The sequence below is a fragment of the Nocardioides eburneus genome, from assembly GCF_040838215.1.
GTDB lineage: Bacteria > Actinomycetota > Actinomycetes > Propionibacteriales > Nocardioidaceae > Nocardioides > Nocardioides eburneus.
The window spans coordinates 1-113,823 of sequence record NZ_JBFPJR010000006.1 but is presented as its reverse complement, the minus strand read 5'-3'; the positions used below and the strand labels follow the sequence as shown (position 1 = coordinate 113,823).

At 71.7% G+C, this 113,823-nt stretch carries 104 protein-coding genes, 1 tRNA gene, 1 other RNA gene, 1 pseudogene and 1 riboswitch (1 of these 108 only partly in view); of the genes and pseudogenes, 52 read left to right on the top strand and 55 right to left on the bottom strand.

Annotated elements, in window-relative coordinates:
• The 3 genes from glnA to AB3X52_RS05140 form a co-directional block, all read left to right on the top strand.
• A protein-coding gene (gene glnA / locus AB3X52_RS05150) for a type I glutamate--ammonia ligase (protein ID WP_367991962.1) crosses the window boundary here: on the top strand, window positions 1-1,146 show its 3' portion. The gene continues 279 nt to the left of window position 1, outside the view; the window shows 1,146 of its 1,425 coding nt (coding positions 280-1,425); the start codon falls outside the window, past its left edge; its stop codon occupies window positions 1,144-1,146.
• A 197-nt stretch (window positions 1,147-1,343) separates the two neighbouring features.
• Window positions 1,344-1,721 carry a helix-turn-helix domain-containing protein gene (locus AB3X52_RS05145; RefSeq protein WP_367991960.1) on the top strand — a complete coding sequence of 126 codons (378 nt, stop codon included), beginning with the start codon at window positions 1,344-1,346 and terminating at the stop codon, window positions 1,719-1,721.
• Window positions 1,718-2,482, top strand: coding sequence for a PIN domain-containing protein (locus AB3X52_RS05140; protein WP_367991958.1), 765 nt, complete (start codon window positions 1,718-1,720; stop codon window positions 2,480-2,482). Before AB3X52_RS05145 ends, AB3X52_RS05140 begins: the two co-directional genes overlap by 4 nt.
• Window positions 2,483-2,605: 123 nt before the next feature.
• On the opposite strand, the gene AB3X52_RS05135 is transcribed toward AB3X52_RS05140, so the two are convergent.
• From AB3X52_RS05135 to AB3X52_RS05115, 5 genes are all read right to left on the bottom strand, one after another.
• Window positions 2,606-3,175, bottom strand: a complete 570-nt coding sequence (locus tag AB3X52_RS05135; protein ID WP_367991956.1) for a hypothetical protein — start codon at window positions 3,173-3,175, stop codon at window positions 2,606-2,608.
• Window positions 3,176-3,280: 105 nt separating this feature from the next.
• Complete coding sequence (locus AB3X52_RS05130) at window positions 3,281-4,915, bottom strand: ABC transporter permease (protein WP_367991954.1); 1,635 nt, start codon at window positions 4,913-4,915, stop codon at window positions 3,281-3,283.
• Window positions 4,912-5,838 (bottom strand): ABC transporter ATP-binding protein, encoded by a 927-nt coding sequence (locus AB3X52_RS05125; RefSeq protein ID WP_367991952.1) that lies wholly within the window; start codon window positions 5,836-5,838, stop codon window positions 4,912-4,914. The genes AB3X52_RS05130 and AB3X52_RS05125 overlap by 4 nt, the downstream gene beginning before the upstream one ends.
• Window positions 5,835-6,515: a TetR/AcrR family transcriptional regulator gene (locus AB3X52_RS05120; RefSeq protein ID WP_367991950.1), complete on the bottom strand. Its 681-nt coding sequence runs from the start codon at window positions 6,513-6,515 to the stop codon at window positions 5,835-5,837. The genes AB3X52_RS05125 and AB3X52_RS05120 overlap by 4 nt, the downstream gene beginning before the upstream one ends.
• Before the next feature lie 112 nt (window positions 6,516-6,627).
• Window positions 6,628-7,104 (bottom strand): hemerythrin domain-containing protein, encoded by a 477-nt coding sequence (locus tag AB3X52_RS05115; protein WP_367991948.1) that lies wholly within the window; start codon window positions 7,102-7,104, stop codon window positions 6,628-6,630.
• A 259-nt stretch (window positions 7,105-7,363) separates the two neighbouring features.
• Between AB3X52_RS05115 and AB3X52_RS05110 the strand changes: the two genes are divergently transcribed.
• The 3 genes from AB3X52_RS05110 (at window position 7,364) to AB3X52_RS05100 (ending at window position 8,707) form a co-directional block, all read left to right on the top strand.
• Window positions 7,364-7,807, top strand: coding sequence for an OsmC family peroxiredoxin (locus tag AB3X52_RS05110; RefSeq protein WP_367991946.1), 444 nt, complete (start codon window positions 7,364-7,366; stop codon window positions 7,805-7,807).
• 39 nt (window positions 7,808-7,846) lie between these two features.
• Window positions 7,847-8,113: an STAS domain-containing protein gene (locus AB3X52_RS05105; protein WP_367991944.1), complete on the top strand. Its 267-nt coding sequence runs from the start codon at window positions 7,847-7,849 to the stop codon at window positions 8,111-8,113.
• 96 nt (window positions 8,114-8,209) lie between these two features.
• On the top strand, window positions 8,210-8,707 hold the full coding sequence (locus tag AB3X52_RS05100; protein ID WP_367991942.1) for a GAF domain-containing protein: 498 nt from the start codon (window positions 8,210-8,212) through the stop codon (window positions 8,705-8,707).
• 28 nt (window positions 8,708-8,735) lie between these two features.
• On the opposite strand, the gene AB3X52_RS05095 is transcribed toward AB3X52_RS05100, so the two are convergent.
• The 4 genes from AB3X52_RS05095 to AB3X52_RS05080 all read right to left on the bottom strand — a co-directional run bounded on the left by AB3X52_RS05095 (window position 8,736) and on the right by AB3X52_RS05080 (window position 14,982).
• Window positions 8,736-12,191, bottom strand: a complete 3,456-nt coding sequence (locus AB3X52_RS05095; protein ID WP_367991940.1) for an ATP-binding protein — start codon at window positions 12,189-12,191, stop codon at window positions 8,736-8,738.
• Window positions 12,188-12,958: a DUF4194 domain-containing protein gene (locus tag AB3X52_RS05090; RefSeq protein ID WP_367991938.1), complete on the bottom strand. Its 771-nt coding sequence runs from the start codon at window positions 12,956-12,958 to the stop codon at window positions 12,188-12,190. The genes AB3X52_RS05095 and AB3X52_RS05090 overlap by 4 nt, the downstream gene beginning before the upstream one ends.
• Window positions 12,955-14,460, bottom strand: a complete 1,506-nt coding sequence (locus AB3X52_RS05085) for a DUF3375 domain-containing protein (RefSeq protein WP_367991936.1) — start codon at window positions 14,458-14,460, stop codon at window positions 12,955-12,957. The genes AB3X52_RS05090 and AB3X52_RS05085 overlap by 4 nt, the downstream gene beginning before the upstream one ends.
• A gap of 117 nt (window positions 14,461-14,577) precedes the next feature.
• Complete coding sequence (locus AB3X52_RS05080; protein ID WP_367991934.1) at window positions 14,578-14,982, bottom strand: ChaB family protein; 405 nt, start codon at window positions 14,980-14,982, stop codon at window positions 14,578-14,580.
• An 86-nt stretch (window positions 14,983-15,068) separates the two neighbouring features.
• Between AB3X52_RS05080 and AB3X52_RS05075 the strand changes: the two genes are divergently transcribed.
• Entirely contained in the window at window positions 15,069-16,697 is a 1,629-nt protein-coding gene (locus AB3X52_RS05075; RefSeq protein ID WP_367991932.1) for a non-homologous end-joining DNA ligase LigD, read from the top strand.
• Here the strand turns inward: AB3X52_RS05075 and AB3X52_RS05070 are convergent.
• A complete protein-coding gene (locus tag AB3X52_RS05070; RefSeq protein WP_367991930.1) occupies window positions 16,690-17,565 on the bottom strand; it encodes a GTP-binding protein LepA in 876 nt (291 codons plus the stop codon). The genes AB3X52_RS05075 and AB3X52_RS05070 overlap by 8 nt on opposite strands.
• A 22-nt stretch (window positions 17,566-17,587) precedes the next feature.
• Here AB3X52_RS05070 and AB3X52_RS05065 point away from each other — a divergent pair, with 22 nt between their 5' ends.
• From AB3X52_RS05065 to AB3X52_RS05040, 6 genes are all read left to right on the top strand, one after another.
• Window positions 17,588-18,979, top strand: coding sequence for a TIGR01777 family oxidoreductase (locus AB3X52_RS05065; RefSeq protein ID WP_367991928.1), 1,392 nt, complete (start codon window positions 17,588-17,590; stop codon window positions 18,977-18,979).
• A gap of 36 nt (window positions 18,980-19,015) precedes the next feature.
• A complete protein-coding gene (locus AB3X52_RS05060) occupies window positions 19,016-20,566 on the top strand; it encodes a molybdopterin-dependent oxidoreductase (RefSeq protein ID WP_367991926.1) in 1,551 nt (516 codons plus the stop codon).
• Window positions 20,567-20,651: 85 nt separating this feature from the next.
• Window positions 20,652-21,293: a fasciclin domain-containing protein gene (locus tag AB3X52_RS05055; RefSeq protein WP_367991924.1), complete on the top strand. Its 642-nt coding sequence runs from the start codon at window positions 20,652-20,654 to the stop codon at window positions 21,291-21,293.
• Window positions 21,294-21,348: 55 nt separating this feature from the next.
• Window positions 21,349-21,957 (top strand): ECF RNA polymerase sigma factor SigK, encoded by a 609-nt coding sequence (gene sigK, locus AB3X52_RS05050; protein ID WP_367991922.1) that lies wholly within the window; start codon window positions 21,349-21,351, stop codon window positions 21,955-21,957.
• Window positions 21,954-22,664 carry an anti-sigma factor gene (locus AB3X52_RS05045; protein WP_367991921.1) on the top strand — a complete coding sequence of 237 codons (711 nt, stop codon included), beginning with the start codon at window positions 21,954-21,956 and terminating at the stop codon, window positions 22,662-22,664. Before sigK ends, AB3X52_RS05045 begins: the two co-directional genes overlap by 4 nt.
• A 53-nt stretch (window positions 22,665-22,717) precedes the next feature.
• Window positions 22,718-23,497 carry an MBL fold metallo-hydrolase gene (locus AB3X52_RS05040; RefSeq protein WP_367991919.1) on the top strand — a complete coding sequence of 260 codons (780 nt, stop codon included), beginning with the start codon at window positions 22,718-22,720 and terminating at the stop codon, window positions 23,495-23,497.
• 47 nt (window positions 23,498-23,544) lie between these two features.
• On the opposite strand, the gene AB3X52_RS05035 is transcribed toward AB3X52_RS05040, so the two are convergent.
• The gene (locus tag AB3X52_RS05035) at window positions 23,545-25,146 is read right to left on the bottom strand and encodes a DHA2 family efflux MFS transporter permease subunit (protein ID WP_367991917.1); all 1,602 of its coding nucleotides are present in this window, start codon (window positions 25,144-25,146) and stop codon (window positions 23,545-23,547) included.
• 151 nt (window positions 25,147-25,297) lie between these two features.
• Here AB3X52_RS05035 and AB3X52_RS05030 point away from each other — a divergent pair, with 151 nt between their 5' ends.
• The 4 genes from AB3X52_RS05030 to AB3X52_RS05015 are packed head-to-tail and all read left to right on the top strand — an operon-like array spanning window position 25,298 to window position 29,727.
• Entirely contained in the window at window positions 25,298-26,554 is a 1,257-nt protein-coding gene (locus tag AB3X52_RS05030; RefSeq protein WP_367991915.1) for a hypothetical protein, read from the top strand.
• A 19-nt stretch (window positions 26,555-26,573) separates the two neighbouring features.
• The gene (locus AB3X52_RS05025; RefSeq protein WP_367991913.1) at window positions 26,574-26,747 is read left to right on the top strand and encodes a hypothetical protein; all 174 of its coding nucleotides are present in this window, start codon (window positions 26,574-26,576) and stop codon (window positions 26,745-26,747) included.
• 37 nt (window positions 26,748-26,784) lie between these two features.
• Window positions 26,785-28,251 (top strand): phytoene desaturase family protein, encoded by a 1,467-nt coding sequence (locus tag AB3X52_RS05020; RefSeq protein WP_367991911.1) that lies wholly within the window; start codon window positions 26,785-26,787, stop codon window positions 28,249-28,251.
• 27 nt (window positions 28,252-28,278) lie between these two features.
• A complete protein-coding gene (locus tag AB3X52_RS05015) occupies window positions 28,279-29,727 on the top strand; it encodes a lipase maturation factor family protein (RefSeq protein WP_367991909.1) in 1,449 nt (482 codons plus the stop codon).
• A 16-nt stretch (window positions 29,728-29,743) separates the two neighbouring features.
• On the opposite strand, the gene AB3X52_RS05010 is transcribed toward AB3X52_RS05015, so the two are convergent.
• From AB3X52_RS05010 to AB3X52_RS19420, 6 genes and pseudogenes are all read right to left on the bottom strand, one after another.
• Window positions 29,744-30,379, bottom strand: a complete 636-nt coding sequence (locus AB3X52_RS05010; RefSeq protein WP_367991907.1) for an HhH-GDP family DNA glycosylase — start codon at window positions 30,377-30,379, stop codon at window positions 29,744-29,746.
• Window positions 30,380-30,402: 23 nt separating this feature from the next.
• Window positions 30,403-31,422 (bottom strand): selenide, water dikinase SelD, encoded by a 1,020-nt coding sequence (selD, locus tag AB3X52_RS05005; RefSeq protein ID WP_367991905.1) that lies wholly within the window; start codon window positions 31,420-31,422, stop codon window positions 30,403-30,405.
• A gap of 16 nt (window positions 31,423-31,438) precedes the next feature.
• Window positions 31,439-32,464 (bottom strand): NrfD/PsrC family molybdoenzyme membrane anchor subunit, encoded by a 1,026-nt coding sequence (nrfD, locus tag AB3X52_RS05000; protein ID WP_367991903.1) that lies wholly within the window; start codon window positions 32,462-32,464, stop codon window positions 31,439-31,441.
• The gene (locus tag AB3X52_RS04995) at window positions 32,461-33,417 is read right to left on the bottom strand and encodes a 4Fe-4S dicluster domain-containing protein (protein ID WP_367991901.1); all 957 of its coding nucleotides are present in this window, start codon (window positions 33,415-33,417) and stop codon (window positions 32,461-32,463) included. Before AB3X52_RS04995 ends, nrfD begins: the two co-directional genes overlap by 4 nt.
• Window positions 33,414-36,164 (bottom strand): annotated as a pseudogene (fdh, locus tag AB3X52_RS04990) (formate dehydrogenase); the annotation flags it as partial. The gene AB3X52_RS04995 and the pseudogene fdh, both read right to left, overlap by 4 nt.
• Before the next feature lie 12 nt (window positions 36,165-36,176).
• Window positions 36,177-36,746 carry a hypothetical protein gene (locus tag AB3X52_RS19420; protein ID WP_496559903.1) on the bottom strand — a complete coding sequence of 190 codons (570 nt, stop codon included), beginning with the start codon at window positions 36,744-36,746 and terminating at the stop codon, window positions 36,177-36,179.
• Between the two features lie 163 nt (window positions 36,747-36,909).
• On the opposite strand from AB3X52_RS19420, the gene AB3X52_RS04985 reads away from it, so the two are divergent.
• Window positions 36,910-37,004 (top strand) — tRNA-Sec (locus AB3X52_RS04985).
• A 42-nt stretch (window positions 37,005-37,046) separates the two neighbouring features.
• Here AB3X52_RS04985 and AB3X52_RS04980 read toward each other — a convergent pair.
• The 4 genes from AB3X52_RS04980 to AB3X52_RS04965 are packed head-to-tail and all read right to left on the bottom strand — an operon-like array spanning window position 37,047 to window position 40,791.
• Window positions 37,047-37,844: a class I SAM-dependent methyltransferase gene (locus AB3X52_RS04980; RefSeq protein ID WP_367991897.1), complete on the bottom strand. Its 798-nt coding sequence runs from the start codon at window positions 37,842-37,844 to the stop codon at window positions 37,047-37,049.
• Window positions 37,845-37,854: 10 nt separating this feature from the next.
• Complete coding sequence (locus tag AB3X52_RS04975) at window positions 37,855-38,628, bottom strand: ABC transporter ATP-binding protein (protein ID WP_367991895.1); 774 nt, start codon at window positions 38,626-38,628, stop codon at window positions 37,855-37,857.
• Window positions 38,615-39,661 (bottom strand): ABC transporter substrate-binding protein, encoded by a 1,047-nt coding sequence (locus tag AB3X52_RS04970; protein ID WP_367991893.1) that lies wholly within the window; start codon window positions 39,659-39,661, stop codon window positions 38,615-38,617. The genes AB3X52_RS04975 and AB3X52_RS04970 overlap by 14 nt, the downstream gene beginning before the upstream one ends.
• A gap of 14 nt (window positions 39,662-39,675) precedes the next feature.
• Window positions 39,676-40,791 carry a FecCD family ABC transporter permease gene (locus AB3X52_RS04965; RefSeq protein ID WP_367991891.1) on the bottom strand — a complete coding sequence of 372 codons (1,116 nt, stop codon included), beginning with the start codon at window positions 40,789-40,791 and terminating at the stop codon, window positions 39,676-39,678.
• A gap of 114 nt (window positions 40,792-40,905) precedes the next feature.
• On the opposite strand from AB3X52_RS04965, the gene AB3X52_RS04960 reads away from it, so the two are divergent.
• From AB3X52_RS04960 to AB3X52_RS04945, 4 genes are all read left to right on the top strand, one after another.
• A complete protein-coding gene (locus AB3X52_RS04960) occupies window positions 40,906-41,562 on the top strand; it encodes an SCO family protein (protein ID WP_367991889.1) in 657 nt (218 codons plus the stop codon).
• A gap of 73 nt (window positions 41,563-41,635) precedes the next feature.
• Window positions 41,636-42,241, top strand: coding sequence for a copper chaperone PCu(A)C (locus AB3X52_RS04955; RefSeq protein ID WP_367991887.1), 606 nt, complete (start codon window positions 41,636-41,638; stop codon window positions 42,239-42,241).
• Window positions 42,242-42,243: 2 nt separating this feature from the next.
• A complete protein-coding gene (locus tag AB3X52_RS04950; RefSeq protein WP_367991885.1) occupies window positions 42,244-43,578 on the top strand; it encodes a Dyp-type peroxidase in 1,335 nt (444 codons plus the stop codon).
• Between the two features lie 78 nt (window positions 43,579-43,656).
• Window positions 43,657-44,070: a BlaI/MecI/CopY family transcriptional regulator gene (locus AB3X52_RS04945; protein WP_367992015.1), complete on the top strand. Its 414-nt coding sequence runs from the start codon at window positions 43,657-43,659 to the stop codon at window positions 44,068-44,070.
• On the opposite strand, the gene AB3X52_RS04940 is transcribed toward AB3X52_RS04945, so the two are convergent.
• The gene (locus AB3X52_RS04940; protein WP_367991883.1) at window positions 44,001-45,596 is read right to left on the bottom strand and encodes an MFS transporter; all 1,596 of its coding nucleotides are present in this window, start codon (window positions 45,594-45,596) and stop codon (window positions 44,001-44,003) included. The two genes, AB3X52_RS04945 and AB3X52_RS04940, sit on opposite strands and share 70 nt — an antisense overlap.
• Window positions 45,597-45,761: 165 nt before the next feature.
• Here AB3X52_RS04940 and selA point away from each other — a divergent pair, with 165 nt between their 5' ends.
• Both selA and AB3X52_RS04930 read left to right on the top strand, forming a co-directional pair.
• Window positions 45,762-47,132 (top strand): L-seryl-tRNA(Sec) selenium transferase, encoded by a 1,371-nt coding sequence (gene selA, locus AB3X52_RS04935; RefSeq protein WP_367991881.1) that lies wholly within the window; start codon window positions 45,762-45,764, stop codon window positions 47,130-47,132.
• Entirely contained in the window at window positions 47,132-48,871 is a 1,740-nt protein-coding gene (locus AB3X52_RS04930) for a SelB domain-containing protein (RefSeq protein WP_367991879.1), read from the top strand. Before selA ends, AB3X52_RS04930 begins: the two co-directional genes overlap by 1 nt.
• Here the strand turns inward: AB3X52_RS04930 and AB3X52_RS04925 are convergent.
• Entirely contained in the window at window positions 48,861-49,973 is a 1,113-nt protein-coding gene (locus AB3X52_RS04925; RefSeq protein ID WP_367991877.1) for a threonine aldolase family protein, read from the bottom strand. The two genes, AB3X52_RS04930 and AB3X52_RS04925, sit on opposite strands and share 11 nt — an antisense overlap.
• Window positions 49,974-50,037: 64 nt before the next feature.
• Between AB3X52_RS04925 and AB3X52_RS04920 the strand changes: the two genes are divergently transcribed.
• Entirely contained in the window at window positions 50,038-50,349 is a 312-nt protein-coding gene (locus AB3X52_RS04920) for a hypothetical protein (protein ID WP_367991875.1), read from the top strand.
• A complete protein-coding gene (locus AB3X52_RS04915; protein ID WP_367991873.1) occupies window positions 50,342-51,844 on the top strand; it encodes a hypothetical protein in 1,503 nt (500 codons plus the stop codon). Before AB3X52_RS04920 ends, AB3X52_RS04915 begins: the two co-directional genes overlap by 8 nt.
• Before the next feature lie 7 nt (window positions 51,845-51,851).
• On the opposite strand, the gene AB3X52_RS04910 is transcribed toward AB3X52_RS04915, so the two are convergent.
• The 8 genes from AB3X52_RS04910 to AB3X52_RS04875 form a co-directional block, all read right to left on the bottom strand.
• Window positions 51,852-54,629 carry a DEAD/DEAH box helicase family protein gene (locus tag AB3X52_RS04910; protein ID WP_367991871.1) on the bottom strand — a complete coding sequence of 926 codons (2,778 nt, stop codon included), beginning with the start codon at window positions 54,627-54,629 and terminating at the stop codon, window positions 51,852-51,854.
• Window positions 54,630-54,633: 4 nt separating this feature from the next.
• Window positions 54,634-57,621 carry a bifunctional [glutamine synthetase] adenylyltransferase/[glutamine synthetase]-adenylyl-L-tyrosine phosphorylase gene (locus AB3X52_RS04905; RefSeq protein WP_367991869.1) on the bottom strand — a complete coding sequence of 996 codons (2,988 nt, stop codon included), beginning with the start codon at window positions 57,619-57,621 and terminating at the stop codon, window positions 54,634-54,636.
• A 13-nt stretch (window positions 57,622-57,634) separates the two neighbouring features.
• The gene (locus tag AB3X52_RS04900; protein WP_367991867.1) at window positions 57,635-58,411 is read right to left on the bottom strand and encodes a type 1 glutamine amidotransferase; all 777 of its coding nucleotides are present in this window, start codon (window positions 58,409-58,411) and stop codon (window positions 57,635-57,637) included.
• A gap of 15 nt (window positions 58,412-58,426) precedes the next feature.
• Window positions 58,427-59,764 carry a glutamine synthetase family protein gene (locus tag AB3X52_RS04895; RefSeq protein ID WP_367991865.1) on the bottom strand — a complete coding sequence of 446 codons (1,338 nt, stop codon included), beginning with the start codon at window positions 59,762-59,764 and terminating at the stop codon, window positions 58,427-58,429.
• 27 nt (window positions 59,765-59,791) lie between these two features.
• Window positions 59,792-60,520, bottom strand: a complete 729-nt coding sequence (locus AB3X52_RS04890) for a hypothetical protein (protein ID WP_367991863.1) — start codon at window positions 60,518-60,520, stop codon at window positions 59,792-59,794.
• On the bottom strand, window positions 60,517-61,164 hold the full coding sequence (locus AB3X52_RS04885) for a SatD family protein (protein WP_367991861.1): 648 nt from the start codon (window positions 61,162-61,164) through the stop codon (window positions 60,517-60,519). Before AB3X52_RS04885 ends, AB3X52_RS04890 begins: the two co-directional genes overlap by 4 nt.
• 71 nt (window positions 61,165-61,235) lie before the next feature.
• The gene (locus tag AB3X52_RS04880; RefSeq protein ID WP_367991859.1) at window positions 61,236-63,278 is read right to left on the bottom strand and encodes an NAD(+) synthase; all 2,043 of its coding nucleotides are present in this window, start codon (window positions 63,276-63,278) and stop codon (window positions 61,236-61,238) included.
• 186 nt (window positions 63,279-63,464) lie between these two features.
• The gene (locus tag AB3X52_RS04875) at window positions 63,465-64,223 is read right to left on the bottom strand and encodes a class I SAM-dependent methyltransferase (protein ID WP_367991857.1); all 759 of its coding nucleotides are present in this window, start codon (window positions 64,221-64,223) and stop codon (window positions 63,465-63,467) included.
• A gap of 121 nt (window positions 64,224-64,344) precedes the next feature.
• Here AB3X52_RS04875 and panB point away from each other — a divergent pair, with 121 nt between their 5' ends.
• The 6 genes from panB to AB3X52_RS04845 all read left to right on the top strand — a co-directional run bounded on the left by panB (window position 64,345) and on the right by AB3X52_RS04845 (window position 70,097).
• Entirely contained in the window at window positions 64,345-65,220 is an 876-nt protein-coding gene (gene panB / locus AB3X52_RS04870) for a 3-methyl-2-oxobutanoate hydroxymethyltransferase (RefSeq protein ID WP_367991855.1), read from the top strand.
• 169 nt (window positions 65,221-65,389) lie between these two features.
• Window positions 65,390-66,298 (top strand): ABC transporter ATP-binding protein, encoded by a 909-nt coding sequence (locus AB3X52_RS04865; protein WP_367991853.1) that lies wholly within the window; start codon window positions 65,390-65,392, stop codon window positions 66,296-66,298.
• The gene (locus AB3X52_RS04860; RefSeq protein ID WP_367991851.1) at window positions 66,298-67,086 is read left to right on the top strand and encodes an ABC transporter permease; all 789 of its coding nucleotides are present in this window, start codon (window positions 66,298-66,300) and stop codon (window positions 67,084-67,086) included. Before AB3X52_RS04865 ends, AB3X52_RS04860 begins: the two co-directional genes overlap by 1 nt.
• Window positions 67,087-67,105: 19 nt before the next feature.
• Window positions 67,106-68,284 carry a sensor histidine kinase gene (locus AB3X52_RS04855; protein ID WP_367991849.1) on the top strand — a complete coding sequence of 393 codons (1,179 nt, stop codon included), beginning with the start codon at window positions 67,106-67,108 and terminating at the stop codon, window positions 68,282-68,284.
• The gene (locus tag AB3X52_RS04850; protein WP_367991847.1) at window positions 68,281-68,895 is read left to right on the top strand and encodes a response regulator; all 615 of its coding nucleotides are present in this window, start codon (window positions 68,281-68,283) and stop codon (window positions 68,893-68,895) included. The genes AB3X52_RS04855 and AB3X52_RS04850 overlap by 4 nt, the downstream gene beginning before the upstream one ends.
• Window positions 68,896-68,933: 38 nt before the next feature.
• Window positions 68,934-70,097: a PQQ-dependent sugar dehydrogenase gene (locus AB3X52_RS04845; RefSeq protein WP_367991845.1), complete on the top strand. Its 1,164-nt coding sequence runs from the start codon at window positions 68,934-68,936 to the stop codon at window positions 70,095-70,097.
• A 25-nt stretch (window positions 70,098-70,122) separates the two neighbouring features.
• Here AB3X52_RS04845 and AB3X52_RS04840 read toward each other — a convergent pair whose 3' ends face one another.
• The 3 genes from AB3X52_RS04840 to AB3X52_RS04830 form a co-directional block, all read right to left on the bottom strand.
• The gene (locus AB3X52_RS04840) at window positions 70,123-70,422 is read right to left on the bottom strand and encodes a hypothetical protein (RefSeq protein ID WP_367991843.1); all 300 of its coding nucleotides are present in this window, start codon (window positions 70,420-70,422) and stop codon (window positions 70,123-70,125) included.
• Window positions 70,419-70,616, bottom strand: a complete 198-nt coding sequence (locus AB3X52_RS04835; protein WP_367991841.1) for a hypothetical protein — start codon at window positions 70,614-70,616, stop codon at window positions 70,419-70,421. The genes AB3X52_RS04840 and AB3X52_RS04835 overlap by 4 nt, the downstream gene beginning before the upstream one ends.
• An 81-nt stretch (window positions 70,617-70,697) precedes the next feature.
• Window positions 70,698-71,153: a tetratricopeptide repeat protein gene (locus tag AB3X52_RS04830; protein WP_367991839.1), complete on the bottom strand. Its 456-nt coding sequence runs from the start codon at window positions 71,151-71,153 to the stop codon at window positions 70,698-70,700.
• Window positions 71,154-71,236: 83 nt separating this feature from the next.
• Here AB3X52_RS04830 and rnpB point away from each other — a divergent pair.
• Window positions 71,237-71,607: RNase P RNA component class A (gene rnpB / locus AB3X52_RS04825), an RNA gene on the top strand.
• A 96-nt stretch (window positions 71,608-71,703) separates the two neighbouring features.
• Here the strand turns inward: rnpB and AB3X52_RS04820 are convergent.
• Together AB3X52_RS04820 and AB3X52_RS04815 are read right to left on the bottom strand one after the other, a co-directional pair.
• Complete coding sequence (locus AB3X52_RS04820; protein ID WP_367991837.1) at window positions 71,704-72,174, bottom strand: nuclear transport factor 2 family protein; 471 nt, start codon at window positions 72,172-72,174, stop codon at window positions 71,704-71,706.
• Between the two features lie 33 nt (window positions 72,175-72,207).
• A complete protein-coding gene (locus tag AB3X52_RS04815) occupies window positions 72,208-73,872 on the bottom strand; it encodes an FAD-dependent oxidoreductase (RefSeq protein ID WP_367991835.1) in 1,665 nt (554 codons plus the stop codon).
• Window positions 73,873-73,984: 112 nt separating this feature from the next.
• On the opposite strand from AB3X52_RS04815, the gene AB3X52_RS04810 reads away from it, so the two are divergent.
• Window positions 73,985-75,634 carry a helix-turn-helix domain-containing protein gene (locus AB3X52_RS04810; RefSeq protein WP_367991834.1) on the top strand — a complete coding sequence of 550 codons (1,650 nt, stop codon included), beginning with the start codon at window positions 73,985-73,987 and terminating at the stop codon, window positions 75,632-75,634.
• An 866-nt stretch (window positions 75,635-76,500) separates the two neighbouring features.
• Here AB3X52_RS04810 and AB3X52_RS04805 read toward each other — a convergent pair.
• Window positions 76,501-77,361, bottom strand: a complete 861-nt coding sequence (locus AB3X52_RS04805; protein ID WP_367991832.1) for an ERCC4 domain-containing protein — start codon at window positions 77,359-77,361, stop codon at window positions 76,501-76,503.
• A 373-nt stretch (window positions 77,362-77,734) separates the two neighbouring features.
• Between AB3X52_RS04805 and AB3X52_RS04800 the strand changes: the two genes are divergently transcribed.
• The 3 genes from AB3X52_RS04800 to AB3X52_RS04790 all read left to right on the top strand — a co-directional run bounded on the left by AB3X52_RS04800 (window position 77,735) and on the right by AB3X52_RS04790 (window position 80,654).
• Entirely contained in the window at window positions 77,735-78,151 is a 417-nt protein-coding gene (locus tag AB3X52_RS04800; protein ID WP_367991830.1) for a hypothetical protein, read from the top strand.
• A gap of 76 nt (window positions 78,152-78,227) precedes the next feature.
• Entirely contained in the window at window positions 78,228-78,938 is a 711-nt protein-coding gene (locus tag AB3X52_RS04795) for a DedA family protein (RefSeq protein ID WP_367991828.1), read from the top strand.
• A 123-nt stretch (window positions 78,939-79,061) separates the two neighbouring features.
• Window positions 79,062-80,654 (top strand): peptidoglycan-binding domain-containing protein, encoded by a 1,593-nt coding sequence (locus AB3X52_RS04790; RefSeq protein ID WP_496559902.1) that lies wholly within the window; start codon window positions 79,062-79,064, stop codon window positions 80,652-80,654.
• Window positions 80,655-80,700: 46 nt separating this feature from the next.
• Here AB3X52_RS04790 and AB3X52_RS04785 read toward each other — a convergent pair whose 3' ends face one another.
• On the bottom strand, window positions 80,701-81,105 hold the full coding sequence (locus AB3X52_RS04785; RefSeq protein WP_367991824.1) for a DoxX family membrane protein: 405 nt from the start codon (window positions 81,103-81,105) through the stop codon (window positions 80,701-80,703).
• Between the two features lie 120 nt (window positions 81,106-81,225).
• On the opposite strand from AB3X52_RS04785, the gene AB3X52_RS04780 reads away from it, so the two are divergent.
• Window positions 81,226-81,594 (top strand): DoxX family protein, encoded by a 369-nt coding sequence (locus AB3X52_RS04780; protein ID WP_367991821.1) that lies wholly within the window; start codon window positions 81,226-81,228, stop codon window positions 81,592-81,594.
• A 24-nt stretch (window positions 81,595-81,618) separates the two neighbouring features.
• Here the strand turns inward: AB3X52_RS04780 and AB3X52_RS04775 are convergent, their stop codons facing one another.
• Together AB3X52_RS04775 and AB3X52_RS04770 are read right to left on the bottom strand one after the other, a co-directional pair.
• On the bottom strand, window positions 81,619-83,082 hold the full coding sequence (locus AB3X52_RS04775; RefSeq protein ID WP_367991819.1) for an MFS transporter: 1,464 nt from the start codon (window positions 83,080-83,082) through the stop codon (window positions 81,619-81,621).
• Between the two features lie 261 nt (window positions 83,083-83,343).
• Window positions 83,344-83,775, bottom strand: a complete 432-nt coding sequence (locus AB3X52_RS04770) for a hypothetical protein (RefSeq protein ID WP_367991817.1) — start codon at window positions 83,773-83,775, stop codon at window positions 83,344-83,346.
• 528 nt (window positions 83,776-84,303) lie between these two features.
• On the opposite strand from AB3X52_RS04770, the gene AB3X52_RS04765 reads away from it, so the two are divergent.
• Window positions 84,304-86,073 (top strand): S8 family peptidase, encoded by a 1,770-nt coding sequence (locus AB3X52_RS04765; RefSeq protein ID WP_367991815.1) that lies wholly within the window; start codon window positions 84,304-84,306, stop codon window positions 86,071-86,073.
• 211 nt (window positions 86,074-86,284) lie between these two features.
• Window positions 86,285-88,864, top strand: coding sequence for a putative bifunctional diguanylate cyclase/phosphodiesterase (locus AB3X52_RS04760; protein ID WP_367991814.1), 2,580 nt, complete (start codon window positions 86,285-86,287; stop codon window positions 88,862-88,864).
• 87 nt (window positions 88,865-88,951) lie between these two features.
• Here the strand turns inward: AB3X52_RS04760 and AB3X52_RS04755 are convergent, their stop codons facing one another.
• Together AB3X52_RS04755 and AB3X52_RS04750 are read right to left on the bottom strand one after the other, a co-directional pair.
• Complete coding sequence (locus tag AB3X52_RS04755; RefSeq protein WP_367991812.1) at window positions 88,952-89,170, bottom strand: hypothetical protein; 219 nt, start codon at window positions 89,168-89,170, stop codon at window positions 88,952-88,954.
• Window positions 89,167-90,594, bottom strand: a complete 1,428-nt coding sequence (locus AB3X52_RS04750; protein ID WP_367991810.1) for a glycosyltransferase family 2 protein — start codon at window positions 90,592-90,594, stop codon at window positions 89,167-89,169. The genes AB3X52_RS04755 and AB3X52_RS04750 overlap by 4 nt, the downstream gene beginning before the upstream one ends.
• A 157-nt stretch (window positions 90,595-90,751) precedes the next feature.
• Between AB3X52_RS04750 and AB3X52_RS04745 the strand changes: the two genes are divergently transcribed.
• Entirely contained in the window at window positions 90,752-91,912 is a 1,161-nt protein-coding gene (locus tag AB3X52_RS04745; RefSeq protein WP_367991808.1) for a GGDEF domain-containing protein, read from the top strand.
• 145 nt (window positions 91,913-92,057) lie between these two features.
• On the opposite strand, the gene AB3X52_RS04740 is transcribed toward AB3X52_RS04745, so the two are convergent.
• Both AB3X52_RS04740 and AB3X52_RS04735 read right to left on the bottom strand, forming a co-directional pair.
• Window positions 92,058-92,372: a DMT family transporter gene (locus tag AB3X52_RS04740; protein ID WP_367991806.1), complete on the bottom strand. Its 315-nt coding sequence runs from the start codon at window positions 92,370-92,372 to the stop codon at window positions 92,058-92,060.
• A gap of 10 nt (window positions 92,373-92,382) precedes the next feature.
• Window positions 92,383-92,446: riboswitch (guanidine-III (ykkC-III) riboswitch) on the bottom strand.
• 95 nt (window positions 92,447-92,541) lie between these two features.
• Window positions 92,542-92,985, bottom strand: a complete 444-nt coding sequence (locus AB3X52_RS04735) for an ester cyclase (protein ID WP_367991805.1) — start codon at window positions 92,983-92,985, stop codon at window positions 92,542-92,544.
• Window positions 92,986-93,123: 138 nt separating this feature from the next.
• On the opposite strand from AB3X52_RS04735, the gene AB3X52_RS04730 reads away from it, so the two are divergent.
• Window positions 93,124-93,348, top strand: coding sequence for a hypothetical protein (locus AB3X52_RS04730; protein ID WP_367991803.1), 225 nt, complete (start codon window positions 93,124-93,126; stop codon window positions 93,346-93,348).
• A 22-nt stretch (window positions 93,349-93,370) separates the two neighbouring features.
• Here the strand turns inward: AB3X52_RS04730 and AB3X52_RS04725 are convergent, their stop codons facing one another.
• A complete protein-coding gene (locus tag AB3X52_RS04725) occupies window positions 93,371-94,063 on the bottom strand; it encodes a hypothetical protein (RefSeq protein WP_367991801.1) in 693 nt (230 codons plus the stop codon).
• 129 nt (window positions 94,064-94,192) lie between these two features.
• Here AB3X52_RS04725 and AB3X52_RS04720 point away from each other — a divergent pair, with 129 nt between their 5' ends.
• Entirely contained in the window at window positions 94,193-94,648 is a 456-nt protein-coding gene (locus tag AB3X52_RS04720; RefSeq protein WP_367991799.1) for a hypothetical protein, read from the top strand.
• Complete coding sequence (locus tag AB3X52_RS04715) at window positions 94,645-94,947, top strand: transcriptional regulator (RefSeq protein WP_367991797.1); 303 nt, start codon at window positions 94,645-94,647, stop codon at window positions 94,945-94,947. The genes AB3X52_RS04720 and AB3X52_RS04715 overlap by 4 nt, the downstream gene beginning before the upstream one ends.
• Window positions 94,948-95,177: 230 nt before the next feature.
• Here the strand turns inward: AB3X52_RS04715 and AB3X52_RS04710 are convergent, their stop codons facing one another.
• Window positions 95,178-95,528, bottom strand: a complete 351-nt coding sequence (locus AB3X52_RS04710; RefSeq protein WP_367991795.1) for a VOC family protein — start codon at window positions 95,526-95,528, stop codon at window positions 95,178-95,180.
• A 166-nt stretch (window positions 95,529-95,694) separates the two neighbouring features.
• On the opposite strand from AB3X52_RS04710, the gene AB3X52_RS04705 reads away from it, so the two are divergent.
• Window positions 95,695-96,546 (top strand): alpha/beta fold hydrolase, encoded by an 852-nt coding sequence (locus tag AB3X52_RS04705; protein WP_367991793.1) that lies wholly within the window; start codon window positions 95,695-95,697, stop codon window positions 96,544-96,546.
• A gap of 18 nt (window positions 96,547-96,564) precedes the next feature.
• Here the strand turns inward: AB3X52_RS04705 and AB3X52_RS04700 are convergent, their stop codons facing one another.
• Both AB3X52_RS04700 and AB3X52_RS04695 read right to left on the bottom strand, forming a co-directional pair.
• Window positions 96,565-97,473: a DMT family transporter gene (locus tag AB3X52_RS04700; RefSeq protein ID WP_367991791.1), complete on the bottom strand. Its 909-nt coding sequence runs from the start codon at window positions 97,471-97,473 to the stop codon at window positions 96,565-96,567.
• An 81-nt stretch (window positions 97,474-97,554) separates the two neighbouring features.
• Window positions 97,555-97,938, bottom strand: coding sequence for a VOC family protein (locus AB3X52_RS04695; RefSeq protein ID WP_367991790.1), 384 nt, complete (start codon window positions 97,936-97,938; stop codon window positions 97,555-97,557).
• Between the two features lie 188 nt (window positions 97,939-98,126).
• Here AB3X52_RS04695 and AB3X52_RS04690 point away from each other — a divergent pair, with 188 nt between their 5' ends.
• The 3 genes from AB3X52_RS04690 to AB3X52_RS04680 all read left to right on the top strand — a co-directional run bounded on the left by AB3X52_RS04690 (window position 98,127) and on the right by AB3X52_RS04680 (window position 100,700).
• Window positions 98,127-98,636 (top strand): flavin reductase family protein, encoded by a 510-nt coding sequence (locus AB3X52_RS04690; protein WP_367991788.1) that lies wholly within the window; start codon window positions 98,127-98,129, stop codon window positions 98,634-98,636.
• Window positions 98,637-98,652: 16 nt separating this feature from the next.
• The gene (locus tag AB3X52_RS04685) at window positions 98,653-99,657 is read left to right on the top strand and encodes a zinc-binding dehydrogenase (protein ID WP_367991786.1); all 1,005 of its coding nucleotides are present in this window, start codon (window positions 98,653-98,655) and stop codon (window positions 99,655-99,657) included.
• 83 nt (window positions 99,658-99,740) lie between these two features.
• Window positions 99,741-100,700 (top strand): alpha/beta hydrolase fold domain-containing protein, encoded by a 960-nt coding sequence (locus tag AB3X52_RS04680; protein WP_367991784.1) that lies wholly within the window; start codon window positions 99,741-99,743, stop codon window positions 100,698-100,700.
• Here AB3X52_RS04680 and AB3X52_RS04675 read toward each other — a convergent pair.
• Window positions 100,683-102,038, bottom strand: a complete 1,356-nt coding sequence (locus AB3X52_RS04675; protein WP_367991782.1) for an ammonium transporter — start codon at window positions 102,036-102,038, stop codon at window positions 100,683-100,685. The two genes, AB3X52_RS04680 and AB3X52_RS04675, sit on opposite strands and share 18 nt — an antisense overlap.
• A 115-nt stretch (window positions 102,039-102,153) precedes the next feature.
• On the opposite strand from AB3X52_RS04675, the gene AB3X52_RS04670 reads away from it, so the two are divergent.
• Window positions 102,154-102,990: a sulfurtransferase gene (locus tag AB3X52_RS04670; RefSeq protein ID WP_367991780.1), complete on the top strand. Its 837-nt coding sequence runs from the start codon at window positions 102,154-102,156 to the stop codon at window positions 102,988-102,990.
• Window positions 102,991-103,083: 93 nt separating this feature from the next.
• On the opposite strand, the gene AB3X52_RS04665 is transcribed toward AB3X52_RS04670, so the two are convergent.
• Window positions 103,084-104,544 carry an RNB domain-containing ribonuclease gene (locus AB3X52_RS04665; RefSeq protein ID WP_367991778.1) on the bottom strand — a complete coding sequence of 487 codons (1,461 nt, stop codon included), beginning with the start codon at window positions 104,542-104,544 and terminating at the stop codon, window positions 103,084-103,086.
• A gap of 19 nt (window positions 104,545-104,563) precedes the next feature.
• On the opposite strand from AB3X52_RS04665, the gene yaaA reads away from it, so the two are divergent.
• Entirely contained in the window at window positions 104,564-105,343 is a 780-nt protein-coding gene (gene yaaA / locus AB3X52_RS04660; protein WP_367991776.1) for a peroxide stress protein YaaA, read from the top strand.
• A gap of 176 nt (window positions 105,344-105,519) precedes the next feature.
• On the opposite strand, the gene AB3X52_RS04655 is transcribed toward yaaA, so the two are convergent.
• Genes AB3X52_RS04655 through AB3X52_RS04645 form a run of 3 tightly spaced genes read right to left on the bottom strand, consistent with a single transcriptional unit; the run spans window position 105,520 to window position 108,629 of the window.
• Complete coding sequence (locus AB3X52_RS04655) at window positions 105,520-106,725, bottom strand: bifunctional RNase H/acid phosphatase (RefSeq protein WP_367991774.1); 1,206 nt, start codon at window positions 106,723-106,725, stop codon at window positions 105,520-105,522.
• Between the two features lie 10 nt (window positions 106,726-106,735).
• Complete coding sequence (locus AB3X52_RS04650) at window positions 106,736-107,446, bottom strand: zinc ribbon domain-containing protein (protein WP_437440534.1); 711 nt, start codon at window positions 107,444-107,446, stop codon at window positions 106,736-106,738.
• Window positions 107,447-107,489: 43 nt separating this feature from the next.
• The gene (locus tag AB3X52_RS04645) at window positions 107,490-108,629 is read right to left on the bottom strand and encodes a Nif3-like dinuclear metal center hexameric protein (protein ID WP_367991771.1); all 1,140 of its coding nucleotides are present in this window, start codon (window positions 108,627-108,629) and stop codon (window positions 107,490-107,492) included.
• A gap of 178 nt (window positions 108,630-108,807) precedes the next feature.
• Here AB3X52_RS04645 and gdhA point away from each other — a divergent pair, with 178 nt between their 5' ends.
• Window positions 108,808-110,160: an NADP-specific glutamate dehydrogenase gene (gdhA, locus tag AB3X52_RS04640; RefSeq protein ID WP_367991769.1), complete on the top strand. Its 1,353-nt coding sequence runs from the start codon at window positions 108,808-108,810 to the stop codon at window positions 110,158-110,160.
• Window positions 110,161-110,242: 82 nt separating this feature from the next.
• On the opposite strand, the gene AB3X52_RS04635 is transcribed toward gdhA, so the two are convergent.
• A complete protein-coding gene (locus AB3X52_RS04635; RefSeq protein WP_367991767.1) occupies window positions 110,243-111,805 on the bottom strand; it encodes an AMP-binding protein in 1,563 nt (520 codons plus the stop codon).
• 127 nt (window positions 111,806-111,932) lie between these two features.
• Window positions 111,933-112,370 carry a hypothetical protein gene (locus AB3X52_RS04630; RefSeq protein ID WP_367991765.1) on the bottom strand — a complete coding sequence of 146 codons (438 nt, stop codon included), beginning with the start codon at window positions 112,368-112,370 and terminating at the stop codon, window positions 111,933-111,935.
• 89 nt (window positions 112,371-112,459) lie between these two features.
• Between AB3X52_RS04630 and AB3X52_RS04625 the strand changes: the two genes are divergently transcribed.
• On the top strand, window positions 112,460-113,548 hold the full coding sequence (locus tag AB3X52_RS04625; RefSeq protein WP_367991764.1) for a baeRF2 domain-containing protein: 1,089 nt from the start codon (window positions 112,460-112,462) through the stop codon (window positions 113,546-113,548).
• Window positions 113,549-113,823: the final 275 nt, after the last annotated feature.

Below are 113,823 nucleotides of genomic sequence, written 5' to 3'. Positions count from 1 at the left end.
GTCCATGACCCGATCACCGGCGAGGCGTACTCGCGCGACCCGCGCAACATCGCCCGCAAGGCGGTCTCCTACCTCGCGACGACCGGCATCGGCGACACCGCCTTCTTCGCCCCCGAGGCGGAGTTCTACATCTTCGACAACGTCCGCTTCGAGACGAAGCAGAACACCGGCTACTACGAGATCGACTCCGAGGCCGGCGCGTGGAACAGCGGCGCGGGCTTCGAGCGCGAGAACCGCGGCTACAAGGTGAAGTACAAGGGCGGCTACTTCCCCGTCGCCCCGACCGACCACTTCACCGACCTGCGCGACACCATGGTCAAGAACCTCGAGGCCGCCGGCCTGCTCGTCGAGCGCGCCCACCACGAGGTCGGCACCGCGGGCCAGGCCGAGATCAACTACCGCTTCAACACGCTCCTGGCCGCGGCCGACGACGTGATGAAGTTCAAGTACATCATCCGCAACACCGCCTGGCACGCCGGCAAGACCGTCACCTTCATGCCGAAGCCGATCTTCGGTGACAACGGCTCCGGCATGCACGTGCACCAGTCGATCTGGAACAACGGCGAGCCGCTGTTCTACGACGAGACCGGGTACGGCGGCCTCTCCGACACCGCCCGCTGGTACATCGGCGGCATCCTCAAGCACGCCCCCGCGCTGCTGGCCTGGACCAACCCGACGGTGAACTCCTACCACCGCCTGGTCCCCGGCTTCGAGGCGCCGGTCTCGCTGGTCTACTCCTCGCGCAACCGCTCCGCCGCGGTCCGCATCCCGATCACCGGCTCCAACGCCAAGGCCAAGCGCATCGAGGCCCGCTTCCCCGACCCGTCCTCGAACCCGTACCTGGCCTTCGCCGCCCTGCTGCTCGCCGGCATCGACGGCATCCAGAACAAGATCGAGCCGCCCGCGCCGGTCGACAAGGACATCTACGAGCTCCCGCCGGACGAGATGGCGGAGATCGCCCAGGTCCCGACCACGCTCGACGCCGTCCTCACGGCGCTCGAGGAGGACCAGGACTTCCTCACCGTCGGCGATGTCTTCACCCCCGACCTGATCGAGACCTGGGTCGACTACAAGCGCACCAACGAGATCCTGCCCGTGCAGCAGCGCCCTCACCCGCACGAGTTCGAGCTCTATTACGACATCTAGGCCTCACCGCCTGACGAACCGGCCCCTGACCTGCGGAAACGCAGAATCAGGGGCCGGTTCGTTTCGTCCTAGTCCGCAAAGAGTCCGCAAGATGCTCGCTGCGGACCAACGACAGGCGTCGATTTCCGCTCGCCGCCAGCACTCCCCAGCCGTGTACACTTAGAGCACTTAGGAGTTCGAGGCTGCCGGGAGGCGACATGAGCACTGCACTCACCGAGGACGTCCAGGTCCTCCGCTCGGGCCTGGCCAGTGACCAGCCCGAGATCGAGGTGACCCTGCGACTCCCCCGCGAGAGCGCGAAGAAGGTGCTCGCCCTGCTGGACGCCGAGCAGACCACGGGGGCTGTGGTCGTCCCCGCCAAGCAGGAGTTCACCACGACCGAGGCGGCGAAGATTCTCGGGATGTCCCGTCCGACGCTGATGCGCATGATCGAGCGTCGCGGCATCGAGTTCCGCATGGTCGGCAAGCACCACCGCATCCCGGCGACCTCGATCCAGAAGCTGCGCGAGTTCCTCGACGAGGACCACATGGCCGTCGTGGCCGAGTTGGCGAACAAGTACGGAAATGTCGATTGACGATCTCGGTCACGCTCGCCGATGCGAACATCCTGATCTCTCGGACACTCCGCGACTACTTCGTGTACGCCGCGAAGTTGGGCGCGCTCGACATCCACTGGAGCGACGGCATCCTCGATGAGACGACCCGCAACCTCATCGACAAGTTCGACTTCTCGCAGGAGGATGCCGACGTCCTCGTCGACCGGCTGAGCGCCTTCATCCCAACAGCGCTTGTGGAGGTCAAGAAGCATGACGAGACGCGAGTCGCCAAGGTCGAGATGGATGCGAAGGACCGTCACGTCCTCGCCGCAGCACTCTCAGCCAATGCGGAGCTGCTGTTGACGCAGAATGTCCGTCACTTCCCGAGGGATTGGATGGCCAAGCGCGGGATCGAGCTGGTCGACGCGGGCACGCTCCTCATGCGGCTGGCCGTCGACTACCCGGACATCCTGCGCGAGGCCCACCGGCTCGGCGTGAACTCGCGCCAGCAGACCGAAGAGCAGGTCTTCGAGATCCTGGTCGACCAGATCGGTGTGGAAGCAACGGCCGTCGTCCGTGCCGTCGTGACGGCCGGGCCTCAGAGCGGCGACGAAGCAGGATTCTCCTGGAGCCCACGCCCCGAAGGCGGGTACGCCGACAGCCCGGCTTTCGACCCCCATGCCGATGCCCGGAAGGCGATCCGCACTGGGTTCGAGGCGGCTCAGGCACTCATCCACGGCACCCGAATCAGCCTCGACGACGTCACGACGACCGTCCGGGCGAACCGCGAGAGGCTGTGATCCCGTGTTCCCGAGCGTACCCAGAGCGTATCCAGCGACCACCCAAGCAACGTTTCCGCAGGTCGGCAGGGGCCATTCAGTCACTATTACGACCTCAGATCAGCCTCGAATGAAGGTCCCGGTTCAGCCGGGGCCTTCGTTGTTGCGCGCTCGCCCCCGATTCGGTCTGGCCTTCTGGTCGGCGACCCAGTCGCGGAAGTGATCGATCTGGACCTGATAGGCGAGCCTCGGATAGTCACTCCACTGCGGGTTGCCAGGCCACAGGAGCTCAACCTCGACGTCGTTGTTGCGAACCGTGATCGAGTACAGCTCCCTGGTGTCACGACGAGAGCCGACAACCATGCCGGTCAGGACGTGATCGCAGGTCATGCCGCTGATCCCTTCGGCCGTTGCGCCTGGGACGAGGAAGGTGTCCATCAGGAACCTGAGCCAAGGCACCATGTAGTTCGCCTTGTCACCCCCGTCGTAGCTCAGGCAACAGCCCTGAGGACAGACGGTCCAGTTGGACCAGCCGCGAGGAGCGTGGCTCGTCAGCTCCCGAAGGACCTCATCGTCCTCGTCGGCCACGCGGAGTGCACCGCTCGACTCCTCCAAGAACGGAGATCCGGAGATCCGGTTGATGAACGAGCGCTCACGCGGTCCGAGCGGCGGCTCGATCTGGAGGTAGCCAACGAAGTCTGTCTGATAGCCCATGGAGCAAGCCTGGGGGCGAGTCACATCTCCGAGCAACGCCTCCGACGCCGGCTGTGGATAACTCAGAGGTCACGAATCCAGGCGCGATACACAGACGACCGGAAGTCAGACGATGTCACGGCGTCGGTAACCGACGAACCCGCCGCCCAACAGCACGAGAGCAGCGGCGCCGAGCCCGACCAGGCCGGCCCAGTCCGGCGAGGGGCCGGAGACGTTGGGAACATGACGCAGCGGGCTGATGTCGAGCGCCCAGTCCCACAGCTTGAAGGTCGGGCCGAGGACGGTGAGGCCGAACGTGGCGACGATCCCCAGCCAAGCGACGAGCCTCGCGGCCGGCCGGACTCCGACAGCGGCGACGGCGAGAGCGACGAGCGCCCACACGGCGGGGATGGTGGCCAGCGCCTGTTCGATCACGCGGCCCAGCGAGATCGTGTCGTCCCTGGCAGAGGCGACCAGGCCCAGGGTGATACCTGCGAACAGCAACGCCAGCGCGGTGCCTGCCAGCGCCACCAGGACATTGCTGGCCAGATAGGTCGTGCGGGGCAGCGAACCGGCGAGAAGCGGCTCGACGCGGTAGTCGGTCTCCTCGCTGTAGACACGGAGCACGACCTGCACGCCCATGACGGCCACGATGATGGCGATGATCTGCAGGATGGTGACCAGGAACGCGAAGGCGAGCTCGGAAGGATCGACCGCTCCGGAGGCGAGCACCTGGGCCATCGCCGGGTTGTCGGCGATCACACCGCCGATGGAGCTAGCCAGGTTTCCGAAGACGAGTCCGAGTGCTGCGAAAGCGCCCAGCCAGGAGATCAGGGAGGCCCGATTCGCCTTGAGGGCGAGACCCCAGACGTTGCCGGCGAGTCCGGCCCGCGCGGGACCGGGACGGGTGGCGATCATGCCCTGTGCGAAGTCTCGGCGGCTCTGGAGCACGAAGGCGATCAGCACGAGTACGACGGCGAGTGCGAGCGCGGCCAGCAGGGGCCAGGGTTGGTTGCCGGTGGCGGGCCGCGTCTCCTCCAACCAGCCGAGCGGGGTCAGCCAACTGACCCAGTCGGCGGCGCCACTGGAGTCGATGTAGCCGCGGAGCACGTAGCAGACACCGAGGGTTGCGATCGCGAGGGTGGAGGCGGTGCGGGCGTCGGAGCCAAGCTGTGCGGCCACGGCCGCGACACCGGCGAAGATGAGTCCCGACGCGGTGAACGTCGCGGACAAGATCAGCGTCGCGGTGATCCCGCCGCCACATGCGATCGTGATCAGGAAGCACACGACCCCGAGGGCGAGTGAGGCCATGGCGGCGATCGCGACGGCAACCGCGAGTCGTGCGCGGCGCGCGACGACGCCGGAAGCGATCAGCTCGGCCTGGCCGGAGTCCTCGTTGGCGCGACTGTTGCGCACCACCACCAGGATCGCCATGAGGCCGGAGAAGAGGACGCCCAACTGGCCGGCGCGCCAGGCGTTGAACCCGTCGGCGGTCATCAGATCGCGTGCCGGACCGAAGAGCAGCGACAGCGCGGGGTTGCCACCCAGCGCCACCGCGAGCTGAGCACGGTCCGAGGCATCAGGGAAGATCCAGGCGTAGGCCAGGATCGAGGACGCCGAGAGAACCGAGATCAACACGACCCACGGGGCGATGTTGCGAACATCCTGACGCAGGGTGACCACGAGCAGTGGCTTGGTCCCGGTCAGACCGAGGCGGTCCTCGTGATCGGGCACGGCGTCGACCGGCGGCGCGTACGTCATGCCGTCGCCGCCGTCTGGTCGTCGTACTGACGGAGGAAGAGCTCCTCGAGCGAGGCCGGCTCGACGGTGAGCGTCGACATCTGGAAGCCGGTCAGGACGGTCATGGCCTCGTTGACGCGGTCCGGCTCGACGGTCGCGGTCAACCGGTGGTGTTCGTCGATCACCGGGTCGTGCAGCGGAGCCAGCATGGAGACGTCGGCCGGTGGCCGCTCCAGCACGGCCTTCACCCTCAACCGGGTCTGGCCACGCAGGTCGGCCAGTGTGCCGGTCTGGACGATCCTGCCCTGTCGGATGATGGAGACCCGGTCGGCGAGGGCCTCGACCTCGCTCATGATGTGGCTCGAGAGCAGGACGGTCGTGCCCTTGGCCTTCTCCTTCGCGATCTCCTCCTGGAAGACGGCCTCCATCAGCGGATCCAGACCCGAGGTCGGCTCGTCGAGGATGAGCAGCTCGACATCGGAGGCAAGCGCGGCAACGATCGCGACCTTCTGCCGGTTGCCCTTGGAGTATTGGCGCCCACGCTTGGTGGGATCGAGCTCGAAGCGCTCGATCAGATCGGCGCGACGTGCCTTGTCCAGGCCGCCGCGAAGGTTGCCCAGCAGGTCGATCGCCTCGCCACCCGACAGCCCTGGCCACAGCACCACGTCACCCGGCACGTAGGCCAGCCGCCGATGCAGCGCGACCACGTCACGCCACGGATCGCCGCCGAGCAGCCCGACCCGTCCGGCGTTGGCCCTCAACAGGCCGAGCAGGACGCGGATCGTGGTGGACTTGCCTGCCCCATTGGGTCCGAGGAACCCATGCACCTCGCCGCGTGCCACCTCGAGATCGAGCCCGTCGAGAGCGCGGAAGGAGCCGAACTCCTTGACCAGTCCTTCGATGCTGATGGCGGGCATGGAACCGGCCTGCGATGTGGCGGTCATGGATTCCTGCTTCCTGACGTGTCGGACGATCGGATCGCGTCGATCTCGGTGAGCTCGAGATCGAACACCTCGCCGCGCAGATAGCGGGCGACGGTCGCGGTCAGCGCGCCGGCCAACCTGTCGGCAGGCATGGAGGCGATCGGCTCGACCCGCAGCACCTTCCGCAGGACAACGACGCCCAGCATCTGGCTGACCACCAGAGCCATCCGCTCACGCGCCTCGTCCGGATCGACGTCGCTCAACAGCTGCCCTGCGGCGTTGCGCAAGAGCGTGGCACTCACGAAGTCACGCACGAGAACGCTCGACTTCTCGTCGGCCAGCACCCGGCGCAGGAACCCGACCATGGCGGGCCCCGTCTCCGGAGAGTCCCAGACCTCGAGAAACGTCTCCGCGAGCCGACGCGGGGCCTCGTCCGTACCGTGCGCGACGATGTGCGCCACCAGCGCCGTCGGGTCGATCGGCAGCTCCAGCGCCGCGCGAGACAGCCCGTCCTTGCTCTCGAAGTAGTGGTAGACGAGCGCCACGTCGACGCCGGCCGCCGACGCCACCGCACGCACGGAGGTGCCGGCGAATCCGCGCTCGGCGAACAGACTCCGGGCGGCCTGCAGGATCTCGAGGCGGGTCTCGGGATGCCCTCGGCGACGACCGGTGCGGCCATCCTTCGCGTTCGGGGCCACAGCGCCTCCTCATTCAGCAACCGTTGATGACGGTAGCAGAGGTCAGCGGCCGCTGAATTCTTGTCGCCCTCCCCCGCACGTGGAGAAGCGCCGCGGTGCTCGTAATCGCACGTCAGCGAGCGTGGGCGGCCTCGCAGACCCATCCCTCAGGCGTCGTGCCCCGCTGCAAGAACTCGGCCAGCTCAGCGCCGGCGTCCTCGGTCAGGTCGGTCTCGGCGTGCGGGTAGATGATCGGCTCCTCCTTGGTGTTGTGCTGCTCGAGCTGGGCCAGAAGCTCATGGCAGGTCGAGCGCAGCTCGACCTCGACGGGATCGGCATGGTCCAGCACCAGCTCGGTGAGCCGGTCCATGAGCGTCCACAGCGCGCCGTGCTCACGCAGCATCACGAGCACGGGCATGAGCACACCTGCCTGCCGGATCGGCGGGAAGAGGAACGTCTCCTCGAGGTAGATGTGGCGTCGCAACGCCTCGAAGGCGGTCAGCAGCGGCTCGAGCTCCACCGCGCCACGGTCAAGACCGTCGACGAACGCCTCAATGCCGGCATCGATGTCGCGGTGCTCGCGTGTCAACGCAGCCGACAGGCTCAGCATGGACGTGAGATCTCCCTCTTCGGTGTCTTCGGATGGCTCCAGATGCCTTCCGGCCGCCGGCCGGCAGCCCCGCCTCCTTGGCTGCTCACGCCCGCCGTTCCGGCCACCACCATTGATACTAGCCCAAGTTGTGATAATCCAACGGGCGTCCAGACCGGCGTCACGCGCCGAACTCGTGATAAATACAAGGATGTATTGAACAAACCATGGCCGGCGCGGCGGGCCGCCGCGCAGCCGGAGAACCGACGAAGGAGCCGACATGGCGATTGCCGACCGAACCGCACGCACCGACTGGGTGGGCTCCCTGGCGCGCGGCGCGGGCCGCATCACCCCGGACAGCGGGGCCTACGAGCCTCTCGAGGTGACCTGGGCGTCGCGGACCGAGCAGCCCGGCGGCAAGACGAGTCCCGAGGAGCTGCTTGCGGCGGCGCACTCCTCCTGCTTCGCGATGGCGCTCAACCTCGTGCTCGGCGAGCAGCACATCCCGGCCGAGAAGACCTCCGTCGGGGCGACCGTGACCCTCGACGAGGTCGACGGCAAGCCGACGATCACCAGGTCGCGGATCACCGTGCGCGCGAGCGTCCCGGGCGCGGACGAGGCGAGGTTCCGGGCCGCCGTCGACCAAGCCGCCGCACTGTGCCCGGTCTCGCGCTTGTTCGCCGGCGCACAGATCAGCGTGGATGCGACCCTGGAGCAGAGCTGACCCGCTCCGAGGCACCGCGAGGATCCCGGCAGCCATCCCGTGGGCGGTCTACCCGGTGGTCGCCGTCGCGATCGCGATCCTCTTCGTCCTGCTGATGGCCCTCGGCGACGTGGTGGGCCGGATCCGGCGTACGTCGTCATCGACTTCACCGACGCCCACATCTGGGACGCCTCGACCGTGGCCGCGCTCGACGCCGTCACCACGAAGTACCAACGCCACGGCACCACCGTCGACGTCCGCGGCCTCAACGAGGCGAGTACGGCGATGTACGAGCGGCTCTCCGGGCATCTCGCCGGCGCGCACTGACCCTTCCTCCACCTCGACGGACACAGCCTTGATCCCCCGCTCGGCCGGCCCCAGAATCGGGAGAGGCATCTCGGGCCTGCGACCAGGAGGCATGGGATGACCATCGACGCGGCGGACGTGGCGGCGATCGATGCGGCGACCTCGGTCGTGGGCGTCGCCGACGTCGTACGCCACCTCGCGCGCCGCTCCTGCGACGCGGACGGCGCGACGTTCATCCTCCGCGAGGGCGAGCGGTGCTTCTATGCCGACGAGGACTCGATCGCCCCGCTGTGGAAAGGGCAACGCTTCCCGATCGAGACCTGCATCTCGGGCTGGGCGATGATCCACGCGGCGCCCGCTGTCGTGCCCGACATCGAGCAGGACATCCGCATCCCGCTGGAGGCCTACCGGCCGACGTACGTGCGAAGCCTGCTCATGGTGCCGGTCGGTGTGCGGGAGCCGGTCGCCGCGCTCGGCGCCTACTGGGCCCGCCATCACCAGGCCACGCCGGACGAGCTCCGGGCGCTCACCGCCCTCGCCTCCCTCACCGCCGACGCGCTCGCGCGGGTCGGGCTCGACGACGCGCCGTGGGCGCCCAACTTCAGCGGACGCTGAGGACCCGTCAGCCGTCGGCCCTCAGCCGTCAGCCGTCAGCCCGATCAGCATCGCTGATGGCGACGATGCTGGACAGGTGGGTCTCGGTGTTCTTGGTGATCACGAGCAGCCGGTCCATGTGAGGCTCGAGGCCGGTCACCTTGTCGAGCGGCACGCCGATGACGAGCTGGAAGCCCAGCCCCTTCCAGGCGGCGACCGCACGGCCGGCGAACTCCGAGTCCGCCTTCACGAACCCCTCGTCGAGGAAGACCGGCGCGAAGCGCGGCCGCGACCGCAGCTCGTCGCCGAGCCGGAAGCGCAGCGCCGAGCCGACGATGAAGGCGACCAGCTCCTGCGACTCTCCCCCGGACTTCTCCCCCAGGGTGCGGAAGGTCGCGCGGACCTCGCCGGTGAGGTAGTCGTAGCGCTCGGCGCTGACCTCGACATGACGGCGTACGTCGAGCAGCCGGTCGCGCTCGGAGAGACCGGCCTCCACGGCGTCCCGCGGCCGGCGCAGCTGGTTCATGAACCGCGACAGCTGGGCGAAGCGCTGCTCGAGCTGCTCGTCGGTGAGGTCCTTGGGGACACCCGCGGAGAGCGCCCGCAGGTCACGTAGGAAGAGCTGCACATGGGCCGGTGCGAGCTTGCGCAGCCGGATCCGCAGCCGGTCCCGCTCGGCGCCGAACTCGAGCCGACGCAGGATGGCGTTGATCGGCTCGAGCCGGTCCTCGATCTCCTCCACGGAGGACGCCATCGCACCCGCGAGCGGGACGAGGTCCTGGCCGCTCCACTCGGTGAGCCGACGGCGCCACTCCGCCCGGCGCTGTGCCAGGCCGGTGGCCTCGATCTCACCGAGGATGCGAGCGAAGTCGGGATAGGCCTCGGGCGACGCGCTGAGGTTGGGGTCCTCCCAGGTGAAGAGATAGCTGCGGAAGATCGCGGAGAGATCTCGGTCGACCTGCTCGACCTCGTCGCTCAGGTGGCGCGCAGCCTCGGTGAGGCGTGCCTGCAGCCGTGCCGAGTTGGCGTGGAACTGGTCGAGGCTCTCCGGGTCTCCGGGCGCGACCGCGGCGGCGAACTCCTCGTCGATGCGGACGCTCTGCTCCTCGCTGAGCACGACCCGGCCCGCCTCGATGCGCTCCAGCTCGTCGTTGACCTGGTCCTCGTCGTCGACGAGGAGACCGTGCTCGGTGTTGAGCTCCTTCTCCCGCGCGCCGAGCGCGTAGCGCTGCTCCCCCGCCGCCTGCAGCTGCCTCTCCAGGTCGGCGATCTGCGTCTCGAGGGTCGCCAGCCGGTCGTCGGCGGACAGGATCTCGTCGCGCCGCGCCTCCAGCGCCTCGATCCGCGCCGTGCTCGCCGCGACGTCGAGGTCCTCGAAGGCGACCTGTGTGATCGCGTCGTACGCCGCCCGGGTCGCCTCCAGGACGCGCAGCTGCCGGTCGTGGTCGGCGAGCTCGCCGTCGAGGCTGGTCAACGCGGCCTCGAGCTCGGCCAGCTCAGCATCGATCTCCGCGACGGCCTCGGCGTTGCTGAAGCCGATGATGCTGCGCTGGTCGCCGCGACCGTGGGAGCCGCGGGCGCCGTGGCGGGTCTGTCCGGCCGGGGTGACGCGCAGGCCGGACCCGGCGAGCTCTGCGGCGGACTCGACGCACAGCGCGTTGCGGGACGGGGTGGCCACGTGGCGCAGCACCCAACCGGCGTACGGGCTCTCCTTGACGACGAGCTTGCCGGCGATGCGGTCGGGATCGGCCGCGTCCGGCGCCGGCAGGTCGCGCTCGGCGCCCTCGAAGGTGAGCCGGCCGCGCAGCTGGACGGCGTCGATCGCGCGGGAGAACTCCTCGAGCCGGTCGGCGGGGACCAGCATGATCCGTGCGCTCGCCCCGAGCACGGTCTCGACGGCGGTCCGCCACCGCGTCTCCTCGGGCCGGACGTCCATCAGCTCGGCGATGAACGGCAGCTCCTCGACCGGCAGGCCGCTGGCCTCGGCGACCGCCGTGCGGAGCTGGTGCAGCGACTCGGGCACCCGTCCGGGCCGGCGCTCCATCGCCTCCCGTTCGCGACGGAGCTCGGCGGAGCGCTGCGCGAGAGGGTACTTCCGGCCCACGAGCCGGTCACGTGCCGCGTGCAGGCGCTCCTGCTCCTGCGCGGGGTCGGCCAGCCAGTCGGCCGCCCGCTCGCTGAGCCGCTCGAACTCGGCGGCCGAGGACAACGCGGCCTCGAGCCCCGAGTTGGAGAACAGGTCGGCGAGGATCGCGGTCCGCTCGCGCAGGGAGGTACGACGCCCGCGGCGCGCCTCACGGACCTGCTCCTCCGCGTCGAGCTCGGCGGCGAGCACTTCGAGCGCGCCGCCGCCGGCGTCGCGGTGGGCGACCCTGGCGGCCTCGAGGTCACGCTGCAGGCGGCCCTCCTGCTGACGCCCCGCGGCGAGCTCGGCGGCCACAGCGCGCCGCGCCGCACGGTTGCCGTCGGACGCGGCAGCGAGCAGGCGCGCGTGGGTGCGCAGCACCCACAGCCGGATCGGGGTGTCGCCGGGCCGGGTGACCCCGAACGCGTCCAGCTCGGCGGCGCGTGCGCTCGCCCGCAGCTTGCGCTCGTGAAGCTCCGTGATCGGTGCGAGCACCTCGAGCTTCTGCTGCTCGACGCGCATGGCGGTGTAGGCCTGCTCGAGGTCGTCGAAGTGCTCGATGGCGCGGTCGGCGGCGGCGTAGGTCGCCGGTCGCTCGAGCACCATGTCCTTGTAGAGCTCATCGACCGAGCGCACCTGGTTGCCGGCCTGGATGCGCGCGAGCAGGCGCAGTGCCTTCGCGCCATCGCCGTTCGCCCCGATGCCGAGCCGGGCGTAGAGGACGGCCGCGAACTCGGCGTACGTCTGATGGACACGGAGTCCGGGGTAGAGCCGCTTGAGCGCGTTGGCGTGGAAGCGCTCCGGGACCGCGATCTCGAGGTGGGCGAGGTCGATGTCGGCGTCGAGCGTGGCCAGCTGCATCGAGATGTCGCTGGAGCGGCTGGCGCGCCGGCCGACGTAGTAGGTCCGCAGCAGCGTGAAGCGCCGGCCACGGTCGCCGGTGAACGTCATCGCGACGGCGCCCCAGGTGTCGACCCCCTTGCCCCGCAGGAGACGCTCGACGGGACGCCCCGTGCGAGGGTCGTCGACGACGTCGACCGCGCCACGCAGGTAGGAGAGCAGGTTGCGCTGACCGACGCTGCGCGCACGCCCCGCGACCGCGTCGTTGGACGCACCGTTGAACCGGGTGTCGGACGGCATCATCAGCGCCGTGTAGGCGTCGAGGAGCGTCGACTTCCCCACCCCCGACGCGCCCGACATCATCGTCGCGTCGCTGCTGAGGTCGACGCTCACGTGCCCGCCGAAGCCACCCCAGTTGACCAGCTGGAGGACGTCGGCGCGCCACTGCTCCGCCTCGTCGGAGGGCGTCGCCACCGACTCCTCGTCGAAGAGACCGTCGGAGTCCTCGACGCTCTCGTGGAGCTCCTCGGTGATGCTCACGCCTGCTCCTCCGCGTCGTCCTCGCCCTCGAAGAGGGCGGTGTCCACCTCGTCCACCGGGTCGCTCGGCCCCTCGTTGGCCTCACGGAGCGAGGTCAGGAGCTCCTGCAGCAGCTCGAGCGGCAGGAGCGGCTCCACGGCCTCGCTGATCTCGTAGCGCTCGTCGGTCGCGGTCCCGATGAGCAGGCCCGCCTTCACGATCGAGGCGACGGCGTTGCGCGCTCGCTTCTCGTCGCCGGCGACGTCGGTGGCGTGGGCAGGACGGAACCCGGCGACGTAGTCCACGAGGTCCTCGCGGTCGACGAACACGCGGCCCTCGCCCGCCGCGAGCCCCGAGCGGAAGCGGTCGCGCAGGCAGATCAGGACGATCGTCTCCTCCCTGCTCCACGCGGCGTCGTAGAGCAGGGTCGGGAACCGCTGGCCCGCCTCGGCCACCGCCTGGCGCTTCCAGGCGACCTCCCGGACCCGGTCGACGGCGAGGTCGAGGAAGAGGTCGTTGAGCCGGCCGCGGATCACCCGCTCGTTGTCGAGCAGCGTCCGCCAGTCGCGCGGATGGGTCCGGTTGCTGATGAACCGCTGCTTGAGCAGCGTCACGAGGAGACGCCGTTCGGCGTACGCCAGACCGCCCTCGTCGCCCTCGAACAGCGAGACGGAGGTGGTCTGCTCGCGGTCGGACGCCTCGACGTCCTCGACGCGTACGGCGGTCGCCGCCTCGCCGTCGGGCTCCTCGACGAGCTCGTCGGCGAGGTCCTCGTCGGTCACGGTCACGCGCTGGCCTCTCCTGGGTCGGTGGACGGGTCGGTGTGGCCGACGTCGGGCAGCGGCACCCGAGGCACCGCGAAGGCGCGCTCGGAGCCGTCCGGACGGCGGGTGCGGTAGATCTCGACGTCGCGGTCGGCGGCGAGCTGCTCCTGGGCGGCGAGCTGGAGCAGCCCGAGGATCTCGACCGGACGCCGCAGGTCCTCGGGCAGGTCGGCGAAGACCTCGCCCAGCGAAGAGGCCGGCTCAGGCTTCCCGCGGGCGGCCTCCAGTTGCTCGCGCAGGGCCCCGATGCGGGGGCCGCCCTGGACGACGAGGTCACAGAGGGAGACCGGGTCGGCGGACGTCGCGGGACCCGCCGCCAGCGGTTCGGGCAGCCGGTCGTCGGCCGGGTCGTGGAACCGCTCGCGGAGGTGGTCGACGAAGGCTCGCGGCGGCAGCAGCGGCAGCTCGACGACCGCCCGGGGACCGGTGCGCGCCACCCAGGTCATCAGCTCCGACTCGATCGAGCGCAGGGCCTGCTCGAGCTCGCGGTCGCGGACCGCGTCGTGGGCGACGATGTAGTCCTTGAGCGCCGCTGTCACCCGAGAGCGCTGGGTCAGCACGCGGACGAGACCGTCGCGGACGAGCCGAACCGTCCCCCGCAGCTCGGTGCGCTCGCCCTCGCCGAGGATCCGGTCGGCGGCCGGGTGGTCGAGCAGCGCCGTGAGGTCCTCCCGGAGCTGGGAGACGAGCGCGTCGTCGCGGAGCAGCGCGAAGGCCCCCTCGAACGCGCGTCCTTCGGGCGTGGCGGTCATCAGCGCGTCGGCCCGGGCGAGGTAGGCGTCGATGACGTCACCGGGCGGCCGCTCCTCGGCGCGGAAGGCGGCGAGGATCTCACTGCGGATCTCGCCGAACCGCTCCTCCACCCGCGCGAAGTCGCTGGGGAGCGCGCTCACCAGGCTCAGCAGCTCGGTGAAGCCCTCCTCCATGTAGTCGTCGGTGGCCGGTGCCAGCTCCTCGCCGTCGACCAGCCGGTCGCGCTCGAGGGTGAGTCGCGCGATCTCCTCGTTGAGGATCGTCACACGCGCGGCGCGATCGGGATTGGCCTCGGCGTTGAAGCGCCGGACCGTCCCCAGGATCGTCGCGATGCGGTGCTCGCTGAGCGTCGCGCGCTCACGGGAGAGACTCTTGACCAGCTCCAGCGCCTGCTGCGCATGGGAGGTCAGCGAATAGACCTCCTGGCCGCTGTCGTCGAGCGACCGCACCAGCCACTGTCCACGCATCCAGCGGTGGCACAGGTCGCGGCCGGAGCCCGCAGGGACGTCACCCTCGCCCGCGCGCCGGATCTCACCGAGGTAGCCCTCGACCTGCGCATGGAGCCGGGCCGTGGGGATCGGCCGGTTGTCGCGCCCGAACGCCTGCCGGAAGACGGTGATCACGACCGGCGCCTGTCGCTGGTGGAGCAGGGTGAGCGTCGGCTGTGAGAAGGCACGCCGGACGCGCGTGAACTCGCCCGCGGTCTCGCTCACGCACCCGCCCCTCTCCTGCACGTCTCACTCCGGGAGGGGACAGCATCCCAGGCGGCACCGACGGCGTGGAGAGCCGGGTCCTGCCGCGGGGCCCGGCAGGACCCTGCGGCATCACAGCTAGCTGCGGGCCTTGGCGGTCTTCCGGCCGTTCGCCTTCTCGATGGCCTTGACGAGCTCGTCCTTCTTCATGGTGGACCGGCCGGAGATGTCGAGCTTGCGGGCGACGTCCATGAGATGGGACTTCGACGCGTTGGCGTCCACCCCTCCCGCAGTCTTCCCACCGCGGCGAGCGGGGGCGCCGGACTTCGCGGCCTGCTTGTCGGACGGGCCCTTGCGGTCCTTCGGCTCCCAGTGGTCGCCCACCTTCTCGAAGCTGTGCTTGAGTGCGCTGTACGCCGTGCGGTGGGCGCGCTGGCCCTCGCCGTACTCCTCCACCGCGGAGTCGTGGGCCTCGATCCAGGTGCGCTGCGCCTTCTTGTTCGAGCGCTCGAGCGTGGACGGAAGCTCCTGCTTGCCGGGCATCGTGCTCTCCTTCCGTGCGGCTGCAGGTGCGGTACCCCGCGACCGGACCACGGATGCGGCACCGCCTCGCGGGGCACTCTTGTCCTATGGCGGACAGGCTGGCGGCGTACCGACGCAAGAGGGACTTCGCGCGCACTCCGGAGCCGGCCCCGGCACGCACCCGGGGGCAGCGTGGCGGTGAGGCTCGGTTCGTCGTCCAGCGCCACCGCGCCCGCCGGCTCCACTACGACCTGCGCTTCGAGATCGACGGCGTCCTGGTCAGCTGGGCCGTGCCGAAGGGACCGACCCTCGACCCCTCCGCGCGCCGGCTGGCGGTCCACGTCGAGGACCACCCGATCGAGTACCTCCACTTCGAGGGCGTCATCCCGTCGGGCGAGTACGGCGGCGGCGACGTGATCGTCTGGGACACCGGGACCTGGGAGCCGGTGCACACCGACGACCCCGCGGCGGCCGTCGAGGCGGGCGAGCTCCATGCGGAGGTGTACGGCGAGAAGCTGCGCGGCCGGCTCGTGCTCGTGCGGCGAGGCACCGGTGAGGGCGCCGGTGAGGGCGCCGGTGAGGGCGCCGGTGGCGACGGGAAGGACTGGATGCTCCTCCACAAGCACGACGCGTACGCCGTCGACGGCTGGGATCCGGAGGAGCATCCGCGCTCGGTGCTGACCGGCCGCACCAACGAGCAGGTGCGCGCCGACCCGGACCGCGAGTGGCACTCGGAGGCCGACGCCCGCGAGGCCGAGGTGTCGCTGCTGCCCGAGGGGTTCGACGACGAGTCGCTCGACGAGGCCATCGACCGGCTGGGGCACCTCGGCGAGGAGGGCACCTGGACCGTCCACGGGCGCCGGCTCAAGGTCACCCACCTCGACAAGGTGCTCTTCCCTGGCCGGGACGGCGAGCCGCCCATCACCAAGCGTGAGCTGCTCGCCTACGCCGCCCGGATCGCGCCCGTCGCGCTCCCCTACGTCGCAGGCCGTGCGCTCAACCTCCACCGCTTCCCCGACGGTGCCGAGGCGAAGGGCTTCTGGCACAAGCAGCGCCCCGACCATGCCCCGTCCTGGCTCGGCTCCTGGGACAACCCGGACGCCGACCCCGGGGAGACGACCACCTACGTCGTCGCCGACGAGCCGGCGGCCCTGGTGTGGGCGGCGAACTTCGGCGCGCTCGAGTGGCACCCGTGGACTTCACGGACGCGGGCGAGCCAGGAGCCGACGTACGCCCTCATCGACCTCGACCCGGGCGAGAAGACCTCGTGGGCCGACGTGCTCGTGCTCGCTCGGCTGCACCGCGACGCCCTCGACCACCTCGGCGTGCGTGGGCGCCCGAAGGTCACCGGGCGGCGCGGGATCCAGATCGTGGTGCCGGTGAGGGCGGGCTACACATTCACCGAGACCCGTGCGTGGGTGGAGACGCTGTCACGCACGGTCGGCAAGGTGGTGCCGGAGCTGGTGAGCTGGAAGTGGGAGAAGAAGGCGCGCGGCGGGAAGGCACGGCTCGACTACACCCAGAACGCCGTCAACAAGACCCTCGTCGGTCCCTACTCGCCACGGCCGGCACCCGGCGCGCCGGTGGCGGCGCCCCTCGCGTGGGGCGAGCTGGACGACCCCGAGCTGCGTCCCGACCGCTGGACGATCCGCACCGTGCTCGACAGGCTGGTGAGCGTCGGGGACCCGTTCCGCGCGATCCTCGACGACCCGCAGGAGCTGCCCGAGCTCAGCTGACGGCGCGCTCGGTCCGCCGCTGCTCGGCGAGCTCGACCGCGTCACGGAAGGCACGGGCGACGTACGGCGGGACGCGCAGACCGCGACCCTGCGCGCCGAGCAGCTCGCGCTCGACCCGCGTGACCTCGGCCGCCAGTGCGCCGGCCTCGTCAGGGCCGTCGATGCCGAGCTCGAGCATCATCTCGCCGACGTCTGCACGCTGCTCGCGCGTGCCCGCGCCGACCGGCGTGAACGAGACCGCGCGCAGGCGCCTCACCAGCCAGCGCTGCCACCCCGACAGCTCGGACCACAGCCGGCGCGCGGCGAGCTGGTAGTAGGCGTAGTGGCCCGGCTCCTGCCGGCGGATCGGCGTCACCACGGTCTCCGCCACCGCCCGCTCGCCGAGCGCGACGGCGCCGTCGTGAAGGCGGTGGTAGGCCAGGAGCGCCGACCGCTCGGTCGTCATACCGGTGAGGTAGTAGAGCATCCGCACGACGTCCTGGACCGGCGCCAGGTGCGCGAGCAGGCCGACCAGACGGAGCTTGGCGGAGACGCTGGTCAGGTCCGTGGTCGCGGACGGCAGGCCAAGCCGGCGCTGGAGCTCGTCGAGGATGAGGCCGTGTTGCTTCTCCTGCGGCCCCCACACCTCGGTGTAGAACCGGCGGTCCAGCGCCGGCGGGTCGGGCAGCAGCGTGGTCAGCTCCAGCACGTTGCGCTCGACCTCCAGCTCGGCGCGCGCCATGTAGTCGAGCACGCCACCGAACCGCGCGGCGAGCACCGCGGGGCGGCGTACCGTGAAGTCCACCGCCGCCAGCGGGAGGGGCGGATGCTCCGCCCCGAGGCGGTCCACATGGTCGGCGAGTCGCGCGAGCGTCGGGATCGTCGTCATGCACCGTGTTCGGTGCCGGCCGATGAACGGATGGGTCCGCCCGCCTGCCGACGTGATCATCGCGGAGGATCAGATGACCTTCATCCACAGCAGCGTGCTGCGGGCCTCCCCCGAGGAGGTCTTCGACTGGCACGCCCGGCCGGGCGCCATCGCGCGGCTCACCCCGCCCTGGCAGCCCGTGCGGATCCTGCAGGAGGCCTCCTCCCTCGCCGAGGGCCGCGCCGTGCTCGGTCTGCCGGGCGGGCTGCGCTGGGTGGCCGACCACGTCCCGGAGGGGTACGCGCCGCCGTACGCCTTCGAGGACCGGCTGACCTCGGCGCCGCTCGCCCCGATGCTGCGCTGGCAGCACCGGCACGAGCTGGGTGCTGAGGTCACCCCGGACGGCGTCGCCACCCGACTGACCGACGTCGTCACGACCCGGCTGCCGGACGGCCTGGAGCGCCGGTTGCTGGGCCCGATGTTCGCCTACCGCCACCGGCAGCTCGCCGACGACCTGACGGCGTTGCGGACCTACCGTCACGATCCGCTGACCGTGGCGGTCACCGGCGCCTCCGGCACGGTCGGGCAGTCGCTCGTGCCGCTCCTCACCACGGCCGGGCACCGCGTCGTCCGCCTGGTCCGCCGCACCACCCGGACACCCGACGAGCGGACGTGGTCACCCGACGCACCCGCCCCCGACCTCCTCGACGGTGTCGACGCCGTGGTCCACCTGGCCGGCGCGAGCATCGCGGGACGCTTCGACGACGGCCACCGCCGCGCGGTGCGCGACTCCCGGGTCGGTCCGACGCGCCGGCTCGCCGAGGTGGCGGCGCGATCCGGGATCAGGGCGTTCGTCTCGGCGTCGGCGGTCGGGTTCTACGGGCCCGACCGCGGCGACGAGGTCCTGACCGAGGCGAGCGAGCGCGGTGCGGGCTTCCTCGCCGATGTCGTCGCCGACTGGGAGGCCGCCACGCGTCCGGCCGAGTCCGCCGGCGTCCGGGTCGTGCGGATCCGCACCGGCATCGTGCAGACCCCGCGCGGTGGCGCCCTGAGACCGCAGGTGCCGCTCTATGCGGTCGGCCTCGGCGGGCGGCTGGGGTCGGGTGAGCAGTGGCAGGCGTGGATCGGCATCCACGACCTCGCCGACATCTACCTGCGGGCGGTCGTCGACCCCGCGCTGTCCGGGCCGGTGAACGCGGTCGCGCCGGAGCCGGTCCGGCAGCAGGAGTACGCCGCCGTGCTGGGTCGCGTCCTGCACCGACCGGCACTCCTGCCGATGCCGCCGTTCGGGCCGCGGCTCCTCCTCGGGGAGGAGGGCAGCCGCGAGGTCGCCCTGGCCGGGCAGCGGGTGCTGCCGACCGTGCTGACCGATGCCGGGCACGACTTCCGGCATCCTCGCCTGGAGCCAGTCCTGAGACACGTGCTGGGCCGCTGACCGAACCACGCGTCCGTCGGCTCCGAATGCCTTCGCATGAGGATCCGTCCGCCCGCCACCCGTCCGCCCGCCATCCGTCCGCTCACAAGCCGCCTGGCCAGCGCCGCTCTCGGACCGGTCACCGCCGGCTTCGGCCTCGCGGTCGGCCATCTCGTGGCCGCGGCGACGACGCCCGCGACGTCGCCGCTCCTCGTCGTCGGCGCGACCGTCATCGACCGGACGCCGACCTCGCTGAAGGAGTGGGCGATCGCCCACCTCGGCAGTCACGACAAGACGGTGCTCGTCGGCTCGGTGCTGCTCGTCGTCCTGGCGGTCTCCACCCTCGTCGGCCCACTCGCCCGACGACGTCCGATCGCCGGCGTACTCCTCCTCGCCGCGCTCGCCCTCGTCGCCGGAGGGTGCGCGCTGCGGCGCCCCGGCGCGACGTACGCCGACCTGCTGCCCAGCCTCGTCGCCGGCGTCGCCGCGGTCGCGAGCCTCCTCGCGATCCGGGCGCTCGTCCGTCGGGCGCGTCCTGGCGGGACGGACCCCTCACGCCGCGTCGCCCTGCTCACCCTCGGGACGACCGCCGTCGGCGCCGCCGCGGTGGGCCTGACGGGGCGGTGGCTCGCGGGCTACCGCAGCCGTGACGAGACGTTCGCGCTCCCCCGCCCCACTGACCCGGCCGGCGCCTTCCCGGCCGGGCTCGACCGCACCGTTCCCGGCATCACCCCGCTGCGGACCAGGGCCGCCGATCTCTATCGGGTCGACACCCGGCTCGACGTGCCCGTCGTCAGCGCCGCTGACTGGAGCCTCACCGTGGACGGCCAGGTGGACCATCCGTTCACCCTCTCCCTCGATGAGCTGCTCGCGATGCCCCTCATCGAGCGCGACATCACCTTGACCTGCGTCTCCAACAGCGTCGGCGGCCCGTACGTCGGCGCCGGGCGATGGCTCGGCGTCCGCCTCACCGACCTGCTCCACCGCGCCGGCGTGCAGGAGGGGGCCGACCAGATCCTCAGCAGCGACGTCGACGGCATGACGATCAGCACGCCGCTCCGGCTCGCGAGCGACGGGCGGGACAGCATGGTGGCGGTCGGGTTCAACGGTGCCCCGCTCCCCCGCGCCCACGGCTTCCCCGCCCGGCTCCTCGTCCCCGGCCTCTACGGCTTCATCGGAGCCACCAAGTGGCTGCGCCGGATGACGTTGACGACGTATGCCGCCCAGGACGCCTATTGGACGAAGCGCGGCTGGGCGACGAACGCCCCGATCAGGATCTCGAGCCGCATCGACACCCCGCGTCCCCTCGCCACGGTGGACGCGGGCGAGACCGTCGTGGGCGGCGTCGCCTGGGCGCAGGAGAGCGGCGGGGTGACGCGGGTCGAGGTCAGCGTGGACGGCGGGCGCTGGCAGGCGGCGCGCCTGGGCCCGTCGGTCGGCGACGACTACTGGCGGCAGTGGTTCTGGCGGTGGCCGGCGCGCCCGGGTGTCCACACGCTCGCCTGCCGGGTCGTCGACGGCGCGGGCCAGGTGCAGACCGCCGTCCGCGCCACTCCGTTCCCCTCCGGCGCCAGCGGGATCCACACGATCCAGGTGAGCGTGCGCTGAGCCTCGCGGATCGCACCCCACCAATCCGGATCGGCGACCGCGCCGAATGCCTCATGACAGACCGACACCGATGGAAGGCAGCACGATGAACTCCAGCACCCTCCGGCGCACCGGCGGCGCAGCAGCCGCCGCCGTCACCCTCGGGCTCGCGCTCACCGCCTGCGGCGGGAACGACGACTCCGGCACGACCGGCTCGGCGCCGTCCGCACCGATGTCCTCCTCCATGTCCTCCGGCGGCACGTCCGAGGCCGGCGCCGCGACCTTCGGCCCCGGCTGCTCCTCGATCCCCACCTCGGGCTCCGGCTCGTTCGACGGCATGGTCAAGGACCCGGTCGCGACGGCGGCGAGCAACAACCCGCTGCTGAGCACCCTCGTCTCGGCCGTCACCAAGGCGGGCCTCGTGGACACCCTCAACGGCGCCGACGGGCTCACCGTCTTCGCCCCGACGAACGACGCGTTCAAGAAGCTGCCGAAGGCGGACCTCGACAAGGTCATGGCGAACAAGAAGCTGCTGACCGAGATCCTGACCCACCACGTGATCAGCGGGCAGCTCGACCCGTCCTCGATCGACGGCACCCACACGACGCTCGACAAGGACCAGGTCACGGTCTCCGGCGACACCGGAGGCATGACCGTCGACGGCGCGAAGGTGCTATGCGGCAACCTCCCCACCGCCAACGCGACCGTCTACGTCGTCGACTCCGTCCTCATGCCGAAGGGCATGTGAGGTCACCTGCCGTCGTGAGCGCACGATCGACCCACGCCGTGATGAGGACCCTCCGGTGACCCGCGACGAGCCCGCGCCCGTCGGCGTCCCCCACGCGGGAACGCCGACGGGCGCTCCGGACCTCGCCGGGCTGTTGGTGCGCGCGGCCCGCGGGGACGAGTCCGCCTTCGCGCAGCTCTACGACGCCACGGCCGCACGCGCCTACGGCCTGGCTCTCCGCGTGGTGCGGAACCCGGCCCAGGCCGAGGAGATCACCCAGGAGTCGTACCTCGACATCTGGCGTCAGGCGTCGCGCTACGACGCCGGACGCGGCAGCGCCCTGTCGTGGATGCTGACGATCGTCCACCGCCGGGCGGTCGACCGGGTCCGCGCCGCTGAGGCGGAGACCCGCCGGGAGACGGCGTATGAGGAGAGGAACCGGCCGGTGAGCCACGACACGACCGCCGAGGCGGCACACGCGTCGCTGGACGCCCACCGCGTCAGGACCGCACTGGCAGGCCTGACGCCGATCCAGCGGGAAGCGGTGGAGCTCGCCTACCTCGGGGGCTACACGCACACCGAGGTGGCGAGCATGCTGGACCTGCCGGTCGGCACGGCGAAGACCCGGATCAGGGACGGACTCATCCGTCTGCGCGACGTCATGGACGTAGGAGGGGCCCGATGAGCAGTGACATCCACGCGTTGTCCGGCGCCTACGCCGTCGATGCCCTCGACCCCGCGGAGCGTGCCGAGTTCGAGAGGCACCTCGCCACCTGCGACGCGTGTCGCGCGGAGGTGGACAGCCTGCGCGAGGCCTCCGGCATGATTGCAGAGACCGTGGCGGTCCCGCCCCCGCCCGCCCTCCGCGACCGGGTCCTGGCCGACATCGCCACGATGCGGCCGCTCGCTCCCGTGACCGCCCGGAGGCGGCGTACGACGCGACGTCGACTGCCCGCCCTGCTGGCGGCCGCCGCGGCCGTCGTGCTGGTCGCGGTCGGTGGCCTCGTGTGGCATCCCTGGAGCCATCCGGGGAGCGGCCAGGAGCAGGTCACCCTGGCTGACCGCATCGTCCACGCGCCCGACGCCCAGCGCGTGCGCACCCGACTGAAGGACGGCACCGTCGTCACGGCGTACCGCTCGGCTGCGCTCGACCGGGCCGCCATCACCGCTCACGGCATGGCTCCGCCGCCGCGCGGGCGGGTCTACGAGCTCTGGCTGCAGGACGCTGCGGGCGCCATGCGGCCGGCCGGGCTGATGTCGTCGGCGCCGACCTCGGCCGTCGTCCTCGACGGCGCAGCGGCCCACGCCCGAGGCGTCGGCATCACTGTGGAGCCGCCGGGCGGGTCCCCGACGCCCACGACCGCCCCGATCGCGCTGCTCGCCTTCTCGTGACCCTCGGGTGTCGCCCCACGCGTGGGGCGACGCCCGAGGGGGAACCGGGCCGCATGGAGCACACGCTCGAGTTCATCGGTACGGCGACGACCCTGCTGCGACTGGGGCCGTTCACGCTCCTCACCGACCCGAACTTCCTCCATCGCGGCCAGCGCGCCTACCTCGGCAAGGGGCTCTTCTCGAAGCGGCTCACGGAGCCGTCCCGGCAGCCGGCGGACCTGCCTGCTCTGGATGCCGTGCTGCTCTCGCACCTGCACGGCGACCACTTCGACCGCATCGCTCGCGCCGAGCTCGCCCGTGACGTCCCGCTCCTCACCACGCCGGCGGCCGAGCGCAAGCTGCGCCGGTGGGGCTTCTCCGCGCACGGCATGGCGACCTGGGACGAGGAGCTCCTGGTCGCGGGCGACTCCCGACTGAAGGTGACGTCGGTGCCGGGCCAGCATGCCCCCGGCATGGCCCGTCATGTCCTCCCACCGGTGATGGGCGAGGTGCTCGAGGTCGATGACGGCGGCCGACCGTTCCGGGTCTACGTCACCGGCGACACCCTCCACCGGCCGTGGCTGCGTCACGTGACCGACCGGCTCGGACCGCTCGACGCCATGGTGGTCCACCTCGGCGGCACCCGGGCGCTCGGGCTCCTGGTGACGATGGACGGAGAACAGGGCGCCGATCTCGTCGACCTGCTCGCCCCCGCCGTCACCGTCCCCGTGCACTACGACGACTACACCGTCTTCCGCTCCCCGCTGGCCGACTTCCTGGCCGAAGCGCAGCAGCGTCGGCTGCCGACCCGGCTGCGCACCGTCGGGCGCGGTGAGACCGTCTCGCTCACCTGAGCGCCATCCCGCGGCGGCGCGACCCGCGCGCCCACCGTCCCGGTCGGTCAGTCGACGACCGCGGGCGGCGCGCCCTGGTCGTCCAGGAGATGAGCCTCCTCGTGCTTGCGCGGCAGCATCAGCGCTGGCACCACGGTGAGCGCGACCAGCACCCAGGCCACCCAGTAGGTGTGGGAGAAGGCTGACGCAGCATCGACCAGCCCATGGGCGATGGTGGCGTGCTCGAGGTGGAGGGAGGCGAGGTTCTCCGGGCGGGTGTTGGACAGGATCGCCGCCTGCGTCTCGCGGAGCCCTCCGCCCAACCCCGGGACGCCCTGGGTGCCTGGGATGATCGGCGAGTCGTTGAGGCGGTTGGTGAGGATCACCGACATCGTCGCCACCCCGCACGACGACGCGATCTGCTGGGTGATGTTGAGCAGGGTCGAGCCGCGCGCGACCTGCGCGGCGGCCAGCGTCTTCAGCGCCGAGGTGAACAGCGGCATCATCGTGGCGCCCATGCCGAGACCCATCACGACCAGCATCGCGATGAGCAGGAGGTACGGCGTGGTCGCACTGATCTGGGTCAGCCCGAACATGCCCACGATGATCAGCGCGATGCCGACCGGCACGATCCGGCCGACGGGCATCTTGTCGACCAGCCGCCCGGCGATCGGCATCGTCACCATCGCGCCCAGGCCCTGGGGCGCCACCAGGAGACCGGCATGCAGTGTGGACTCGCCGCGGATCTGCTGGTAGTACGTCGGCACCAGCAGCAGCCCACCGAAGAACGCGGCGGCGAAGAGGAACATCGTCACGATCGAGACGGTGAGGTTGCGGTTGCGGAACAGCCGGAGGTCGAGCAGGGGATGCTTCGGCCGGAACGAGTGCCACACGAAGGCGACCATGAGCAGGAGCCCGACGAGCATCGAGACCCAGACCCGGGGCGCGCCGAAGTCGCCGTTCTCGGCGGGGAGCGACGAGACGCCGAAGAGGAAGAGCGCGAGGCCGGGCGACATGAGCGCGACACCGAGGAAGTCGAAGGACTCCGAGGGCTCCGGGCTGTCCTTGGCCAGGACGGACCACGCGTAGGCCAGAGCGGCGGCGCCGAGCGGCACGTTGATGAGGAAGATCCAGTGCCAGCTCGCGACCTGGATCAGCCAGCCGCCGAGGATCGGCCCCAGGATCGGGCCCAGGAGCATCGGCACCCCGAGAATGGCCATCAGGCGCCCCATCCGGTGCGGCCCCGCGGCGCGGGTCAGGATGGTCATGCCGAGCGGCATGAGCATCCCACCACCCAGCCCCTGGAGGATGCGGAAGCCGATGAGCGCGTTGATCCCCGAGGCCGTGGCGCACAGGGCGGATCCCGCGGTGAACAGGAAGATCGCGGTCATGTAGAGCCGCTTGGTGCCGAACCGGTCGGCCGCCCACCCGGTCAGCGGGATCACGGTCGCGAGCGCGAGGGTGTAGGCCGTGACCGTCCACGCGACGTGGGAGTAGGCGACCGGGCTGTCGGGCGTGCCGAACTCGTCCTGGAAGGTCGGCAGGGCCACGTTGACGACGGTGATGTCGAGGATCGACATGATGGCCCCGAGCACCACGACGCCGGCGACCTTCAGGACGGCGGCGTCGATGTGGTCGGGATAGTCGGACTCGGTGACTGATTCGCTCACGGTCGAACCCCCTGCGACGGATTGCGTCCACTCGAGACTACGCGGACGGTCCGTCGGCGCGAGCATCTTTTTCCGCGGTCGGGTACCGGACCCACGACCCGCGGGCGAGCCCGAGAACGGGTCTGCGGACGAGCGGGAGGAGCTGAGGCCGGTGTCCCGGTCAGACCCACGCGACACCAGACCGACCCTGCGGCAGCGCTACCGGTCGGCGTACGCCTCCCTCCCGCCCGGACTGCAGCTCGTCGGCCTGCAGGTGTGGATGCCCATCTTCTTCGTCAGTCTCTTCTGTCTCTGCTACATCAACGCGTTCCACGCTCCGGCCGTGAGGGACGCACCGGTGGCGGTGGTCTCGGCCGCCACGCTGCCGGGACTCGAGAACGCCACAGGCGGGATGTTCGACTACGACCAGGTCGCAACCCGGACGGAGGCGGAGGACCTGGTCCGCAGCGGTGCTGACATCGCGGCCCTCGACCTCACCACGCCCGGCAACCCGACGCTCGTGATCGCCAGCGCCCACTCCTACCAGGCGGCCAACGTCGCCAAGCAGACGCTCACCCCGGTCTTCGCCGCCCAACGGCAGACGCTCGACGTCCGCGACCTCGCCCCGCTCCCGTCCCACGACCTGTTCGGCATGACGACGATGTATCTCTCGCTCGCCTGGTGCATCGGCGGCTACATGCTGGCACTCTTCCTCGGCCTGATGGGCGCCCCGCTGCGACACCGGGTGCGGGTCGGCGTGATCCTCGCCGGCGGCGTGCTGCTGTCGTTGCTCGCCATCGTCCTGGCGGGCCCGGTCATCGGCGCGGTCCAGGGCCACTTCCTGCCGCTGTGGGGCATCGGCTGCTGCTGGATGACCGCGATCGGCCTGGCCACCAACGGGCTGAGCTACTTCTTCGGCCGGTTCGTGGCGATGCCCGCGATGGCGCTCTTCGTCTTCCTCTCCATCCCCTCCTCGGGGGCCGCCTACCCCGCCTTCATGCTCCCGACGTTCTTCGGGTGGCTGCATCCCTACGTGGTGGGCTTCGGCATCACCGAGATGATCAAGCACACCGTGTACGGCGTCGGCGAGCCGTACACGAAGGGCTTCCTGCTCCTCGGCTGCTACGCCGTCGCCGGGGTCCTGCTCATGCTCGTGGGCAAGCAGTGGCGGGAGCGCCGCGAGATCCGGCGCATCCTGGCCGGCCGCACCACGATGTTCGCCGACGCCCAGGCGGCGTCGCGCGAGCACGCGATCGCCGACCGGGAGAAGATCCTCGCCAAGTACGGCGACGACGCCCACGACCCGCACGCGATGGCGGTCGCCGCCGAGGCGCAGAGCCGGGCCAACGAGGACGCGTTCGTCGCGAACGCCCGCCCGCTGGACGGGCTGGAGGACATCGACGACGAGGAGCCGAGCCGCCGTACCTGACCGAGCCCCGGAGGTGACCATGGACGCGTTCCGCCTGATTATGACGGTCGTCGTACTCGCGGCGATCGTGGTGCTGATCCTGCTCTTCGAGCGCCGACGCGCGAAGCAGATCGAGCGCGACCTCAAGGACCAGGTCGGCGACCCTCCCGATCGCGAGGGACGTCGATCGCCCAGACGTCCTCCGCCTCGGTGACGGCTCCCGGCATCCGCGAGGCCCCTAGGCTGGGCTCATGGCCCAGCTGGACGTCATCGTCGTGGGCGCCGGCCCCAACGGTCTGACCGCCGCCGCCGTGATGGCCCGTGCGGGGCTCTCGGTGCGGGTCTACGAGGCCGCCGACAGCGTCGGCGGCGGGGCGCGCACCCGCGAGCTCACCGAGCCGGGCTTCCGGCACGACCCGTGCTCGGCGGTGCACCCGCTCGCCATCGGGTCGCCCGTCCTCCAGCGGCTCGACCTGGAGCGTCACGGCCTGCAGTGGCTCCAGCCCGAGATCGCGATGGCCCACCCCTTCCCCGACGGTACGGCGGGCGTGCTGGCCCGGTCCGTGCAGGAGACCGCCGCCTCGCTCGGCCCGGACGCGCGCGCCTACGAGCGGCTGATGGGACCGTTCGAGGGCCGGTGGGGCGACCTGGCGGGCGACCTGCTCCGACCGCCGTGGGCGGCCTGGCCCGAACACCCGCTCCAGTTGGCCCGGTTCGGGTTGCGGGCCGCCGTACCCGCCGCTCTCCTCGACCGGGTCTTCCACGCCGAGAAGGCCCCGGCCCTGCTCGCCGGGATGACCGCCCACTCCATGGCGCCGCTCACCGCCCCGACCGGCACCGCGATCGCGCTGGTCTTCGCGATGGCCGCGCACTCGTCGGGGTGGCCGGTGCCGCGCGGCGGCTCCCAAGCGATCGTCGACGCACTCGCCGCCGATCTCGTCGAGCACGGTGGTGAGATCGTCCTGGATCACCCCGTGCCCAGGCTCGGCGAGCTTCCCGCTGCGCGTGCCTACCTCCTCGATGTCTCCCCCACCGCTCTGGCGCGGATCGCCGGATCCCGGCTGCCCGACCGTTTCCGCTACCGGCTCGCGCGGTACCGCTACGGTCCCGGCGTCTACAAGATCGACTATGCGCTGGACGAGCCGGTGCCGTGGACGGCTCGGGAGTGCCGAAGGGCGGGGACCGTGCATCTCGCACCCGGGTTCGCCGAGATCACGTCGGCCCTGTCGGCGGTCCAGGCCGGCCGGACGCCGGACCCGCCGTTCCTCATCACGGCCCAGCCGAGTGTCGTCGACCCGACCCGCGCACCCGCGGGCGCCCACACCTTCTGGGTCTACGCCCACGTGCCGAACGGTTACAGCGGCGACCTCACCGAGGCCGTCGAGCGCCAGGTCGAGCGGTTCGCGCCCGGCTTCCGCGACATCGTGCGGGCCCGTCACGTGAGCCGGCCGGCCGACCTCGAGGCCGACAACGCCAACTATGTGGGCGGCGACATCGCCTGCGGCAGCGCCGCCGGGCTCGGGCTGGTCGCGCGGCCGGGCCTGCGGTGGACGCCGTACGCCACCCCCGACCCGGCCGTCTACCTCTGCTCCGCGGCGACGCCGCCCGGGCCAGGGGTGCACGGGATGTGCGGTTATCACGCCGCCCGGATCGCGCTCGCACGGCGGTTCGGTGTCCGGCTGCCGATCGACCCGGCGCGGGACCACGCCCTGGCCTAGACCCCGACCGCAATCCTGGGAGGAGCGATGGACTGGTTCGCCGCCGACCACAGCTGGATCGCCCGGATGCTGTTCCAGCGCTCCCTGGCCGCGGTCTACGTCGTCGCGTTCGTCGTCGCCGCCAACCAGTACCGCGCGCTGCTGGGCGACCACGGCCTGACGCCCGTACGCCGCTACCTGGGCGCGGTTTCGTTCCGCCGCTCCCCCAGCCTCTTCCACCTCCACCACTCCGACCGGACGTTCCTCGCCGTCGCGTGGATCGGCGCCGCGCTCTCGGCGGCGACCGTCGCGGGGCTCACCGACGCCGTCCCCCTGCCGGCCGCGATGGCCGTCTGGGTCGTCCTGTGGCTGCTCTACCTCTCGATCGTCAACGTCGGCCAGACGTGGTACTCGTTCGGCTGGGAGTCACTCCTCCTCGAGACCGGCTTCCTCGCGGTCTTCCTCGGCAACGACCGCACCGACCCGCCGCTGCTCACGCTCCTCCTGCTCCGCTGGCTGCTCTTCCGGCTGGAGTTCGGCGCCGGGCTGATCAAGATGCGCGGCGATGCATGCTGGCGCGACCTGACCTGTCTCTACTACCACCACGAGACTCAGCCGATGCCCGGCCCGCTCAGCTGGTACTTCCACCGTCTCCCCCAGCCCCTGCACCGCGTCGAGGTCCTCGCCAACCACGTCACACAGCTGGTCGTCCCCATCGGGCTCTTCCTCCCCCAGCCCGTCGCAGGCATCGCCGCCGCGGTCATGATCGTGACCCAGCTCTGGCTCGTCACCAGCGGCAACTTCGCCTGGCTCAACTGGCTCACCATCGTGCTCGGGCTCTCCGTGCTGCCGGACGCCTGGCTGGCGCCGGTCCTGCCCGGTTCAGCGCACCACGCCGCCGTCGGCACGTCGGTCGCCTTCGAGGTGGTCGTCTGCGCGCTCGCCGCGGCCGTCGTCGTGCTGAGCTACTGGCCGGCGGCCAACCTGCTCTCCCGTCACCAGCGGATGAACACCTCCTTCAACCGTTGGCACCTGGTCAACTCCTACGGCGCCTTCGGCAGCATCACCAAGACCCGCTACGAGATCGTCGTCGAGGGCACGGCCGACGACCGGCCCGGTCCGGACGCGGCCTGGCAGGAGTACGAGTTCAGGGGCAAGCCGGGTGATCCGAGCCGTCGGCCACGGCAGTTCGCGCCGTACCACCTGCGGCTGGACTGGCTGATGTGGTTCGCCGCCCTCTCGCCGGCGTACGCCGAACCGTGGTTCCGGGTCTTCGCGCGGCGCCTCCTCGAGGGCGACCGCCACGTGTCGCGCCTGTTGCGCGACGACCCGTTCCGGGGTGCGCCACCGCGCTACGTGCGCGCCCTGCTCTACCGCTACCGCTTCACCACCCGACGCGAGCGCGCCGAGACCGGCGACTGGTGGGCGCGCGACCGGGTCGGGGAGTTCCTGCCCCCGATGACGCTGCGCGGAACGCGGACGGCCGGGAGCCGCTAGCGCGCCGCGCCCCGACTCATCCCTGACGCACGTCGTCGACGACCGCCTTGTCCCGGGCGGCTCGGACGCAGCCGGCGACGAGGCGTGGCAGGTCCTTGCGGGCGACCAGATCCGCGAGCCGGTCGGCGGACCTCGGCAGTCCGAGACGCTCGGCGCCGTCCGCGGCCAGCTTGTCGACGTAGGGCGCCAGGTCGGCCCACACGCCCTGCACCTCACGGCAGAAGATCGCCGCACCGGCGGGGCCGATGCCCTTGAACCGCTGGAGGGCCTGCTCGACGTCCTTGCTGCCCTCACTCTCCTCGTGCAGCCGGCGCAGGTCGCCGTCGTATGTCTCGAGCAGGGTGTCGGCCAGCTCGCCGAGCTGGGTGGCGGTGCGCTCGTCGTAGCGCCGGTAGTGGCCGCGTCCCAGGGCATCGACCCGGTCCTGCCAGGAGGCCTCCCGCATCTTCTGCGGGGTGCGATAGCCGGCCTTGAAGAGCTCTCGCGCCGCCGCGACCGCGATGTCGGAGCCGATCCGTGCGGAGAGCAGCAGGCTCAACACCAGCAGCTGCCACAGCGGCGACGGCTTGTCGTGCAGCGTGATCCCCGCGTCCTGGGCGTACGTCGTCCCGTGCCGGTCGAGCAGGGCCTTGACCACATCCTCGTCACTCACCTCGGGCAGGTACCCGATCGGGGTCAGCGCACGACGATGGTGGTCTCCCCCTGCGCCGGCACGAGCTCGCCGATGACCGGGTAACCCGGGACCTCGCCCGCGACGAGCAGCCCCCCGGAGGTCTGCGCGTCGGCGAGGAGCACCAGCTCGTCCTCCGAGACCGCGGCGTCGACGTACGGCCGGACCCAGTCGAGGTTGCGGCGGCTCCCGCCGGGCACGTAGCCGGCGGCGTACGACGGCCGGACGGCCTCCAGGTAGGGCACGGCCGCCGAGTCGACGACGGCCGTCACGCCGCTCGCGCGGGCCATCTTGTGCAGGTGGCCGAGCAGGCCGAAGCCGGTGACGTCGGTGGCGCAGACCGCCCCGGCGGCGAGCGCGGCCCGCGACGCGTCGCGGTTGAGCGTGGTCATCAACGCGACGGCGTCGGGGAACACCTCGCCGGTCGCCTTGTGGCGGTTGTTGAGGACCCCGAGGCCGAGCGGCTTCGTCAGCGTCAGGGGTACGCCGGCGGCGCCGGCGTCGTTGCGAAGCAGCCGCTCCGCGTCCGCGAGCCCGGTGACCGCCAGGCCGTACTTCGGCTCCGGGTCGTCGATGCTGTGCCCGCCGGCGAGGTGGCAGCCGGCGGCCTTCGCGACGTCCGCACCGCCGCGCAGGACCTCGGCGGCGAGGTCGAACGGGATCTTGTCGCGCGGCCAGGCGAGCAGGTTGACCGCCACCAACGGCTCCCCGCCCATGGCGTAGACGTCGGAGAGCGCGTTGGTGGCGGCGATCCGGCCCCAGTCGTAGGGGTCGTCGACGACCGGGGTGAAGAAGTCCGTGGTCATCACGACGGCCCGGCTCCGTCCGTCGGGCCCGGCCTCGATCCGCACGACGGCGGCGTCGTCGCCATGCTCCACGCCGACGAGCAGATCGTCACCGGCGGGCGGCGTGAGACCCGACAGCACCCGCTCGAGCTCCCCCGGCGGCACCTTGCAGGCACACCCGCCACCGGCGGCGTACTGCGTGAGACGGACGGGGGACGTCGGGTCGGCAGCGGTGGTCACCCCGCCAACCTAGCCCTCACCCGATGGTCGGCGAGGTCTGCTTCCGCTCTGCGGCCTTGCGGGCGGCCCGCGCCTTCTGCGGGACGACGGTGTACTTCGGGTCGTTGGCCGAGGCGAGCCCGCCCTCGAAGATCCCGAACCGGGTGGTCACCGAGCCGGCAACGTACGTCGCCCCGGCGAGACGGCGCAACCACGGCCACCGGATCCCGAGCAGGTTGAGGACGTGCGCCGCCACCGTCAGCCGCTTCGCCGTCGTCATGAACCGGCCGCCCTTGCCCTCGTGGTAGGGCTCGGCCAAGCTGAGTGGGAATTGCGTGGCGAGGCGACGCTCCATGACCTCGCTGGCGACCAGCTCGACCGTGCCACCGACCAGCGCCATCCGCGCCGCCGGGGCATGCTCCGCCGACGGCGCCAGCAGCATCCCGACCCCGCCCGCGGCGGCGGCGCCGGAGCCACCGAAGACGAACGGCAGCTCGCGGTGGCCCTCGTGCCAGATCGGGACCGCGGTGTTGGCGAAGAGGGCCGCGGTGTAGGTCGCCAGCGGCGGCCCGGAGACCGCGGCGCCCATGCCCAGCAGCCGCTTGAGGCGCGGGAACCAGCCGGTCACCTCGAGCGCGGCGGCACCACCGGAGGCCGAGGCGAACGCGGAGAGGATGTAGGTGCCAACCGAGAGCGCCGACGTCGGCTTGAGCACCCGCAGCATGTTGAGGAACCGCTCCGGGCGGCCGAGGTCGTGGACCAGGAAGACGGTCCCGCCCATCGCGCCCCCGGCCGCGGCGAGCCGGGCGACCTTCTCCAGGCCGGGGCGGCCCGTCATCGCCGCGCCCTCGGCGAGGAGCGCCGAGCCTCCGGCCATCCCGCCGAGGAAGAGGTAGAGCGGCACGTCCGGGGTCTTCCACACCGGCGCCTTGATGATCGGGCGGCCGTAGTAGGACTCGAACTCCGCCTGCGGCACCATCGCGGCCTCGCCGCGGCCGCCACCGCCGCGCGAGCCCCCGCCGAGCCCGCCGCGTCCGGCCTTGCGCTTGCCGCCGGCGCTCACCGGCGACCTCCCAGGAACGACGCAGCGCCGAGCGCCGCGAGACCGACCGCGGCGGCGCCGACGTGCTTCCAGATCGAGCCCAGATCACGCGTGGTGACGACCGGGTCGGGCGGGAGACCGTAGACCTCCGGCTCGTCGAGCAGCAGGAAGAACGCGCCGTCGCCCCCGACGCCGTCCTCCGGGTCGGCGCCGTACAACCGAGCCACCTCGACACCCTGATCGTGCAGCTCCTCGACCCGCGCCTGCGCCCGCTCGCGCAGCTCGGTCAGCTCGCCGAACTGGATGGACTGGGTGGGGCACGCCTTGGCGCACATCGGGGTCTCGTCGACCTTGAGCCGGTCATAGCACATCGTGCACTTCCAGGCCCGGCCGTCGCCCTCGCGCACGTCGATGACGCCGTAGGGGCACGACGGGACGCAGTAGCCGCAGCCGTTGCAGATGTCGGGCTGGACCACGACCGTGCCGAACTCGGTGCGGAAGAGGGCGCCGGTCGGACAGTTGTCGAGGCAGCCGGCGTGGGTGCAGTGCTTGCAGACGTCCGACGACATCAGCCACCGCACACCGCCGTCGCCGGACGGCGCCTCCTGGTCGTTGATCTGCGGCAGCCCCTGAGGCACACCGACCGTCGGCATGCCGAGGTCGGTGCCGGCGGCGGCCGGGCGCGGCCCGGAGCCCTCGGGCACCGGCACGTCGACCGGCTGCTCGATGAAGGCGACGTGGCGCCAGGTGTTGGCGTTGAGGCTCTGGGTGTTGTCGTAGGACATCCCGCTGAGCACGAACCCGTCGTCCGGGACCATGTTCCACTCCTTGCACGCCACCTCGCAGGCCTTGCAGCCGATGCAGATCGAGGTGTCGGTGAAGAAGCCCATCCGGGGCGGATGCTCGTCGTCGTACCCCGCGTCGGCCTGGACGTCGTCCAGCCGGCCGAACAGCGACTCCGGGGTGAAGGTCACGCTTCCCCTCCTTCGGGCTCGTGGACGCCGTCCTTGTCGACGGCCGGGTCGACAGGCTCGTCGACCTCCGTGCCGTTGACGCGACCGGGCACGTGGGCCGTCCCGAGCCCGGCACGGCGGCGGTAGTCCTCGACGTACGTCACCAGCGCGGGGCCGCGCGGGCGCCGGCCGGGCCGGATGTCGCAGGTGCCGACCTTGTCCTGGATGTAGACGTTGGGGTCCATGGTGATCCCGACCAGGTCGTTGGGCGAGTCGCCGGGGACGAGACCGTTCGGACCCCAGTGATAGGGCAACCCGACCTGCTCCACCCAGCGGTCGCCGACCCGCAGCGACCTGAGTCGCTCCGTGACGAGCACGCGCGCCTCGATGGCGGTGCGGGCGGTCACGATCGTCACCCAGTCACCGTGGATGAGCCCGCGCTCCGCGGCGAGCCGCGGCGAGACCTCGCAGAACGGCTCCGGCTGGAGCTCGGTGAGGTAGGGCAGCGTGCGGCTCATCGCACCGGCGGTGTGATGCTCGGTCAGCCGGTAGGTCGTGTAGACGTAGGGGAACACGTCGCTGTAGTTGGGGTTCAGCGGGTTGGTCTCCTCCGCGACCCAGGTGCTGACCGGATTGCTCTGCTGCGGGTAGAGCGGGTTGTGGAACGGCGACTCGGCCGGCTCGAAGTGGGTCGGCAGCGGGCCGTCGGCGAGGCCGCTGCTCACGAAGAGCCAGGCCTTCCCGTCGGTCTGCATGATGAACGGGTCGGTGCCGGCGATCGCGTCGGGCCCCTTCGCCCCCTCCGGCGGAACGTAGTCGGGAGCCCGGTCGGCGATGAAGTCCGGCACGTCCTTCCCGGTCCACCTCCCGGCCTCGGCGTCCCACCACACCAGCTTCTTGCGCTCGCTCCACGGCGTGCCGTCCGGCGCCGCCGACGCGCGGTTGTAGAGGACGCGGCGGTTGGCCGGCCAGACCCAGCCCCACTCGGCGGCGATCTGGTCCTGCTCCCAATGGGGCTTGCGCCGCCGCGACTGGTTGACCTCGTCGGCGTAGACGCCGCAATAGATCCAGACCCCGCAGCGCGTCGAGCCGTCGGCCTTCAACTGCGTGTACGACGACAGCGCCTGCCCGTCCGGACCCACCCCGTTCATCTCCCGGAGGACGGCGGCGGCGTCGATCTCGCCCTCGTCGTCGAGCGGGTAGTCCCAGGTGAGGTCGAGCAGCGGGCGGTCCATCTCGTCCGTGGACCCGGCGAGCTTCTCCCGGATCTTGAGCCCGAGGAGGTAGTAGAACTCCAGGTCGCTCATCGCGTCGCCCGGCGGCGCGACGGCCTTGTCGCGCCACTGCAGCATCCGCTGGGTCTGGGTGAACGAGCCGGACTTCTCGACGTGGGAGGCGGCCGGCATCACGAAGACCTCGGTGCCGATCTTCTCGGTCTCGAGCTCGCCGGTCTCGATCTCGGGGCCGTCCTTCCAGAACGTCGCCGACTCGATCATCTGCATGTCGCGGACGACCAGCCAGTCGAGGTTGGCCAGTCCCATCCGCTGCATCTTGCCGTTGGCGCTGCCGACTGCGGGGTTCTGACCCACGAGGAAGTAGCCCTTGCAGTCCCCCTCGATCATCGCCTTCACGGTCGTGTAGGTGGAGTGGTCGCCGGTCATCCGCGGCAGGTAGTCCCAGCAGAAGTCGTTCTCCGCGGTCGCCGCGTCGCCCCACCACGCCTTGAGGAGGCTGACGGCGTATGTCCGGACGTTGCCCCAGAAGCCCGCCTTGCCCTCTTGACCTGCCAGGAAGCTGTCGAGGTCGTGGTGGAGGCCGGCATGCGGCATCGGCAGGTAGCCGGGCAGCAGGTTGAAGAGGGTGGGTACGTCGCTCGCGCCCTGGATGCTGGCATGGCCGCGCAGCGCCATGATGCCGCCGCCGGGTCGGCCGATATTGCCGAGCAGCAGCTGCAGGATCGACGCCGTACGGATCATCTGGGCGCCCGTGGAGTGCTGGGTCCAGCCGACGGCGTAGCAGAACGCCGCCGTGCGCTCCCGGCCGGAGTTGGCGACGAGGGCGTCCGCGACCTTCCGGAACTGCTCCGGGCTCACGCCGCAGACCTCCTCCACCATCTCCGGGGTGTAGCGGGCGAAGTGGCGCTTGAGGATCTGGAAGACGCAGCTCGGGTGTTGCAGCGTCTCGTCCCGGGCCGGCTTGTGCGGGACCGGCGGGCCGCCGGATCCGTGCGTGTCGGAGACCGCGGTCTCGTGGGACTGCCGGGCCTCGGCGCCGGTGACGCCGCTGTCCGCCTCGCTCTCCGGCTCGCCGCCGGGGACGTCGTCGCTGCCGGGCCGTGGCGCGTACTGCCACGTCGCGGGGTCGTAGTGGCCGGTCTCGGGGTCGAACCCGGAGAAGAGACCACCGAGGTCCTCGGTGTCCTGGTAGCGCTCATCGATGATCGCGGCCGCGTTGGTGTAGACCACGACATAGTCGCGGAAGTCCAGATCGTTGCTGACCACGTGGTTGATCAGGGCGCCGAGGAACACGATGTCGGAGCCGGCACGGATCGGGACGTGGAAGTCCGCGAGCGCCGAGGTCCGGGTGAACCGCGGGTCGACGTGGATGACCTGCGCCCCGCGCTTCTTCGCCTCCACGACCCACTGGAAGCCCACCGGGTGCGCCTCCGCCATGTTGGAGCCCTGGATCAGGATCAGGTCAGCGTTCGCCAGATCCTGCAGGTAGGTGGTCGCCCCACCCCGGCCGAACGAGGTTCCCAGACCGGGAACCGTGGAGGAGTGTCATATCCGCGCCTGGTTCTCGATCTGGAGCGCCCCCATGGCGGTGTAGAGCTTCTTCATGAGGTAGTTCTCTTCGTTGTCGAGAGCTGCCCCTCCGAGGCTCGCGATGCCGAGGGTACGGCGGGTGCGACGCCCCTCGGCGTCCTCCCACTCCCAGAACTGTCGGCGCGTCGCGATGACGCGGTCGGCGATCATGTCGATCGCGGTGTCGCTGTCGAGGTCCTCCCACTCAGTGGCGTACGGCCGGCGGTAGCGGACCTTCGTGACGCGGGTCGGGCTGGTCACCAGCTGCTGGCTGGCGCTGCCCTTCGGGCAGAGCCGGCCGCGCGAGATCGGACTCGCCGGGTTGCCCTCGATCTGGATGACCTGCTCGTCCTTGACGTAGACCTTCTGCGCGCAGCCGACCGCGCAGAACGGGCAGACCGACTCGGCGACCCGGTCGGCCTCGGCGATGCGCGGCTGGAGCGTCTCGCTGCGGGCGGACTGCGCCGCCCGGCCGCGACCGAGACGGTCCTCACCGGTGACCTGCTTGAGCAGCGGCCACTGGCCGATGAACTGCTTGACGCCCATCCCGGCCCTCCGTCTCGACGTTTCCCCACCCGTGGGACGACTATGGCAAAGAACGGGGTCACGGGCCAGAGCGCCCAGGCGTGTCGGCTCCGCCTTTCCGCCTGTCGGCAGGGCGCTGCTCCCCGGCCAGGAGGACACCCCGGCGCCCCGCTAGGGTGAGCGAGGAGGCGTTTCTCGTCTGGTGACGGGCGCGGTCTTCAAAGCCGTAGTGGCCGGGCATCCCGGTCAGGCGGGTTCGATTCCCGTCCGCCTCCGCCACATGCCCCGCCCCGAACGCTCGGGTGGGCCCCGGCGACGCTCTCAGCGGACGCCCATGATCACCCGGTTCTCGAAATAGCCCCAGATCTGCCCGGCCTCGGCGAACCCCGCGTCACGCAGAGCGGTGATGTGCATGGCGATGCCCGCCCGACGGGTGTCGACGCGACGTTCGCGGAGCACGTCCCGACGTTCCGCGAACGGCAGGCGCTCACGTTCGTCGAGCCGCTCGGAGTACGCCTCCAGCGCCGTCCACCACTGCGCGTAGTCCTCGTCGCCGTCGCGCTCGAAGACCTGCTCACGCTCGGCCTTCATCATGAGGGCGAGGTGCTGGAGCGTCGGCTCGGCGACGTCGTACGCCATGTGGTCGCCATCGAGGAACACGGCGCCCTCCGGCAGCAGGTCCGCGAGCTGGCGGTAGAGCCGGACCAGCTGGTCGGCGGCCAACCAGTGCAGTGCTGTCGTCGTGAGTACGGCGTCGATGCGCTCGCCCGCGAGCAGGTCCGTCCACCCGGGGTCGGTGAGATCGGCGCGGCGCAGCGTGAGCCGGCCGTCCTGGTCCCCGAGGTTGCGCCGCCCCAGCTCGAGCAGGACCGGGTCCATGTCGACGCCGATGCTCCGAGCGGCCGGGTTGCGGGTCAGGAAACGCTGGCTGAGCGACGCCGGCCCGCAGGCCAGGTCGAGGATCGTGACCTCCCTGCCCCGGAGCCGCTCGACGGCCTGGAACATCACCTCGAACCTCGCCTCGCGCAACGGGAGGTAGGCCGTCTGCTGGCGGTCCCAACGGTCGAGCCAGTGTGCCCAGTCGGCGCCGGCGCGGGTCGAGCTCTCAGTGGTGGTCATGGCGTTCTCCTCATGCCTTGGTGGGTCCGTCGTGCGGGGTGAAGACAAGATGCAGCCGGCCGTCGACGTCGACGCGGGTGACGCCGATGCCGTAGACCGGCTCGAGCGTCGCCGGGGTGAAGACCTCGCCCGGGGATCCGCTGGCAACCACGCGGCCGCGGTCCAGCAGGACGACGTGGTCGCAGTAGCGCGCGGCGAGGTTGAGGTCGTGCAGGACGACCACGGTGGTGACCTCGAGGCCGGCGACCAGGCCGAGCACGTCGTGCTGGTAGCGCACGTCGAGGTGGTTGGTCGGCTCGTCGAGGAGCAGGTGGCGCACATCCTGGGTGAGCGAGCGGGCGATCAGGACGCGCTGCTTCTCGCCGCCGGAGAGCGTGTCGACGCGCCGGTCGGCGAGGTGGGAGGCGCCGACGCGGGCGAGCGCGGCAGCCGCACGGGCGTGGTCGTCCGGAGAGTGGCGGTCGAAGACACCCTGGTGCGGCAGCCGTCCCAGCAGCACCATCTCGCGCACGGTGACCGGGAGGTCGCCGCCGCGTTCCTGGGCGACGACCGCGACCCGTCGGGCGGTACGCCGAGGCCCCAGCCGCGCCACCGGGTCGCCGTCGAGGGTGACGAGCCCGGCGGTGGGCCGCAGCGACCCGTAGAGGGTCCGCAGGAAGGTCGTCTTGCCGCTGCCGTTGGGACCGACGAGGCCGACCATCTGGCCGTCGCGGCCCTCGAGGAAGGCTCCCTCGAGGACCGGCGTCCGGCCGTAGGCGAACCCGATCCCCTCAGCGATGATCACGGCCCGTCTCCCCTTCCTTCCCGAGGGACGCCACCAGATGCTCGAGCCCGCTGACGGTGAGCGGCGTGGCAGGGTCACCGTAGGAGTAGTGCTCGGCGAGCACCCGTCCGGACCTCAGCGCGGTGAGTCCGTCGGTCCCGGGGACGGCCCGGAGAGTCTGCTCGAAGGTGTCCGGATCGCCGCTGGAGAGCAGGACGAGGACGTCGGGGTCGCGCTCGAGCAGGTCTTCGGTGGAGACGGTGAAGACTCGCTTGTCCTCCTCGCCGTACACATTGGTGAGGCCGGCCGCCTCGAGCTCCGCGTTGATCACCGCCCCGTTGCCGTACGCCTCGAGGAGGCCCGCGGCCTTGCCGACGTAGAGCGCCGCGGCCGTCGTCGTGCCCTTCGTGGCCTTCGCACGTGCCGCGGCCACCCGCTTCCTCAGGCTCGTCGCGAAGGTCGTGGCGCGCGACTGCTCGCCGAAGAGGCGTCCGAAGAGCGCGACCTCGTCGTAGACGTTCGCGAAGCTCACCGCCGCACGGGCGTGTCCGCGCTCGTCGCCGATCTCCCCGCAGTAGGACGGGTTGACGATGAGCGGAATGCCGGCCTTCTCCAGTGCTGCGCGCGTCAGCGTCGGGGTCTCGTAGCCGACCACCAGATCGGGCTCGGTGTTGATGACGCTCTCGAGGGAGGCCTGGACGCCGCCACCGCCGTTGACCGAGCTGTTGAGGTTCGGGATGCCTGCCAGGATTTCGTCGACGTCGCGGCCGAACAGGCCCCGCGGGAAGTCGCCGATCTTGGCCACCACCCGGTCGAGAGCGCCGACCCCCGCAACCAAGGAGACCTCCTCGTTGCCGACCAGCACCACCCGCTTCGGCGGGGCGGGGAGCGTCACGTCGACGCCGCAGTTCTTCACCGTGAGTGGGAAGCCGGGCGTCGACGCACCAGCGCTCGTCGGCGGCGCCGAGCCGCAGGCCGCCACCAGGGCGAACGCGGCGACCGCCAGCGCAAGAGCGACGGCAGAACGGCGACGGAACGGGTGCGGCGCAGTCACAGGAGTCTCCCGGGTCAGGCGTCGTAGGGGTCGAGCTGGCGGACGAGGGTGAGCAGGAACGGCACGCCGACGACCGCGGTGAGGACGCCGATCGGGAGCTCTGTCGGCGCGATCACGACGCGCGCGAGGGCGTCGGCGATGACCAGGAACGTGGCGCCGCACAGGGCCGAGACTGGCACCAGGAGCCGGTGGCCGGCGCCCACGATCCTGCGTCCCAGGTGCGGCATGACCAGGCCGACGAACCCGATGCCGCCGGAGACGGCGACGAGCGCGCCGACGCCGAGCGAGACGACCACGAGCAAGTGCAGCCGGAGTCGCGTGGGTGACACGCCGAGCGAGAGGGAGGTGTCGTCGCCGATCGTGAGCGCGTCGAGGCGCCGGCCCCACGCCGTGAGCAGCAGGAGCATCCCGACGACCACCCCGGCGACGACCCAGAGCGAGGCCCACTCGGCGCGGACCAGCGAGCCCAGCATGAAGAAGAGAACGGCCTGGGTGCCGGCCTGGTCCGAGGCCGGGGCGGCGAAGAGCAGGAAACTGGTGGTGGCCGAGAGCGCGTAGCCGACCGCCACCCCCGAGAGCAGCATCCGGACCGAGGTCAGCCGACCACCCGAACGGGCGATCGCGAAGACCCCCGCGGCCGAGACGAGCGCGCCGGCGAAGGCGCTCACCGTCAGCGAGTAGACGCCCGCGCTGACACCGAAGCCGAAGAGGATGAGCGCGGCGGCCCCGGTCGAGGCACCTGAGCTGATGCCCAGCAGGTAGGGCTCGGCGAGCGGGTTGCGGACCATCGCCTGCAGCGCTGCCCCGGCGGCGGCGAGCCCCGCCCCGACGACCGCCCCGAGCAGAACCCGCGGCACACGGAGGTTCCAGACGATCACCTCCTGGGCAGCCGACCAGTCGGCGTCGCCCACCGGGACACCGAGGTGGGCGAGCACGATCCGCGCGACCGTCACCGGGTCCATCGCCACCGGCCCGACACCCAGGGCGACGATCACCATGCCGAGCAGCACAAGAGCCAGCCCGGGGATCCACAGTGCCCGACGCCGGTCGCTCGTCCGTCGACCGACCGCTCCACCGACGCCCGCGCGCACCGCCTTGGCGTCGGGTTCGGAGTCAGCGGGAGCGTGCATCCGCCGATTATTGCAAAGCCTTTGCAATAGCTAGTGGCCGGGTTCTCGCCGGCCGTCCGAGATCGCCATGGCCCGCGAACGGCCCGCCTCCACGGCCTCTCTACCATTCATCTAGTGACCACGTGGACCACGCTCACCCGCCGTTTCACCACAGTGGTGCTCGTGACACTGCTCGCCGCTGTGGCCTCCGCATGCGGGTCGTCCGACGCGTCGTCGTCGGCGGCACCGACGCCGCTCGCGTCGATCAAGCAGTATCACCAGATCCCCCAGGAGCCGCTCGGTCCCGCGACCCAGCACATCGCCCAGGCCACCGAGGGCGGGACGTGGTCCTACGCCTCACCCGCCAAGGGCAAGCTGACGCTGCTCTACTTCGGCTACACGAGCTGCCCGGACATTTGCCCCACGACGATGGCCGATCTCGCTGTCGCCCTGCGCACGCTGCCCCATGCGATCGCGGACAAGATCTGGGTGCAGTTCGTCAGCACGGACCCGCACCGCGACACCCCGGCGCGGCTGCGCGCGTGGATCCACCACTACTCTCCCACCTTCCATGCCGGGCGGGCGCCGATCGAGCAGGTCATCGCCGCCGCCCGGACCTACGGCATCGGCATCAGCAAGCCGAAGGTGACCGAGCACGACTACCAGGTCACCCACGGGGCCGAGGTCATCGCCCTCGACCGGCACGGCGCCATGGTCGGCTACTTCAGCGCCCTCACCGGCGCGAAGGTCTACGCCGCTGCCCTCCCCACACTCGTCAAGGACTACGCATGAGCGAGCGCCAGCGAGCGACCATCCACAATCTCATGCGGCCGCGTCCGTATTCTGTCCTGACGGAGGCGACGGCATGAGCCCCCGCCCGACCCGTGTCGTGAGCCTGGCAGGTGTCGCCCTCACGCTCACCGTGGCGATGGGCGGCTGCGGCACCGACAGCCAGGACCGCTCCTCCGCTTCACGCACACCTTCCTACGCTGCGGCCACCGCTCGGCAACTCACCCTGACCGACGGCTGGGTCTCAGCCGTGGCCTCGGGGATGCCGGGCATGGACATGAGCGGTCCGGACACATCGGGCACCGACATGGGCGGCGAGAGCGCGGCGTACGCCACGGTGACCGACACCGGTCCCGACGACGACGCGATCGTCGGCGTCTCGACGCCCGCTGCGACGAGCGTCACCCTGCACAAGACCGTCACGAAGGACGCGGCCGGCACGATGATGGCGGTGCGGTCCATCCCGGTCGCGGCCGGAGGCCACGTGACGCTGCAGCCGGGCGGCTACCACGTCATGCTGATGGGCCTGAAGTCCGACTTCTCCGCCGGGTCGACCATCACGATGACCTGGCGCTTCCGCAGCGGCGCGACCCTCACCACAACCTTTCCGGTCATCGATGTCACCGACCGCCCGACTGCGTCGGACACGTCGGGCACGTCGGGCACGTCGGGCGAGGAGTAGCCATGGGCGCAGCCGAGGAGCCGCAGGAGCCGAGTGGTCCACCGCGGATCGCTCGCCGCTCGCTGCTGGGCTGGTCGGGCGCGGCCGGCGTGGCCGGGTTGGCCGCAGGCGGAGCCGGGGGCTTCCTCGCCGGCCGACGCCAGGGCGACGACGCTGCGGCCGCCGATGCCGAAGCCGACGACTCGACGCGCGCCCGGCTCACCCCCTCGGACGACCATGCAAGCGTCCGCCGACTCCCGATGGGGCTCGGCGACCGTATCCCCGCCTTCGGCACCGTGCTCGCCTTCGACCTCTCCCCCGCAGCTCGTCGAGCGCCCGACCAGGCTCGCACGGCCGCGATCGACTTCCTCACCCACGTGAGCCGGCTCGCCGACCATGCGGCCACAGCCTCGTCATTCCCGACCGACCGCGACACGCTCGACCCGCAGGCCACCGCCGCCGCGAGCCTCGACCTGCGCCCCGCCAGCCTCCAGATCACACCCGGCGTCGGTGCGTCGCTCCTCGCGGCCTGCGGTGTGGAGCACCAGCGTCCGGAGGCCTTCATCGACCTGCCGTCCTTCGCGACAGACCGACTCGACCCAGGTCTCAGCCACGGCGACCTGCTGGTCCAGGTCGGCGCCGAGGACCCTCTCAAGATGTCCGGCGTGGTGCAGGCGGTGATGTCCTATGTGCGCACGCAGCTGCGCGACTCGGTCCGGCTGCGCTGGTCGCGGCCGGGCTTCCGCAACACCGCGGCCGCCTCGAGCGACCCGGCCACCACGAGCCGCAACCTCATGGGGCACCGTGACGGCACCGACAACCCTGCCCTCCGCACCCCGCTGTGGCAGATCTCGGTCCAGGCCCAGTCGCCCGGGTGGATGACAGGCGGCAGCTATCTCGTGGCCCGGCAGATCCTCATCGATCTCGACGCCTGGTTCACCCATCCCGAGAGCGGCCGCGACAAGGTCATCGGCCGGAGCACCGCCACCGGAGCCGCGTTGGGCCAGCACCGCGAGTCCCAGCCGGTCGATCTCTCCGCACGCCGCAGCGACGGCGAGCCGGCGGTTCCCGCGCATGCGCACATTCGCCTCGCCAGCCCCCAGAACACCGGCGGGGCCCGCATCTACCGCCGCAGCTGGAACTTCGACGACGGCTACCGCGACGGCCGGCGTCGGGCGGGGTTGATGTTCCTGGCCTGGCAGGCCGACATCCGACTCGGGTTCCTCCCGATCCAACACGCCCTCACCCGCCACAATGACGCGTTGAACCGGTTCACCACCCACATCGGCAGCGCCGTCTTCGCCGTCCCCGCCCGAGGCGACGACGCCTACGTCGGCCAGCGACTCCTGGAGGCTTGATGCTCGACCCCCAGAGCCCATCCCCCGCCCAGGGGCGCCGACGCCACGGCGCACTCCGCGACGAGATCCCTCAGCCTCCTGCTCCACGCTGACAGCCCGCTGACCGCGCGCCGGATCACCGACACGCTCGCCAGGCCGGGCGGCACCGGGCCCGCCCTCACCACCGTGCTCACGGTTCTCGACCGCCTGCACCGCGCCGGCGAGGTCGACAAGGCCCGCGCGGCGGGCGGCGAGCTGCTCTTCAGCGCCGCCCGGCACGAGGCCGGCTCGGTCGCCAACGACATGCTGAAGGCCCTGCTGCGCAGCAAGGACCGCACCGGCGCACTGCTCAGCTTCGCCGGAAACCTGAGCACCGACGACCTCGCCGTCCTTCGCGACGCTCGCGAGCCTGGCCTCCGCGATCGGCGCCGCGGTGGGGACGATCAGGCCTCCGACACGACGAGGTGCTCGACGACAGGCTGCTCCTCGGCCAGAGCGGTGGCCCGTCGGTAGAGCTCCGCGTCGTACCCCGTCCATCGGACGGTGTGCTGCAGCTCGTGCTCGTTCCAGCTCGGGACCAGGAACTCCTCGATGAACGTCGTCGGCGCGTCGCTCGGCCGCAGCAGCCGCCAACGGGAGGCACCGGTCCGGCGCCGTGAGCGCTGGACCTCCCGCATGGCCGTGCGGAAGGCGTCGACGTTCTCCGGAGCGACCCGATAGCTGATGCGTACGACGACGGGCGCGGTGTCGACGGCCTCCAACTGGAGCTCGGGCAGCCCGGAGGAGAGCGGCACGACGCCCCGATCCAGCGTCCCACTGCGGGCCCGCACCGGGATGAGGAGCACCGAGAGCGCGACCAGCGCGAGCAGCACCGCCGCCGTGGTGAGCGTCGCGCGCAGGCCGAGATGCGGGACGACCAGACCCCACAGGAAGGAGCCGACCGCCTGCGACCCCATGAACACGAGCAGATACATCGAGAGGCCGCGGGCGCGCACCCATCCGGGGAGGCTCAGTTGCATCGCGACGTTGAGGGTGGTCAGCTGCACCATCCACGCGACGCCGGCGATGAGCATGACCACGAGCATGGGCCACAGCGGCAGCCAGGCCGCGCAGAGCGTAGCCACCGCGAAGACCGCTGCCGAACAGGTGAGCATCACCGTGCGGCTCAGGTGGTCGCGGATGGTGCCGATGGTGAGCGTGCCGACGATCGCGCCGGCTCCGAGCAGCGCGAGCAAGGCGCTGTAGCCGCCCGCTCCCGTGCCCATGAGCGAATGGGCCGCGGACGGCAGCAGCGCGAGCAGGGCGCTGGCCGGGAAGGCGAAGAGCGCGCAGCGCAGCAGGATGCGGCGTACGCCGGGGGCCGCACGGGCGTAGCGCAGGCCGGAGGCCAGCCCGGACAGCACGTGTTCGCGGACGGCGGAGTCCGGTCGACGCTCGCGCCGCCACACCACCAGAGCGGCCGTCACGGCGAGGAACGACACCGTGTTGAGCGCGAAGACGACGCCGGGACCGGCCGCCGCGACGAGGACACCGGCGACCGCCGGACCGACCGCGCGAGCGCCGTTGACCGTGATGCTGCCCAGCGCGGAGGCCTGGGTGAGCTCCTCGCGTGGGACGAGCTCGGGCTGGATCGCCTGCCAGGCCGGGCCGGTGATCGCGGCGCTGCACCCGAGGAGGAAGGTGAACCCGAGCAGCGCCCACGGGTCGAGCCGGTCGGCCAGCGTCACCACGGTCAGCACGAGCGCGATCGCCGTGGAGACCAGGCTGGTGGTCATCAGGAGGGTGCGCCGGTTGACGAGATCCGCCGTGACGCCCGCCAGGAGCGCGAGCAGGAGCACCGGCAGGGTGTCGGCCGTCTGCGTCCACGCCACCATCGAGTCGTTGTGCGCCCGCTCGACCAGGAACCACTGGGCGCCGACGCCCTGCATCCAGGTGCCGATGTTGGAGACGAACTGCGCGAGGAACAACATCCGGAACGCGGGCCGGCGCAGTGGAGCGAACGCCGCGCCGCGCGCCCGCTGTGCGGCATCGGTGGTCATCGTCGCCTCCCGCTCGTCGCGCCCGTCCCGACGTGGTTCGCCTCTCGTCACGGTATCCCCGCGCGGACGGGCGGGCCGACCGCGCGCCGCCGTGCCGAGCCACTAGATTGGCGGTCGAGGGCCGACCACTCGGGTCAGCCCGACGGACCGGACGGGGAGGAAGGCGTGCGCGACGATCCCCGCCGGCGTACGCCGCGCACCGACGCCGTCCTGGCCGATCCTGCCGTCGCCGAGGCGATCGGTCGGCTCGGGCGGGCACGCATCAAGGCGGCGCTGGCGACGGTCCTCGAGGCGTGCCGTCGTGGCGAGGTGCCGCCCGAGTCGGTCGTACGCCGCCTGCTGGAGGCGCTGCCCGGCTCGGCCGCCTCGCTGCGACCGGTCGTCAACGCCACCGGCGTCGTCGTCCACACCAACCTCGGCCGGGCGCCGCTCTCGGCGGCGGCCATCGACGCGGTCGCACGGGCGGCCGGCCCCACCGACGTCGAGCTCGACCTGGCGACCGGCCGCCGCGGGAGGCGCGGCGCCTCCACGATGGCGGCTCTCGCCGCCGCGGTCCCCGACGCCGGCGACGTCCACGTGGTCAACAACGGCGCCGCCGCGCTCGGCCTCGCCGCGCTCGCGCTCGCGGCCGGGCGTCGGATCGTGATCGCCCGTGGCGAGCTGGTCGAGATCGGCGACGGCTTCCGGATCCCCGAGCTCCTGGAGTCCGTGGGCGCGCAGCTGCGGGAGGTCGGGACGACCAACCGCGTGCGGCTCGAGGACTACGAGCGGGCCGTGGACGACCCCGACGGCCGGGTGGCGTTCCTGCTGAAGGTGCACCCGTCCAACTTCCGGGTCGAGGGGTTCACCTCGTCCGTCCCGGTCGCTGCGCTCGCCGGACTCGGTGCCCGCGCCGGGCTGCCGGTGGTGGTCGACATCGGCTCGGGCCTGCTGACGCCACATCCGCGGCTGCCCGACGAGCCGGACGCCACGACGATGCTGCGTGCAGGCGCCGCGCTCGTCACCGCCTCCGGCGACAAGCTGCTCGGCGGTCCCCAGGCGGGCCTGCTGCTCGGCGACGCCGACCTGGTCCACCGCCTGCGGCGTCATCCGTTCGCGCGGGCCCTGCGGGTCGACAAGCTCACCCTGGCCGCGCTCGAGGCGACGCTGACCGGCCCGACGCCACCCGTCGCCCAGGCCCTCGCCGGCCGCCCCGAGGACCTCATGGGTCGTGCCCGCGCGCTCGCGGTCGCGATCGGCACCGACCTCGCCACGGCGGTCGCCTCCGAGGGCCGGGTCGGCGGCGGAGGCGGTCCCGGCGTACCCCTGCCGAGTGCGGCCGTCGCTCTTCCGCACGAGCTCGCCGCCCCGCTGCGGCTCGGCGACCCCTCGGTGGTCGGCCACGTGCACGACGGTCGGTTGCTGCTCGACCTGCTCACCGTGCCGCCCGAGCACGACCCGCTGCTCGCGAAGGCGGTCGCCGCGGTGCGCGGGTCGGCCGCAGCGGTCGGCGCGACCGGTGGCGCGACCGCCACGGCACCCGAGGAGCGTGCGTAGTGCACGTCGTCGCCACCGCCGGCCACGTCGACCACGGCAAGTCGACGCTCGTGCGCGCCCTGACCGGCACGGACCCCGACCGGCTCGAGGAGGAGCGGCGCCGCGGGCTCTCGATCGAGCTCGGCTACGCCTGGACGGTGCTCCCGGGCCTGCCCGCGCCGGGCGAGGTCGCGTTCGTCGACGTGCCGGGCCACCAGCGCTTCCTCGCGACGGCACTCGCCGGCGTCGGCCCGGTGCCGATCGCGATGCTGGTCGTCGCCGCCGACGACCCGTGGATGCCGCAGGCCGCCGAGCACCTCGCCGCGCTCGATGCCCTCAAGGTGTCGCACGGTCTCGTCGTCGTGACCCGCGCCGACCTCGCCGATCCTGCGCCGGCGCTGGCCCGCGCCCGGGCGGAGATCGACCGGACCTCCCTCGCCGGTGCCCCGGCGGTGGTGGTGAGCGGCCGCACCGGTGCGGGCCTCGACACGCTCCGGGACACGCTCGTCCGAGTGCTGGCCGAGGTGTCGCCGCCGCCCGCCGACGCCGACGTACGCCTCTGGGTCGACCGACGCTTCCACATCCGCGGCGCCGGCACCGTCGTCACCGGCACCCTCCCGGCCGGCACGGTGGCCGTCGGCGACCAGCTGGAGGCCGTGGACGGCAGCACCGTCCGCGTCCGCGGCATCGAGTCTCTCGGAACGCCCCGAGAGCGCATGTCGGGCGTGGCGCGGGTGGCGCTCGACCTCGGCGGCCACGCACCCGACGCCGTCGCCCGGGGCACGGCGCTCGTCACACCCGACGCCTTCTCGCCGGCCTCGGTCGTCGACGTGGCGCTCACCGGTGACGGCCGGGTGCCGGAACGGCCGGTGCTCCACCTGGGGTCGGCCCTGGTCGGCGTCCACGTCCGGCCGCTCGGCAAGGACTTCTACCGGTTGACCCTCGATGACCCGCTGCCCTTGCGCATCGGCGACCGGGCGATCGTGCGCGACCCCGGCAGCCGTCTCCTATGGGGCGCCCGGATCCTCGACCCGTCCCCACCCGCGCTCGGTCGCCGAGGCGCCGCGGCCCGCCGCGCGGAGGTCCTCCTCGACCACGACGGGACCCTCGCGGCCGAGCTCCGCACCCGCGGTGTCGTACGCCGCTCGCTGCTGCGCCGGATCGGTGCCCCGCTCGCGCCACTGCCGGACGGGGCCCTGGTCGCCGGCGACTGGCTCGTGGCACCCGAGCGCGCCGCCGCCCTGCGCGCCGACCTGGTCGCGGCGGTGCGTGCCGCCGGACACGGCGGCCTGCCGGTCGCGGCCGCCGCCCACCGGCTCGACGTGCCCGACCCGGCGCTCGTCGCGGCGCTCGTGGCACCCCCGGTCGTCTCGGAGGGCGGCCGGCTGACGCTGGCGGGCGCGTCGCTGCCGCCGGCCGCGACACAGGCGCTCGAGCGGCTCCGCGGCCATCTCGCCGACACGCCCTTCGCCGCGCCCACCGCGGAGGAGCTCGACAGGCTCGGTCTCGACGGAGCCACGATCGCGGTCCTCCACCGCGCCGGTCTGCTGCTGCGGCTCGCGCCCGGCGTCGTACTCCTCCCCGACGCCGCCGACCGCGCCGCCGAGGCTCTCGCCGCGCTCCCCCAGCCGTTCACGACCAGCCAGGCCCGACAGGTGCTCGGCACCTCACGCCGGGTCGCCCTCCCGCTGCTCGGTCATCTCGACGCGACGGGCCGCACGCTCCGGCTGCCCGACGACACCCGGCGACTCAGGGGCTGATGCCCTCCACGATCGCCGCGATCTGGGCCGCCACCGTCGCAGGATCCAGCTCCAGCGCCGCCTCGCCGATGGCGAGCTCGGTGACGATCCGGCCGGGTTCGTCGCTCGGCGACCAGGGCGGACTGATCGCGATGCCGTGCTCCTCCATGAACCCCGCCAGGCGCTCGTTCACCGTGTCGGCGTCGCCGGCGCCGTAGACGAGGAAGGTGTTCGTCTGCGGCACCGCCGGCTGCGTGACCACCGAGGCGGGCAGCGCCTCGGCCAGCGCACGCGCCCACGCCACCAGGTCGGGCATGAGCGGCAGCCGGTCGCGCAGACCGACCAGGGCCGCGACCGCCTCCGGCGTCGTGCGGAAGATCGTCCCGCCCATCCGGCGTCGCCACAGCCGCGCCTCGTCGATGACGTCGTCGTCGCCGACCAGCGCGGCGCCGGCGAGGCCACCGATCCCCTTGTAGAACGAGACGTAGACCGTGTCCGCCAGGGCTGCGAGCTCCGTCAGCTCCTTCTCGAACCACGGCTGCGACTCCCAGATGCGCGCACCGTCGACATGCAGGGCGATCCCGCGCTCGCGGCAGGCCGCGGAGAGATCGGCCAGCTCGTCGTACGTCGGCAGGAGGCAGCCGGCGTCCCGCAGCGGCAGCTCGACGAGTACGGCGGCCAGTCGGCCCGGGATCGCGTCGAGGTGCTCCCTCGTGGCCGGCACCCGCCCCCGGGTGAGGTGCTCGACCTGCAGGTCCTGCAGGATCCGCGGACCGTCCTCCTCGTGCACGAGCAGATGGCTGAGGTCCGGCATCGCGACCCTGCGCGTGCCGGCGCGGTCGGCGTGGATCCGGAGCGCCACCTGCTGCGCCATGACGCCGCTCGGGAAGAAGGCGGCGGCGTCCCGACCGAGCAGCCCGGCGACCTCGGTCTCCAGCCGCGCAACCGCGCCGCGCTCGCCGTACGCGTCCCACTCCTCGATCCCGAGCTCGCGGCAGGCCGCGGCCAGCGCGTCGAAGGTCTCCGCCGGCGACAGTGGACGCCGGTCGAGCCTCCGGTCGCAGGCGAGCGTCGCGGCGCGCAACCGCTCCGCGAGGGCATCGGAGGCGGAGCCGTGGGGCATGGGTTCACCGTATCCGCCGGCTGCGGAGGTTTGGCCGCCCGTGTCGGGTGGGACAAGAGGAGGCATGGGCGAGGTACAGATCGACTATCCCAAGATGAAGGTGGTCGCCGGTGAGCTCGACGACGACCGGTCGGCGCTGGCGAAAGCGAAGAAGATCAGCACGCCGGACACGGGCGTGCCACTTGACGGGCTCGACCACGGGACCTTCGCCCTCGAGGACGTCGTGAGCAGCGACGTCGGCTCCTTGGTCTCCTGGCTCCGTCACCGCCACCACGACATCCAGAAGGTCATCGACGACCTCTCCGGTGCCGATGACCTCGCCGTCTCGAAGGTCAAGACCCTCTACCACAACCTGAGGACCGGCTTCGATGACTGAGCGATGGGGCCTCCAGATGAGCGGTGACGGCGGCGAGGGCACCCAGTACTGGCTGGTGCGCGACGGTGGCGATCCGGGGTCGTGCGTCACCGCCGCCGACGACCTACGCGCACTGCGGAAGAAGCTCAGTGCGGCCTTCGACACCCAGGACTCCCACGAGAACCTCCCGCACGAGGTCCTGGGCGGCAAGGCAGGCCATGCTTTCCGGCACGGCGCCCGTGCCTCCAAGCAGACGATCTGGGACCTCCACAACAAGGTGCTCAGCGCGGAGACCGCCCTACGACAGCTGAGCGGCGACATGAAGCACGTCGACCAGATGTTGCGCGATGTGCGCCGATCGGCCCCGGACGGCACGGTGAGCCACCATGTCCTGACGAACTCCATCTATCTGGCGGGTCTGAGCGGAGATCCCGATTTCCAGGTGAAGATGAACGACGCCATCGAACAATGGTCGAGGGCTGACGGCTACTGGTACCTCGCTCAGTTGAGCTTCTACACGACGATGACGCTGCTCGCCGACAGCTTCCCGCCCTACCCCAACACCGGACACGCGGCCCCGCCTGCCGACATCACGCTCCCGCACGGCGGCGGCTGGCGTGCGCCCGACATGCCCGGCAACCTGCCCTTCAACGGCCACCGCCACCAGCCGGGTGACCCCAGCCCGAGCGGCGATCCCGGTGAGCCGACAGGCGGCGACCCGGCCGGGAACCACAGCACTGGGGGCGGCGGCGGTGGCGGCACGCCGACCGGCCACGGCAGCGATCCGGGCGGCGGGCACCCGGCCGTGAAGCACCACGAGCCGCAGCTCACGCCCGAGCAGCGCCACCTGCTCCGCGAGCAGATCCACGAGCAGCGCCAGGAGGTACGCCGCCTGCAGCACCAGATCGACGCCCTCGAGAAGGACGCGCCCGAGCCCGGCGACCCCGCGGCGGCCGCCTACCACGCCCAGATCCGGACGCTGCAGTCCCAGATCCAGCTCCGCCACGACCAGATCGCGACACTCGAGCACCAGCTCCACCCGCACGCCGGCGACCATCATCCCGGCCACCAGCACGGGCACGGCGGAGGCCGGGGCCATCTCGAGGCGGCCGCACACTTCGAGCAGATCCCGGTCGGCGACGGGACCGAGGATGCCCAGGACCTCACCGACCCGCTGGCACCGGTAGAGACACCGGCACCGGAGGCCGCCTCCGTCCCGCCCACCGACGACCCCGCCGCCGCCTCGAGCGGCGACGACGCCGGTACGCCGGAGGCGACCAGCGCCATCCCGACCCCGGGCCTCGCGACGGATCCGACGGGCCCCACCGCCGGCGCCACGGGCGAGGCCACGTCCGAGGCCACGTCCGATGCCACGTCCGATGCCGTGCCGGACGCCACGGTCACCGATCCGGTCGCGGCCGACGGCAGGCGGGCCGACGAGGCGAACGCCACGACGACCCAGGCGCCGACCCGCGCCCGGCTCGCGGCCCGCCTCGGCGGCGCCGATCAGGTCTGAGCGCGCCTCACGACCACTGCCGCCGGATGACGGTGGTGACGTCGAAGGGGTCACTCCCCGCTTGCGCGGCGAGGATCCCCGCGCCCTCGGGAGACCCGGTGAACAGCGGCTCGTCGCCGCCGATCCAGTGGTCCCACGCCCGCGCATAGGCGTGCGCGCGGCCGGCGTTGGCACCGAGCACCCCGGGGACGGCGTGCCAGACCTCCCCGCCCGCGACGACCCGTCCACCGCGACCGGCCGCCAGCGCGCGCCTGACGTCGGCGAGGCGCCCGGTCGGTGGGGTCAGGACCCGCCGCCGCAGCACGTAGCGCGGCGCCAGCAGCGGCGCCACTGCCTCCTCGAGGGCGGTGGCGAAGACCAGCGACTCGGCCTCGGGGACGCCGCGGAGACGGACGCGATATTCGCCGTCCGCGGCGATCTCGACAGCGAGCCGCGAGGAGTCGGCCGACACCAGCCCCGCAGCGTGCAGGCCGTCGGCCACCGCCGCCGCGACCCTGGCCACCGGCGGGGGTTGGGACGCCTCGTCCAGGAGCGTCCGGCCCCGCGTCAGGGTCCGCGCCGTCGCGACGCTGCCCGCAACGATCGCCGCCGCCACCAGAGCGCCGGCGACAGCGAGCGACGACCAGGCGACCGTGACCGCCAGCACGAGCAGGATCGCCGCCACCACGCCCGGCAACGGCGACATCGGCCCCGGCCCGTGGCGTACGTCGAGCCCCGACTCCCCCACGACGACACGAGCCGGCTCCGCGACCGGCGTCGCCGGCGTGGCGGAGGCGTTCACCAGGGGCGCACCGGCGGTCGCCCGAGGTCGGATCCGGACGGTGCGCGAGGCGACGTCGTCGTACGCCTCCCCGACGCGCCAGCGCCGCCGGACCTCGTCCCGGCGCTCGGCGCGCACGACCATGGCCGCGTTGACGGCGTCGAAGTCCGCGGCGGCCGGTGGCGCGTACGGCGAGAAGCCCGGGTGCAGGTGGCCGACCCCGTCCACGATCGTGCCGTCCTCATCGGCGCCGAAGAAGCCGGTGTGCTTGCGGACGAGACGCTGCCAGTCGTTGTCGCCCCGGGGGTGGTCGGGCGCGACGCAGACGACCGACCAGTTGACCGCGACCTTGTCGGGTCGCTCGGGGTCGGTGCGGAGCGCTCGGCCACGGGTCTGCACGACCGCCGTCGTCGTGGTCACGGCGGTGAGGTCGACGATGCCGCTGACCGACCGCGCGTCCCAGCCCTCGCCCAGCAGGCCACGGGTGCCGACGAGGATCCGGCAGCCGCCCGTCTCGAAGAACCGGGTGACGTGCCAGACCCAGGTGCGGCTGGTCCACGCTCCGGCAAGGACCGGGTGGCCGTCCTCCTCCCGGATCTCCAACCTGGCGGCGAGCTCGGGCGCACCGGCGGCGATGTGGTCGACGAGCGCAGCGAGCGTCGGGCGTGACCCCGCCACCGTCGACCCGGTGACCAGCACCGCGTCCGGGTTCTCGACGAGCAGCGCGTCGAGGAGGGCGATCGCCGAGCCGGCCTGCGGTGTGAGGACGCCGGTGAGGTCCGCCGGCAGCGTGGCCGAGGCCCGCTCGTGGTCGCAGAGCACGAGCAGCCGCATCCGCTCGCCCAGCGCCAGCCGCTCGTGGCGCGCGATCTCGACCGCGGCCGTCGTCTTCGCCGCCGACCGCGCGAGGACCCGGTCGACCGGCGTACGACCCCGGCGTACGCCGGCGCGCGTCAGCGTGTAGCCCACCGCGGGCAGGGCTCGTCGGACGGCCTCGAGCGCGGCGTCGTCCGTCCCGCTACGGCGCAGGACGCCGTCGACCCAGTCGTCGATGAGGACGACCCAGTCCTCGGCGCTCGGCGCCCGGCGGTGCGCCTCCGTCGGACGCGCACCGGGCGGCAGCGCCAGCAGACCGACATGGTGGAGCCGCAGCGCGGCGTCGGTGAGCGCCGGCTCGGTCCGCGCGAGCACGGCCCACGACGGCGCGTCGCCCGCCCGCTCGACGAACCGGCGGTCGAGCCACGTCAGGAACGGCACCGAGCCGAAGGCCGGGTCGGTCAGCTGGGTCACCAGCCCCTGGAACCGCTCCGCCCCCGCCGCCAGCCAGTCGGCCTCCGCCGCGGTGGGGGTCGTGAGCCAGACCAGCTCGGCGAACGGCACGAGGTCGCCCTCACGGACCACCGCCGGGATCGAGGTCTCGAAGACGATGCCGGCGAACAGGTCGTCGACGAGCCTCGCCTGGTCCGTCGTGAGCGCCGCCGGTGGCGTGGCCGTGAGACCGAGGACGAGCGCCTCGGGCAGCGTGTCGAGCAGCTCGGCCAGGAGCTTGCCCCACACCTCGAGCAGGTGGTGGCACTCGTCGAGGACGAGCAGGACCGGTCCGGCCGCCTGCAACCCCGCGATGAGGGCCCGGCCGTTGTCGTGCAGCCGACCGAGGAGCGACCCGTCGTGGTTCCGCCCGTCCTCGCGTCCGTCCTCGTCGACCTCGGCGTCCGGCTCGAAGACCGCCACCGACTGATAGGTCAGCGACGTGACGGCCGCGGAGAGGTCACGGCCACTGCCGGCATCGAGCCCGAGCCGGCGCGCCTGCGCGACCCACTGGGCCGCGATGGCGGTGTTGGGGCTGAGCACGACCGTACGGCGCACGCGATCACCCAGCCGTCGCACCGTCTCCAGGCCGACCAGCGTCTTCCCCGCGCCCGGCGGCAGCGCCACCCACGCCCGGTCCCGCCCCTGCGCCCAGGCGCCGTCGAGTGCGTCGAGAGCCAGCCGCTGGTGACGCCGGAGCCGCGGCTCGCCCGTCACCGCGTCATCCCCAGAACACCCGCTCGACGACACCGTGGGCAACCCTCGTCGCCCGCAGGTAGTCGTTGACCATCTCGTCGGTCGCGCCCGCTGGATAGCCGAGGATGGCGGCGACCGCACGGCGCTCGACGGCGCTGCTCGGCAGCGAGTCCGACGGGCGCCCGCGGGCGAGGGTGACGGCGTTGCGCACCCGGCTGACCAGCCGCCAGGCCTCGCAGAGGCTCGCGACGTCGTCGGGATCGAGCAGCCCGGCCTCACGCGCCGCGGTCAGCGCCTCGATCGTGTGTGGGGTGCGCAGGCCCGGGATCTCGTGGGCGTGCCGGAGCTGCAGCAGCTGGACGGTCCACTCGATGTCGGCGAGGCCGCCGCGGCCGAGCTTGAGGTGGGTGTGCGGGTCGGCGCCGCGCGGCAGCCGCTCGGCGTCGACGCGGGCCTTGATCCGGCGCACCTCGATGACGTCGTCCTCGCTGAGCCCGCCCTCGGGATAGCGCAGCGGGTCGATCATCGCCGTGAACGCCTTCCGCAGCTCCGGGTCGCCGACGACCGCGTCGGCGCGCAGCAGCGCCTGCGCCTCCCAGACGTGGGACCACTTGGCGTAGTAGGACGCGTACGCCGACAGCGTGCGCACCAGCGGCCCCGACTTCCCCTCGGGGCGCAGGCCGGCGTCCAGCTCGAGCGGCAGGTCCGCGCCCGGGAGCGCGAGCAGCCGGCGGAGCTCGCCGACCACCGCCTGGGCGAACGACGCGGCCTGGTGGGGATCGACGCCCGGCGCCGGCTCGTGCACGAAGAGGATGTCGGCGTCGCTGGCGTAGGACAGCTCGAAGCCGCCGTACCGCCCCATCGCGATGATCGCCAGGCGCGTCGGCGGCGACTCGAGACCGCGCGACGCGGTGGCGTCGGCGACGACGGCCCGCAGCGACGCCTCCAGCGTCGCGTCGGTGAGACGGGACAGCGCGGCGCCGACGGTCTCGACGTCGGCCTCGCCCATCAGCTCCGCGGCGGAGATCCGGAAGAGCTCGCGCCGCCGGATCGCGCGGACCGCCTTGACCGAGGCCTCGGCGCCGGTGCGCCGCTCGACGGCGGACGTCATCTCCTCCTCGAGCGCCTCGCCGGTGAGCGGCTCGAGCGACTCACCGAGGATCCGGACGCCCTCAGGCTCCCGCTCGAGCAGGCCGGTGGTGTAGCGCGAGGTCGACAGGATCCGCGCCAGCCGCTCGGCGATGAGGCCCTCGTCGCGGAGCGCCCGGAGGTACCACGGCGACTCGCCGAGCGCCTCGCTGATCCGACGGAAGCCGAAGAGGCCGGCGTCGGGGTCGGGACCTTCCGCGAACCACTGCAGCATGACCGGCAGGAGCGTGCGCTGCACGATGGCGCTGCGTCGCATGCCCCGGGTGAGCGCCTCCAGGTGGCGCAGCGCAGCCGTGGGGTCGGCATAGCCGAGCGCGGTGAGCCGCTCCTCGGCGGCCTCCGTCGAGAGCCGGGCCTCCTCACCGGGGATGCGCGCGACGGCGGCGAGCAGCGGGCGGTAGAAGAGCTTCTGGTGGAGCCTGCTGACCTCGCGGCGCTCGTGGGCCCACTCCTTCTCGAGGCTCACGACCGGCTCCCGCAGGAAGCCCAGCGAGCGCCCGAGCCGGCGCAGCGACGCCTCGTCGCGCGGGACGAGATGGGTGCGCTGCAGGCGGAAGAGCTGGATGCGGTGCTCCATCGTGCGGAGGAACGCGTAGGCGCGGTGCAGCTCCTCGCCGTCCTCGCGGCCGACGTAGCCTCGGCGGGTCAGCTCGGCGAGCGCCGACAGCGTCGTCGGCGCCCGCAGCGTCGCGTCGGCCCGGCCGTGGACGAGCTGCAGCAGCTGCACCGCGAACTCCACGTCGCGCAGCCCGCCCGCACCGAGCTTGAGCTCCCGGTCGGCGTCGCGCACCGGGATGTGGGCGACGACCCGGCGCCGCATCGCCTGGGTGTCGGCGACGAAGCCGTCCCGCTCGGCCGCGGTCCACACCAGGGGCTGCAGGGTCTCGACGTACTCCCGGCCCAGGGCGAGGTCGCCCGCCGCGGGGCGCGCCTTGAGCAGGGCCTGGAACTCCCAGGTGCTCGCCCAACGCTGGTAGTAGCCGAGGTGGCTCGTGACCGTCCGGCTCAACGGCCCCGCCTTGCCCTCCGGGCGGAGCGCGGCGTCGACCTGCCAGATCGTGCCCTCGCCGGTGTGGTCGGAGCAGATCTGCATGAACTGGCTCGCGAGCTGGGTGGCGATCCGCAGCGCCTGCTGGTCGGAGAGGGTGTCGTCACCGAGGTCGACCGGGTCGTGGGCGAACACGACGTCGACGTCCGAGACGTAGTTGAGCTCGTGGCCGCCGCACTTGCCCATGGCGATGACGGCCAGGCGTACGCCGGCGGCCGGCTCCCCCACCCGGGCGCGGGCGATCGCCAGCGCGGCGTCGAGAGTCCCGACCGCGAGGTCGGAGAGCTCGGCGGCGACGTCGTCCACGCCGAGCCCATGGGCCAGGTCCCGCGCCGCGAGGCGCATCAGCCAGCGGCGGTATTCGACCCGGAGCGCGTCCACCGCGTCGGCGTCGGGCAGCGTGGCGACCGGCATCTCGGCGTAGGGCTCGGCCCCGACGGCACGCAGCAACTCCGCTCGCAAGTGGTAGGCCGGCGGCCGGGTCGACCCGAGCGTCGGGTCGCACAGCTCGCGCCACTGCGCGGGATGTCGGACCAGGTGGTTGCCCAGCGCCTGCGACGCTCCGAGAACGGCGAGCAGCCGCATCGCGGTGCCCTCGTCGTCGGCGAGACCGTCCAGCAGGACGCCACCGTCCTCGGCCCGCTCGACCACCGCCACCAGCGAGCGCAGCGCGAGGTCGGGGTCGGCCACCCGGCCGAAGAGGGCGAGGAGAGGGTCGGCCGCCGCGCCGAGACGCTCGAGGTGGGCCGCCGCCTCCTCGGGGTCGCCGAAGCCGAGCCTGAGCAGGCTGCCTTTGCTGGTCGTGGGTCGGATCACGCGTGCCTTTCCGTCAGCGTCCGGGATGTCCGAACTGGTCGGTCGCCGCCGCGCGACCACGCACCAGGGTCGCGAAGGACTCGGCCAGCGGCCGCCAGGTCCTGACGAGCTCGGGCTGGGCGAGCAGCACGGACTCGACGAGCTCGTCGGCGTCGAACCCGAGCCGGCCGAGCCCCACCGCGTCGCTCTCCGCCCACCGCTGGACGAGACCGCTGTCCGCCTCGGGGTGGAACTGCACACCCCAGACGGTCGGGGCGAACCGGGCGGCCTGCACCGCGCCGTCGAGCCCGGTCGCGAGGACCTCGGCGCCCTCGGGCAGGTCCACGACGACGTCGTCGTTCCACCACAGCGCGCGGTCCTCTCCTGCGATCGCGCTGAGCAGCGGGTCGAAGATCACGGCCGGCTCCCAGTCGACCTGTCGCAGCCCGATCGTGGTGCCGTGCGGGTTGCGCTCCACGGTCGCACCCAGCGCGAGCCCGGCGACCTGGTGTCCGAGACAGATCCCGAGCGACGGGAACCCGCCCGCGGCCGCCTCCGCGACGCGCTGCCGCACGACCGGGAGCCAGGCATGCGCGGTGTCCGCGTCGGCGGTCATGTCCCCGCCGAGGACCAGCAGGCCGTCGTACGCATCCCGGCCGGCGCGAGTCAGGGACGGGACGGCGGCACCGAGGTCGGGGCGGCAGACGTCGAGTGCGACGCCCGCCTCGGTCAGCCACTGCCCGAAAAGGGCAGGCGGGCAGCTGTCCTGGTGCTGGACCACCAGGACCCGAGGCAGGCGGGCGTCGCTCACGGCAGCCTCACCCGGTCACAGGACCGGCAGCATCCGGTCCCGCTCGAAGGCCGAGACCTGGCCGCGGTAATCGGCCCATTCCTGCCGCTTGTTGCGGAGGAAGAAGTCGAAGACATGCTCCCCCAGCGTCTCGGCCAGGAGCTCGGAGTCCTCGGCGACCTCGATCGCCTCGTCGAGCGTCTCCGGGAGCGGGTCGATGCCGAGGTTCTTGCGCTCCCGATCGGTGAGGGACCAGACGTCGTCCTCGGCCTCGCGGGGCAGCTCATAGCCCTCCTCGACGCCCTTCATCCCGGCCGCGAGCATGACCGCGAACGCGAGGTAGGGGTTGCAGGCCGAGTCGATCGTGCGGACCTCGATCCGGGTCGACTGGCCCTTGAGCGGCTTGTACATCGGCACCCGGACCATCGCGGAGCGGTTGTTGTGGCCCCAGCAGATGTAGGACGGCGCCTCGCCGCCCCCGAGCATGCGCTTGTAGGAGTTGACCCACTGGTTGGTGACCACGGAGAGCTCGGAGGCGTGGTGGAGCACGCCGGCGATGAACTGCCGGCCGGTCTTGGACAGCTGGTATTCCGCGCCCGGCTCGTAGAACGCGTTGGCGTCGCCCTCGAAGAGGCTGACGTGGGTATGCATCCCGGAGCCAGGGTGCTCGGTGAACGGCTTCGGCATGAAGGTCGCCCAGATGTCCTGGCTCAGCGCCACCTCGCGGATGACCGTCCGGAAGGTCATCACGTTGTCGGCGGTCGAGAGCGCGTCGGCATAGCGCAGGTCGATCTCCTGCTGGCCCGGGCCGCCCTCGTGGTGGCTGAACTCCACCGAGATGCCCATCGCCTCGAGGTAGTTGATCGCCTCGCGCCGGAAGTCGGCGCCCATGGACTGGGCGGTGTGGTCGAAGTAGCCGCTCGAGTCGACCGGCACCGGTGCAGCGCCGTCCTGGGGGCTGTCCTTGAAGAGGTAGAACTCGATCTCGGGGTGGGTGTAGAAGGTGAAGCCCTTCTCCGCAGCCTTCGAGAGGGTGCGCTTGAGGACGTGGCGTGGATCGGCGTACGACGGGCTGCCGTCGGGCATCACGATGTCGCAGAACATCCGCGCCGTCGCACGGCTCTGGTCGCGCCAGGGCAGGACCTGGAAGGTCGAGGGGTCGGGCAGCGCCAGCATGTCGGACTCGCTGACCCGGGCGAAGCCCTCGATCGCGCTGCCGTCGAAGCCGATCCCCTCGGCGAACGCCGCCTCGAGCTCCGCCGGGGCGACCGCCACCGACTTGAGGAAGCCGAGCACGTCGGTGAACCAGAGCCGGACGAAACGGACGTCGCGCTCCTCGAGCGCCCTCAGGACGAAGTCCTCCTGCTTACCCATGGCCGCAACCCTAATGCCCGCAGAGGCCTACGCCACGACGATCGCCAACGTGCCGAGACTGACGAGCCAGGAGACGAAGCTGCCAACCAGGAAGTACTCCGTCACCTCGTCGATCGACGGCCCGTCCGAGGACCCGTCGGCGCTGCGGAACGACTGCAGCTCCGGCCAGCGCACCAGACCCTTCGCCGCGATGACGAGGCTGGCTGCGGTGACGTGGCCGGCGAGGCCGAGACCGAGGATCACGAGCCGCTCCATCGGCCCCAGGAGACGGCCGCCCTTGAGCGCGCGCGGACCGGCGGGCTGCGGTTGGTCGGAGCCGGTCGCCGCGAGCACGAGGCGGACGACGACGTTGCCGGTCGCGAGCTGGACGAGCACGCCGCCCAGGGTGAGGAGCGCGACGTCCGGGTCCGCGCCCGACAGCCATCGCCACGGGGAGGCCTCGAGCCAGTCGGTCACGGGGCCGTCGACCGCGGGCGCCCAGGCGGCGGTCAGCACCGCGAGGAGGACCGCACCGCCGAGGACGGCCAACGGCACCCACGCCCGGCGGCGTCCGGCGCCCGAAGTCAGGGCCCAGGCCAGGACGACACCGGCCACGGCGACGTACGCCAACGCGTCGGGCCAGGAGGTGAGGCCCGCGAGCAGACCCAGCAGGAGCGCCGCCGCGGCGCCGGAGCACCCGGCGGTGAGCCGCGTCGTGGCCGGGCGGACCAGGTCGGTCAGGCCGAGACCGACGAGCAGCAGCGCGAGCCAGCTCACGGCAGCCGCCCGAGCAGCTCATCGGCGCGGACGACCGCCGTCAGACCGTCGCGGCGCACGCGTTGGGACACCGCGGACGCGCTGACCCCGAGGTCGGCGGCGATCTCCTTCTGGCTCATGCCGGCGAGCATGCCAGCGAGCACCGACAGCGACTCCTCGCCCACGCCGTGCAACAGCTCGTCGCGGAGCAGCAGGGCGGCGTTGACCCCCTCGGGGGCGGTGCCGTCGGGAGCCTGCTCGGCGCGGACGTACCACGTGCGCACCGCGCGCGTGGCCGCGCGCTGCTCGGCGGCGGCGACCTCCTCGATCGCCCACCGGGCCGTCCACCAGCCCGGCCCGTCCTCGACCCGGGGCTCCTCGTCGAGCACCGTCACCGGTCCCCAGCCGACGCCGTGCCGCACCTCGGTCACCGCGCGCAGCGCCAGGCGGATCCGCAGCGTCGCACGCACGGCATCTCCCAGCGTGGCGAAGCAGCCTTGGTATTCGTCGCCGGCCGTCACCCACAGCGGTGTGACGGGCTCGAAGGCGCGGTTGACCTGGTCCAGGGCGTCGAGCAGCGCGCGATGGAGCGCTCGGCGGTCGCCGGCGGACTTCGAGCCGACGACGTCCCCGATCACCGCAGCCACGGCGCGAGCAGATGTCATGAGTCCATGATAGCTTCATTCTTCCAGAATGAAGCTAAACACTTCACCCAGTCATCATGAAGCCATCCGCTTCACTTCCGTGGAACTCGGGCCTCCAGTTCCGCGAGCCAGGCCGCCGGGTTCGCGTCCGACGGCATCCGCCAGTCCCCGCGCGGCGACATCGTCCCGCCGTTGCTCACCTTCGGCCCGTTGGGCAGCGCAGAGCGCTTGAACTGGTTGGCGAAGAACCGCCGGATGAAGAGCTCCAGCCAGTGCCGGATCTCCGTCAGGTCGTACGCCGTCCGCCGCTCCTCGGGGAATCCCGGCGGCCACTCCCCCCGCTCGACGTCGTGCCAGGCGCTCCAGGCCAGGAACGCGATCTTGCTCGGCGCGAAGCCGTGGCGGACGACATGGAAGAGGGTGAAGTCCTGCAGCGCGTAGGGCCCGACCTTGGCCTCCGTCGACTGCGGCGTCTCACCGGGCACGAGCTCCGGCGAGATCTCCTGGTCGAGGATCTTCTGGAGGACGGCGTCGGTCTCCGGGTCGAACTGCTCGGTGGAGATCACCCACCGGATCAGGTGCTGGATGAGCGTCTTCGGCACGCCGGCGTTGACGTTGTAGTGGGACATCTGGTCACCGACGCCGTACGTCGCCCAGCCGAGCGCCAGCTCGGAGAGGTCGCCCGTGCCGAGCACGATGCCGCCGCGCTGGTTGGCCGCCCGGAAGAGGTAGTCGGTGCGCAACCCGGCCTGGACGTTCTCGAAGGTCACGTCGTAGACCTCCTCGCCGCGACCGAACGGATGGCCCAGGTCCTTCAGCATCTGGGTGGCGGCCGGACGGATGTCGAGCGTCTCGTACGTCGTCCCGAGCGACTCCATCAGCGCCAGCGCATTGCCCAACGTCTCCTGCGAGGTCGCGAACCCGGGCATCGTGAAGGCCAGGATGTCCGAGCGCGGCCGGCCGAGCCGGTCCATGGCCTTCGCCGCGACGATCAGCGCCTGCGTGGAGTCGAGTCCGCCGCTCACTCCGATGACGACCTTCGTGGTGGGCCCGATCGACTGCAGCCGCCGCTCCAGGCCGCTGACCTGGATGTTGTAGGCCTCATAGCAGTCCTGTGCCAGCTTCTCCGGGTCGTCGGGCACGAACGGGAAGCGGTCGACCTTGCGGCGCAGGCCGCTGCTCGCGAGCGGGGGGCTGAGCTCGAACTCGATCGTCTGGTAGGTGTCGACCGAGCCGCCGTCGCCGCTGAACGCGCGGCGATTGTCGTCGAAGGTCCCCTGCCGCCGGCGTTCGGCGCGGATCCGCTCGAGGTCGACGTCGACGACCGTCCGGCGCGGCCCGTCCGGGAAGCGTTCCGACTCCCCCAGCAGGTCGCCGAGCTCGTAGACCATCGTCTGGCCGTCCCAGGACAGGTCGGTCGTCGACTCCCCCGGCCCCGCCGCGGTGTAGACGTAGGCCGCCGCGCACCGCATGCTCGCCGACTCCACCAGCAGCCGCCGCGCGTCGCTGCGGCCGACCGTGATCGGGCTCGCCGACAGGTTGAGCAGCACCGTCGCGCCCGCCAGGGCCGCGGTCGCGCTCGGCGGCACCGGCACCCACATGTCCTCGCAGATGTCGACGTGGATCACGAGGTCCTTCACGTCGCTCGCCTTGAAGAGCAGCCGCGTACCGATCGGCACGTCCTCACCATCGAGGACGATCGTGCTGTTGACGTCGACGCCCGAGCCGAACCAGCGACTCTCGTAGAACTCCCGGTAGGTCGGCAGGTAGGACTTCACGACGACGCCGAGGATCTCGCCGGCGTGGATCACCACCGCGGTGTTGAGGACGCGGTCCCCGTAGCGCAACGGCGCACCGACCACGATGACCGGCAGCAACTCTTCGCTGGCGACCACGATCGCGGTGATCGCCGCCTCGACCGAGTCGAGCAGGGTGCGCTGGAGGAACAGGTCGTCGACGGCGTACCCCGACAGGCAGAGCTCGGGGAACACCGCCACCGCGACCCCGTCGTCGTGGCAGGCCCGCGCCTGCTCGATCACCGTCCGCGCGTTGGTCTCCGGATCCGCGGTGCTGATCGGGATCGTGCAGGCGGCGACGCGGGCGAAGCCGTGGGCATAGGCGGAGTAGAAGTCCACGCCCCGAGTCTAGGGACGCGGCGATGATCGAGCCGACGGCGCCGCGGCCGGGGTCGTTGCGCCGACACCCGGCGCTCACCCCAACCGACATCGGTCAGCTCCGCACCGTGCCGGCGCCCCGGCCACGCGCTCAGCTGCGCTCGCCCGCGGCGCGCCACGCCGGCCATGCCCGTCGACGTGATCGCCTCACGGATGGGCGAGCACCACGAAGGCGGTGGCATCGACCGTGAAGGGCGCGGTAGGGAGAAGCTCGTGGCAGCGCTCGGCGAGCGCGTTGCGGTCGCCGTCGGAGAGCGAGGCGACGAAGTCGCCGGCAGGCCCGACGCCGAAGGTGTACGGCGTCCACCACTCCCCGAACGTCTGGTATCCCACGCTCACCGTCAGCTCCGAGGAGGTGACGCCGGTGAGACCGGCAGCCGCCATCAGCCGGGCGAGGTCACCGTCCCGCGCGCCGGGAAGCATCGACTCGTCCCGGGCGCCCGGCCACAGCGAGCGGACGGCTCGCCACAGTGGCGAGAGCGGCGCCCGTTCGCCCGCGAGGTCCCACATCGACGCGGCGACGCTGCCGCCGGGCCGCGTCACCCGCCTCATTTCCCGCAGGCCGACCACCGGGTCCTTCATGAAGGCGACCACGAGCTGAGCGACCGCCAGGTCCACGGTGTCGTCCGGCCAGGGCAGCGCCTCCGCGAGCCCGAGGCGTACGTCGACCCCGGGGCAACGCTCCCGCGTCGCTCTCACGAACGACTCGGACGGGTCGACCGCCACGACGCTCTCCGCGCCGAGCCGGTGGACCAGCCGGCTCGTGACGACGCCGGGACCGCAGCCCACGTCCAGGGCACGCTGCCCCTCCGCCGGCCGGACGACCGCCAGGAGAGCGTCGGCCAGCGGCTCGGAGTATCGACCCATGAAGGCGGCGTACGCCTCGGCCCCGACGTCGAAGGACACAACCGCAACCTAGGCCCGACGTGACGACCGCCACAGGGTCATCCGGCCCGCGCTCCCCCTAGCCTGGGAGTGGTCCGTGGACTCCAGCAGGGAGCCGCGAGATGTCACGAAAGGCAGCTCCATGTCGAGCACTGGCAACACCCCGGAAGAGACCGCGCCCTACGGCGGCGGCACCTCGGGCGCAGGTCCGGCGATCAGGAAGGTCCGCACCCATCACCTGGCACAGATGAAGGCGCGCGGCGAGAAGGTCACCATGCTGACCTCCTACGACATGTACACCGCCCGGATCTTCGACGAGGCGGGCATCGACGTGCTCCTGGTGGGTGACAGCGCGTCCAACAACGTCTTCGGCAATGAGACCTCGCTGCCGGTGACGGTCGACGAGCTGATCCCGCTGACGCGCGCCGTCGCCCGCTCCGCGAGGCGGGCGATGGTGCTGGGCGACCTGCCGTTCGGGTCCTACCAGGCCTCGCCGGAGCAGGCCTACCTCACGGCCTCCCGGTTCATGAAGGAGGGGCTCGCGCACGCCGTGAAGCTCGAGGGCGGCGTCGAGCTCGCACCGACGATCAAGAAGCTCGTCGACGGCGGCGTCCCGGTCTGTGCCCACATCGGCTTCACCCCCCAGTCCGAGCATGCCCTCGGCGGCTACCGGGTCCAGGGACGCGGCGACGCGGCCGAGAAGGTGAAGGCCGACGCCCGCGCGGTGGCGGAGGCCGGCGCGTTCGCCGTGGTCATGGAGATGGTTCCCGGTGACATCGCCGCCGAGATCAGCAAGGAGCTGCCGATCGTCACGATCGGCATCGGAGCCGGCTCTGGCTGCGACGGCCAGGTGCTGGTGTGGACCGACGCGATGGGCATCCGCGGGCCGGAGGATGGCAAGCTCCCGCGCTTCGTGAAGACCTTCGCGGACGTGCGCACCCAGCTGCTCGAGGGCGCCCGCTCCTACGCGGCCGAGGTCAAGGACGGCTCCTTCCCCGCGGCCGAGCACACCTTCTGAGGCGGACGGCCTCACGAGTGGTCACTCGTGGCACCGGCCGCACAGCGCGGCTGCCACGAGTGACCATTCGCGCACGCCGGCCCGTCAGGCCGCCCGGCTGACAGATGTCACGCCGAGCAGGTGAGGGAAGAGCGAGGCGCTCGTGCCGTGGGGACGCGATGCTGGAGGCATGAACGTTGCAGCAGTACGCCCCGCGGCCGTGGAGCTCCGTGGCGTGACCAAGTCCTTCGGGGACGTCGAGGCGGTCCGGGGTGTCGATCTCACCCTCCACCAGGGCGAGGTCGTGGCGTTCCTCGGCCCCAACGGGGCCGGCAAGACGACCACGATCGACATGATCCTCGGCCTCTCCCGGCCGACGAGCGGGAGCGCGGAGGTGCTCGGCCTGCGGCCGCGCGAGGCGGTCGCCCGCGGGCTCGTCTCCGCGGTGATGCAGACCGGCGGCCTGATCAAGGACCTCACCGTCCGCGAGACCGTCGCCTACACCGCGAGCCTCTTCGCCGACACCAAGCCGGTCGACGAGGTGCTGGCCGACGCCGGCATCACCGGGATCGCCAACCGCAAGGTCGGAAAGTGCTCCGGCGGGGAGCAGCAGCGGCTCCGGTTCGCCATGGCGCTCCTCCCCGACCCGGCCCTGCTCCTCCTCGACGAGCCGACCACCGGGATGGACGTCGAGGGCCGGCGCAACTTCTGGAACGCCATCCGCGCCGACGCCGAGCGAGGCCGCACGGTGCTCTTCGCGACGCACTACCTCGAGGAGGCCGACCAGTACGCCGACCGCATCGTGCTCATCAGCCGCGGTCGCATCGTCGCCGACGGCTCCGGCTCGGAGATCCGTGCCCTCGCGTCCGGCCGGATGGTCCGGGCGAGTGTGCCCGGCCTCGACGGCACCATCGAGGCACGTCTGCGTTCGCTCGGCGGGGTCGACCAGCTCGACGTCCGCGGCGAGCAGGTCGTCGTCCACAGCAAGGACAGCGACGCAGTGGCGCGCTTCCTCCTCACCGAGACCGCCGCGCGCGACCTCGAGATCACCAGCACGAACCTCGAGGACGCGTTCCTCAGCCTGACGGGAGACAAGTGATGACCACCGCGAGTGTCGAGCGGAGCCTGGAGCGCCGGGTCCCCCCGCTGGGCGGCTTCAACCTCACGCTGCTCAAGATCGAGCTGATGCGGATGCTCCGCAACCGCCGCACGATCATCTTCACCCTGGTCCTCCCGGCGGCGCTCATGCTCAGCTTCGGTGGTCAGTCGGGGTGGCAGGAGAGGGTCGGGGCGGGCAACGTCGCGGCCTACATCCTGATCTCGATGGCGTTGTACGGCGCCGCCCTCACCTCCGCTGCGACCGGCTCGATGGTGGCGATGGAGCGGGCCGTGGGTTGGTCGCGCCAGCTGCGCTTGACCCCGCTCAACCCGGTCGCCTACATCCTCACGAAGGCGCTCGTCGCGCTCTGCATGGGTGCCTTGGCGATCGTGGCGGTCAACGTCATCGGGCGGATCCAGGGGAAGGCCGAGATGCCGATCCACGTCTGGGTCCTGGCGATGGTGGTGACGCTGTTCTGCACCCTCACCTTCGCCGCGCTCGGCGTGTTCATCGGCTACATCGTGCCCGGTGAGAACGCCATGCAGATCCTCGGTCCCGGCCTGGCGCTGCTCTCCTTCCTCGGCGGTCTCTTCATCCCGCTCGACCAGTACGCCACCGCCGTCCGTGACGTCGCCTACTGGACGCCGATGTACGGCGTCGCCGAGGTCGCCCGCGCGCCGCTGACGCACGAGCTGCCGTGGTACGCCGTCGTCAACGCGGTCGTGTGGTTCCTCCTCTTCATCGCCGGCGCCGCCTGGCGGATGAGCAAGGACACCGCCCGGGTCTGAGATGGCTACCGTGTCCCCCGTGAAGGAGCGCCAGCCCACGGACGAGACGCGGCCCTCGCAGAGCGCCCCCGCACCCACGACCTGGCCCGGGGGCCTCGACGACCGGCGGCGGTGGCTCGGCCCGTGGCTCGCCTCGATCTGGCTCTTCTTCCTGCTCAACCCGCTGTACGCCGGATGGCAGGACCGCGACACGGTCCGAGGCGTCCTCGGCATGGTGTCGACGGTCGCGTTCGCCGCGACGTACATGCTGATCTGGCTGCGCGCCCGCCGGCTGCGGTTCCGTCTCATCGACAACCCGCCGCTGGGATTCGCGGTGCCCTACCTCGCCGCCCTCGTCGCGCTCGGCGCCGTCATGGTGCTCTGCGTCGGCGAGCCCGGGTCGGCGTCCGCGGTCTACGTCGCGGTCGCGATCATCATGTGCGTGCCACTGCGCGCGGCGATCCCGCTCATCGCGGTGCTCATCGTCGTCGTCATCGCCGGGGTGGCGTTCCCCGGCTGGGGCAGCCAGATCGGGACCGCCTTCGGCGTCGCCGCCGCCTCGATCGCGGTCCTCGGCATGCGCTCGGTGATGCGCCGCAACCTCGAGCTCTTCCGCGCCCATGAGGAGAACACCCGGCTCGCAGTCGACAACGAGCGCAACCGGTTCGCCCGCGACCTGCACGACATCCTCGGCCACTCGCTCACCGTGATCACGGTGAAGGCGGAGCTGGCCGGCCGCCTCCTCGACTCCCCCGAGCCCGTCGCGGCCGAGCGGGCGCGCGCGGAGATCGCCGACCTGGAGCGGCTCTCCCGCGACGCATTGGCCGACGTACGCCGCGCGGTGGAGGGCTACCGCGAGCTCACGCTCCCCGGGGAGCTTGCGCGGGCCCGGGCCGCGCTCCAGGCCGCGCAGATCGAGCCGGTCCTGCCGCAGTCGACCGACGCCGTCCCCACCGAGCTGCGCGAGCTGTTCGCGTGGACCGTCCGTGAAGGAGTCACCAACGTGATCCGCCACTCCGGCGCCCGCCGCTGCGAGATCGTCCTCACCCCGCGCAGCGCCGAGGTCCGCGACGACGGCGGGTGCGACGCCCCGCCGCCGACGACGATCGGCGAGGGCAGCGGCCTGACCGGGCTGCGCGAGCGCGCGGCGGCCGTCGGCGCCGTCCTCACGACGCGGACCCTCACGCCCGGCTTCTCGCTCGAGGTGGCGGTCCCGTGAGCGGTCGCATCGGGCTCCTCCTGGCGGACGACCAGGCGCTCGTCCGCGGCGCGCTGTCCGCGCTCCTCGGACTCGAGAGCGACCTGGAGGTCGTCGCCGAGGTCGGCAGCGGCGATGCGGTCGTCCCGGCCGTCCTCGAGCACCGTCCCGACGTCGCCCTCCTCGACGTCGAGATGCCCGGGCTCGACGGCATCTCCGCCACCGCGGCCGTCACGCGGGCCGCGCCGAGGACCCGGGTGCTCATCGTGACCACGTTCGGCCGGCCGGGCTACCTCCGTCGCGCGCTCCAGGCGGGGGCCTCCGGCTTCGTGGTCAAGGACACCCCCGCGGCGCAGCTGGCCGACGCCGTACGACGGGTGCATGCAGGGCTGCGGGTGGTGGATCCCCATCTGGCGACCGACTCACTGCTCGCCGGCGAGTCGCCCCTGACCCAGCGGGAGACGGAGGTGCTGCGCGCCGCCCGGGACGGGTCCAGCGTCGCCGCCATCGCCGCCAAGCTGTTCCTCTCCGAGGGGACCGTGCGCAACCACCTCTCCGCGGCCATCGGCAAGACCGGAGCCGCCAACCGCACCGAGGCAGTCCTCACGGCGGAAGGAAATGGGTGGCTGTGAGATAGGTCTCATCGAGAAGCGATGGGTACCGGCGCCCCATGCGTGCATTCCTCGGTCTTCTCACCGCCGGCGCCCTGACGCTCAGCGCGGCGCCTGCGGTCGCTTCCTCGCCTGCCACGAGCACCTCTGCTCATCCCGCTGCCCACGCTGCCGCCCGCGTCCCCGCGCTCAAGGTCTGGCGCATGGTCGGCGGACTCGACCATCCCTGGGACGTGGCGCCGCTCGGGCACCAGCGCTTCCTGGTCACTCAGCGCGACCGCGCCCGGCTGACGCTCGTCCACCAGGGACACAAGCGCACCGTCGCTTTCCCCAGCAAGCGGGTCTGGGTCTCGAAGGAGACCGGCCTGATGGGGCTGGTCGCCGATCCCGGCTTCGCGAAGAACCATCGGATCTACACCTGCTCGGGCTGGAGGAAGAGCGGCGGCGGCCACGACATCCGGGTCATCGCCTGGCGGCTCAATGCCGGGCTCACCAAGGCGACCATGGTCCGAACACTGGTCTCGGGCTTCCCGACCAGCACCGGTCGCCACGGCGGTTGCCGGCTGCTGGTCAGCCGCAACGGCGCGCTGCACGTCACCACCGGCGACGCCGCCCAGGGCCGCAACCCGCGCAGCCTCACCTCGCTCGGCGGCAAGACGCTGCGGCTGAGCCGCTGGACCGGCAAGCCATGGCCCAGCAACCCGTGGGTGCACGCGGCCAACCGGCACAAGCGTTACCTCACGTCGTACGGCCACCGGAACGTGCAGGGCATCAGCCAGCGCGCGAACGGGTCGATCTGGACGATCGAGCAGGGCACCTACCGCAACGACGAGGTCAACCGGCTCGTCAGCGGCGGCGACTACGGCTACAACCCGGTGCCGGGCTACAACGAGAGCGTCCCGATGACCAACTTCAAGCTGCCCGGCAAGCAGATCGCCGCGCGCTGGCGCTCCGGCAACCCGACGCTCGCCACCAGTGGCGGCACGTTCGTCCCCTCGAAGCGGTGGGGCGCGCTCGGCGGCAGCCTCGCCGTCGGGGTCCTGAAGGACCACGAGCTGCTGTTCTTGAAGTTCTCGGCGAAGGGCCACTTCGAGCGCAGCTACCGGCGGCTGACGAACCACGGCCGGATCCGCACCGCGGTCGTGGCGCCCAACGGCGACCTGATCGTCACCACGGACAACGGCCACGGGCGCGACGTCCTGCTCCGCGTGCAGCCCTCCTGACGTCGTACGACGGACGTCGGCGGGCTCACCAGTCGAAGGCGATCCCGCCGACGACCGTCACGACGAACCACACCGCCACGCCCGCGACCGCCGCCCAGAGCACGCGGCGCGGGTGAGGCGTGAACCATCGGCAGGCGAGCACGAAGAGCGCCAGCCACACCACGATCAGCGGCGCGACGATCCACCAGGGTGCGAAGACGCTGCTGGCGGCGTCGAGGAAGAGGACGCAGGCGAGGCCGCCCATGCCGACGAAGGGCCAGGGCGACAGCTTCGTACGCCGCCGGGCGACCCCCGCCGCGGCCGCGCGAGGATCGCTGGACGTCACTCGTCGTCCGGGGTGTCGTTCCACGCCGGGTCGTGCTCCCAGGCCTCGTTGCGCTCCTCGACCTTGTCGAGCGCGTGCGCGGCCTCATCGGCGGTCGGGAAGGGGCCGAGGCGGTCCTTGTTGGGGCAGCCCTCGTGTCCCTCGACCTGGTGGTGCTTGAGGCAGAACCAGAACTCGCCCTCGGTCTCGGTCATGACCCGAACCTATCGCTTTCCCGCGCCTCCGCCGAGAGGTCACCGCTTCCGCCCGAAAGGTCACTGATTCCCGACGAGAGGTCACTCGGCGTCGTCGGACCCCTCACCGCTGAGCTGGTCGTCGGCCAGCTGGGCGATGCGATGCTGCACCCGGTAGACCGCGGCCTGGTGGTCGTAGTCGTCGCTCATCACCGCGGCGAGCCGCAGGTGCGGGAGCGCCTCGACGAGCCGGGACTGGCGCTCCAGGACGCGGCCGAGCGCGTGCAGCGCCCAGACGTCGGCGGGGTTCTCCTCGACCAGCGCGCGCAGCTCGTCCTCGGCCTTCCCGAGCTGGGCGCGGAGCATGTAGGCCCACGCCCGCAGGCTCCGCAGACCGGTGTTGGTCGGGTCGTCCTCGAGCGCGGGATCGAGGAGCTCCAGCGCCTCCTTCGGGAAGCGACGAGCAAGCAGGTCGTACGCCGTCTGGTACGCCGACTCGTGCCCGGCCTGTCCAGGAAAGACGATCGCCGGTGCTTGGTACTCGAATTCCTCGGTCATCACGCCTCCTCAACCGTGTACCCCCATGGGGTATTCCCGGAATGGCTCCCTCGTCCCCACTCCCCTAGTGTGGACCCCGCGGACGGGCTGGCCGGGCGACCGCGTCGAGCCTTCGGGTCTCGTCGAGGAAAGTCCGGGCTCCACAGGACAGGGTGGTGGGTAACGCCCACCCGGGGTGACCCGCGGGACAGTGCCACAGAAAACAGACCGCCAGCCCTCGGGCTGGTAAGGGTGAAACGGTGGGGCAAGAGCCCACCAGCGACCAGGGTGACCTGGCCGGCTCGGCAAACCCCACCCGGAGCAAGACCAGACAGCGTGCGACGGCCTCGGCCGAGAGGGTGGTCCGCCCGAGCACGCGGGTAGGTTGCTGGAGGCCATCGGCAACGGTGGCCCGAGATGGATGGTCGCCGGCTCGCAAGAGTCACAAAACCCGGCTTACAGGCCAGCCCGTCCGCACCGAGCCTGCACTGCTCCCCTCTGACCGCGCTGACAGTGCCACGCGGCAGGGCCCACCGAGCGACCCTGCCGCGTGCTCATGCTTCGGCCCCGCTCACGCCTCGGCGGTCGTCAGCCATGGGTAGCGCGCGGTGTCCTTGCCGGCGTAGTCGGGGTCGAGATAGATGAAGCAGCGCTGGATCTTCCAGTCGCGGATCTCGAAGACGTCGCACCACCGCCCCGCGCCCCACTCCGGTACGCCGGCGCGCCATGGTCCGTCGACGTGCTCGCCGTGGCTGGTGCCCTCGGCCACGATCAGGTCGCCGCCGGAGAAGATCCAGGTGAACTCCGCATAGTGGTGCTTGATCGAGCGCAGCGTGCCGCCCACGTCGCCGAACAGCTGGCCGATCTCCTTGTGGCCCTCCGCGATGCCCCACTTGGGGAACATCACCTGGGCGTCCTCGGCGAAGAGATCGAGGATGCTGCCGCCGGAGGAGGTGACTCCCCCGTTGTCGAACGCCTTGAGGTACTCCAGCGCGACCGACTTGCGCTGCTCGTCGGTCATGGTCTGCGTGGCCAGTGCCATCGTCCGTCTCCTTCGGGTGTGTGTCGGGTGGGTTCAGTGGGTCTGGGACTGGGCGTCCGCGTGCACCGCGCCGGCCGCGCGGTGGGCGAAGGCGATGATCGGACCGAGGGTCGCGCCGCCGGCCCAGTAGGCGCGCCCGGACGCCGAGGCGACGCAGTTGCCGACGCCGTACAGGCCGGGCACGGGCGTGCCCTGGTCGTCGAGCACCCGCCCGTCGGGGTCGGTCCGCGGGCCGCCTTTGGTGTCGAGCGTGCCGCCGGTGACCAGTGCGGCGTAGTAGGGCCCCGTCTCGCTGATCGGCCACATCGTCGGGTTGGCGCGACCGGGCTCCTCGGGCACCGGGCCGTTGAAGACCAGCTCGATCGCCGTCTCGCCGCGATGGAAGTCCTCGTCGACGCCGGCGCGGGCGAAGCCGTTGAACCGGTCGATCGTCCCGGGCAGGTTGGCCGCGAAGTCGTCGGCGAGCATGAAGCCGCCGGTACGGGCCGCCTGCCCGGCGAGCCGCTCCTCGATCCTCGCGCCGAGCTCCTTGAGCGTCTCGCCCTTGATGACGTGCGAGTCGTCGCTGCCGGGCGGGACGATCAGCCGGCCGTACTCGTCACTCGCGGAGGCGTCCTGCGCCCGCTGGTCCCAGATCTGCACGAGCACGAGGTTCGGGTAGGTACCGCTGGCGCCGTCCCAGGCGAAGAACGTCTGGGCGAGCTCGTTGTACGGCGTCTTCTCGTTGACCACCCGGCGGCCGTGCCGGTTGACGAAGACCGTCGAGTCGCCGGCGACGGAGAACATGCCGACCAGGTCGGGCCGGCCGGAGCGCTCCAGCGGCACCGGGCACATCCAGGCGTAGTTCATGTTGCCGAGTTGGGCGCCGACACCGGTCGAGATGCGCACGAAGTCGCCCTCGTTCGTCGCCGCCGCGCAGCCGCGGTAGGCCGGCACGCCGAGATGGTTGCCGCGCAGCTCGTCGTCGTGGGTGAAGCCACCGGTCGCGAAGACGACGCCCTTGCGGGCCAGCACCCGGACCCGCTCCCCCGCCGCGCTCGTCGCCTCGACCCCGACGACCCGGTCGCCGTCGGTCACCAACCGCTGCACGCGGTGCCCGGTGCGGACATCGACGCCGTCACGGTCCGCGGCGGCCGACATATCCCGCACCGCGCACTCCCCGCCGTCCGACATCGACTCACGGGCGTCGGCCGGCACCAGCACGCGACCGTAGGGTGCCTTGTCCTCGGGCAGCTGCGACCAGTAGTCGGGCACGTCCGGGCAATGCCGGTAGACCAACGCCTTGCGCTCCTGGAGCAGCTCGGCGGCCGGGCTCGCACTCTCGTAGATCGCCCGGGCCATCGACTCCTCCCACTCGCTCAGGCCAGCGGTGGCGCTGGTGGGGTCGTAGCGGGAGGGCTGGGAGAGCCGGGCGACGTAGTGCAGGTAGTCCTCGTAGCGGTCCTCGATGCCCTTCTGGCGCATCGGGACGTTGTTGGGCACCCAGTACCAGAAGGCGGCCTTCTTGGCTGTGCCACCGAGTTCGGGAGCCTTCTCGAGCAGGACGACGTCGTCGCCGAGCCACCTGCTGAACAGCGCGGTGGGCAGGCCCGCGCCACCACCGCCGACCACCACGACATCGGTCTCGACGACCGTCGTCGCGACAGCGGTGGCAGGCACCGGACGGGCGCTCTCACGTAGTGCAACTTGGTTGGTCATGTGACCATGGTCATAGCGACTTCGGGGGCGGAGGTGTCTCGGAGTGAGACACCCGCTGTCTACGGCGTCAGGGCAGTCTGGCGGCCTCGCAGACCGCAGGAGGGAGGGACTCATGGGCTACGAGATCGTGACGCAGGACGGCCTGCGCCGTCTGCGCAGTGCCCGCGAGACGTTCCTCGCCGCACAGCCGCTGCCCGCCGACTTCCCCGCCTGGCTCGCCGCGGCCTGGCGCCGCTCGCTCTTCCTGGGGCTCGAGGTGGGCCGCGCCGAGGTGCCCCACGTGCCGGTGACCCCTGACCCGGTGTTGGTCCGGGCCGCGGCCCCCGTGCTGGAGCACCTCGCGTCCACACTCGCCGGGCTCCACGCGGCGGTCGTGCTCAGCGACCGCCGGGCCCGGATCATCGGTCGGTGGACCGCCGAGGACCGCAGCCGCACCCACCTCGACGCCATCGGCACCCGCGCCGGCGCCGACCTCTCCGAGCCCGCCACCGGCACCAACGGCATCAGCCACGTGCTCGCCACCCGGCGCCCGACCGTGATCGGCGGCCCGGAGCACCTCTTCGACCTCTACCAGCAGACGGTCTGCGCCGGCGCGCCGGTGCAGGGGCCGCTGAGCAGCCGTCCGGTCGGGGCGATCGCGGTCATCGGTCGCCTCGACGCCGCGCCGGCCGTGCTCCAGGCGCTGGCAGCAACCGCGGCCGCCGCGGTCGAGCGCGAGCTGCTCCACCAGGCCTCGGCCCGGGAGCGCTCGCTGCTCGACGTCTTCCTCCGGGCCAGCCCCGACGGAGCGCCGGTCGCCGTACTCGACGGGCGCACGCGGCTGGTCAGCGATGCCGCCGCGCAACTGCTGCGCCCCGCCGACCTCGACGCGCTGGAGGTGTGGGTGCGCGCCGCGGCGGGCGAGGTCGAGCTCGGTGACGGCACGCGGGTGCTCCTCTCCCCCGCCCTCGGCGCCGACGACCCCGGGGTGCTCGCTCGGGTTCTCCCCGCACCGGCCGAGGCCCGGAGGGTCCATCGACGCCACCCGCCGGGCGTCCTGCGCCGGGCCGGGCTGGCCGGCGGGTCGGCGCTGTGGCAGGCGCTCGAACGGGCGGTCAGTCGCTCCGGCGACCGGCCGTTGCTCCTCGTGGGCGAGGCAGGCGTCGGCAAGGCGGCGATCGCCGCCGCGCTGCAGCCCGGCGCCCGGATGGTCGACGGCTCGGCTCCCGATGCGACGGCGGCACTGGAGAGCCTCGGCGACGACGACCGGTTGGTGCTGCGCCGTCTCGACCGGATCTCTGACGCCGCGCGTGCCCTGGCGGTGCTCGACCGGTTCGGCGGGCGCGCGGTGGCGACGTACACCACGTCGGGCCCGGCTCCGTCGTACGGCGACTGGACGCCGTACGTCGTCAGGGTGCCGAGTCTGCGCGAGCGCACCGAGGACCTCGGCGACATCGCGACCGCCCTCGGGGCGCCGCTGAGCGTCGCCGCGCTCGCCGTGCTGCGGCGCCACTCCTGGCCCGGCAACGTGACCGAGCTGGCCGCCGTGCTGCGCTGGGCGCGCGCCGAGGCCGCCGGTGCGCCGATCGCGCCACGGCACCTCCCGCCGGAGCTCGTCGTCCCGGAGGCAGGGCCGCGGCTCTCCGAGCTCGAGCGGGCGGAGCGAGCCACCATCGCCGAGGCGCTGCGCACCACCGACGGCAACAAGGTGCGGGCCGCGGAGCTGCTCGGCATCGCCCGCGCCACGCTCTACCGCAAGCTGCGCCGCTACCGGCTCACGTGACGGGTTGCCGGGGCGGAGCCGGCTCTCGACAGCGTCAGATTCCGAACCCAGCGCATTCGGTCTGGCTTGCCGAGAAGACGAAGGCGGAGACTGACTACATCGCCGCGAAGGTTCGAACCGACGCGGAGTTTGAGCGAGCCACGGCGGCGTACGAGCGTGCAAAGGTCGAGTGGCGCCGAGTCCGCTCCGGCAAGTGAGGTGGACGACGGGCGTGTGACGCCGGGCGGTCATGACCGGGACCAGGCGAGGCGTGGCCTCGCCACGTGTCGGGTCCCGTGACGCCGGTTCGGACACACGATATGGCTCCGACCTCAGTGTGACCGTCTGCGGCGATGCGTGACCGCCGACATGCGTCCTTCCGCCGCCAACGGGTACCGGTCTCTTGCGTGCCCGTCGGCGTTTCTCCTTCGGGTGAGACACGCTCACGCCCATGGGTGCGAGCGCGGCGGGCACGCTCGATCGACTTCAAGGCTCTGCCTCTGCGCCGAGGGCGGGTGTCAGCACGCGCGCTCACGACCAGGTCCAGAACTGTGCGGCAGGCCCGGTCGGCATGGCGCCGTGGGAAGGCTCCTTCGGCCCCGACGCCACGACGTCCCCCAGCTCACGGCGCTGCAGAGATAGGGGCCAGCGACCGTAGCGCCGCCGCGACCGGTGGTCGGATGATGCGGTCGTCAGGCGGGAGGAGTCACCATCGGCGGCGTCCGGTTATGGGACGGGCTCGAGGCGATCGAGAAGGACTACCGCGTCGAGTCGGTGACCACGCCCAGCGGCGTCACGCACGTGACCTTCTCCAGATGAGCAGGTGCCGCACCGCTCGTGATCAAAGCCGGTGGGCAAGCGAACACCTGCCGTGTGGCGGGCAGGGCTCAGTCCGTACGGGGAGCCGGGTCGGAGCTCGCCTCCAAGACCTCCCCGGTGAGCCCGTCGATCAGCTGGGCGCCCTCAGCGGCCGAGCGCAGGGCGCGCAGCGCGATCGCGCGACGGTCAAACGACTGGGCCTCCGCCGCACTGCGGTCGGGCTCGGTGAGGATCCAGCGCCGCGGCGGCCGCGGACCTCGGGTTGGTCGCTCGGGTTCGGGCTCGCGGTCGGCCGTTGCGACGTACTCCCCGTGCAGAGCTTCGGCGAGGCGCGCAGCTCGCACCCGCCCGATGCCGGGGTGACCGAGCAGGCCCTCGGGCGCTGCCGCAGCGACCGCCGCAAGGCTGCCGTACGCGGCGAGCAGGCTGCGGGCCATGGTCACGCTGATGCCTGGTACGACGGACAGCATCACCTCTGCCTGTGCCGACGGGTGACGCGGAGACCGGCGGGGGCCGTCGGTGCGTGTGGTCGGCGCGGCACGACGCGCCCGCTTGGCGAGTCGAACGATCCAAGCCGCGCTGTCCTCAGCGTCCAGGCTGTGCAACACGGTGAACCCGTCCTCCACCAGCCGGCACACCGCTCCGCGCCACGCGTCCTCGGCGATCCAGCGCGGCTCACCCTCGACCATCAGCACCGCCTGAGGAAACGTCGACTGCAAGCGGGCCGCCTGGTCGAAGATGCGTCCGTCGCGGATCGACGCGCCGAGGTCGGTGGGCCCCTTGCGTTCCACGGCCAGCCCGGGCCCGAGCACGTAGTCGCCGACCGGGAGATCCGTCAGCCGCACGTCAAGACCCGCGGCGACCAGCGCCTCCGGGATCGCGCTGCCCCGTTCACGGTGGTCGACCAAGACCGGACCCACCTCGACCACGCCCCCACGCTACCCGTGCTCCAGTCGCGGCATTCTCCGGCTGACATCCGCTGAAACTCGCCAGATAGCCGAGTCTTGCCGGCGTCGAGGCGCTCGTCCAACCGGCGGCTGACCGCGACGGCAGCCGGTGCAGCGTCACCTCGACCGACTCACCGGCGTTCGCTGTACCCCGCACGCCGTCGATCTCGACGTGGAAGCTGCGATCTCACGCGGCCACCTCGGTGCCATGCGGATGTCCGGACCATCTGTCGAGGAGGGTGGAGCGCTTCGCCACGGGCCGTACCCAATCAAGGCGACATCATCGTTCCTGGCCATCCGTAGCAGGGCGACGCGCTCCTACGATCCCTGCACCGAACCGTCCCAGGAGCCCGCCATGGCCGCACCCACCCACGCCGTACCAGAAGCCCGCCCCAACGAACTGGTCCCCTACGCCGCGGCCGGACTCGTCGGCGCCGCTCTCGTGATCGTCCTCGGCAACACCAACGTCGACGCCGGGGAGGACGGCGGGCTCGGGCCCGCGCTCATCACGGGCGTCGGCTGCGTGGTGCTTGCCGCGCTGCTCTTCGCGCTTGTTCTGCGTCGTTTCTCCGGCACCCGCACTCAGATCGTGCTGATGGTGCTGACCATCCTGAGTCTCGTCGTGTTCTGGAGCGGCGCCACCCCCGTCCTCGGTGCCGCCGCGGCAGCAGCGGCGCGCCGCCCATCGGGCTCGTTCACCGTCGCCGGCTGGGTTGCCATCGCCGCGGCTGCGATCGCTGTCGTGTGGTCCGTCGTGGCCCACTTCATGTGAGGTACGTGGGCGGCGTCAGCGCCTCCTCGTGCCTCCATCGAGATGGAGCGACCTGGTGGGTGCGACACTCGACCCGATGACCCTCGCCTCGGATGGCCCCGAACCGCAGGCCCCACGCGTGCTCACTCCCTGGGGTGAGAGTGCCGAACGCGCGGACACGATGGTCGCGCTGTTGATCGGCCTGTACGTCGCGTACTCGCTCGCGGTCTGGCCGCTCGTCCCGGCGCTCGTCGGATCGCACCCGTTGGTGCTCGAGGTCGTCAGCGGATCGACCCTGGCCGAGGTGACGGTCGGGGCACACAGCCGGCTGGGCGGACTGCCGTTGTGGTGCGCGATGGTCGCCGGTGTGCCCGGCTCGATGATGTTCGACTGGGTCTTCTGGTGGGCCGGTCGGCGGTGGGGCGACCGTGCGCTGCACCTGATCCTGGGCCGCGACCCCTCGCCTCGTGGCGTGGCCACGCGCGAGGCGCGCGCCGCCCGGCTCGAGCGGACGGCGGCGTGGTTCGGCCCCGCAGCCATCGTGCTGGCCTACTACCTGCCGCTGCCCTCGCTGCTGATCTATGTGGCCGCCGGGCTCTCCGGGATGCGCCTGCGCACCTTCCTGGCTCTGGACGTGCTCGGCACGCTGCTGTGGGTCGGCCCGATCGTCGGCCTGGGATACGCGATCGGCAAGCCGGCCGTTGACGTGATCGACCGGATCGACCACTACTCCACGTTCGTGGTCATCGCCGTGGTCCTGGGGGTGATCGGCGTCCAGGCTCGAAGACGCCGCCGTCTCGCCCATTGATGGCCCCCACTGGCCCAGCCGGGTAGTCAGAGGTAGTGCTGATGGGTGAGATCCGGCGACGAGTGGAGGATGGTGCACCGATTCGGCGAATTGCCTTGATGTGGTTCCACGACCGTTCTCCTCATGAGGCAGCAGCCCGACGTTCCGCGGCATCGGCGGTTGAGGCAGAGGCCGGGGCGCGGACCGCTGCCCCGAGCGGAAGGGTCACGACGACCTCGCGGCCTGTTGAGATCGAACCACAAGGCGCGTCGGCCGCATGCCAGAGCCCAGACCGCGATCGCGACCCTGCTCAGCGCCGCCATTCTGCTGGGCGGCGGCGCCGCATCCGCGGGACCGGCCCATACGCGCACGGCTGCCGCCATCGCCGGTACGACGCCCACGACAGCGACGACCACGACGATGACGGCCGATGCCGCCACCGGTGAGGCGGCGGCGCAGCCAGTACCCCTCACCCCAGCCGGCTTGCCCACCGCGTTGGAAAGACCCGCCGTCTATGTGCCGGCGAACTCCTGCGACCCGACAGCGAAGCCAGGCGTGGTCGCCCTCGGGGACCTGCTCAAGGCCACCTACCCCGGCACCAGCTACAGCATCTCCCGAACCTGCGGGACCGACCCGCTGCCGACAAGCGAGCACTATGACGGCCGCGCCGTCGACTGGTTCACCAGTGTGCGGACCGCCACCGGCAAGGCCCGAGCAGACGCACTGATCAGGTGGCTGCTGGCCACCGACGCCATGGGCAACGCCTTCGCCAACGCCCGCCGGCTCGGGATCATGTACGTCATCTGGAACGGCAAGATCTGGGGCGCCTATCGCGCCTCCGACGGGTGGCGCCCCTATCAGTCGTGCGCCCAGCATCCCGAGAAGGCCTACGACACCACCTGTCATCGCGACCACATGCACTTCTCGCTGAGCTGGGAGGGCGCCATGAAGCGCACCTCCTGGTGGACCAAGCAGGTCGCAGCCGTCGACTACGGACCCTGCCGGGCCGCCGACCTGAACTGGGCCGATCCCTACACGACTGCACGCGCCACTCCCTGCCCGTCCTACCCCCGCGTCACGGCGGAGAAGGGTTCCTCGGCGCTCCACACCAAAGTCGTGACCTACTCCGGATCGCTGATCACGCCCGGTGCCACCGGCCCGGTGGTCACCATCGTCCAGCAGGCCATCGGCATGAGCGGCGCCGACGGCATCTACGGCTCCCAGACCAAGGCCGCGGTGCTCGCCTACAAGACCGAGCACCGGCTGGCGGTCAACGGCATCGTCGGCGACGGCATGTGGCGTGCCATGCTCGCCGACACCGCGCCGAAACCGGGCACCACTACGCCCAGCACAGCGACGACGAACCCACCGTCGACGACGAACCCGACGCCGGCGCCCTCGAACCCCACGACCGCCGCCCAGAAGCAGACGCTGCTGCAGCAGTTCTGGACCCGTCGTACCCGCGATCACGTCGTCGACGTCAACCTCCTCATCGCTGCCGAGAAGAACGGTCGGCACGTCGCACGCAAGGTCACAGCGATCCGTACGGCGATGGCCCGACTGCTCAAGCTCCGCCACACGAACCGAACCCGGATCGCGGTCGTCCAGAAGACCTGGCGGTCCACCGGCGTCGTCGACCTCGACGACCTGCGCCCCGCCGCGGCCAACCGGCCCCGTCAGGTCCGCCCTGCCTACCGGGCCATCCTCCGCGCGGCCAACGCCGTCGCGAAGAGGTAGGACGCGTCAACCGGCACGACGTCGCCGCGCCTGCGTTCGTCGCGCGCTAAGAGAAGAGTCCGTCGGTGATGGTCAGGTCCACGCCGTTCTGGAAGACCCAGAAGAACGCCAGCGCGGCGCCGGCCAGTGCCACGTCCTTGTTGAACTGGACCATCTCCATCTGTCTCCCCATCGGGTCGGACTCCTTCCAGAAGGGGTGCATCAAGAAGGCCGCACCGACGAGGAAGAGCGCCAACAGCAGCGACCCGAGGTCTCCCCAGACACCGAGGAGAACCATGAGTCCACCAACGAGAAGCTGCACCCCGGTGCCCAGCACCATGGCCCTGGGTGCCGGGATCCCTCGCGAACCCGCATAACCGGCCATGTCGCTCGACTTCGTCAAGTGCCCGACCGCGGAGCCGAGGAACAGGTAGGCGAACAGAATGCGCCCGATCAAGAACACCACGTCCATGAAGCCACCTCCCACGTCACGGCGGCGAGGGTGCCGTCGATGGCTAGTTTAGTCCTCAAGTAGTCCCTTCCGCGGGGCCCACGCTCGGCAGGTTTCCGACGGCACGACTAGTCTCTCGACATGCCGCTCTCCGCCACCGCCCGCCTGGTCGTGACCGCCTTCGTCGCCAGCGGGACGACGCACCTCGCGCGGCCAAGGGTCTTCGAGCCGTTGATGCCGCGTTGGGTGCCCGCCCACCGAGAGATGATCGTCGCCAGCGGGGCCGCAGAGCTCCTCTGCGCAGCCGGGCTCGGCTACCGTCCGACCCGGCGGGCGGCGGCGTACGCCAGCGCCGCCCTGCTGGTGGCGGTGTTCCCGGGCAACGTGAAGATGGCCCTCGACGCGTCGCGGCACGGCAGCATGGGCCTCCGGACGGCGGCCTATGCGCGGCTTCCCCTGCAGGTCCCCATGGTCGTGAGCATGCTCAGGGCCGCACGCCGGGGGCGCTGACCGCCTCCCCGCGACACCGCGCGGTCAGGGGTGTTCTTCGGCGTTGCGTGAGTCGGTGAGCGTGAGAGCACCACCGATGGCGATGACCCCGACGATCACGGCGATCACCGCATAGGTGACGCGCTCGCCGTGGAAGAAGGAGGCGACGAGCGCGTCGCTCCACCTGCCGGCCGGGAGCTGCGTGGTGACCAGGGCCGCGATCAGAGTCCCGACCACCGCGGTTCCGAGGCTCGTGCCGACCTCCTGCGCGGTGTCGTTGAGGGCCGCGCCGATCGAGGTGCGGTTGCTCGGCATGGCGTCGATGAGTGCGACGGCACAGATCGTCATGACGGTCCGCAGACCGACGGTCATGACCACCATCGAGACCGCGATGGCGGCATACCCGTGGTCCACACCCCACGCGAGCCCACCGAGCGCGCCGGCGAGGAGTACGGCGCCGACGAGACAGGCGATGCGGTGGCCGTACCGCTTGATGAGCCCCTCGGACAGCGGGGTCGCGAGCAGCATCGTGGCGATCATGGGCAGGTTCGCCAGACCGGCGCGCACCGGCGACCAGCCGTAGGCGTACTGGAAGTGGATCACCAGGCCGAACATCACACCCGCCATCGCGATCGACGTGCCTGCCTGCGCGATCGTGGCGCCGCGCACCGTGCCGTGCGAGAGCAGGCCGAGATCGAGCATGGGCGACGTCGTACGGCGCTCGTGCCACACGAAGGCGACCGCAGCGATGATGGCGCCGAGGATCGAGGCGAGCGTGCCGGCCGAGAGCCAGCCGTGCTCGACGCCCGAGGTCGCCGCGTAGCACGCCAGGCCGATGGTGAGGACGCTCAACGCGGCGCCGGGCAGGTCGAGGGTGTCGTCGGTGAGGTCCTCGCGCCGGTCGGGGGCGACGCCGAGGCGGACGCCGACGCAAGCGATGAGCGCGATCGGCGCGTTGACGACCAGCAGCCACTCCCAGCTGACGTGGGCCAGGGCCGTGCCGCCGAGCAGCGGGCCGAGGATGAAGCCGGACATGCCCACGACCATCATCACCGTGATGGCGCGCATGCGGAGCGCCTTGTCGTCGAAGAGGCGGAAGACGAGCGAGTTGGTGATCGGCGCCATCGCCGCCGCGGCGACACCGAGCGCGGCCCGCAGGGCGATGAGCTCTCCCGAACTGTGGACCGCGACGACGCCGAGGCTCATCAGACCGAAAGCCGCGAGACCCACCAGGAGGACCCGACGGCGGCCGAAGCGGTCAGCCACCGACCCGGCGGTGAGGAGCAGGCCGCCGAAGGTGAGCGAGTACGCGCCCGTGACCCACTGCAGCGCCGTCGTCCCGCTGCCCAGGTCGCGGCCGATCGTCGGCAGTGCGATCGAGAGCAGTGTGTTGTCCACCATCTCGACGAAGAAGGCCAGGCACAGTGCGGCGAGTGGGATCCACGCAGCGCGCAAGGACGGGTAGGTGCGCGACTCAGCGGCGGCCGTGGTGGTCGTGGTCGTGGTCATCGGCGGCTCCTCAGTGGCGTTCGTGCCTCGAACGCGTCACCACCGACGCTAAGGCTCCACGGTTTCAGCCCGGCTTCACGCCGCCTTCACGATGCTTTCAGGGCGCCAGGGCACTCCGGCAGCACGTACCCGCTTGGAACAGGTACAGGGCAGTCGCCCGTCGATTGCTCTTAGACGGGCGGCGCACGCCCGACGGGTGCTCGCGACCTCACCTTGTGGGCAACGCCGACCGCCTCAGCCGAGTGAACGGATTCGCGGGCGTCAGTGAGACGGACGATCGTTGTGCTCCACCGTGCCTGCCGTCTCAGCGAGGCGGACCAGCACCGCACGCACCTCGGCGACCTCGACGTCCTCGGCCCGGCGGCCCCAGTGCATCGGGGCACGGGCCCTGACGCATCCCGACCCCTCGCCGCAACCGACTTTCGCGAGCACCTCGTGCAACGCCTCGAGTTCGGCTGCGAGGCGAACCGTCTGGCGGTACGCCGGATGGGCCTGCTGCTGCGACAGCTGCAACCCGGCGAGATACCTGACCAGATCGAGCACCACCTCGCCGGCCGCCGCGGCCAGGGCAGCCTCCGCCACGCAGCCGCCAAGCCCCGCCACGCGTTGCGGGACCTCCGAGCCTGCCCGGTCGGCGGCGGCGAGAGCCGGCGTCACCAGCGCGGTCGGCGCCGGAACGGTCACCTCCGTCAACCGTCGGAGGAGACCACGGCGCTCACTGACGATCGTGTCCGGTCCCGTCGCGACGGGGAGGGAGGCGCCCCACTGGTCGGCCTTCAGGAGAGCCTGGTGATCCGCCTCCGCCATTCTCACGAACTGCGCCTGGGTCGCGTCGTCGGCGAACTGAACGTAGCGTGCTTCCGGCTCACGCCTGTCAGTGCTCACCCGGCCACCCCCTTGAGCGCCCATGTCGTCGGAGCCACCGGCCCGAGGACCGTCGCCTTCGGATCTGCAGCAGCCATGGTGTCCTCCGCCCGTCCTCCACCATGGTCCACGCGAACGAGCCGAAGTCGCAAAACGCACGGACGCGATGAAACCGGACCGATCTCGATCCACGCGGTCGAGGATCCTCGAACGTCTGCGCGGGTATCCCCCTCGGCTCTAGGATCGTGCAGCAGCCCTTCGGCGTGGACGCTGAGTCCCACGGAGCCGCACGTCTCCCCCATCCGCAGCGCATTCCGACATCCCTGTCCTGCGCACGACAAGAGGTTGAGCCCTTTCATGCTTGCTCTCACTCGCCGGCTCCGTACGGCGGTCCCGGCGCTGCTGGCCGCAGCGCTGGCTGTCGGTGTCGCGCCGACCGCGCGTGCGACGACCGCCCTTCCTTCATCGCCGGCCCCGACAGCGGCCGCGCTCGCAACCAGCGTCCGCGGTGCCCACGAGGTCCTCGTGACCGGTTCGGCCTCCGCCGTCAGCGAGGCTCGTTCGCTCGTCTCCCACGGCACGGGCTACACAGACCTGCCGGTCGTCGGCGGCTTCGCCGCCAGAGTCACCGGTCCGCAGCGCTCACAGCTCGCAGCGCTCGGCCTCCAGGTCTCCGAGAACGCGCCCGTGCAGGTCACGGACGCTGACTGGGGGGCCGGCAGCCACGACGCCTCCGCTGTCTATCCCCAGACGGACGGCGCTCCCAGCGCGTGGGCGAAGGGGATCGACGGCCGCGGCGTCACGGTCGCCGTGGTCGACACGGGCATCAGCGACACAGGTGATCTTGCCGGCAAGGTCATCGATGGCTACGACTTCTCCGGCGAGGGAAGCTACCGGACCGACAGCTTCGGGCACGGGACCTTCGTCGCCGGCCTGATCGCCGGCTCGGGCGCCGCCTCCAACGGCGCGGTCAAGGGCGTCGCGCCCGGAGTAGATCTCGTGTCGCTGAAGGTCGCCGGAGCCGATGGCTCCAGTGACATCGTCCGTGTCATCACCGCCATCCAGTGGGCCGTCAACCACTCCGCGGTCGACCACATCCGCGTTCTGAACCTCTCCCTCGGCACCGACTCCACCCAGCGCTGGCGTATCGACCCGCTCGACGCAGCCGTGGAAGGGGCGTGGCGGGCAGGACTCGTCGTCACCGTTGCCGCGGGCAACCAGGGCGACGCCGGCATCACCAAACCCGGTGACGACCCGTACGTCGTGACGGTCGGCTCTGCCGATGACGCCACCACCCCGGAGCGGGCCGACGACACGATCGCCCCGTTCTCCTCCACCGGACCGACCGCCGATGGCCTGGCCAAGCCCGACCTGGTCGCGCCCGGCGCGCACGTCGTCTCCACCCGCGCGGTCGGCTCCACCGTCGACACGACCTTCCCTTCGGCACGCGTCGACTCCGCCTACTTCCGCGGATCCGGCACGTCGTTCTCCGCGCCTCAGGTCGCTGGGGCCGCCGCTCTGCTGCTGCAGCAGCGCCCATGGCTCAGCAACAACCGGGTCAAGGGCCAGCTCACCAGCACCGCCGCCGCGCTGTCTGATGTGCCGAAGACAGCTCAAGGTGCCGGCGAGCTCGACATCACGACGCTGCTCTCGGCGCCGACGGCGCCTGCCGCCAACGTGGGGCTTCCGGCCTCGAACGGCTCGGGATCGCCCTTCGCATCGGAGGGCTCCCTCATCCACGCGGGCAGGGTGGCACGGGGCGACTCGGCGGCGTGGAACTCGGCGGCTTGGAACAGCGCCGCCTGGAACAGCGCCGCCTGGAACAGCGCCGCCTGGAACAGCGCCGCCTGGAACTCCGCCGCCTGGAACTCCGCCGCGTGGAACAGCGCCGCCTGGAACTCCGCCGCCTGGAACAGCGCCGCCTGGAACGCCTACCGCTGGTCCAGTGCCGCGTGGAACACCTACGACTGGTCGAGCGCGGCGTGGAACTCCGCTGCCTGGAACAGCGCGGCGTGGAACTCCGCCGCTTGGAACAGCGCGGCGTGGAACAGCGCCGCCTGGAACTCGGCAGCATGGAACGCCACCGGGTGGGCCTCGGCCGGTTTCTGGTCCGCGGCGTGGAACTGACCTCTGATCTAGCGTGGCCCCGTACCGTCGTCCTACGGTGCGGGGCCACGCCGAGAGGCCGACTGGCCGCACGATGACCGCCGGTGAGGGAGGGGAGCAGACCATGAGCCGTACGCCGTCCGCGCAACCCCGGGTGCTCTCACCGTCAGCCATCACGGCCCTCTGCGTCACGGTCGGTGTCGCCGCTGCGGGGGCCGCCACAGCTGCGCTCGTGCGCGACGGGATGAACTCCTTCGCCCATCCGGCCTCATTCGTGGTCCTCCTGCTCCTGCTCACCTACACGCACGTGCGTCCCACCAGGCTCGTCCACCGGCATGGCAGCGTCGAGTCTGATCACTTGGACGAGGCGCTCTTCGTCCCGATGGTGTTGTTGATCGGCCCGTTCGAGGTGGCCACCGCTGTCGCCGTCGCATCCTTCGCAGGCAACCTGGCCGCGCGACGGGCACCGGTCAAGGTGGTGTTCAACGTCGGCCAGACGGTGTTGTCCTGCCTCGCCGGCTACGCCGTTGCCCGCGCGGGCGGGGCGCAGGTCGAGTCGCCAATCTCCTCAGCGGCCCTCTTGGCGTGCTGCGCCGGCGGTCTGGTGTTCGCCATCGCGTCATCATTCGCCGTCGCCGGCATCGTGCGGCTGGCCGCCGGGCACCCGTTGCTGACCGGGCTGTGGGAACAGTGGCGGACCCGCGGGATCGCCTCTCTCGGTGCGCTGCTGCTTGGCGTTGTCGCAGGGATCGCGGTCCACGACCACCCGCTGGCGGCCCTGCCTGCGATCGCCCTGGGCTGGACGGTGGAGCGCGCCTACGTCGCCATCGTCGTTCAACGCCAGGCACGCCTGTCCGCCGAGGCGGTGCAGGAGGCCGTCGTCGCGGTCCGCAACTCCGACGATCCCGAGGAGGTCCGCGACCAGTTGCTCGCCTCCGCCGCCACGGTGCTGCAGGCGAAGACAGCGCGACTGGTCACGGGGACGACAGCCGTTGCCCCCGCTGCCCTGCGCGCACCGATCGACGACGAGACTGCCCTCGAGGTGGCGGACCGGGTCGGCGGTGGTGCCTGGCTCGACGGTGAGCGGGACGCCCTGAGCACCCTGGCGACGGTCGGCGGCGCGGCGCTCCGGAACTCTCGCCTACTGGCTCACCTGACCGCGATCACCAACGGCCAGAGCGAAGGTGTGTTGGCCATCGACGCGGCGGGGGTGGTCACCTTCGCCAACCCCGCCGCGCGGCGTCTGCTGTCCCACCCCGGCGAGCTGTTGGGTGCGGTCGCCGACGATGTCTTCGCCCTCGATGGTGCCGCCGGCCGGGTCGACCTGACCACGCTGGCCGGTTCTCACGGCGGGATCGGTGACGACGACGCAGTGCTACGGACTGGCTCTGCCCTCATTCCGGTCGCGTTCACCGCCGCGGGCCTTCCCGCGCCACAGACCGGGGTGGTCGTGGTGCTGCACGACATCACTGAGCGCAAGTCCTTCGAAGAGAAGCTCTCCTACATCGCCTTCCATGACCCCTTGACCGACCTGCCGAACCGGCGTCTCTTCGAGGATCGGCTCGATCACGCGCTCGCGCGAGCCCAGCGCAACAGCACGTCGCATGCGCTCCTCGTGGTCGACCTGGATCGGTTCAAGCTCGTGAACGACTCCTATGGCCGCCCCGCCGGCGATCGTCTCCTCGTTCAGGTCGCCGCCCGGCTGCGTCGTACGCTGCGCGAGGAGGACACCTGCGCCAGGCTCGGAGGTGACGAGTTCGCGATCCTCATCGAAGACGTGGGCGGTTCCGACCAGGCGCTTGCCTGGGCCGAGCGGGTGCTGGACGCCCTCGACACCGGTTATGAGGTCGACGGGCACCAAGTGTTCATCAGCGCGTCAGTAGGCGTCGCGATGTCCGACCAGGTGCCGTCGCGCGAGGCGCTGATCGCGGCCGCCGACGTGGCAGCGGCCGGCGCGAAGTCCACTGGCAAGGCGCGCTATCGGCTCTTCCGGCCTGGCACCGCCGAGGTGCCTCGCGCTCGGCTCGAGCTTGAAGCCGCGCTTCGCCGGGCGCTTGAGCGTGGCGAGTTCGACCTGCACTACCAGCCGCTCGTCGACACCGTCACCGGTGAGACGGTCGGCGCCGAGGCCCTCCTCCGTTGGCACTCCCCCAGCGGCGTCGTCGCTCCGTTCACCTTCATCCCCCTCGCTGAGGAGACCGGTCTCATCGGCCCACTCGGCGCCTGGGCCCTCGAGGAGGCCTGCCGACAAGGCCAGGAATGGAGCACGGCTCACCCCGAGCGGCGACCGCTGAAGATCAGCGTGAATCTCTCAGCCCACCAACTCAGCCGCCCCGACATCGTCAGTGAGGTCGAGGCCATTCTCAAGCGCACCGGCTTCCCGCCTGACCAGCTGTGCCTGGAGATCACTGAGACAGTCATCATGACGGACGCCGAGGCGGCGATCCTGACCCTGCGTGAGCTGAAGGCGCTCGGCCTGCAGATCGCTATCGACGACTTCGGAACCGGATATTCGTCCCTGTCCTATCTCAAACGCTTTCCCGTCGACGTCGTGAAGATCGACCGCACATTCACGTCCGGACTCGGAGACAACCCGGTGGACTCCGAGATCGTCGCCGCCGTGATCCGCCTGGCCGCGGCGACCGGGTTCACCGTGGTGGCCGAGGGTGTCGAGACAGAGCGGCAGCGTCGTGCACTCGCAATGCTGGGGTGTCCGCTCATCCAGGGCTTCTTGATCGCAACCCCGTTGAAGGCGACCGACTTCGCCTCCTTTTGGGCGACCGACACAGACCGACGCGCCCAGCGTCGCTGAGACCGAGGATCCTGGGCCCGACCTCGCATCGACAGATGCCGGCCAAGCGCGGGAGCCGACATCGGAGCCCCGGCGTCTCGGCCTGCGTCAGAGCGGCCCGTCGGGGTAGATGCTCCGCGTCCCCGACCGTCGGTAGCGATGACGCAGCCAGTCGGTGACATAGACCCTGGGGAGTGCCTTCCCCACCGCGAGCGCGACGTACATGACCGTGTTGATAGCGACGAAGGTGGCCAGGAGGGCGAACCATGGCGACGAGAGCACACTCTCGGGCAGCAAGATCCCGAGCGGCCGCACAGCCGCGATCATGATCCGCTCCCGGCGGCTTCGGCACGGGTCACGACATGCTGCCACCGAGCCTCATGTCCCAGCGAGATGTCCGCCACGCCCTTGATGTAGACAGCGTCGAGGAACAGCGCGTAGGTCAGCTCCGGGATGATGAGGAGCGCGATCAACCGCGCCCACCACCCGCCTGCCCAGACGGTGGCGACGCGCTCTACGACGAACACGAGGCCGACGCCGATCCAGAACGGGAACCACACCCAGGTGTCGAGGGCAAGGGCCATGACGAGCATCATTAACAGGTAGGACGCAAGCGCGATGACGCCGTAGCCGATGCCCAGCTGCTGCATCCAGTAGCGGAAGGTCTGGGGTCGCACACCGTAGGCTCCAAGGTTCTCGAGCGCACCACGCTGCCACCGCAGCCGTTGCGCCCACAGGCTCCGCCACGTCGGCATCACCTCGGTGACAACGGTGCAGGAACCAGGCGAGATCATCAGCGCGCCCAGCGACTTCAGCGCTAGCGTCAGCTCGTTGTCCTCGGTCAAGGCGAGGGTGTCATAGACCTGGCCCGGACGCCCCGGAAGCATGCGGCCGCGTTCGGCGGCCACCGTGCGCAGGGCACGAGGTCGGAACACCGAGGCCGTGCCGGTGAGCACGAAGAGCCGTCCGCGGCGGCGGCGTACGTCGCGGGAGTAGCGGACGAACTCGTTGCGCTGGAACTGTCCCAGCAGGCCACCGCCCTCCTCGCCGTAGAAGAGGCCGCCGACTGCCATCAGAGCACGGTCGTCGCTCATCCGTCGCACCGCATGGTCGATGAAGCCCCGGTCGAGCATGGTGTCGGCGTCCATGACCATCACCAGGTCGTTGTCGCCTTGATCCGGCAGCAACACCGCGAGCAGTTGGTTGAGCGCGCCGGCCTTCTTCTCGGAGTTCGCGACCGTCTCGGTCACCTCGACTCCCGCTGCGCGGGCCGCGGCGACGGTCGCGTCTGTGCAGTTGTCTGCCACGACGATGACACGATCCGGTCGACGGGATTGGTCCCGCAGCGACGCCAGCGTGGCGGGGAGGCGGTCCTGCTCGTTGTGTGCGGGAATGACGACTGTCACCGTGATCTCTCCCGCGAACACTCCACGGGTCTCTTCCATGACGATGCGCGGAGCCAGCGGCATACGGGCCTGGTCTTCGCTGCGACGGGCACGAGTGGCGATCCGCCTCTCGGTCTCGGCGACGCCGGCGGCGCAGACGAGCGCGATGCCGACGGCCGCCACGACCAGGGGCAGAGACGGCGCCTCGGTGTCATACATCAGCCGCCAGACACCGATGACCACCTCATGGTTGGCCACCGACGCGATCTGCCCGTCGGCGGTGGACAACGCCCACGACAGCGCGGCCGCACCGAGCACCGCCATGCCCACGATCACCAGGCCGACCGCACGCTGAAGTCTTCTCATGGTCCCCCCTCGCCTGCAGGCTAGGTCAGAACCGGATGCTTTCGCCGCCGAATGATGCAGACCACGGGGCCGGAATCACGGCTACGGAACCAAGACCCGACCATGACTTCCGGCATCTTCACCACACCGGCCGATGGGACGCCATAGCCTGCTGCGTGTGTTGGACGTGATCACGCTGCGAGTCGCCTTCGGGCTGGTCGCGTTGACGGTGCTCGTCCTCTTCTACGTCGGTCCCTCCCGCAGCACCCGGTCCAGCTACGCCCGCTGGTGGTCATCGGCTCTGGGACTGTACGTCGCCAGCGCGCTGCTCTTCCTGTGCAACGGCACGCCGGTTCAGGTGGTCGCCAACCCGAGTGGAAACGCCGTTGCGGTGCTCGGCTCGGCCTGCGTCTGGGCGGGCGCTCGCACGCTGCGACACAAGGTCACCAGGCGCTGGCTGCTCGGCGTGGGGCCGGGCGTCGTCCTTCTTGTCTCCTTGCTCGATGACCCTGTTCACGACACGTGGACCGGAGGATCGGCATTTCTCATCGGCATGACGCTCATGCTCGCGCTCTCCTGCGGTGAGCTGTGGGCCCACCGGCGGAGCCTTGTCGGATCTCGACACGGGGAACCCCGCCATGACGAGCACCCGCACGACGTTGCCCTGCTCTCGATGGCGACGATCTCGACCGTCGTCGCGGTCTACTACTTCGGCCGCACGGTGTGCTTCCTCGCCGTCGGCCCGCTCGACCCGGTCTTCGTCAACGTCTTCGGCCCCGCCGTCACCACACTGCTCACCACGGTGATGCTGGTCGTGGTCACCTTCAGCATGTCGACACTGAGTTATGAAAGCGCCACCTCCGAACTGCGCCTTCGCGCCACCCGCGACCCGCTCACCGGCGTCCTCAATCGATATGAGTTCATGCGCTTGGCCGATCGTCTCTCCAAGCGCGACGCCGCCTTGCTCGTGGCCGATCTCGACGGATTCAAGGCGCTGAACGACGGTCTCGGTCATGCCGCAGGTGATCATGCGTTGATCGAGTTCGCCGATGTGTGCAGCAACGCGGTCGGACCCCATGACCTCGTCGGCCGGCTCGGCGGTGACGAGTTCGCGCTCATCCTGACCGACGGACAACGGGCCGAGGCCGTCACCGCCACCATCCGCAGGCGCTTCCAAGACGGGTGGCCGTCCGGACAGGGGCCGACCATCAGCTTCGGCATCGCGCCCATGGACAAGAAGGTCTCGGTCAAGGACACGCTGATCCGCGCCGACGTCGCCCTCTACCGCGCGAAGACCGCTGGCCGTGATCGCGCGGTGCGGTACGAGCAGGCCGGCTGAGCCGATTGGCCAGCACCAGTGGACAGGACCGAGGTCCGACCACCGCCGTACTGGATGCCAGGACACGATCGGCGCGGGGCAGGCACGAGCGAACCAGGTGTCAGCACGGAGAGGCGTCGAACCCGGTCATGCGGATGACCGCTTGTCAGTGCGCGACCTTCAGACCGACGAGGCAGGCGACGAGGCCGAGCATCAGCAGGATCTTGGCGACGCTGACCGAACCGCCGTCGCTGGCCATCTCGTACGCGACGGTCAGGGTCACGCCGACGCCGACCCAGACGGCGTACGACGTCCCGACGGGGAGCGTGCGCATGGCGTAGGCCAGGCCTCCCATGCTGAGCCCGAGGCCGGTGGCGAACACCAGCGTGGGAATCAGGCGCGTCAGTCCTTCTGACCTCCCGAGCGCCACCGCCCACACTGCTTCGAGAACACCGGACACGGCCAGGACGAGCCAACTCACGACGACTCCTACCGGCCGTCTTGTCGCGCTCCGGGTACGGCTCCCTCGTCCGGTGAGCCGGGTCGGCTCACCAACCACCGTAGGCGATCACGAACTGGAAGCGGAGGACGGCGGCATCGGGGCAGGTGCCGAAGAAGTGCACGAACTGTGCGGGATCCGGCCCGAGAAACTAGTCGGCGGTGGTGGCGGGCTGAGCGGCCGTGAGACCCAGCTGCGCCATCAGAGCGCCGGTGTCGAAATAGCTTCGCTGCGTGCGTACCTTGCCGTCGGCGACCTCCATCACGTCGATGAAGTGCAGCGTCGCCGAGCGACCGGTGGCCGGGATGTCCCCGGCCGAGGTGTTCATCGTGCCGGTGTGGGTGCCCCGGCCGGTGAACTCCACCACGACGCAGTCGTCCTGGGCGATGACGCGGTCGATGGTGATCCGCCCGTCGGGGAACGCGTCTGCCCACATCGTGTTGTACTGCCGGACACCGTCAGGACCGCGGAAGACCTCTCCGCTGCCCATCATGGTGATGGTGCCCTCGGGCGCGACCGACTCCGTGAGGTAGTCGAAGTCGCGGTTGTTCCACGCCTCGTAGATCGAGCGCGCGAACTCTGCGTTGTCTGCCATCTGAGCCTCCGCTCTGGCACCTGCCCGCAAGGGGCGACACTAGCCCCTCCGGAGCACGGCGGCCATACCGAGGTTTGGGGGCCGACGGCGCCGGGGTACCGAGGCCGCTTCGGGGGCCGTCGCGAACAGGAGGTCACTGTGTTCGTGTCCCGTTATATGCCGTGCGAGCGGTGCGGGGAGTCGCTGGACCGCTCGATTGACGCTCCGCACGAGTGCGCGCCCGACCGTCTCGTCGAGTTCGAGATGTTCGGCCTGCGGGAGGAGATCGCGGAGCTGGACGCCCGCTATCGGTCCTACCTGCGCACGCCGCACGGTCGGTTCGAGTGTTGGTTGGCCGCGCGTCACGTACGCCGGTCCCGCTGAGGCTTCAGATCTGACCGCCCGCCTACCCGCTGCGGCGGGCGAACGGCTCGACGTCGTACCTCCGGCTCTCCGGCTGCGCCTGGGCGACACGGCACAGGTCGATCGCCTGGTGGAGGAGTTGCAGCAGGCGCTCCTCGCGATCGCGGACGGTGGCCTGCGCGATGCCGCTCACGCAGTGGCGGACGATCACGGGACCGGTCTCGCTGGCGAACGTCCGCCCGGTCCGGCGACCGGACGGGACGCCGATCTGGCGCACGAAGTCATGCGCCCAGGTGGCCGCCTCCGGCGCGTCCGAGAATGCGTCCGACGCCAGCGGTGAGAGGTCGTACGACGGCCGCGACTCGATCTCGGCCAGCATCCGTTCGCACCGCAGCAGCCCCACCGCCACGACCCGCTGGGTGGCGTAGGCGCTGATCGGGAGCGCCGCGATCGTCGCCAGCCGGGCGATCCAGGCGTCGACGCGCGGATCGGTCGGGTTGAGGCCGACCACGTCGGGGATCATCGGCGCCAGCCGCTGGCGCGTGTCGTCCGAGACCGCGTCGTTGACGTCGCGCGCCAGCTCCCCGAGCAGCGGATGGGTACATCGCGGGTGGTCCGACCACTTCTCCCCCGCCAGGTAGGACGCCATCTCCATGAAGCACGCGCCTTTGCGCATGGTGCGATGGTGTCCGCGCCCGAGCAGCGGGACGATGTCCGGAGTTGCGTGGTCTGCCATAGCGCCCCCTGAGACTCTCCGAGTTTCGACGGTACCCCGATGAGGGGTCGGTCGCACTCCCCGTGCACCACGGATCTGACGCCACCAAAGCACTTGACGATCCGGAAAGCACTCGGAATGCTTGCTGTCATGGAAAGTGCTCACGATCTCGCCGAGACGCTGCGTCAGGCCGACCGGGCCGCGGCGGCGCCGTACGTCGACTATCCGCCGACCCCGGCGTGGTACCCGCCCGCGACCGGGCTCTGGGCGGCCGCCTTCTGCCTCGCCATGGCCCTCCCCGACGATGGCCCACTCCGCACCCTGGCTCTCCTCGCGCTGGTGGTCGTCGAGCTGATGTTCGTGGTCTGGTACCGCCGCTATCGCGGCACCTGGCCCCGCGGTCGGGCACCCGAGGAGATCCGCCGGGTCCTTTTCGCCTTCGTCGTGGGCGCCGTCGTCGTGGTCGGCGTCGTCGCGCTCGTCCTGTGGCTGACCGAGCCGTGGGTGGCGGCGATCGTCGCGTTCGTCGTCGTGACGCCCACGATCGCGTGGTATGAGAAGGCGTACGCCGCGGCCGCCGCCCGCGTCCGGGTGCGACTGGGATGAACCAGTTCGGCCTCGATCCTGTCATCCATGCCCCGAAGCGGCTCGCTGCGATGGCCCTGCTCGCCAGCGCCATGGATGCAGACTTCGCCTTCGTCCGGGACCACCTGCAGATCAGTGACTCCGACCTGTCCAAGCAGATGACCGAGCTCGCCAAGGCCGGCTATGTCGAGATCCGCAAGCACGGCCGCGGCCCCGGCGCCTCGACGACCTACCGCATCACCAAGGCCGGCCGCCGCGCCTACCTCGCCCATCGCGAAGCGCTGCAGGCGATCCTCGCGATGGACGAGGTGAGCTCGTAGTCGACCATGCGCCCCACGTTGGACCAGTGCGCCCCGGCGTGCAGCCGCCCCCTCGTTGCGGCGGCGTCTCAGCAGCCTGACTGACCGGTCAGTCAGGTCGCGCAGGTTGCCGCCGCGCGGGCGTCAGCTCACCCGCACCACGCGGCGTCCAGCGCGAATGACCCTGTCGACGCGGTCCTTGTCGGTTCTCACCGGTGAAGCGTCCCACTCCGGGGACGCCCGCGCGCGCCTCAGCGCGGAAGCGGCTTGTAGAAGACCAGTCCGTTGCCCTGGTTGTCATAGACGACCGCACGCCGCTCGTGGGCGTCGTCGTACGGCGCCTTCACGATCGCGCCGCCGCTCTGCTCGATCGCCGCAGCGGCACCGTCGACGTCGTCCGTCTTGACGCCAACAACGACCTTGCCGGGCAGCGGATGGTCGATCGACGTCGCCAGGGCGATCGTCACCGAGCCACCGTCGAGCGCGGCGTAGTGCGCGCCGTCGCGGAACTTCAGCGCGAAGCCCAACGACTCATAGAACGCGATCGACGCGTCCAGGTCGTCGGTGGAGAGGACGATCTGACGCACCTGCTGGTCGCTCATCAATGCCTCCTCGAACGTGCGTGACCACAGATTCCCACGAGCCGAATCGAGAAGCAGTGCCGATCGGGTGCTGAGACGGGCGTACGCCGGCCGTGCCCGGCCTCACCGGCGTCGGCGCCGCGTGCCGCCATGTGCACCACTTGCCGCCGGCGCGCACGATGGAGAGGTGGAGATACGTCGCCCCGACGGCGGCGTGGTCGCGGTGGAGGTCGTGGGAGCACCGGAGGCCACGCCGGTGCTGTTGTGCCACGGGCTGGCCGACTCGCGCCTCGCCGCCCGCCGCTTCGCCGCCGCGGCCGACGAGTTCGGGCGCAGGGTGATCGCGCCCGACCGTCCCGGCACCGGCGGCACGAGCGCGCGCCGACTGGACCGGGTCGTGGACTGGGTCGAGGACGCGACCCACGTGCTCGACGCGCTGGACATCGCCGGCGCCCAGGTCCTCGGTGTCTCCGGCGGAGGCGCGTTCGCGGCCGCCTGCGCGGCCCGCTCCCCCGAGCGGTTTCCGCGCCTGGTCCTCGACACGCCCCTCGGCCCGCCCGAGTGGTCCACCAACGGGATGGCGCCCTGGCAGCGCCGGTCGCTGCGGCTCGGCACCCGGGTGCCGGGCTTCGGCGGGTGGTTCCTCGCCCGCCTCGCCGCGCTCGGGCGTCGTGCGCCGCGACTCTTCTTCCGCGTCGTCACCACCGAGATGCCCGCGGCTGACCGGCAGGCGCTGTCTCGGGAGGACCAGTGGCAGGACTTCGTCGCCGGCTATCTGGAGGCGTTCCGCCAGGGCAGCGTCGGGGTTGCACAGGATCTGCGGCTGCTGACGCATCCGTGGGGGTTCGAGCCGGGCGAGATCACCGTGCCGACCGTCATCCACCATGGCGACGTCGACACGACGGTGCCGCTCGCGCACGCCCGGCGGTTCGCGGCGGCCATCCCGCACGCCCGGCTGGAGATCCACCCCGCGCACGGCCACTTCTCGATCCCCCCCGCCGACGTCCTCGCCCAGCCAGACGCGGCCAGCGGGACGTGACGCGCCGGGCGGCGTACGTCAGCCGCCTGCGATGCTCGGGTCCGGCTCGGAGGTGCCCTGCTCGTCCCGACGCTCGTCGCGCGCGACGCGCTGCACCGTCGGCGAGGTGTCGACGGCGACGATGCCGAGGATCACCAGGACGAGACCGAGGACGGCCAGCGGGAGCCGGACCGGGCCGGTCTGGAGCCGCTCGCCGAAGACGAGGACGCCGATGAGCGCGGCGACGGGGGGCTCCCCCGCGTCGAGCATCGGCAGGCTGGCCGCGAGCGGCCCCTCCCGGTAGGCCGCCTGGATCAGCCAGCCGCCGAGCAGGCTGGCGACGACCAGGACATAGCTCTGCCAGGCGGTGACCACCGCCACCGGCCCCTGGCGCAGGTGCACGAGGCTGACGTCGAGCAGCGCCGACTGGCTGCCCATCACGACCGCCCCGGAGAAGGCCAGGGCCGAGGCGCGAGCCACGCCGTGGAGCAGTCCGCGGGCCACGACACCGAGCGCGGCCACCGCGCCGACCGCCGCCACCGTCAGCAGCCACGCACCGTTCGAGGCGGCCGGGTCGCCGCCGTACGGCGACGTCATGACCAGGGCGAGCGGGAGACCGATCGCCACGGCACCCGCGCCGAGCACCAACCGGACACCGACGCGCTGGTGGTGCAGTCGTGCCGACACGGGCGCGGCGACGAGGATCTCACTGACCATGATCGACTGCACGAGGACGAGCGGGCCGAAGGACAGCGCGACCGACTGCAGGCCGTACGACGTGGCGACGAGCCCGAGCCCGAGCAGCCAGGTGCGGTTCCGGACCAGCTCGAGCACCAGCCGCGGCGAGAGCGGGCCGGGGCGGCGTGTGCGCGACGCCCGCTGCTGCACCAGGTTCGCGACGGCGAAGCAGGCGCCCGCCGCGACGGCGAACAGGACGGCGACGACCACCTCGTCCTCCTCGCTCGGCGCCTCTCTCCGAGCGTTACCCGGTCACATGACCGGCCACTACCCGCGGGCCCCGGCGATGGATCAGGTCGGACGGGTGTCGCGACGCAGCGGGTGATCCTCCGGCACCTCCACGAGCACGAGGCGTACGCCGTCGGGGTCGCTGACCCACATCTCGAGCAGGCCCCAGGGCTCGCGGCGCGGCTCGCGCAGGATCGTGGCCTGCGCCGCGGCCAGACGCTCGTGCTCGGCGGCCAGGTCGCGGACCTGCAGCCACAGGTCGAGGTTGGGCGTCCCTGCGTCGCGCGCGCCCTCCCCGGAGACCTCGAGGAAGCCGCCGCCGAGGAAGAAGACGATCCCGCCGCTGAACTCGCGGTAGACCGCCAGCCCGAGCACGTCGCGATAGAACCGCCAGGAGCGCTCGGGATCAGCGGGATGCAGCAGCACACGTCCGGCGAGAACCTCCATGGAGGCCATGCTGCCCCCTGGCCGGTCGGCCCAGAAGAGTCGGCCCAGAAGAGTCGGCCCAGAAGAGTCGGCCCAGAAGAGTCGGCCCAGAAGGTCTGCCGCAGATCAGAACGTGGGCTGCGCCCGGCGGCGTACGTTGCGACGATCGACCCCGGGACGACTGCAGGCGGAGAGGATCGGGCATGGGCATGGCCATGAGACCGCTGAGCACCGACGAGTTCGACGCGTTCGTGGAGGGTCTGGACTACCCGGTCTTCGTCGTGACGGCGTACGACGGGCACGAGCGGGCGGGCTGCCTGGTCGGGTTCGCCACCCAGGCCAGCATCGATCCGCCGAGGCTGCTGGTCTGCCTGTCGGAGGCGAACCACACGCTGCGCGTCGCCGAGCGCGCGGATCTCCTCGCCGTCCACCTGCTGGGCGCCGACGACCACCCGCTCGCCGCCCGCTTCGGCGGCGAGACGGGCGACGAGGTCGACAAGTTCGCCGACGTGCGCTGGCACCCCGGCCCCGGCGGCGTGCCCCTGCTCGACGACCTCCCGCGCTACGTCGTGGGGCGGGTCCTGGAGCGGCTCCCGCTCGGCGACCACGTCGGTCACCTCCTCGCGCCCGTCGCCGAGCACACCGACGAGCAGCGCGAGAGCGATGAGACCTTGACCTACCAGGGCGTCGACGACGTCGAGCCCGGACATCCGGCGTGAGAGCGGGGAACCACCGATGAGAGCAGCCACCATCAGCCGTCCGGGCGTGATCGAGGTCCGCGACTTCTCCGACCCGACCGTGGCCGAGGACGGCGACGTCGTCGTCCGCATGGAGCGCGGCTCGATCTGCGGCTCCGACGTCCACACCCTCTTCCACGGGTTCCACACCGAGGCACTCCTGGGCCGACCTGGCTATCCCGGCCACGAGGGCGTCGGCACGGTCGTCGAGAGCCGCTCCGAGGCGTTCCCGGTGGGTCGGCGGGTCCTCACCGTGCCGGTCGGCAGCGCCGGCGGCTGCTTCGCGGCGTACCAGCTCATCTCCGACCGCTATCTCGTCGCGCTGCCGGACGGCGGCGATCCCGCCCGTCTGCTCATGGCGCAGCAGTACGGCACGACGGTCTACGCGATGCGGCAGATCTGGCCCGAGAAGGGCAACACCGGTGTCGAGACCGGTGTGGCCGCGGTCATCGGGGCGGGCTCGGCCGGCCTCTTCTTCCTGCAGCAGCTGCGCCGCCTCGGCTTCGCTCAGGTCGTGGTCTCCGACCTCGACGACCACCGCCTCGCGATCGCGCGACGCCTCGGCGCCGACGTGACCGTCCGTGCCCCGCAGGAGTCCGTCGTCGACGCCGTCCACGACCTCACCGATGGCGTCGGCGCGGACCTCGTCATCGAGGCGGCCGGGTACGACGCCTGTCGGGCCGACGCCGTCACCGCGGTGCGCACCCGTGGCACCGTCGGCTGCTTCGGCTTCCCCGAGCGTCTCGAGGCCACGCCGTTCTCGCAGAACGACGCGTTCCGCAAGCTCGTCCGGATCCAGTGGTCGGGAGGCGCTCAGGCCGAGCCGGGTCTGGTCGCGTTCCACGACGCGGTCCGCGAGATCCACACCGGCGTCATCGACGTCGACCACTGTCTCGGCGCGGTCTACGACCTCGAGCAGGTCCCGGAGGCGATGGCCGTCGCCCGCGACCTCGGCCACGGGGCGGTCAAGCTCGCCATCGACCTGCGCGGCGCCGGCGGGTGAGCCGCTGAGCGAGCGGTTGGGTACGCCGCACCACGGGTACCTCGCCGCACCCGGCGGACCGACCGCCGTGGAGGAAGGAGACCATGTCGGTGCGTTGGGACGTCGACCGGCGTCCGGCCACGCTCTGGACGCGGTGCTATCTGCTGGCCATGCGGGCGATGCGGGACAAGTCGGCCTTCGAGGGCTCGCGCCGGACCCTGGCCACCGCACGCAAGCGGCAGCGGTCCGGCGACAGCCCGCCCTCGCGGTGGACCCGGCTCGTCACGCGGGTCGAGACGGTGACCGTCGGCTCCTCCGACCGCCCCGTGTGGCGCGTACGCCGGCGCGCGGAGCGCCAGGCACCGACGGCCCGGGTGCTCTACGTCCACGGCGGCGGCTACATGCACCCGCTGACCCCGGACTACTGGCGCCTGGTGCGGTCGCTGGTCCGCGGCGGCGCGGAGGTCGTCGTACCGACCTATCCCCTGGCCCCTGACCACTCGGTCGACGAGGGTCTGCCCTGGCTGCTCGAGGTCGAGCGCGCGACGCGTCGGGAGGACGGCGTGCCGACCGTCCTGATGGGCGACTCCGCGGGCGGCGCGCTCGTGATCACGATGGCCCGCGAGCTGGCCGGCGACGGACAGGCGCCCGAGCGCGTCGTGGCGCTGTGCCCGTGGCTCGACGCCACGCTGTCGCAGCCGGAGGTGGCCGACCTGGAGGCGACGGATCCGATGCTGGCCGAGTCGGGCCTGCGCGCGGCCGGTCGCTGGTGGGCCGGACGTCACTCCCCTGCCGACCCGGCGGTGAGCCCGCTCGACGGCGACCTGCGCGTCCTTCCCCCGCTCGACGTCTTCATCGGCGACCGCGACATCCTGCGCCCCGCGGTCGACGACCTGGTGCGTCGCATGTCCGAGGTCGACGCCATGGTCCACGTGCACGAGACCCCGGCGATGTTCCACGTCTGGATGACCCGCGCCATTCCGGAGGGCCGCCGCGCACGCCGCCAGCTGGCCGCTCTGGTGGCGGCCGCCGGGCGCCGCGCCCCCTCAGTCGCGGTGCGGTAGGTGAGCGCCGTGCAGGACGCTCGTCCGGGAGCCGGCGCCGCTGTGGATGTCGTACGCCGACTCCGCGTGCACCATCTGATCGATGCCGCTGACCTCGTGATCCTCATGGATGCGGAAGCCCATGACCTTGCGGATGACGAGTCCGAGGACGCCTGAGACGACGAAGGCATAGACCAGCACGGCCGCACAGCCGACCAGCTGGCGACCCAGCTGGGTCAGCCCGCCGCCGTAGAGTAGCCCGTCGACGCCGGACGGGGCGCCCGCGCTGGCGAGGAGCCCGACCCCGAGGGTGCCGACCAGGCCACCGACCAGGTGGACCCCGACGACGTCGAGGGAGTCGTCGTAGCGCCAGCGGTACTTCAGACCGATCGCGAGCGCACAGATCGCGCCCGCGGCTCCGCCGATCACGATCGCGCCGAGCGGCGTCACCGCCGCACAGCTGGGCGTGATCGCGACCAGCCCGGCCACCATGCCGGAGGCGGCGCCGAGCGACGTGGCGTGGCCGTCGCGAACCCGCTCGAGCGCGAGCCAGCCGAGCGTGCCGGCCGCGCCCGCGACCAGTGTCGTGGCGAAGACGCTGGCCGCCGTACGGTCGGCGGCGAAGGCCGACCCACTGTTGAAGCCGAACCAGCCGACCCAGAGCAGGCCGGCGCCGAGCATGACGAGGGTGAGGTTGTGCGGGCGCATCGGGTCGCTGCCGAAGCCCACCCGCCGGCCGAGCACGACCGCGAGCGCCAGCCCCGACGCCCCGGAGCAGACCTCGACGGCGGTGCCGCCGGCGAAGTCCACGAGATGGACCCGGTTGGCCAGCCAGCCACCGACGTGACCGGCGCGGCTCGTGTCGAACACCCAGTGCGCGACCGGGGCGTAGACGAGCACGGTCCACAGCGCCACGAAGACCACCCACGACCCGAACCTCGCGCGGTCGGCGATCGCGCCCGACACCAGCGCCCCGGTGATCACGGCGAAGAGGCCCTGGAAGCAGGCGAAGAGGATCGGGGGTACGCCGAGCCAGCCGCCGCCGTCGAGCAGCGTGCGGAGGCCGGCGTACTGGTGCGGGTCGCCGAGCAGGCCACCGCCGACGTCGTCGCCGAACGCCAGCGAGTAGCCCACCAGCACCCACACGACCGTGATGACCGCGAGCGAGACGAACGTCATCATCATCATGTTGAGCACGCTCTTCGCGCGCACCATGCCGCCGTAGAACAGGGCCAGGCCCGGCACCATCAGCAACACCAGCGCAGCGGCGGCCAGCAGCCAGGCGGTGTCGCCGGCGTCGATCTGCGACGGTGCGGTGGTCGCGAGGGCGGACAGGGCGGTCACGGACGCAGAAGGCACGGCTCATGACTGTCAACAGCGCGTGTTTCAGGACGTGGCGTGTCGTGTTACGCCCGCGTTAATGCATCGCCAGGCTGTGGGACGGACCCTCACCCGTCGGTCCTAGGGTGGCCTCGTGCCCGTCCTCATCTCCCCCGCCGAACTCGCCGAGGCGCTCGGCTCCGACACTCCACCGGTCGTGCTGGACGTCCGCTGGCAGCTGACCGCTGCCGGCGGGCCGCCGTTCGACGGCCACGCCGCCTACCTGACCGGCCACGTGCCGGGCGCGGTCTTCGTCGACCTCGAGACCGAGCTCGCGTCCCACGGCGCGCCCACCGACGGCCGGCACCCGCTCCCGGCGCTCGACGACCTCCAGTCGGCGGCGCGCCGCTGGGGCGTGCGGGACGGCTCGTCGGTGGTCGTGTACGACGGTCACGGCAACCTGGCGGCCGCCCGAGCCTGGTGGCTGCTGCGCTGGGCGGGCGTCGCCGACGTACGCCTTCTCGACGGGGCGCTGCCCGCGTGGGTCGCCGCCGGCGGCGGGCTGACCACCGACGACGTCGTCCCCACGCCGGGTGACGTGACCCTGGCCGGCGGCGCGCTGCCGACGCTCGAGCTCGGCCAGGTCCAGGCGTACGACGGCGTGCTGGTCGATGCTCGCGCGGCCGAGCGCTTCCGCGGGGAGACCGAGCCGGTGGACCCCAAGGCCGGGCACATCCCCGGTGCGGTGAGCGCGCCGACGACCGGCAACCTCGACCCGGAGGGGCGCTTCCTGCCCGCCGCGGAGCTGCGTGCCCGGTTCGCGGCCCTCGGCGCCGACGGGTCGCGCCCGGTCGCGGCGTACTGCGGCTCCGGCGTCACCGCCGCCCACGAGGTCGCGGCCCTCGCGATCGCGGGGATCGACGCCGCGCTCTACCCGGGCTCGTGGTCACAGTGGAGCAACCTCGACCTCCCCGTCGCCACCGGAGACTGACCCCCGCGAGACGTCGCCCGTTCTCCGCGAGACGTCATGCATTCCGGGGTCACGACATCTCGGAGGCGAATCGGTGACCTCTCGGCGCGAGGGTCAGGCCAGGGTGAACGAGACCTTCCGGGCCGCCACGTCCGCGGTGGCGAGGACGACCTCGACCTCGGTGCCGAGCGGCAGCGGCTCCGTGCCGACGACCGGCGCCTCGACCGCGGGCTGCTGGACGGTGACCGAGCCACGGACCGGCTCCTTCTCCTCGACGTCGACGACGACGGCGGCGAAGGACTCGCCAAGCCTCGGCGCGAGGACGCCGGCCTCGACGAGGTCGACGACGGCGTGCTCGTAGGCCGCGGACCGGTGCCCCGACCCGCGCATCGTGTCGGGCAACTCGTGGAGCGCGGCTCGCACCCACTCCGGCACGGGCTGGTCGGCGCAGAGCGCCACGCAGATCTCGCCGGCGTAGCGGTCGACGAGCCGGCGCAGCGGCGCGGTGACGTGGGCATACTCCGAGGCCAGGGCGGCGTGCTCGGTCAGCGCCGGCAGCTCGCCGTCGAAGGTCGCATACCCGCTGCCTCGCAGCAGCCGGGTGCAGGCGACCGTCATCGCCGCGTGGGTCGGGTTCGCGGGATCGAGCGTCCGGATGAAGTCGGGGTAGAGCATCTCCGCCGGCCAGTCGATCCCGAGCGCGCGAGCGGTGCGGTGCAGCCGCTGGATGTCGTGCGGGTCCGGCGGGGGCAGCGTGCGCAGGACACCGACGCGGGCATAGACCATGAGGTCCGCGGCACCGAAACCGGTCAGCAGGGACAGCTGGGCGTTCCACTCCTCGACCGGAAGCATCTCGCGGAACTCCAGGCTCCACCGGTCGCCCTCGACGCTGATCTCCTGGTCCGGCAACGGCAGGTTCACACCACCGCGGTCGACCTCCTTCGCGATCCGGAGCTCGCCGATCGTCTCCAGGAGCGGGAGCGAGTCGGCGTACGCACCCTCGAACTCGCCCTTGTCGAACATCTGCTGGACACCGGCGTAGTCCAGCTTGGCGACCGAGCGCACCAGTGCGCGCTCGACGTGGGTCCCGGTGAGCTCACCCTCGGCGTCGAGCCGCATCGTCCACAGCAGCGCCGGCCTGACCTGGTCGGGCAGCAGCGACGCCGCACCCTCGGAGAGCGCCGTCGGGTGCAGCGGGATCTTGGAGTCGGCACCGTAGAGCGACTCGCCGCGCTTGTGGGCCTCGACATCGACCGGGTCACCGGGGCTGATGAAGGCGGCCAGGTCGGCGATGGCGTAGTGCACGACGTAGCCGTCGCCGTCGCGCTCGAGGTGGAGCGCCTGGTCGAGGTCCATCGACGTCGGCGGGTCGATGGTGACGAACGGCAGGTCGGTGCGGTCCAGCTCGGGCAGCCGAGGCTGTGCCGCGGCCTTCACCGCCGCCTCCTCGACCTCGGGCGGGAAGGCAGGGGTGACCCCGAGCTCTTCCTGAATGGCGGCGATCCCCTCGCGGAGACTCTGCGCGGCGACGCCGTCGTCGGCGCGGGCGACCCGGATGACGCGGTTCGAAGGCATACCGGCACGATATTGCACCGTGCTCATCCTGCTCCCGCCGTCCGAGGGCAAGACAGCGCCGCGTCGCGGCGCCCCGCTCGATCTGGGCTCGCTGTCGCTGCCGGTCCTGACCCCTGCGCGTGCCGAGGTCATCGACGCGCTCGTCGAGCTCTGCGCCGCCGATCCGGTCAAGGCCGTGGACGTGCTGGGCATCCCGAAGACACAGCCCGAGCTGGTGGATCTCAACGCGGCCCTGCGGGAAGCGCCGACGGCGCGTGCCGACCGGATCTACACCGGTGTGGTGTACGACGCCCTCGACCCCGCCACGCTCTCGACCGCCGCGAAGCGTCGGGCCGCGGGCCGGGTCATGGTCACCAGCAGCGTGTTCGGGCTGGTCGGCCTGGGCGACCGGATCCCGGCGTACCGGCTCTCCGGTGACACCACGCTGCCAGGTCTCGGCGGTGTCCAGGCCCACTGGCGCCGCCACCTCGGTCCCGGGGTCGTCGAGGCGCTGGGGCGCGGGCTGCTCGTCGACCTCCGGTCGGGGACGTACGCCGCCTTCTGGCGGCCCGAGGGCGAGATCGCCGCCCGGACGGCGACCGTGCGGGTCCTGCACGAGGTCGACGGCAGGCGCACGGTGGTCAGCCACTTCAACAAGGCCACGAAGGGCCGCATCGTCCGGGCGCTCCTCGAGGCCGGCGCCGCGCCGCGCACCCCGGCCGCGCTGGCGGAGGCGCTCCGCGACCTCGGCTGGGCCGTCGAGCAGGGCGATCCGACGGCGAAGGGCACCCAGCTCGACGTGGTCGTCAGTGAGCTCTGAGCCCAGCACACCTCGGCGCCGCAAAGTGTCACGGTGACAGTTCGCGTGCGCCGTGACACTCCCGAACTGTCACCTTCGTACCAGACGGTCACCGTGACAGTTTGAGCGGCCGCGTCCGACGCCCGACGCGCGACGCCCGACGCGCGACGCCCGACGCCCGACGCCCGGCGCCCGCGTCACCACTGTGTGGCGGCCGCGGAGAACGCGTCGCGCTCGGGCGGCAGCGCGTTGTAGAGCCGCAGCGAGGCCCGCGGCGCACCGCCGCTGGCGTCCGGATAGAACGCCACGACCGAGACGGACGCGGGCGAGAGCTCCATCGCGTAGACCGCCTCCAGGGGCGCCTTGAGCGCCCGGGCAACCAGGATCTTGATCGGCGTGACGTGGCTGACGATGACGACCGCCTGGCCGGCGTACGTCTCCAGGACGCGGTCGAGGCCGGCGAGGACGCGCGCCTCCACCGCCCGGAACGACTCGCCGCCCTCCGGTGCGACGTCGAGCGAACCGAGCCAGGCCGCTATCTGGTCGGGGTACTTCTCCCCCACCTCGGCGAAGGTCAGCCCGTCCCAGGCGCCGAACTCCGTCTCGGCGAAGCCCGGCTCCTCGACGACCGCGGCGCCGAGGACCGCCGCGGCGATCTCGGCCGACTCCCGGGTGCGGCGGACCGGGGACGCGACCACGGCCGAGACCCGCTCGGCCGCGGGCGCGAGCCACTCCGCGGCGAGCCGCACCTGGGCGCGACCGTCGTCGGACAGGCCCGGGTTGGCGCCGCCGAGGCCGCCGGAGAAACGCTTGTCCAGCGTGTGGGGCGTGACGCCGTGACGCAACAGGATGAGCGTCGTCGCTGGACCACCGGCCTTGCCCCAGCCCTGCGCGGGCGGCTGCGGCGCGGGCGCCGCCTCCCGGCGCGGCTCAGCCCGGGAGGGCGACTCGACCTCGGCGACCAGCGACTCGTCGGCACCGCCGGCCACGGTCACGCCGCTGCGCAGCCCGTCGAGGGCCTCGTTCGCGAGCCGGTCGGCGTGCTTGTTGCGCTCCCGCGGGACCCAGGTGAAGGTCGTCCCGAACGGCGCGAGCCGGTTCGCCTCGAGCGCGAGCGGCCGCATGTCGGGATGCTTGATCTTCCAGCGTCCCGACATCTGCTCGACGACGAGCTTGGAGTCCATCCGCACCTCGATCTCGGCGTCGGGCGCGAACTCGCGGGCGAGCTCGAGACCGGCGATGAGGCCGCGGTACTCCGCCACGTTGTTGGTGGCGACCCCGATCGTGGTTCCGTCCTCCGCGATGACCTCGCCGGTCTCGGCGTCCTTCAGGACGGCGCCGTACGCCGACTGGCCGGGGTTGCCGCGGGAGCCGCCGTCCGCCTCGATGATGACGCTGCGCACCGACACAGGGTCAGAGCCCCGACTCCGAGGTCCGCACCAGGATGCGCGAGCACTCCTCGCAGCGCACGACCTCGTCGCTGGGCAGGGAGCGGATGCGCGCGATCTCGGCCGGGTCGAGCGTCAGCCGACAGCCGCCGCACTGGCGAGCGCGGAGCTCCGCGGCGCCGATGCCGCCCTTCTGCTCCCGGAGCCGGTCATAGAGCGTCATCAGGTCGGCCGGCATCCCCTCGGCGGCGGGCCCGCGCTCGGCCTCGACGCCGGCGAGCTCCTCGTCGATCTTCGCGACCTCGGCGGAGCGCTCCTCCTCGGCGACCGCGAGCTTCGCGTCGACGTCGGCGAGCTGGGCCTCGAGGTCGGCCACCGCGGACTGGGCGGCTTCGAGCTGCTCCATGACCTCGATCTCCTCGTCCTCGAGGACGCTGATGCGCCGCTCGAGGGAGGCCAGCTCCTGCTGCATGCGGGCGAGGTCCTTGGGGTTGCTGACCGCGCCGGAGTCCATCCGCTCCTGGTCGCGGCGGCGCCGCGTCTTCACCGCCTCGACGTCGTTGTCGGCCTTGCGCTGGGCGAGGTCGAGATCGTCGCGGGCGACCCGCGCATCGCGCGCCTGGTCGTCGAGGCGCTTGCGGGTCGCTCGGAGCTCATCGATCACGGCCGTCTGGGGCAGGTGGGCGCGGCGGTGACGCAGCTGGTGCGCGCGAGCGTCGAGCTCGGCGACGTCCAGCAGCTTGAGCTGCGCGTAGGGGTCGGCTTTCAGGGTGTGCTCCTCAGATCCGGAAGGTCCACGGGTCGGTCACGGTGGTGCTGACGCGGGTGTCCACCGTATCGCCTCCCGCCTCGCCGAACGCGGTCCGCAGCCGCGCCTCCACGACCGGCAGCCAGGTCCACTCCGCCGCCCAGTGGGGTACGTCGATCAGGGCCGGCCCGTCCTTCTCGGCGAACTCGCTCACGGGGTGGTGGCGCAGGTCGCTCGTCACGTAGACGTCGGCGTCGCTCCTCGCCACCCGGTCGAGCAGGAAGTCCCCCGCGCCGCCGCACAGCGCAACCCGCTCCACCCGACGGTCGGGGTCGCCTGCGACGCGGATCCCGGCCGCCGTGGCCGGCAGCGCCTCAGCCACGCGCTCGGCGAAGCCACGCAAGGTCGTCGGCGCGACCGTGCCGACCCGGCCCGTCCCCGTCGCCGCCGGGGCCGCAGGCGCGAGCTCGACGACGTCGTACGCCGGCTCCTCGTAGGGATGCACGGCCAGCATGGCCGCCACCACCCGGCTGCGCAGCGACCGCGCGAGCACGCACTCGACCCGGACCTCGTCGACGACCTCGAGACCACCGACGCTGCCGATCGTGGGCCGCGCGCCCTCGAGCGGGCGGAACCTGCCCTCGCCCGGCGAGGAGAACGACGCAGAGTCATAGTCGCCGATCCGGCCCGCCCCCGCGTCCGCCAGCGCGTCACGCACCGCGTCGGCCTGAGCGGCCGGGACGTAGACGGTGAGCTTGTCGAGCGGCCCGGTGTCACCCGCAGCGGCCGGGAGGAGCGGCCGCAGGTCGCGGAGGCCCAGCGCGAGCGCCATCGCCTCCGACACGCCGCCGACCGCCTGGTCGGCGTTGGTGTGGGCGGTCAGCAGCGCGCAGCCGGCAGCGGTCAGCGTGGCCAGCGTGCGGCCCTTCGGCGTGGTCGCCGGGACGCCGTGCACAGGCTTGAGGAAGAGCGGGTGGTGGACCACGAGCAGGTCGGCGCCCCAGGCGGCCGCCTCCTGCGCCACCGGGAGGACCGGGTCGACGGCGAACATCACCTTCGAGACCGACGCGGCCGGGTCGCCGTACACGAGCCCCACCGCGTCCCAGGAGTCGGCGGTCGCGGGCGGGTACCACCCGTCGAGGAGGGCCATGACCTCGGAGAGCGTCGGCATGGTCGCAAGGCTAGCCATGGCGAGAACACAGCCAGGCATCGCTCGGCGCGACGCCCCACGCCACGCGTCACCTTCTCGGGATCCGACGCGCCGCGCACCGCTCGTTTCGGGCTTGTTACGGTTCGGTTTCGTTTCCGTAGCACCATCCTGCCCTGTCCCCGTGCCCGAAAGGGGCTCCATGCCCGCGCTCGACGAGAAGCTGCTCGCCATCTATGACGAGGTGCTCAGCCGCAACCCCGGCGAGACGGAGTTCCACCAGTCGGTCCACGAGGTCCTCGACAGCCTCGGCCCGGTGGTGGCCAAGCACCCGGAGTACACCGACGCCGAGGTCATCCGACGGCTGTGCGAGCCGGAGCGGCAGATCATTTTCCGGGTGCCGTGGGTCGACGACAGCGGGCAGGTCCAGATCAACCGCGGCTTCCGCGTCGAGTTCAACTCCGCGCTCGGCCCCTACAAGGGCGGCCTGCGCTTCCACCCCTCGGTCTACCTCGGCATCGTGAAGTTCCTCGGCTTCGAGCAGATCTTCAAGAACTCTCTCACCGGCATGCCCATCGGCGGCGGGAAGGGCGGCTCCGACTTCGACCCGAAGGGCCGCTCCGACGGCGAGATCATGCGCTTCTGCCAGTCGTTCATGACCGAGCTCTCCCGCCACATCGGGGAGTACACCGACGTTCCCGCGGGCGACATCGGCGTGGGTGGCCGGGAGATCGGCTACCTCTTCGGGCAGTACAAGCGGATCACCAACCGCTATGAGTCGGGCGTGCTCACCGGCAAGGGGCTGACCTGGGGCGGCTCCCAGGTCCGCACCGAGGCGACCGGATACGGCCTCGTCTTCTTCGTCTCCGAGATCCTCAACGCCCGCGGCGAATCCTTCGACGGCAAGCGCGTCGTGGTCTCCGGCTCCGGCAACGTCGCCGTCTACGCCATCGAGAAGGTGCAGCAGCTCGGCGGCACCGTCGTCGCCTGCTCCGACTCCAGCGGCTACGTGGTCGACGAGAAGGGCATCGACCTCGCGCTGCTCAAGGAGGTCAAGGAGGTCCGGCGCGAGCGCATCAGCGCGTACGCCGAGGCGCGCGGCGGCTCCGGTGCGTCGTACGTCGCCGGCGGCTCGGTCTGGGACGTCGCCTGCGACATCGCGCTGCCGTGCGCCACCCAGAACGAGCTCAACGGCCACGACGCCGCCACGCTCGCCGACCACGGCTGCACCATCGTCGCCGAGGGCGCCAACATGCCGTGCACCCCGGAGGCCGTGCGGGCCTTCGCGGCCCGCGGCGTCACCTTCGCTCCCGGCAAGGCGGCCAACGCCGGCGGCGTCGCGACGAGTGCCCTGGAGATGCAGCAGAACGCGTCGCGCGACTCCTGGACCTTCGAGCACACCGAGGAGCGGCTCGCCGAGATCATGCGCGGCATCCACGACCGCTGCCTGGAGACCGCCGAGGAGTACGGCACACCGGCCAACTACGCCGCCGGCGCCAACATCGCCGGGTTCACCCAGGTCGCCGACGCGATGCTGGCGCTCGGCGTCATCTGACCCGGATCGTCCGGGCCTCTCGTCCGGACCACGACACTCAGGGGGCGGCCGACGGCGACGTCGGCCGCCCCCTGCGTGGTCGTCAGTTGACCTGGCGGCCGCGCCCCTCCCAGTAGGGCGCCCGCAGCTTGAACTTCTGCAGCTTCCCGGTCGCCGTCCGGGCCAGCGACTCGCGGAACTCGATGACCGTCGGCGCCTTGTAGCCCGCGAGCCGCTCCTTGCACCAGCCGATCAGCTCGGTCTCCGAGGCGTCCTTGCCGGCGGCCAGGACGACGAGCGCGCGGATGGTCTCGCCCCACTTCTCGCTCGGCACGCCGATCACGGCGACCTCGGCGACCGCCGGATGGCTGAACAGCACGTCCTCGACCTCGATCGAGGAGACGTTCTCACCGCCCGTGATGATGACGTCCTTCTTGCGGTCGGTGATGCTGAGGTAGCCGTCGGCGTCGATCACCCCGCCGTCACCGGTGTGGAACCATCCGTCGGCCAGCGCCTTCTCGGTCTCCTCGGGCTTGTTCCAGTAGCCGTCGAGCACGGTGTTGCTGCGCGCGAGCACCTCACCGGCGTGCTCCCCCTCGCCGATGGCGAGGCGGGTGCCGATGGTGGGTGCGCCGGCGCGGGTGAGCTTGACGGCTCGCTCCTCGGCGGGGAGGTCGTCCCACTCCTGACGGACGCGGTTGATCGTCAGCAGCGGACTGGTCTCGGTGAGACCGTAGATCTGGATGAACTCCCAGCCCAGCTCCTCCTGGACGCGCAGGACCGTCTTCGTCGGCGGCGGAGCGCCCGCCATGATGATCCGGACCCGGTCGCGGCCTGGGATCTCGCCCTCCCACGTCTGCGCGGCGTCGAGGACGGCTGCGGCCACCGCCGGGGCGGCGCACATGACCGTGACACCGTGGTCGCGCACGCGACGCAGGATCTCGGCACCGTCGACCTTGCGCAGGACGACCTGTGGGATCCCGAGACCGGCGGTCGCGAACGGCATCCCCCAGCCGTTGACGTGGAACATCGGCAGCGTGTGGAGGTAGACGTCGCGGTCGTTGAGACCCGCATGGAGCGCGAAGGTGACGGCGTCTGTCCACATGTTGCGATGGGTGAGCTGGACGCCCTTGGGGCGCGCGGTCGTGCCGGAGGTGTAGTTGATCGTCGCGGTCGCGTTCTCGTCCCGCTCCCACGGCCGGGCCACGGCACCCGGCGCGGCGAAGAGCGCCTCGTCGTCACCCAGGACGAACCGGTGTTCGGCCGTCACGTCGGCGAGCGCCTCGTCCAGCTCCGGGTCGATCCACAGGACCCGGGCGCCGCTGTCCTCGACGATGTAGCGCACCTCGTCGGGGCGGAGCCGGAAATTGACCGGAACCAGCACCCGGCCCGAGCCGCAGACCCCGAAGAAGGCGGTGAGCAGTCGGGCGCTGTTGTGGCTCACCATCGCCACCCGCTCACCCACGCCGATCCCGAGCTCGTCGAGGCGCGCCGCCATCCTCTCCGCGAGGTCGCCGACCTCGGCGTACGTCAGGCCCGTGCCTCCGGCCGCCTGGGACGCCAGCGGCGGCGCCGGCTGCATCGGCTCGTCGTAGACGCCGACGCGTCGGCCGTACACCTGGGCCGCGCGGTCGATGAAGTCGGAGACGCTGAACGGAACGAACACAGGCCTAACCTCCTGGGCGGGATCGCCGGGCGATGACGACCGTCACTCTAGAGTCAGGCGTGTGACCTCCCGCACACAGAGGCGGCAGGCGGTCGCGCCGCTGCGACGAACGGCCGCGCCGAGGTGGTCACGTCCGTGGTGGGAAGCGCTCGGCGACCACCGCGCCGTAGAGAAGGTGGTCGAGGCCGACCATCGCCCGGCCGACGACCTTGCCGGTCGGGTGCTTCTCGCCGAGCGCCGGCGCAAGCACCAGCTCATACCCGAGCCAGAGCGCCAGGCCGTACGCCGCCCCCGCGCCGCGCACCGCGCGCAGCCGGTCGGGCAGCAGTCGGAAGGCGGCGCCGCCGCCGGCGCCGTACGCCCAATGCAGGAGCTCGGTGAGCGCGGTCCGCCGCCCGTCGCCCGGTCGGTCGAGCGTCTCCGGCGTTGCCGACCGCACCATGGTCTCGGGAGGTGCCTCCTTGAGCAGGCCGAGGTGGACCGTCACCTGGCGCAGGGCGCTCATCATCATCGCGCCGGTGAGGCCGCGCGCCGCGGCGCGGACGAGTACGGATGGGCTGGTCACGGGGCGCCTCCTGGCCGTGCGGCAGTGTCGTGCGGGAGGTACCCCACCGGCCGGGTTTCCGCACCGCCTCCAACGGAGACCGGGGAGCCATGGACACCACGACTCTCACCTCGGCACTGCAGGGCGCGGGCCCCTTCGCCACGGTCCTCGCCGACGTCAGCCAGGACACCGAGAACGGCCGTCACGAGCACGACCTGCGCGTCCGCGCGGCCTGCGAGCAACTCAGCGAGCAGGGCGCGCCCCGGGAGGTCGTCGACCTGGTCGCGGAGCGGCTCGGCGAGATCGTGCGGCAGCCGTCCCCGACGGGCCGGATCGTCGTCGCGACACCCGAGGGCATCGCGTACGACGAGGTGGCGCTGACCCGGGTCGACCAGCCCGTCGCCACCTGGGACGCGCTCCCCGACCTCATGGCCTGGGTCGCGCACCGCGACGCGACGCTCCCCTTCGTGCTCGCCCTCGTCGACCACGAAGGAGGCGACATCTCTCTGTGGGACTCGGACCTGCCGGAGCCGGAGGTCACGACCAGCGCGGGTGGCGAGGACCTGGAGTTCGTCCATCAGATGCCCGTCGGCGGCTGGGGCTCGCTGGAGGTCCAGCGCACCACGGAGAACACCTGGAAGGAGAACGCGGAGGACGTGGCCGCCGAGGTCGAGCGCCTCGTGCGCGCCCACGGTCATCCCACCGTCCTCCTCGGCGGCGACCCGACGTCGGTCGGCCTGGTCCGCAAGGCCCTCGCCGACCTGCCCGCGACCGTGGTCGAGCTCACCTCCGGCCAGCGCACCGAGGACGGCGGGGACGAGGCGCTCCACCAGGCGATCCGCGAAGCGCTCCTCGGCGAGGTCGTCCGGCGACGCAGCGAGCTCGCCCATCGCCTGCGCGAGGCGCTCGGACGCGGTGACACCGGCGCGGCCGGCGTGGGTCCGGTGGCGGACGCACTCGTCCGCGGACAGGTCGAGACGCTCGTCGTCGACCCGGCCGCGCTCTCCGAGGTGACGCTCAACCCGGCCGACCACCCCGGCCTCGCCTTCGGTGGCCCGGAACCCCTCCGGCCCGTGCGTGCCGACGAGGCCCTCATCGCCGCGGCGATCGCCACCGACGCCGACGTCACCACGCTTCCCGGCAACGTCCTCGGGGGTCAGCCCGTCGCCGCGATCCTGCGCTGGACCGACGACCGCTGAGTCCCACCTGGTCGAGTCGTTGGTTGTGACGGGCCGAGTCGTCGATTGTGGTGCGTCGGTCCGTCACAATGCGCAACTCGAGCCGTCACAACGCGCAACTCAACCCGTCACAACGCGCAATTCGGCGTGCCCCGTGGCTCAACGGCGCCAGGCGCGGATCTTGCCCGGCTCGACGTCCGGCGACTCGGTCGCGGCCCAGACCCGGCGCCAGGGCGCGACGTCGGGGCCCGAAGGGTCGGGTGTCGCGCCGGAGGCGGCGCGGCGCAGGGAGGCGT

Coding starts and splice junctions, on each gene's coding strand:
- AB3X52_RS05145 (WP_367991960.1), top strand. CDS start 1,344: ATGAGCACTGCACTCACCGAGGACGTCCAGGTCCTCCGCTCGGGCCTG.
- AB3X52_RS05135 (WP_367991956.1), bottom strand. CDS start 3,175: ATGGGCTATCAGACAGACTTCGTTGGCTACCTCCAGATCGAGCCGCCG.
- AB3X52_RS05130 (WP_367991954.1), bottom strand. CDS start 4,915: ATGACGTACGCGCCGCCGGTCGACGCCGTGCCCGATCACGAGGACCGC.
- AB3X52_RS05125 (WP_367991952.1), bottom strand. CDS start 5,838: ATGACCGCCACATCGCAGGCCGGTTCCATGCCCGCCATCAGCATCGAA.
- AB3X52_RS05115 (WP_367991948.1), bottom strand. CDS start 7,104: ATGCTGAGCCTGTCGGCTGCGTTGACACGCGAGCACCGCGACATCGAT.
- AB3X52_RS05110 (WP_367991946.1), top strand. CDS start 7,364: ATGGCGATTGCCGACCGAACCGCACGCACCGACTGGGTGGGCTCCCTG.
- AB3X52_RS05100 (WP_367991942.1), top strand. CDS start 8,210: ATGACCATCGACGCGGCGGACGTGGCGGCGATCGATGCGGCGACCTCG.
- AB3X52_RS05080 (WP_367991934.1), bottom strand. CDS start 14,982: ATGCCCGGCAAGCAGGAGCTTCCGTCCACGCTCGAGCGCTCGAACAAG.
- AB3X52_RS05075 (WP_367991932.1), top strand. CDS start 15,069: ATGGCGGACAGGCTGGCGGCGTACCGACGCAAGAGGGACTTCGCGCGC.
- AB3X52_RS05070 (WP_367991930.1), bottom strand. CDS start 17,565: ATGACGACGATCCCGACGCTCGCGCGACTCGCCGACCATGTGGACCGC.
- AB3X52_RS05065 (WP_367991928.1), top strand. CDS start 17,588: ATGAACGGATGGGTCCGCCCGCCTGCCGACGTGATCATCGCGGAGGAT.
- AB3X52_RS05060 (WP_367991926.1), top strand. CDS start 19,016: ATGAGGATCCGTCCGCCCGCCACCCGTCCGCCCGCCATCCGTCCGCTC.
- AB3X52_RS05055 (WP_367991924.1), top strand. CDS start 20,652: ATGAACTCCAGCACCCTCCGGCGCACCGGCGGCGCAGCAGCCGCCGCC.
- AB3X52_RS05045 (WP_367991921.1), top strand. CDS start 21,954: ATGAGCAGTGACATCCACGCGTTGTCCGGCGCCTACGCCGTCGATGCC.
- AB3X52_RS05040 (WP_367991919.1), top strand. CDS start 22,718: ATGGAGCACACGCTCGAGTTCATCGGTACGGCGACGACCCTGCTGCGA.
- AB3X52_RS05025 (WP_367991913.1), top strand. CDS start 26,574: ATGGACGCGTTCCGCCTGATTATGACGGTCGTCGTACTCGCGGCGATC.
- AB3X52_RS05020 (WP_367991911.1), top strand. CDS start 26,785: ATGGCCCAGCTGGACGTCATCGTCGTGGGCGCCGGCCCCAACGGTCTG.
- AB3X52_RS05015 (WP_367991909.1), top strand. CDS start 28,279: ATGGACTGGTTCGCCGCCGACCACAGCTGGATCGCCCGGATGCTGTTC.
- AB3X52_RS19420 (WP_496559903.1), bottom strand. CDS start 36,746: ATGGGCGTCAAGCAGTTCATCGGCCAGTGGCCGCTGCTCAAGCAGGTC.
- AB3X52_RS04980 (WP_367991897.1), bottom strand. CDS start 37,844: ATGACCACCACTGAGAGCTCGACCCGCGCCGGCGCCGACTGGGCACAC.
- AB3X52_RS04965 (WP_367991891.1), bottom strand. CDS start 40,791: ATGCACGCTCCCGCTGACTCCGAACCCGACGCCAAGGCGGTGCGCGCG.
- AB3X52_RS04955 (WP_367991887.1), top strand. CDS start 41,636: ATGAGCCCCCGCCCGACCCGTGTCGTGAGCCTGGCAGGTGTCGCCCTC.
- AB3X52_RS04950 (WP_367991885.1), top strand. CDS start 42,244: ATGGGCGCAGCCGAGGAGCCGCAGGAGCCGAGTGGTCCACCGCGGATC.
- AB3X52_RS04940 (WP_367991883.1), bottom strand. CDS start 45,596: ATGACCACCGATGCCGCACAGCGGGCGCGCGGCGCGGCGTTCGCTCCA.
- AB3X52_RS04925 (WP_367991877.1), bottom strand. CDS start 49,973: ATGCCCCACGGCTCCGCCTCCGATGCCCTCGCGGAGCGGTTGCGCGCC.
- AB3X52_RS04920 (WP_367991875.1), top strand. CDS start 50,038: ATGGGCGAGGTACAGATCGACTATCCCAAGATGAAGGTGGTCGCCGGT.
- AB3X52_RS04915 (WP_367991873.1), top strand. CDS start 50,342: ATGACTGAGCGATGGGGCCTCCAGATGAGCGGTGACGGCGGCGAGGGC.
- AB3X52_RS04895 (WP_367991865.1), bottom strand. CDS start 59,764: ATGGGTAAGCAGGAGGACTTCGTCCTGAGGGCGCTCGAGGAGCGCGAC.
- AB3X52_RS04885 (WP_367991861.1), bottom strand. CDS start 61,164: ATGACATCTGCTCGCGCCGTGGCTGCGGTGATCGGGGACGTCGTCGGC.
- panB (WP_367991855.1), top strand. CDS start 64,345: ATGTCGAGCACTGGCAACACCCCGGAAGAGACCGCGCCCTACGGCGGC.
- AB3X52_RS04865 (WP_367991853.1), top strand. CDS start 65,390: ATGAACGTTGCAGCAGTACGCCCCGCGGCCGTGGAGCTCCGTGGCGTG.
- AB3X52_RS04860 (WP_367991851.1), top strand. CDS start 66,298: ATGACCACCGCGAGTGTCGAGCGGAGCCTGGAGCGCCGGGTCCCCCCG.
- AB3X52_RS04845 (WP_367991845.1), top strand. CDS start 68,934: ATGCGTGCATTCCTCGGTCTTCTCACCGCCGGCGCCCTGACGCTCAGC.
- AB3X52_RS04835 (WP_367991841.1), bottom strand. CDS start 70,616: ATGACCGAGACCGAGGGCGAGTTCTGGTTCTGCCTCAAGCACCACCAG.
- AB3X52_RS04830 (WP_367991839.1), bottom strand. CDS start 71,153: ATGACCGAGGAATTCGAGTACCAAGCACCGGCGATCGTCTTTCCTGGA.
- AB3X52_RS04820 (WP_367991837.1), bottom strand. CDS start 72,174: ATGGCACTGGCCACGCAGACCATGACCGACGAGCAGCGCAAGTCGGTC.
- AB3X52_RS04815 (WP_367991835.1), bottom strand. CDS start 73,872: ATGACCAACCAAGTTGCACTACGTGAGAGCGCCCGTCCGGTGCCTGCC.
- AB3X52_RS04810 (WP_367991834.1), top strand. CDS start 73,985: ATGGGCTACGAGATCGTGACGCAGGACGGCCTGCGCCGTCTGCGCAGT.
- AB3X52_RS04800 (WP_367991830.1), top strand. CDS start 77,735: ATGGCCGCACCCACCCACGCCGTACCAGAAGCCCGCCCCAACGAACTG.
- AB3X52_RS04795 (WP_367991828.1), top strand. CDS start 78,228: ATGACCCTCGCCTCGGATGGCCCCGAACCGCAGGCCCCACGCGTGCTC.
- AB3X52_RS04790 (WP_496559902.1), top strand. CDS start 79,062: ATGAGGCAGCAGCCCGACGTTCCGCGGCATCGGCGGTTGAGGCAGAGG.
- AB3X52_RS04785 (WP_367991824.1), bottom strand. CDS start 81,105: ATGGACGTGGTGTTCTTGATCGGGCGCATTCTGTTCGCCTACCTGTTC.
- AB3X52_RS04780 (WP_367991821.1), top strand. CDS start 81,226: ATGCCGCTCTCCGCCACCGCCCGCCTGGTCGTGACCGCCTTCGTCGCC.
- AB3X52_RS04775 (WP_367991819.1), bottom strand. CDS start 83,082: ATGACCACGACCACGACCACCACGGCCGCCGCTGAGTCGCGCACCTAC.
- AB3X52_RS04765 (WP_367991815.1), top strand. CDS start 84,304: ATGCTTGCTCTCACTCGCCGGCTCCGTACGGCGGTCCCGGCGCTGCTG.
- AB3X52_RS04755 (WP_367991812.1), bottom strand. CDS start 89,170: ATGATCGCGGCTGTGCGGCCGCTCGGGATCTTGCTGCCCGAGAGTGTG.
- AB3X52_RS04750 (WP_367991810.1), bottom strand. CDS start 90,594: ATGAGAAGACTTCAGCGTGCGGTCGGCCTGGTGATCGTGGGCATGGCG.
- AB3X52_RS04735 (WP_367991805.1), bottom strand. CDS start 92,985: ATGGCAGACAACGCAGAGTTCGCGCGCTCGATCTACGAGGCGTGGAAC.
- AB3X52_RS04725 (WP_367991801.1), bottom strand. CDS start 94,063: ATGGCAGACCACGCAACTCCGGACATCGTCCCGCTGCTCGGGCGCGGA.
- AB3X52_RS04720 (WP_367991799.1), top strand. CDS start 94,193: ATGGAAAGTGCTCACGATCTCGCCGAGACGCTGCGTCAGGCCGACCGG.
- AB3X52_RS04715 (WP_367991797.1), top strand. CDS start 94,645: ATGAACCAGTTCGGCCTCGATCCTGTCATCCATGCCCCGAAGCGGCTC.
- AB3X52_RS04710 (WP_367991795.1), bottom strand. CDS start 95,528: ATGAGCGACCAGCAGGTGCGTCAGATCGTCCTCTCCACCGACGACCTG.
- AB3X52_RS04695 (WP_367991790.1), bottom strand. CDS start 97,938: ATGGAGGTTCTCGCCGGACGTGTGCTGCTGCATCCCGCTGATCCCGAG.
- AB3X52_RS04690 (WP_367991788.1), top strand. CDS start 98,127: ATGGCCATGAGACCGCTGAGCACCGACGAGTTCGACGCGTTCGTGGAG.
- AB3X52_RS04685 (WP_367991786.1), top strand. CDS start 98,653: ATGAGAGCAGCCACCATCAGCCGTCCGGGCGTGATCGAGGTCCGCGAC.
- AB3X52_RS04680 (WP_367991784.1), top strand. CDS start 99,741: ATGTCGGTGCGTTGGGACGTCGACCGGCGTCCGGCCACGCTCTGGACG.
- AB3X52_RS04665 (WP_367991778.1), bottom strand. CDS start 104,544: ATGCCTTCGAACCGCGTCATCCGGGTCGCCCGCGCCGACGACGGCGTC.
- AB3X52_RS04645 (WP_367991771.1), bottom strand. CDS start 108,629: ATGCCGACGCTCTCCGAGGTCATGGCCCTCCTCGACGGGTGGTACCCG.
- gdhA (WP_367991769.1), top strand. CDS start 108,808: ATGCCCGCGCTCGACGAGAAGCTGCTCGCCATCTATGACGAGGTGCTC.
- AB3X52_RS04625 (WP_367991764.1), top strand. CDS start 112,460: ATGGACACCACGACTCTCACCTCGGCACTGCAGGGCGCGGGCCCCTTC.